Annotated in this window: 96 protein-coding genes and 4 pseudogenes; 46 read left to right on the top strand and 54 right to left on the bottom strand. The window is 70.8% G+C overall.

Annotated features, from left to right (window positions below; all coding sequences use genetic code 11):
• Positions 1-128 precede the first annotated feature (128 nt).
• Positions 129-890: a phosphoglyceromutase gene (locus ACIBVL_RS38430; RefSeq protein ID WP_399105033.1), complete on the bottom strand. Its 762-nt coding sequence runs from the start codon at positions 888-890 to the stop codon at positions 129-131.
• Between the two features lie 151 nt (positions 891-1,041).
• Here ACIBVL_RS38430 and ACIBVL_RS38435 point away from each other — a divergent pair, with 151 nt between their 5' ends.
• Positions 1,042-2,361, top strand: coding sequence for an MDR family MFS transporter (locus ACIBVL_RS38435; RefSeq protein WP_399105035.1), 1,320 nt, complete (start codon positions 1,042-1,044; stop codon positions 2,359-2,361).
• Between the two features lie 28 nt (positions 2,362-2,389).
• On the opposite strand, the gene ACIBVL_RS38440 is transcribed toward ACIBVL_RS38435, so the two are convergent.
• Positions 2,390-2,839, bottom strand: a complete 450-nt coding sequence (locus ACIBVL_RS38440; protein ID WP_399105037.1) for a DUF2000 family protein — start codon at positions 2,837-2,839, stop codon at positions 2,390-2,392.
• Between the two features lie 49 nt (positions 2,840-2,888).
• Between ACIBVL_RS38440 and ACIBVL_RS38445 the strand changes: the two genes are divergently transcribed.
• Positions 2,889-3,707 (top strand): AraC family transcriptional regulator, encoded by an 819-nt coding sequence (locus tag ACIBVL_RS38445; protein ID WP_399105039.1) that lies wholly within the window; start codon positions 2,889-2,891, stop codon positions 3,705-3,707.
• A 15-nt stretch (positions 3,708-3,722) separates the two neighbouring features.
• On the opposite strand, the gene ACIBVL_RS38450 is transcribed toward ACIBVL_RS38445, so the two are convergent.
• Positions 3,723-4,241 carry a YbjN domain-containing protein gene (locus tag ACIBVL_RS38450; protein ID WP_399105041.1) on the bottom strand — a complete coding sequence of 173 codons (519 nt, stop codon included), beginning with the start codon at positions 4,239-4,241 and terminating at the stop codon, positions 3,723-3,725.
• Positions 4,234-5,571 (bottom strand): D-inositol-3-phosphate glycosyltransferase, encoded by a 1,338-nt coding sequence (gene mshA / locus ACIBVL_RS38455; protein WP_399105043.1) that lies wholly within the window; start codon positions 5,569-5,571, stop codon positions 4,234-4,236. Before mshA ends, ACIBVL_RS38450 begins: the two co-directional genes overlap by 8 nt.
• 202 nt (positions 5,572-5,773) lie before the next feature.
• Here mshA and ACIBVL_RS38460 point away from each other — a divergent pair, with 202 nt between their 5' ends.
• The 3 genes from ACIBVL_RS38460 to ACIBVL_RS38470 all read left to right on the top strand — a co-directional run bounded on the left by ACIBVL_RS38460 (position 5,774) and on the right by ACIBVL_RS38470 (position 9,538).
• On the top strand, positions 5,774-6,583 hold the full coding sequence (locus ACIBVL_RS38460) for a class I SAM-dependent methyltransferase (protein WP_399105045.1): 810 nt from the start codon (positions 5,774-5,776) through the stop codon (positions 6,581-6,583).
• A 215-nt stretch (positions 6,584-6,798) separates the two neighbouring features.
• Positions 6,799-7,884 carry an NlpC/P60 family protein gene (locus ACIBVL_RS38465; protein WP_399105047.1) on the top strand — a complete coding sequence of 362 codons (1,086 nt, stop codon included), beginning with the start codon at positions 6,799-6,801 and terminating at the stop codon, positions 7,882-7,884.
• Positions 7,885-8,191: 307 nt separating this feature from the next.
• The gene (locus ACIBVL_RS38470; RefSeq protein ID WP_399105049.1) at positions 8,192-9,538 is read left to right on the top strand and encodes a PP2C family protein-serine/threonine phosphatase; all 1,347 of its coding nucleotides are present in this window, start codon (positions 8,192-8,194) and stop codon (positions 9,536-9,538) included.
• Positions 9,539-9,585: 47 nt separating this feature from the next.
• Here ACIBVL_RS38470 and ACIBVL_RS38475 read toward each other — a convergent pair whose 3' ends face one another.
• The 3 genes from ACIBVL_RS38475 to ACIBVL_RS38485 all read right to left on the bottom strand — a co-directional run bounded on the left by ACIBVL_RS38475 (position 9,586) and on the right by ACIBVL_RS38485 (position 11,276).
• Positions 9,586-9,924 carry a DUF2516 family protein gene (locus tag ACIBVL_RS38475; protein ID WP_399105216.1) on the bottom strand — a complete coding sequence of 113 codons (339 nt, stop codon included), beginning with the start codon at positions 9,922-9,924 and terminating at the stop codon, positions 9,586-9,588.
• A 162-nt stretch (positions 9,925-10,086) separates the two neighbouring features.
• Complete coding sequence (locus ACIBVL_RS38480; protein ID WP_399105051.1) at positions 10,087-10,767, bottom strand: hypothetical protein; 681 nt, start codon at positions 10,765-10,767, stop codon at positions 10,087-10,089.
• A gap of 95 nt (positions 10,768-10,862) precedes the next feature.
• Positions 10,863-11,276: a helix-turn-helix domain-containing protein gene (locus ACIBVL_RS38485; RefSeq protein WP_399105053.1), complete on the bottom strand. Its 414-nt coding sequence runs from the start codon at positions 11,274-11,276 to the stop codon at positions 10,863-10,865.
• Positions 11,277-11,660: 384 nt separating this feature from the next.
• On the opposite strand from ACIBVL_RS38485, the gene ACIBVL_RS38490 reads away from it, so the two are divergent.
• Positions 11,661-12,446: a patatin-like phospholipase family protein gene (locus ACIBVL_RS38490; RefSeq protein WP_399105055.1), complete on the top strand. Its 786-nt coding sequence runs from the start codon at positions 11,661-11,663 to the stop codon at positions 12,444-12,446.
• 20 nt (positions 12,447-12,466) lie between these two features.
• Here the strand turns inward: ACIBVL_RS38490 and ACIBVL_RS38495 are convergent, their stop codons facing one another.
• The 5 genes from ACIBVL_RS38495 to ACIBVL_RS38515 form a co-directional block, all read right to left on the bottom strand.
• Positions 12,467-12,934: a hypothetical protein gene (locus ACIBVL_RS38495; RefSeq protein ID WP_399105057.1), complete on the bottom strand. Its 468-nt coding sequence runs from the start codon at positions 12,932-12,934 to the stop codon at positions 12,467-12,469.
• A gap of 125 nt (positions 12,935-13,059) precedes the next feature.
• Complete coding sequence (locus ACIBVL_RS38500; RefSeq protein WP_399105059.1) at positions 13,060-15,084, bottom strand: HelD family protein; 2,025 nt, start codon at positions 15,082-15,084, stop codon at positions 13,060-13,062.
• A gap of 53 nt (positions 15,085-15,137) precedes the next feature.
• Positions 15,138-15,755, bottom strand: a complete 618-nt coding sequence (locus tag ACIBVL_RS38505; protein ID WP_399105061.1) for a TetR family transcriptional regulator — start codon at positions 15,753-15,755, stop codon at positions 15,138-15,140.
• A 53-nt stretch (positions 15,756-15,808) separates the two neighbouring features.
• Complete coding sequence (locus ACIBVL_RS38510; RefSeq protein ID WP_399105063.1) at positions 15,809-17,923, bottom strand: phosphotransferase; 2,115 nt, start codon at positions 17,921-17,923, stop codon at positions 15,809-15,811.
• Between the two features lie 295 nt (positions 17,924-18,218).
• On the bottom strand, positions 18,219-19,085 hold the full coding sequence (locus tag ACIBVL_RS38515; RefSeq protein ID WP_399105065.1) for a GntR family transcriptional regulator: 867 nt from the start codon (positions 19,083-19,085) through the stop codon (positions 18,219-18,221).
• Between the two features lie 173 nt (positions 19,086-19,258).
• On the opposite strand from ACIBVL_RS38515, the gene ACIBVL_RS38520 reads away from it, so the two are divergent.
• Entirely contained in the window at positions 19,259-19,441 is a 183-nt protein-coding gene (locus ACIBVL_RS38520; protein WP_399105067.1) for a hypothetical protein, read from the top strand.
• 9 nt (positions 19,442-19,450) lie between these two features.
• On the opposite strand, the gene ACIBVL_RS38525 is transcribed toward ACIBVL_RS38520, so the two are convergent.
• Positions 19,451-20,182 (bottom strand): HAD family hydrolase, encoded by a 732-nt coding sequence (locus ACIBVL_RS38525; RefSeq protein WP_399105069.1) that lies wholly within the window; start codon positions 20,180-20,182, stop codon positions 19,451-19,453.
• Between the two features lie 29 nt (positions 20,183-20,211).
• On the bottom strand, positions 20,212-21,087 hold the full coding sequence (locus tag ACIBVL_RS38530) for a FadR/GntR family transcriptional regulator (RefSeq protein WP_399105071.1): 876 nt from the start codon (positions 21,085-21,087) through the stop codon (positions 20,212-20,214).
• A 158-nt stretch (positions 21,088-21,245) separates the two neighbouring features.
• Here ACIBVL_RS38530 and ACIBVL_RS38535 point away from each other — a divergent pair, with 158 nt between their 5' ends.
• A complete protein-coding gene (locus ACIBVL_RS38535; RefSeq protein ID WP_399105073.1) occupies positions 21,246-21,440 on the top strand; it encodes a hypothetical protein in 195 nt (64 codons plus the stop codon).
• On the opposite strand, the gene ACIBVL_RS38540 is transcribed toward ACIBVL_RS38535, so the two are convergent.
• The 3 genes from ACIBVL_RS38540 to ACIBVL_RS38550 form a co-directional block, all read right to left on the bottom strand.
• Entirely contained in the window at positions 21,430-22,338 is a 909-nt protein-coding gene (locus tag ACIBVL_RS38540) for a winged helix-turn-helix domain-containing protein (RefSeq protein WP_399105075.1), read from the bottom strand. The genes ACIBVL_RS38535 and ACIBVL_RS38540 overlap by 11 nt on opposite strands.
• A gap of 290 nt (positions 22,339-22,628) precedes the next feature.
• On the bottom strand, positions 22,629-23,870 hold the full coding sequence (locus ACIBVL_RS38545) for a GNAT family N-acetyltransferase (protein ID WP_399105077.1): 1,242 nt from the start codon (positions 23,868-23,870) through the stop codon (positions 22,629-22,631).
• Between the two features lie 103 nt (positions 23,871-23,973).
• On the bottom strand, positions 23,974-24,543 hold the full coding sequence (locus tag ACIBVL_RS38550) for an aerial mycelium formation protein (RefSeq protein WP_399105079.1): 570 nt from the start codon (positions 24,541-24,543) through the stop codon (positions 23,974-23,976).
• Between the two features lie 160 nt (positions 24,544-24,703).
• Between ACIBVL_RS38550 and dtd the strand changes: the two genes are divergently transcribed.
• The 3 genes and pseudogenes from dtd (at position 24,704) to ACIBVL_RS38565 (ending at position 26,030) form a co-directional block, all read left to right on the top strand.
• Positions 24,704-25,129: a D-aminoacyl-tRNA deacylase gene (gene dtd / locus ACIBVL_RS38555; protein WP_399105081.1), complete on the top strand. Its 426-nt coding sequence runs from the start codon at positions 24,704-24,706 to the stop codon at positions 25,127-25,129.
• Positions 25,130-25,146: 17 nt separating this feature from the next.
• Positions 25,147-25,296 (top strand): annotated as a pseudogene (locus ACIBVL_RS38560) (pyridoxamine 5'-phosphate oxidase); the annotation flags it as partial.
• Positions 25,297-25,364: 68 nt separating this feature from the next.
• Positions 25,365-26,030, top strand: a complete 666-nt coding sequence (locus tag ACIBVL_RS38565) for a hypothetical protein (protein WP_399105083.1) — start codon at positions 25,365-25,367, stop codon at positions 26,028-26,030.
• Between the two features lie 243 nt (positions 26,031-26,273).
• Here ACIBVL_RS38565 and ACIBVL_RS38570 read toward each other — a convergent pair whose 3' ends face one another.
• The 9 genes from ACIBVL_RS38570 to ACIBVL_RS38610 all read right to left on the bottom strand — a co-directional run bounded on the left by ACIBVL_RS38570 (position 26,274) and on the right by ACIBVL_RS38610 (position 34,449).
• Entirely contained in the window at positions 26,274-27,239 is a 966-nt protein-coding gene (locus ACIBVL_RS38570) for a YgfZ/GcvT domain-containing protein (RefSeq protein ID WP_399105085.1), read from the bottom strand.
• A gap of 10 nt (positions 27,240-27,249) precedes the next feature.
• A complete protein-coding gene (locus ACIBVL_RS38575) occupies positions 27,250-27,687 on the bottom strand; it encodes a Fur family transcriptional regulator (RefSeq protein WP_399105087.1) in 438 nt (145 codons plus the stop codon).
• Positions 27,688-27,898: 211 nt separating this feature from the next.
• The gene (locus ACIBVL_RS38580; RefSeq protein WP_399105089.1) at positions 27,899-28,531 is read right to left on the bottom strand and encodes a restriction endonuclease subunit S; all 633 of its coding nucleotides are present in this window, start codon (positions 28,529-28,531) and stop codon (positions 27,899-27,901) included.
• A complete protein-coding gene (locus ACIBVL_RS38585; RefSeq protein ID WP_399105091.1) occupies positions 28,528-30,123 on the bottom strand; it encodes a class I SAM-dependent DNA methyltransferase in 1,596 nt (531 codons plus the stop codon). Before ACIBVL_RS38585 ends, ACIBVL_RS38580 begins: the two co-directional genes overlap by 4 nt.
• Positions 30,116-30,772 carry a hypothetical protein gene (locus ACIBVL_RS38590; RefSeq protein ID WP_399105093.1) on the bottom strand — a complete coding sequence of 219 codons (657 nt, stop codon included), beginning with the start codon at positions 30,770-30,772 and terminating at the stop codon, positions 30,116-30,118. Before ACIBVL_RS38590 ends, ACIBVL_RS38585 begins: the two co-directional genes overlap by 8 nt.
• A 322-nt stretch (positions 30,773-31,094) precedes the next feature.
• A complete protein-coding gene (locus tag ACIBVL_RS38595) occupies positions 31,095-31,670 on the bottom strand; it encodes an FABP family protein (RefSeq protein WP_399105095.1) in 576 nt (191 codons plus the stop codon).
• A 231-nt stretch (positions 31,671-31,901) separates the two neighbouring features.
• Positions 31,902-32,780 carry a hypothetical protein gene (locus ACIBVL_RS38600; protein ID WP_399105097.1) on the bottom strand — a complete coding sequence of 293 codons (879 nt, stop codon included), beginning with the start codon at positions 32,778-32,780 and terminating at the stop codon, positions 31,902-31,904.
• The gene (locus tag ACIBVL_RS38605) at positions 32,777-33,652 is read right to left on the bottom strand and encodes a hypothetical protein (protein ID WP_399105099.1); all 876 of its coding nucleotides are present in this window, start codon (positions 33,650-33,652) and stop codon (positions 32,777-32,779) included. Before ACIBVL_RS38605 ends, ACIBVL_RS38600 begins: the two co-directional genes overlap by 4 nt.
• On the bottom strand, positions 33,649-34,449 hold the full coding sequence (locus tag ACIBVL_RS38610) for a hypothetical protein (RefSeq protein ID WP_399105100.1): 801 nt from the start codon (positions 34,447-34,449) through the stop codon (positions 33,649-33,651). Before ACIBVL_RS38610 ends, ACIBVL_RS38605 begins: the two co-directional genes overlap by 4 nt.
• 101 nt (positions 34,450-34,550) lie before the next feature.
• Between ACIBVL_RS38610 and ACIBVL_RS38615 the strand changes: the two genes are divergently transcribed.
• A complete protein-coding gene (locus ACIBVL_RS38615; RefSeq protein ID WP_399105102.1) occupies positions 34,551-34,913 on the top strand; it encodes a DsrE family protein in 363 nt (120 codons plus the stop codon).
• Here the strand turns inward: ACIBVL_RS38615 and ACIBVL_RS38620 are convergent.
• The 8 genes from ACIBVL_RS38620 to ACIBVL_RS38655 form a co-directional block, all read right to left on the bottom strand.
• Positions 34,907-35,167: a DUF3099 domain-containing protein gene (locus tag ACIBVL_RS38620; RefSeq protein WP_399105104.1), complete on the bottom strand. Its 261-nt coding sequence runs from the start codon at positions 35,165-35,167 to the stop codon at positions 34,907-34,909. The two genes, ACIBVL_RS38615 and ACIBVL_RS38620, sit on opposite strands and share 7 nt — an antisense overlap.
• Before the next feature lie 75 nt (positions 35,168-35,242).
• The gene (locus tag ACIBVL_RS38625; RefSeq protein ID WP_020122955.1) at positions 35,243-35,530 is read right to left on the bottom strand and encodes a DUF1416 domain-containing protein; all 288 of its coding nucleotides are present in this window, start codon (positions 35,528-35,530) and stop codon (positions 35,243-35,245) included.
• Positions 35,531-35,565: 35 nt separating this feature from the next.
• A complete protein-coding gene (locus ACIBVL_RS38630) occupies positions 35,566-36,411 on the bottom strand; it encodes a sulfurtransferase (RefSeq protein ID WP_399105107.1) in 846 nt (281 codons plus the stop codon).
• Between the two features lie 140 nt (positions 36,412-36,551).
• The gene (locus ACIBVL_RS38635) at positions 36,552-36,635 is read right to left on the bottom strand and encodes a putative leader peptide (RefSeq protein WP_352348054.1); all 84 of its coding nucleotides are present in this window, start codon (positions 36,633-36,635) and stop codon (positions 36,552-36,554) included.
• 196 nt (positions 36,636-36,831) lie between these two features.
• Positions 36,832-37,569, bottom strand: a complete 738-nt coding sequence (locus ACIBVL_RS38640) for a DUF2993 domain-containing protein (RefSeq protein WP_399105109.1) — start codon at positions 37,567-37,569, stop codon at positions 36,832-36,834.
• A gap of 112 nt (positions 37,570-37,681) precedes the next feature.
• On the bottom strand, positions 37,682-38,863 hold the full coding sequence (locus ACIBVL_RS38645; RefSeq protein ID WP_399105111.1) for a hypothetical protein: 1,182 nt from the start codon (positions 38,861-38,863) through the stop codon (positions 37,682-37,684).
• A 2-nt stretch (positions 38,864-38,865) separates the two neighbouring features.
• Positions 38,866-39,120, bottom strand: a complete 255-nt coding sequence (locus tag ACIBVL_RS38650) for a MoaD/ThiS family protein (RefSeq protein WP_399105113.1) — start codon at positions 39,118-39,120, stop codon at positions 38,866-38,868.
• 41 nt (positions 39,121-39,161) lie between these two features.
• Complete coding sequence (locus ACIBVL_RS38655; RefSeq protein ID WP_399105115.1) at positions 39,162-40,001, bottom strand: alpha/beta hydrolase; 840 nt, start codon at positions 39,999-40,001, stop codon at positions 39,162-39,164.
• A gap of 215 nt (positions 40,002-40,216) precedes the next feature.
• Between ACIBVL_RS38655 and ACIBVL_RS38660 the strand changes: the two genes are divergently transcribed.
• From ACIBVL_RS38660 to ACIBVL_RS38695, 8 genes are all read left to right on the top strand, one after another.
• Complete coding sequence (locus ACIBVL_RS38660; RefSeq protein ID WP_399105117.1) at positions 40,217-40,996, top strand: response regulator transcription factor; 780 nt, start codon at positions 40,217-40,219, stop codon at positions 40,994-40,996.
• A gap of 126 nt (positions 40,997-41,122) precedes the next feature.
• On the top strand, positions 41,123-42,145 hold the full coding sequence (locus ACIBVL_RS38665) for a LacI family DNA-binding transcriptional regulator (RefSeq protein ID WP_399105119.1): 1,023 nt from the start codon (positions 41,123-41,125) through the stop codon (positions 42,143-42,145).
• A 150-nt stretch (positions 42,146-42,295) separates the two neighbouring features.
• A complete protein-coding gene (locus tag ACIBVL_RS38670; protein ID WP_399105121.1) occupies positions 42,296-43,459 on the top strand; it encodes a S1C family serine protease in 1,164 nt (387 codons plus the stop codon).
• A 32-nt stretch (positions 43,460-43,491) separates the two neighbouring features.
• Positions 43,492-43,719: a hypothetical protein gene (locus ACIBVL_RS38675; RefSeq protein ID WP_399105123.1), complete on the top strand. Its 228-nt coding sequence runs from the start codon at positions 43,492-43,494 to the stop codon at positions 43,717-43,719.
• A 109-nt stretch (positions 43,720-43,828) separates the two neighbouring features.
• Positions 43,829-44,566 (top strand): response regulator transcription factor, encoded by a 738-nt coding sequence (locus ACIBVL_RS38680; RefSeq protein WP_399105125.1) that lies wholly within the window; start codon positions 43,829-43,831, stop codon positions 44,564-44,566.
• Positions 44,563-46,014, top strand: coding sequence for an ATP-binding protein (locus ACIBVL_RS38685; protein WP_399105127.1), 1,452 nt, complete (start codon positions 44,563-44,565; stop codon positions 46,012-46,014). Before ACIBVL_RS38680 ends, ACIBVL_RS38685 begins: the two co-directional genes overlap by 4 nt.
• Before the next feature lie 163 nt (positions 46,015-46,177).
• Complete coding sequence (locus ACIBVL_RS38690; RefSeq protein WP_399105129.1) at positions 46,178-48,271, top strand: pectinesterase family protein; 2,094 nt, start codon at positions 46,178-46,180, stop codon at positions 48,269-48,271.
• Between the two features lie 61 nt (positions 48,272-48,332).
• Entirely contained in the window at positions 48,333-49,076 is a 744-nt protein-coding gene (locus ACIBVL_RS38695) for a response regulator transcription factor (protein ID WP_399105131.1), read from the top strand.
• A 14-nt stretch (positions 49,077-49,090) separates the two neighbouring features.
• On the opposite strand, the gene ACIBVL_RS38700 is transcribed toward ACIBVL_RS38695, so the two are convergent.
• The 3 genes from ACIBVL_RS38700 to ACIBVL_RS38710 form a co-directional block, all read right to left on the bottom strand.
• Positions 49,091-50,860, bottom strand: a complete 1,770-nt coding sequence (locus tag ACIBVL_RS38700; RefSeq protein ID WP_399105133.1) for an ABC transporter ATP-binding protein — start codon at positions 50,858-50,860, stop codon at positions 49,091-49,093.
• Positions 50,861-51,110: 250 nt separating this feature from the next.
• Positions 51,111-51,233, bottom strand: coding sequence for a hypothetical protein (locus ACIBVL_RS38705; protein WP_399105135.1), 123 nt, complete (start codon positions 51,231-51,233; stop codon positions 51,111-51,113).
• Between the two features lie 227 nt (positions 51,234-51,460).
• Positions 51,461-53,263, bottom strand: a complete 1,803-nt coding sequence (locus ACIBVL_RS38710) for a bifunctional metallophosphatase/5'-nucleotidase (RefSeq protein WP_399105137.1) — start codon at positions 53,261-53,263, stop codon at positions 51,461-51,463.
• Between the two features lie 157 nt (positions 53,264-53,420).
• Between ACIBVL_RS38710 and mshD the strand changes: the two genes are divergently transcribed.
• Positions 53,421-54,347 carry a mycothiol synthase gene (gene mshD / locus ACIBVL_RS38715; RefSeq protein WP_399105139.1) on the top strand — a complete coding sequence of 309 codons (927 nt, stop codon included), beginning with the start codon at positions 53,421-53,423 and terminating at the stop codon, positions 54,345-54,347.
• A gap of 94 nt (positions 54,348-54,441) precedes the next feature.
• Here the strand turns inward: mshD and ACIBVL_RS38720 are convergent, their stop codons facing one another.
• From ACIBVL_RS38720 to ACIBVL_RS38745, 6 genes are all read right to left on the bottom strand, one after another.
• Positions 54,442-55,113 (bottom strand): ABC transporter, encoded by a 672-nt coding sequence (locus ACIBVL_RS38720; RefSeq protein WP_399105141.1) that lies wholly within the window; start codon positions 55,111-55,113, stop codon positions 54,442-54,444.
• Between the two features lie 92 nt (positions 55,114-55,205).
• Entirely contained in the window at positions 55,206-56,762 is a 1,557-nt protein-coding gene (locus tag ACIBVL_RS38725) for an ABC transporter permease (RefSeq protein WP_399105143.1), read from the bottom strand.
• Positions 56,759-57,640 (bottom strand): ATP-binding cassette domain-containing protein, encoded by an 882-nt coding sequence (locus ACIBVL_RS38730; RefSeq protein WP_399105145.1) that lies wholly within the window; start codon positions 57,638-57,640, stop codon positions 56,759-56,761. The genes ACIBVL_RS38725 and ACIBVL_RS38730 overlap by 4 nt, the downstream gene beginning before the upstream one ends.
• Before the next feature lie 145 nt (positions 57,641-57,785).
• Positions 57,786-58,631, bottom strand: coding sequence for a zf-HC2 domain-containing protein (locus ACIBVL_RS38735; protein ID WP_399105147.1), 846 nt, complete (start codon positions 58,629-58,631; stop codon positions 57,786-57,788).
• Positions 58,628-58,837 (bottom strand): hypothetical protein, encoded by a 210-nt coding sequence (locus ACIBVL_RS38740; RefSeq protein ID WP_399105149.1) that lies wholly within the window; start codon positions 58,835-58,837, stop codon positions 58,628-58,630. Before ACIBVL_RS38740 ends, ACIBVL_RS38735 begins: the two co-directional genes overlap by 4 nt.
• Before the next feature lie 8 nt (positions 58,838-58,845).
• A complete protein-coding gene (locus tag ACIBVL_RS38745) occupies positions 58,846-59,388 on the bottom strand; it encodes an RNA polymerase sigma factor (protein WP_399105151.1) in 543 nt (180 codons plus the stop codon).
• 199 nt (positions 59,389-59,587) lie between these two features.
• Here ACIBVL_RS38745 and ACIBVL_RS38750 point away from each other — a divergent pair, with 199 nt between their 5' ends.
• The 11 genes from ACIBVL_RS38750 to pstB all read left to right on the top strand — a co-directional run bounded on the left by ACIBVL_RS38750 (position 59,588) and on the right by pstB (position 71,069).
• Positions 59,588-60,031 (top strand): GntR family transcriptional regulator, encoded by a 444-nt coding sequence (locus tag ACIBVL_RS38750; RefSeq protein WP_399105153.1) that lies wholly within the window; start codon positions 59,588-59,590, stop codon positions 60,029-60,031.
• The gene (locus ACIBVL_RS38755; RefSeq protein WP_399105154.1) at positions 60,028-60,954 is read left to right on the top strand and encodes an ABC transporter ATP-binding protein; all 927 of its coding nucleotides are present in this window, start codon (positions 60,028-60,030) and stop codon (positions 60,952-60,954) included. Before ACIBVL_RS38750 ends, ACIBVL_RS38755 begins: the two co-directional genes overlap by 4 nt.
• A gap of 46 nt (positions 60,955-61,000) precedes the next feature.
• Positions 61,001-61,408: a hypothetical protein gene (locus ACIBVL_RS38760; protein WP_399105156.1), complete on the top strand. Its 408-nt coding sequence runs from the start codon at positions 61,001-61,003 to the stop codon at positions 61,406-61,408.
• Positions 61,405-62,430 carry a hypothetical protein gene (locus ACIBVL_RS38765; protein ID WP_399105158.1) on the top strand — a complete coding sequence of 342 codons (1,026 nt, stop codon included), beginning with the start codon at positions 61,405-61,407 and terminating at the stop codon, positions 62,428-62,430. Before ACIBVL_RS38760 ends, ACIBVL_RS38765 begins: the two co-directional genes overlap by 4 nt.
• A gap of 316 nt (positions 62,431-62,746) precedes the next feature.
• Positions 62,747-64,978: an RNA degradosome polyphosphate kinase gene (locus tag ACIBVL_RS38770; protein WP_399105160.1), complete on the top strand. Its 2,232-nt coding sequence runs from the start codon at positions 62,747-62,749 to the stop codon at positions 64,976-64,978.
• Positions 64,959-66,104 (top strand): CHAD domain-containing protein, encoded by a 1,146-nt coding sequence (locus ACIBVL_RS38775; protein WP_399105162.1) that lies wholly within the window; start codon positions 64,959-64,961, stop codon positions 66,102-66,104. The genes ACIBVL_RS38770 and ACIBVL_RS38775 overlap by 20 nt, the downstream gene beginning before the upstream one ends.
• A gap of 101 nt (positions 66,105-66,205) precedes the next feature.
• On the top strand, positions 66,206-66,628 hold the full coding sequence (locus ACIBVL_RS38780) for an NUDIX hydrolase (protein ID WP_399105163.1): 423 nt from the start codon (positions 66,206-66,208) through the stop codon (positions 66,626-66,628).
• A 224-nt stretch (positions 66,629-66,852) separates the two neighbouring features.
• Positions 66,853-67,983: a phosphate ABC transporter substrate-binding protein PstS gene (gene pstS / locus ACIBVL_RS38785; protein WP_399105165.1), complete on the top strand. Its 1,131-nt coding sequence runs from the start codon at positions 66,853-66,855 to the stop codon at positions 67,981-67,983.
• Between the two features lie 139 nt (positions 67,984-68,122).
• A complete protein-coding gene (gene pstC, locus ACIBVL_RS38790) occupies positions 68,123-69,160 on the top strand; it encodes a phosphate ABC transporter permease subunit PstC (protein WP_399105167.1) in 1,038 nt (345 codons plus the stop codon).
• Positions 69,157-70,221 (top strand): phosphate ABC transporter permease PstA, encoded by a 1,065-nt coding sequence (pstA, locus tag ACIBVL_RS38795; RefSeq protein WP_399105169.1) that lies wholly within the window; start codon positions 69,157-69,159, stop codon positions 70,219-70,221. Before pstC ends, pstA begins: the two co-directional genes overlap by 4 nt.
• Positions 70,222-70,292: 71 nt before the next feature.
• Complete coding sequence (pstB, locus tag ACIBVL_RS38800) at positions 70,293-71,069, top strand: phosphate ABC transporter ATP-binding protein PstB (protein WP_399105171.1); 777 nt, start codon at positions 70,293-70,295, stop codon at positions 71,067-71,069.
• Positions 71,070-71,186: 117 nt separating this feature from the next.
• On the opposite strand, the gene ACIBVL_RS38805 is transcribed toward pstB, so the two are convergent.
• Positions 71,187-72,185 carry an anion permease gene (locus ACIBVL_RS38805; RefSeq protein WP_399105173.1) on the bottom strand — a complete coding sequence of 333 codons (999 nt, stop codon included), beginning with the start codon at positions 72,183-72,185 and terminating at the stop codon, positions 71,187-71,189.
• A 7-nt stretch (positions 72,186-72,192) separates the two neighbouring features.
• On the bottom strand, positions 72,193-72,813 hold the full coding sequence (locus ACIBVL_RS38810; RefSeq protein WP_399105175.1) for a DUF47 domain-containing protein: 621 nt from the start codon (positions 72,811-72,813) through the stop codon (positions 72,193-72,195).
• A 207-nt stretch (positions 72,814-73,020) separates the two neighbouring features.
• On the opposite strand from ACIBVL_RS38810, the gene ACIBVL_RS38815 reads away from it, so the two are divergent.
• Positions 73,021-73,374 carry a metal-sensitive transcriptional regulator gene (locus tag ACIBVL_RS38815; protein WP_399105177.1) on the top strand — a complete coding sequence of 118 codons (354 nt, stop codon included), beginning with the start codon at positions 73,021-73,023 and terminating at the stop codon, positions 73,372-73,374.
• Between the two features lie 6 nt (positions 73,375-73,380).
• Here the strand turns inward: ACIBVL_RS38815 and ACIBVL_RS38820 are convergent, their stop codons facing one another.
• Together ACIBVL_RS38820 and ACIBVL_RS38825 are read right to left on the bottom strand one after the other, a co-directional pair.
• Complete coding sequence (locus ACIBVL_RS38820; protein ID WP_399105179.1) at positions 73,381-73,581, bottom strand: hypothetical protein; 201 nt, start codon at positions 73,579-73,581, stop codon at positions 73,381-73,383.
• A 186-nt stretch (positions 73,582-73,767) separates the two neighbouring features.
• Positions 73,768-74,613: a hypothetical protein gene (locus tag ACIBVL_RS38825; RefSeq protein ID WP_399105181.1), complete on the bottom strand. Its 846-nt coding sequence runs from the start codon at positions 74,611-74,613 to the stop codon at positions 73,768-73,770.
• 192 nt (positions 74,614-74,805) lie between these two features.
• On the opposite strand from ACIBVL_RS38825, the gene ACIBVL_RS38830 reads away from it, so the two are divergent.
• Positions 74,806-74,976 carry a hypothetical protein gene (locus ACIBVL_RS38830; protein WP_399105183.1) on the top strand — a complete coding sequence of 57 codons (171 nt, stop codon included), beginning with the start codon at positions 74,806-74,808 and terminating at the stop codon, positions 74,974-74,976.
• Between the two features lie 118 nt (positions 74,977-75,094).
• The gene (locus ACIBVL_RS38835; protein WP_399105185.1) at positions 75,095-76,651 is read left to right on the top strand and encodes an FAD-binding oxidoreductase; all 1,557 of its coding nucleotides are present in this window, start codon (positions 75,095-75,097) and stop codon (positions 76,649-76,651) included.
• A gap of 189 nt (positions 76,652-76,840) precedes the next feature.
• On the opposite strand, the gene ACIBVL_RS38840 is transcribed toward ACIBVL_RS38835, so the two are convergent.
• From ACIBVL_RS38840 to ACIBVL_RS38855, 4 genes are all read right to left on the bottom strand, one after another.
• Positions 76,841-77,551 (bottom strand): phosphatase PAP2 family protein, encoded by a 711-nt coding sequence (locus ACIBVL_RS38840; protein ID WP_399105187.1) that lies wholly within the window; start codon positions 77,549-77,551, stop codon positions 76,841-76,843.
• 168 nt (positions 77,552-77,719) lie between these two features.
• On the bottom strand, positions 77,720-78,664 hold the full coding sequence (locus ACIBVL_RS38845; RefSeq protein WP_399105218.1) for an NlpC/P60 family protein: 945 nt from the start codon (positions 78,662-78,664) through the stop codon (positions 77,720-77,722).
• A gap of 123 nt (positions 78,665-78,787) precedes the next feature.
• Complete coding sequence (locus ACIBVL_RS38850) at positions 78,788-80,491, bottom strand: serine/threonine-protein kinase (RefSeq protein ID WP_399105189.1); 1,704 nt, start codon at positions 80,489-80,491, stop codon at positions 78,788-78,790.
• Positions 80,492-80,529: 38 nt separating this feature from the next.
• Positions 80,530-81,270, bottom strand: coding sequence for a trypsin-like serine peptidase (locus ACIBVL_RS38855; protein WP_399105191.1), 741 nt, complete (start codon positions 81,268-81,270; stop codon positions 80,530-80,532).
• Between the two features lie 104 nt (positions 81,271-81,374).
• Here ACIBVL_RS38855 and ACIBVL_RS38860 point away from each other — a divergent pair, with 104 nt between their 5' ends.
• From ACIBVL_RS38860 to ACIBVL_RS38895, 8 genes are all read left to right on the top strand, one after another.
• Positions 81,375-81,629 (top strand): DUF397 domain-containing protein, encoded by a 255-nt coding sequence (locus tag ACIBVL_RS38860; protein ID WP_399105193.1) that lies wholly within the window; start codon positions 81,375-81,377, stop codon positions 81,627-81,629.
• 351 nt (positions 81,630-81,980) lie between these two features.
• Positions 81,981-83,312: a peptidase S8 gene (locus tag ACIBVL_RS38865; RefSeq protein WP_399105194.1), complete on the top strand. Its 1,332-nt coding sequence runs from the start codon at positions 81,981-81,983 to the stop codon at positions 83,310-83,312.
• A 342-nt stretch (positions 83,313-83,654) separates the two neighbouring features.
• Positions 83,655-83,963, top strand: a complete 309-nt coding sequence (locus ACIBVL_RS38870) for a hypothetical protein (RefSeq protein ID WP_014673544.1) — start codon at positions 83,655-83,657, stop codon at positions 83,961-83,963.
• A 197-nt stretch (positions 83,964-84,160) separates the two neighbouring features.
• The gene (locus tag ACIBVL_RS38875) at positions 84,161-84,982 is read left to right on the top strand and encodes a hypothetical protein (RefSeq protein WP_399105196.1); all 822 of its coding nucleotides are present in this window, start codon (positions 84,161-84,163) and stop codon (positions 84,980-84,982) included.
• Positions 84,972-86,312, top strand: coding sequence for a hypothetical protein (locus tag ACIBVL_RS38880; protein ID WP_399105198.1), 1,341 nt, complete (start codon positions 84,972-84,974; stop codon positions 86,310-86,312). The genes ACIBVL_RS38875 and ACIBVL_RS38880 overlap by 11 nt, the downstream gene beginning before the upstream one ends.
• A 23-nt stretch (positions 86,313-86,335) precedes the next feature.
• A complete protein-coding gene (locus ACIBVL_RS38885; RefSeq protein ID WP_399105220.1) occupies positions 86,336-87,877 on the top strand; it encodes an SCO6880 family protein in 1,542 nt (513 codons plus the stop codon).
• Between the two features lie 9 nt (positions 87,878-87,886).
• Complete coding sequence (locus tag ACIBVL_RS38890; RefSeq protein ID WP_399105200.1) at positions 87,887-89,314, top strand: ATP-binding protein; 1,428 nt, start codon at positions 87,887-87,889, stop codon at positions 89,312-89,314.
• Between the two features lie 16 nt (positions 89,315-89,330).
• Positions 89,331-90,839 carry a TraM recognition domain-containing protein gene (locus tag ACIBVL_RS38895; RefSeq protein WP_399105202.1) on the top strand — a complete coding sequence of 503 codons (1,509 nt, stop codon included), beginning with the start codon at positions 89,331-89,333 and terminating at the stop codon, positions 90,837-90,839.
• 3 nt (positions 90,840-90,842) lie between these two features.
• On the opposite strand, the pseudogene ACIBVL_RS38900 reads toward ACIBVL_RS38895, so the two are convergent.
• Positions 90,843-91,199, bottom strand: a pseudogene (locus ACIBVL_RS38900) (GNAT family N-acetyltransferase); the annotation flags it as partial.
• Positions 91,200-91,416: 217 nt separating this feature from the next.
• Here ACIBVL_RS38900 and ACIBVL_RS38905 point away from each other — a divergent pair.
• Positions 91,417-91,800, top strand: a pseudogene (locus ACIBVL_RS38905) (Tn3 family transposase); the annotation flags it as partial.
• Between the two features lie 187 nt (positions 91,801-91,987).
• Here the strand turns inward: ACIBVL_RS38905 and ACIBVL_RS38910 are convergent.
• Positions 91,988-92,887: a helix-turn-helix domain-containing protein gene (locus ACIBVL_RS38910; protein WP_399105204.1), complete on the bottom strand. Its 900-nt coding sequence runs from the start codon at positions 92,885-92,887 to the stop codon at positions 91,988-91,990.
• A 197-nt stretch (positions 92,888-93,084) separates the two neighbouring features.
• On the opposite strand from ACIBVL_RS38910, the gene ACIBVL_RS38915 reads away from it, so the two are divergent.
• Positions 93,085-93,519: a nuclear transport factor 2 family protein gene (locus ACIBVL_RS38915; RefSeq protein WP_399105206.1), complete on the top strand. Its 435-nt coding sequence runs from the start codon at positions 93,085-93,087 to the stop codon at positions 93,517-93,519.
• A gap of 156 nt (positions 93,520-93,675) precedes the next feature.
• Complete coding sequence (locus ACIBVL_RS38920) at positions 93,676-94,512, top strand: SDR family oxidoreductase (RefSeq protein WP_399105208.1); 837 nt, start codon at positions 93,676-93,678, stop codon at positions 94,510-94,512.
• A gap of 184 nt (positions 94,513-94,696) precedes the next feature.
• On the opposite strand, the pseudogene ACIBVL_RS38925 reads toward ACIBVL_RS38920, so the two are convergent.
• Positions 94,697-95,008: pseudogene (locus tag ACIBVL_RS38925) on the bottom strand (site-specific integrase); the annotation flags it as partial.
• Between the last annotated feature and the right edge of the window lie 444 nt (positions 95,009-95,452).

The following is a 95,452-nucleotide window of genomic DNA, read 5'->3' on the forward strand; positions in this document are numbered from 1 at the left end:
CCCGGCGCCTACGAGTGGCGGCGTGCTCGCAACGTCTGACGGCCCGACCGAGCAACTGACGGCCCAGCCCCACCAAAAAGCCCCCGCCCCGCGAGAAACTCGCAGGTCGGGGGCTTATCAGTGTCGAGTTACTTCTTCTTGCCCTGGTTCTTGACCGCCTCGATGGCGGCCGCGGCCGCCTCCGGGTCCAGGTAGGTTCCGCCGGGGGTGGTCGGCTTGAAGTTGGCGTCCAGTTCGTAGGCGAGGGGGATGCCCGTCGGGATGTTCAGGCCCGCGATGTCGGTGTCGGAGATGCCGTCGAGGTGCTTGACGAGGGCGCGCAGCGAGTTGCCGTGGGCGGCGACGAGGACCGTGCGGCCTGCGAGGAGGTCCGGGACGATGCCGTCGTACCAGTAGGGGAGCATGCGGACGACGACGTCCTTGAGGCACTCGGTGCGGGGGCGCAGCTCCGGGGGGATGGAGGCGTAGCGCGGGTCCGACGCCTGGGAGAACTCGGAGTCGTCGGCGAGCGGCGGGGGCGGGGTGTCGTAGGAACGGCGCCACAGCATGAACTGCTCCTCGCCGAACTCCGCGAGGGTCTGCGCCTTGTCCTTGCCCTGGAGGGCGCCGTAGTGGCGCTCGTTCAGGCGCCAGCTGCGGTGGACCGGGATCCAGTGGCGGTCCGCGGCCTCCAGCGCCAGCTGCGCGGTGCGGATCGCTCGCTTCTGGAGGGACGTGTGGACCACGTCGGGGAGAAGGTCGGCGTCCTTCAGGAGCTCGCCACCGCGGACTGCCTCCTTCTCGCCCTTCTCGTTGAGATTGACGTCCACCCAGCCGGTGAACAGGTTCTTCGCGTTCCACTCGCTCTCGCCGTGGCGGAGGAGGATCAGCTTGTACGGTGCGTCGGCCATGGGTCTGAGCGTAATCCACCGTCCTGATCCGTTGCGCCCCTGCTCGTAGCGCGGACGGTTGACTGGATCTGTTAATTGGGTGGCTTCCCGTGAGTCCCTCCTCGTAAGTTCTGAGAACCGCCTACGCCACTTACCCACGGGGGACTCAGCCATGTCTGTCGCCTCTCTCAGACGCGCCGCCCGAGAAACCCTCTCCGGTCTGCCCCGCGAGTTCTGGTGGCTGTGGACCAGCACCCTGGTCAACCGGCTCGGCGGGTTCGTCGCCACCTTCATGGCCCTCTATCTGACGCTGGACCGCGGGTACTCCGCCTCCTACGCCGGCCTCGTCGCCTCCCTGCACGGGTTGGGCGGGGTCACCTCCTCGCTCGGCGGGGGTGTCATGGCCGACCGGATCGGGCGGCGGCCCACCCTGCTGCTCGCGCAGAGCGCCACGGCCGTGTCCGTCGCGGTCCTCGGGTTCGTGGAGGATCCCGTCGCGATCGCCGGCGTCGCCTTCCTCGTCGGCATGGCCTCCAGCGCCTCGCGGCCCGCCGTGCAGGCGATGATGGCCGACATCGTGCGGCCCGAGGACCGGGTGCGGGCCTTCTCGCTCAACTACTGGGCCATCAACCTCGGGTTCGCCGTCTCCTCCATGGCCGCCGGGTTCATCGCCGAGTTCAGCTACCGCGCCGGGTTCCTGCTCGAGGCCGGGATGACGCTCGTGTGTGCCGTCGTCGTGTTCCTCAAGCTGCCCGAGTCGCGGCCGCCGCTGGAGGCCAAGGCCCTGGAGGAGGACTCCGTGGGGCTCGGGACCGTTCTGCGCGACACGCGGTTCATGAGTGTCGTCGGGTTGTCCTTCCTCGTCGCGCTCGTCTTCCAGCAGGGCTCGGTCGGGCTGCCGGTGGCGATGGGCGCGGCCGGGTTCACGCCGGCCGACTACGGCATGGCGATCGCCGTCAACGGTGTCCTCATCGTCGCGCTGCAGATCCCCGTCACCCGGTTCATCGAGCACCGGGACCCGCGTCGGCTGCTCGTCGTCTCCTCCGTCCTCGCCGGATACGGCTTCGGGCTCACCGCCTTCGCCGGGTCGGTCGGCGTCTTCGCGCTCACCGTCTGCGTGTGGACCCTCGCCGAGATCGTCAACGCGCCGACCCAGACCGGGCTGGTCGTCCGCCTCTCCCCCGTCCACGGACGCGGCCGTTACCAGGGCATGTACACCCTCTCCTGGGCGGTGGCCGGCCTCCTCGCCCCGGTGATGTCCGGCTTCGTCATCGACCGGTTCGGGGCGGAGTGGCTGTGGGGGATGTGCGCGGTCGTGGGGACCGTCGCGGGGGCCGGGTACGGCCGGCTGATGCGGCGTCTGCCGGACGAGGAGCCCTTCTCCGAAGACGCCGAGGGTCCCGGGGGCCCCGGAGAGGGCGGAGAGGCCGAAGCCGCCGAAGCCGCCGAAGCCCGTGCGGCCGGGGTGAAGCCCGAGGTCAGTCCCGCCTGAGGCCTCGAGCCCGCCCGGTCCGACCGGCTCACGGATGCATCCGCGCCCCCTTCAACACCTTGTCCACGGCGTTGCGCGGCCCGTACACCGCGAGGCCCACCAGGTCCAACTCCGCGGTTCCCACGGCCCGTACCGCGGCGCGGTTGTCGCGGTCGTTTCCGGTGGCGAAGAGGTCGCCGGTGAACACCGCGCGCGGGAGGTCGCGGGACAGCACGCGCGCGTGGGCCGCGACGAGCGTCTCCTTCGTGCCCTCGAAGACCAGCACCGGCTGCCGGAACATCGGGAGGTAGCCGACGCCGTCGGCGTCCTCGTACGGCTCCCCGACCACCTCGGGGGCCACCGTGCCCAGGCCGCTGACCAGGAACGCGGTGACGTTCAGCCGCTGCCAGGACTCCAGGTCCCCGCGCAGCAGGACGGCGATCTTGGTGTCGAAGCGGACAGGTTCAACAGGTGCGACAGTGTTGGTACTCGTGCTCATGTGGTGAGACTGCCGTTCCGCGGACGCCCCCGTCTTGTACGTTCTTTGCATGGCCGCCCGGCAGGAAGAAGTCTCCGCCTGGCGCCCGGCCGTCCCGGGCGTCGTGGAGGTCTTCCACGCCCATTTCACCGAGTACGCCTACCCCATGCACGTGCACGAGGCATGGACGCTGCTCATCGTGGACGACGGAGCCGTACGGTACGACCTCGACCGGCACCAGCACGGCACCCCGCACGACACGGTGTCGCTGCTGCCCCCGCACGTGCCGCACAATGGCTCGCCCGCCACTCCGCACGGCTTCCGCAAGCGGGTGCTGTACCTCGACGCCGGCGTCCTGGGCGAGGACCTCATCGGGTCCGCCGTGGACGCGCCCGACCTGCGTGATCCCGTGCTGCGGCGGCGGGTGGGCCAGTTGCACTCCGCGCTCGCCCGGCCCGGCGACGAGCTGGAGGCGGACAGCCGGCTGACGTTGATCGGGGAGCGGCTGCGGCGTCACCTGCTGCGCACGGAAGGCTCCCCGCGCCCCGACCCCGCCCTCGCGCGCCGGCTGCGGGAACTCCTCGACGCGTGCGTCGTCCAGGGGGTCTCCCTGGAGGAGGCAGCCGCCCTGTTCCAGGCTCACCCGACCCATCTCGTACGGGCGTTCAGTAGCGCGTACGGCATCGCCCCGCACCAGTATCTGACCGCGCGCCGCGTCGACCTCGCCCGGCGGCTGCTGCTCGACGGCCGACCGGCCGGCGAGGTCTCGGTGGCGGCCGGGTTCTACGACCAGGCCCATCTCACCCGGCACTTCAGGAGGTTGGTGGGGGTGACGCCGGGTCGGTACCGCGGCGGGCCGGTCCCGCTGGGCCGGGGCGTTCCGACCTGACGTCTCAGCAGCAGGTCAACGGCGGTCTGCCGCCGGATCCGGACGCCGCGTCAGATGGGCGAAGGCGTCCAGGTTGCGCGTCGGCTCGCCCCGGGAGACCCGCCACGCGTACTCCTTGCGGATCGCCGAGGCGAAGCCCAGCTCCAGGAGGGTGTTGAAGGCGCCGTCCGCCGCTTCCAGCACCTGGCCGAGCAGGCGGTCGGTCTCCTCGGGGGTGACGGCGGCGAGGGGGAGGCGGGCGGTGACGTAGACGTCGCCGAGCTGGTCGACGGCGTAACTCACGCCGTACAGCTTGAGGTTGCGCTCCAGGAGCCAGCGGTGGACGCCCGCCTCGTTCTCGTCGGGGTGGCGGATGACGAAGGCGTTCAGGGAGAGGGAGTGGCGGCCGACGATCAGGGAGACCGTCGTCTTCAGCTTGCGGGCGCCGGGGAGCTGGACGACGTAGGTGCCGGGCCGGGGGCTCTCCCACTCCAGCTCGGCCTCCTTCAGGAAGCCCTCCAGGACCTGTGCTGCCCTCTTCTCCGCGTCACCCATGGGGGGAGCGTACGTGACGGCGGTGGGCCTGGGCGGCGGCCGTGTAGACGTCGGCGGTGGCGGCGGCCGCGGTGTCCCAGCCGAAGGACTGGGCGTGGGAGGCGGCGGCCGCGCCCATGCGGGCGGGGAGTTCCGGGGTGTCGGCGAATCGTGCGAGCACGCGCGCGTAGGCCGCCGGGTCGTGGCCCTGCACCAGGAAGCCGGTTTCGCCGTCCCGTACCGCGACCGGGAGGCCGCCGACGGCGGCTGCGAGCACCGGGGTGCCCGCCGCCTGCGCCTCTATGGCGACCAGTCCGAAGGACTCGCTGTAGGAGGGGACGACGAGGAGGGACGCGGCGCGGAACCAGTCCGCGAGCTGGTCCTGGCCGACCGGGGGGCGGAACCGTACGACGTCGGCGACGCCGAGGCGGGCGGCGAGCTTCTGCAGGCCCTCCGGCTTGGCCAGGCCGCTGCCGCTGGGGCCGCCGACGATCGGTACGACGATCCGCGAGCGCAGCTCGGGGCGCTCGTCCAGGAGTACCGCGACCGCCCGGAGCAGTACGTCGGGGGCCTTGAGGGGCTGGATGCGGCCCGCGAAGAGGGGGACGAGGGCGTCCTGGGGGAGGCCGAGGCGGGCGCGGGCGGCGGCGCGGCCGTCGGCCGGGGAGAAGCGGTCGAGGTTGACGCCGGGGTGGACGACGGCGACCTTGCCGGGGTCGGCGCTGTAGTGCCGTACGAGCTCGTCGGCCTCCTCCGCCGTGTTGGCGATGAGGCGGTCGGCGGCGGAGACGATCTGGGTCTCGCCGATGACGCGGGCGGCGGGTTCGGGGGTGTCGCCGTCGGCCAGGTTGGCGTTCTTGACCTTGGCCATGGTGTGCATGGCGTGCACCAGGGGGGCGCCCCAGCGCTGGGCGGCGAGCCAGCCGACGTGGCCGGAGAGCCAGTAGTGCGAGTGGACGAGGTCGTAGTAGCCGGGGCGGTGGCCGGCCCAGGCCTGCATCACGCCGTGGGTGAAGGCGCACAGCTGGGCGGGGAGGTCCTCCTTGGCGAGGCCCTCGTAGGGGCCGGCGTCGATGTGGCGGACCAGGACGCCGGGGGCCATCTCCACCTTCGGGGGGAGGGCGGCCGTCGTCGCGCGGGTGAAGATCTCCACCTCGATGTTGATCGCGGCGAGGCGCTGGGCGAGCTCCACGATGTAGACGTTCATGCCGCCGGCGTCTCCGGTGCCGGGCTGGTGGAGTGGTGAGGTGTGCACGGAGAGCATCGCGACACGGCGGGGGCGGCGGTGGAGCCTGAGCCGCGGGGGTGCCGCCGTAGAGCGACGCCCGAGCCTGCTGGCGTACTGGCTCACGTGGCGTTCCTCCTTGCTGCGGGCATGCCGGAAGGAGGGTGTGGGGCGCCCTCCACGGGAGGCAACGCCGGAGGGAGTCGTTCCCATTCCGTGCGGCGTGCGCCGGGACGTGGTTTTTGCCGGAGCATTACCGAGATCGCTCAACCGTTCGACCCTGGGACGCGTCCGCTCGGCATGGGGCGCACCGCATACCCTCATGGCCATGACCTCCCGCGCACCCCGCCCCGTGGGCACTGTCACGCGCGGGACCACCAACCCCAATCGGCTGCGCCGCATGGACCGCTGGATCGCCGCGGCGCACGGCGCCGAGCTGCGGCGGGCCGCCGACCCCGTGGCCGTCGACCTCGGGTACGGGGCGGCGCCCTGGACGGCCGTCGAGCTGCTGGACCGGCTGCGTTCCGTGGCGCCACGCGCGCGTGTGGTGGGCGTCGAGATCGAACCGGCGCGGGTCGCGGCGGCGCGGCCGTACGAGCGCGACGGGCTCGTCTTCCGGCACGGCGGGTTCGAGATCCCCCTCCCCCAGCGGCCGCACCTCGTGCGCGCCGCCAATGTGCTGCGGCAGTACGACGAGGACGAGGTGGCCGGGGTCTGGGAGCGGCTGTGCGCGCGGCTCGCGCCGGCGACGGGGGCCTCGGCGGGCGGGCTGCTGGTGGAGGGGACCTGCGACGAGATCGGCCGGCGGCACGTGTGGGTCGCGCTGGGGCCCGAAGGACCGCGCACGGTCACCTTCGCGGCCCGGCTGGGGTCCCTGGACCGGCCGTCGGACCTGGCGGAGCGGCTGCCCAAGGCGCTGATCCACCGCAATGTGCCCGGGGAGCCGGTGCACGCCTTCCTGCGCGACTTCGACCGTGCCTGGGCCGCCGCCGCGCCCTACGCGTCGTACGGCGCCCGCCAGCGCTGGCTGCGCGCGGTCCGGGACCTCACGGCCGACTGGCCGGTGACGGACGGGCCGGTGCGGTGGCGGCAGGGGGAAGTGACGGTGCGGTGGGGAGCGTTGGCGCCGCGCCGCTGACCGTCAGCCCTTTGGCGTCCTACGGGAACGATCTCCGTGAGTCGTTCGTCACATCGGCGGGAGATCGTCGTGCCGGAGGGTGACGACGGGACCCCGATGGGGAAAGGCTTCAACCTGTCGGCCCCGTGTCGGGCTCTGTCGTTTTCGGCCGTGACGTGGCACGATCCCCCGAGCACCGCAAGTTACTGACGGGACATCAGTTTGGGGGACGAGGTATGGGACCGGGCAAGCGCGGCCTGTTCGTGGCGGCGGTGGCGGTCGTCTGCGCGGTCACCGTGCTGGGGGCACCCGGCGCGGCCTTCGCGAGTCCCGGCCCCTCCCCGTCCCCGACGGCGACGACCAGCCCGGATCTGACCCTCCCGCCCAGCAAGGACCTGGAGAAGATCCGCCAGAGGCTGGAGACGCTCTACCACAACGCCGCGGTCGCCACCGACGCCTACAACGCGGCCGAGGAAGCGGCGAAGAAGCAGTCCGCGGAGATCGTCGCGCTGGCCAAGAAGATCGTCGAAGGTCAGGAGCGGCTGGCGGAGTTGAAGGACCGGGCCGGCGCCGCGGCCCGGTCCCAGTACCGCACCGGCGGGCTGCCCGACGAGGCCCGGCTGATGCTGAGCGACGACCCGGGCGAGTTCCTCGACGGGGCGGGCCGGGTGCTTCAGGGCCAGAAGGCCACCAAGGGTCTGATCGCCGAACTGACCCGCACCCAGGAGGACTTGGAGCAGTACTCCCAGGACGCCTCGGCGCAGTGGCGAAAGCTGGAGGTCAACCGCAAGGCCAAGGCGGCGGCCCAGAAGAAGATCGAGAAGCAGATCGCGGCGGCCGAGAAGCTCGAGTCCCAGCTGGAGAAGGAGGAGAAGGAGCGCCTCGCCAAGCTCCAGGAACAGGCCGACCAGCAGGCGCAGACCGCCTGGCTGGACACCGGCATCCTCGACGACATCGACGGCAAGGCGACCGCGCAGGGCAAGAAGGCCATCGAGTACGCCACCGCCCAGATCGGCAAGCCCTACGAGTGGGGCGCCGAGGGCCCACGCTCGTACGACTGCTCCGGGCTGACCTCCGAGGCCTGGAGGAGCGCCGGGCAGTCGATCCCGCGGACCTCGCAGGAGCAGTGGAAACAGCTCGAGCACGTCGACGTCAAGGACATGCGCCCCGGCGATCTGATCATCTACTTCGACGACGCCAGCCATGTCGCCCTCTACGTGGGCGACGGCACGATCATCCACGCCCCGCGCCCGGGCCGCACGGTGACCCTCGCCGGGGCGGGCACGATGCCGATCCTCGCGGTCGTCCGGCCGGACGCCTAAGAACTCCCCAATCACCCAAAAGGGGCGGCCTCATGGCTTCACCCCACCCCGAGGCGGCCCCCACCACGTGACCCACGGCACGCCCAACGGCCTCCCAAACCCCACGAGGACGTGACCTTCGTCATCCCCCACTGTGTACCGCCCTGCCCAACTGCGCCATGGAACGCGGCATATGACAGTGGCCAGAGATCAAGCGGCGTGTCCTGGACCATTCCGTTGCGGCGCCTTCTGCCGCTATGGTCCCCGTCGGTGGGTCGAGGTCCCTCGTCCCCGCCATGCCCTCGGGGGGAGGGAAGGAACCGACACCATGCCCGCACCGATACCGCGGCAGAGAGCGATCCCGGCCGTGGAAAGTGGTCAGGCGCAGGCCGTGCCCGCAGGAGGCGGCCCCTCCAACGACGTAGCCCCGCCCCGGCGGGAAGCCGCCCGCAAGGACGAGACCGTGCGCAACGAAGCGACGGCCGACAACGACGCCGCGCACACCACGCTGACTCTGCTGCTGATCGAGGACGACCCCACGGCCGCGCCGATCCTCCCCGATCTGCTCGACTCGGACGGCAAGCCGATCCGGGTCCGCACCGCCCGCAACCTCACCGAGGCCGAGCGGCTGCTCACCGACGACGTGCACTGCATCCTGCTCGACCTGGCGCTGCCCGCGCCCGGCAAGGCCGGCGAACCCGACGACGAACTCGCCGTCCTGCGGCACGTCCTGCGCCTCGCGCCCCGGCACGCCGTGCTCGCGCTCACCGCCTCCGGCGACGCGGAGCGCGGCGCCGAAGCCGTGCGCGTCGGCGCCCAGGACTATCTCTTCCGGGACGAGCTGGACGGCCGGCTGCTGAGCCGGGCGATCCGCTACGCCGTGGAGAGGAAACGTTCCGACACGGCCGAGCGGCGGCTCGCCGAGGGCAAGCTGCGCGCACAGGAGAACGCCCGCCTGGAGCGCGGCCTGCTGCCCACGCCCCTCCTGGAGGGCTCCCCGCTGCGCTTCGCCGCCCGCTACCGCCCCGGCCGCTCCCGCGCGCTGCTCGGCGGTGACTTCTACGACACCGTCCGCACCCCGGACGGCACCGTGCACGCGATGATCGGCGACGTCTGCGGGCACGGCCCGGACGAGGCGGCGCTCGGCGTGGAGCTGCGGATCGCCTGGCGGGCGCTGACCCTGGCAGGGCTGTGCGGTGACGAACTGCTCAACACCCTCCAGCAGGTGCTGGAGCACGAGCGCGACGACGACGAGATCTTCGCGACCCTGTGCACCGTGGACATCGCGCCCGACGGCCGCCGCGGGGGCCTGTGCCTGGCGGGGCACCCGGCGCCGCTGATCGCCCGCCCGGACCGGCCGGCGCAGCTGCTGCCGTACGACAACAACGGCCCCGCGCTCGGGCTGGTACCCGGCGCCCGGTGGCCGCGGATGCAGGTCGAGCTGGGGGCGGAGTGGAGCCTGATGCTCTACACCGACGGGCTGATCGAGGGGCGGATCGGCGAGGGCCGGGAGCGGCTGGGGCAGGACGGGATGGTGGAGATGATCCGGCGGCAGCTCTCCGAGGGGTTGCGGGGTGAGGAGTTGCTGCGGGCGGCGGTGAACGAGGTGCGTGAGCTGAACGGGGGTGAGCTCACGGACGACGTGGCGGTGGTGCTGCTCGATCGGGTGCCGTAGGGGGAACTCGCCGTTCGGGGCGGGCGCCCGGCAGGGGCGCCAGGGCTCTACCGTCCGCCGTTGTAAGGGCCGTACGGGCCGTCGCTGCTCGAGCCGCCGCCTCGGCGGGTGCGGCCGCCGCCCGGGAGGGCGCGCAGGGCGGGGCGGACGTCGACCATGTAGACGATGGTCGCCACCAGCCCGATGATCGGCAGGAACGACAGGATCGGGAAGATGAGGTTCACCACGAAGGCGATCCCGAGGATGATCATCCAGAACGGCTTGGTCTGCTTGTCGGTCGCGCGGTAGCCGTCCTCGCGGCGCAGGGCCGCGTCGATGAGCGCGAAGCCACTGAACACGATCAGGGCCAGGCTCAGCAGAGCCATGAAACTGTTGAACCCCTGCATCAGCACTACGTCCACCACCCGACTCGGCACGACCTGGCTCGTCCTTACGCGGTCACCGTACCCTCAACCGCGCCGCCCCTACCCGTACAACGGGCCGGACACCGCAGGAGTGCCCGGCCCGTAACCCTATGTCCGTGTTGCCTCTCGTATCGGCCGGCGGTCTCACTTGGCCGGCGGCGTCGTCTTCTTCGCGGTGGTGGTCTTGCGGGGTGCCGGAGCCTTCTTCACGGCCGTCTTCTTCGCCGGCTCGGGCGTGGGCTCGGCCTTGGCCTGGGCGGCCGGGGCGGGCTTCGGCTCCTCCTTGACCGCGGCGGCGGGCTCGGTCTTGGGCTCGTCCTTGCCCTCGACCACGATCGCCAGCTCCTCGATCTCCTCGGCGGCCTCGCCGCGCCAGGTCTTCACGGCCTGCTCGCCGTGCTCGGCGACCTTCTCGTAGGTCTCACGGGCCTTGACGGCGTACTCGGCGGCGACGCCGACACCGCGCAGCGCGAAGTCCTGGGCGGACTCGCCCAGCTTCTTCAGGTCGGCGTCGAGCGTGGAGCCGAGCTTCTTGATGTCGCCGTCGAGGGTGGCGATGAACTCGTTGACCTTGCTCTGGAAGGTCTCCTGAGCCTCCTTGGCCTTGGCGCCCGCCTCCTTGGCGCGGGCGGCGGCCTTCTCCTGCACGGCCTTGGGGTCGGTGTTGCGCACGGCCTCGATACGGGCCGGGGCCTCGGTGCGCAGCTGCTCCACCAGGGCCGGCACCTTCTTCGCCTGCTGGAGCGCCAGGTCGGCGGTGCCCGCGGCGAAGTAGAGCGGGGTCGGGTCGCTGAGGGTCTTGCGCAGGTCGTCGGTGATGGCCATGGTGTAGGTCCTCCCGGATTCGCGTTCGTCGTGTTCGTCGTCTTCGGCTGAGGGTCGTGCAGGTCCGCAGCGGGGCGGCCGGTCCCCTGGTCCGGTCAACTGGCCGTCTGCTGCGGATCGGCGTCGCTCTCCCGCTCCGGGGTCTCCACCATGCCCTCGCTGAACCCGTTCTCCTTGCGGAAGGACTCGTAGATCTGCAGCAGCGCCTGCTTCTGCGCCTCGGTCAGGGTGGGATCGGCGAGGATGACCGCACGCGTCTCGACCTCGTCCCGGTCCCGCTCCGCGTCGAGGATCCCGGCCCGCACGTACAGCGTCTCGGCGGAGATCCGCAGGGCCTTGGCGACCTGCTGCAGCACCTCCGCGCTCGGCTTGCGCAGCCCGCGCTCGATCTGGCTCAGGTACGGATTGGACACCCCGGCGGCATCGGCGAGCTGCCGCAACGAGAGCTGGGCGTTGCGCCGCTGCTCGCGCAGGTAGTCACCGAGATTGCCGACGTTGAGCGATGCCATGCCCCCACTGTGCACCACCGCCGCTAACTATTGCAAGCACCTGCTTGCAATAGTGTGTCGCGTCACGGAGACCCACGACCAGGTCTGCATCCCCCACCGTCTCCGGATCGGTCTCCCAGAGATCGTCGCCGCCCAACGGCACACCCCGACGGTCATGGCTCCGCCGCGGCTGACCGGCATATCCCCAAGACGGGGCTGCCGGCGCTCATCCGGGACAACGACCGAGCCAACGTCCCCCGGGGCCGGGCCGTCGACGGCGCGGACGTCCATTCGACGACCGGTACTGTGCTCAGTGCCTCAAGCCCAGACCAGGCCGACCGAGCGGGGAGACGACCCGTGTCGTGCACAGTCCCCAGCCCTCCGCCCGGAAGGACCGCACTCAACGTGTTCTGCCCACAGCCCGCTTCACCCCCCTCGCCGGCCGTGGGGCTGGTCCTCTCCAGCGGGGCGGCCCTCGGGGCGGCGCACGCCGGTGTGCTGCGGGCCGTGGAGGAGGCGGGGATCGAGGTGACGGTCGTGGCCGGGGCGAGCGCGGGTGCGCTGATCGGCGGCGCCTGGGCGGCCGGAGTGAGCAGCGAGCGCATCACGAAACGGCTGCTGCGCGCCCAGTGGGCGGACTTCGGCACGGCCGCGATCAGTCCGCGCCTCGGGCTGCTGGACACCTCGCCCCTGGCCCGCAACATCGAGGAGATGGTCGGCGACCTGCTGATCGAGGACCTGCCGATCCGGTTCGGCGCCGTGGTCACCGAACTCGGCTCCGCCACACCCCGGTTGGTGGCCTCGGGTTCCCTCTCGGCAGCCGTACGCGCGAGCAGCGCCGTACCCGGGCTCTTCCCGCCGGTCCGGCTCGAGGACGGCGGGGCGCTCTGCGTCGACGGCGCGGTGGTGTCGCCGACGCCGGTGTGGGCGGCGCACCGGCTGGGCGCCGCACGGGTCATCGCCGTCGGTTTCGGCCGGGGCGCCACTCGCTGGCGCCGCTGGTTCGAGTCCCGCCCCGACCACCCGGCCCGCGGTCACCTCCCCGACCTGTCCATCACCATCGACCCCACCGGCCACTCCTCCTGGTCCCCCACAGGTGTCCCGAGCCTCATAGAACGGGGCTACGAGACGACCCGGGCGGCTCTGGAGGGCTGGACCGACGAACCGCTGACCACGGCGACGGAGGCCTGAGCCGCACAGCCCCCCAAGCCCTACACCCCCGCGATCCACGCCTCCACGGCGGCGAAGTCCGCGTCCGTGAGCCCGCGCCGGTGGTCGACGCGGTGCAGGAGGGCCGGGGCGGGGTGCCGGGCGGCCACCCAGGCGTGGTCGGCGTCGGTGATCTCGTCGTCGAACCAGACGAAGGGACGGCCCGCGGCCCGGTCGACCAGGGGCCGCGTCTTCCAGTGCAGACCTCCCGGCGACGGTCCCACCTCGTCCTCCGGCCACTCCACCACGGGCAGCGGGGGCAGGCCGAGCCAGGGCGCGAGGAGGGCGTTCGCGTCGTCCAGCCAGGTCGTCGCCCACACCGGTTCACAGCCCAGCGCGAGCAGGCGGGGGCCGAGCGCCGGATCGAGGCGGGGCAGGAGGGGGTGCGGCGAGGTTCCGTGCTCCGGGTAGGGATCAGCGCCGCCGAACGGGAGCAGGGTGCCGTCGACGTCGAGGAAGAGGAGTGTCATAGGGCCCGCGGTCAGCTCTCGAAGCCGGTGCGGTCGTCGGTCGTCATGGTCGGGACGGTAGTCGGCCGGCCGAGAGCGGAAGGAAGACCTCGCCGACCTCGCCGCCCCTCATCCCTCGCCGCCCCTCACCACGGCAGGTCCCGCCCGTGGATCACCTCCAGGCGGGAGACCGCTCGGGTGAGGGCCACGTACAGGCGGTTCAGGCCGCGGGGTTCCGCCTCGACGATGGCCGTCGGCTCCACGGTGATCACGTGGTCGTACTCGAGGCCCTTGACGAGGGTGGCGGCGATCACCGTCACCCGGCCCGTCGCCATGTCGACGCCGGCGGCGGTGAGTGCCTCCCTGACGCGGGGCGCGTCCACGTCCGCGGCGATCACGCCCACCGAACCCTCGTGGGTGAGCGCGTCGCGTACGGCGGCGACGACCGCGGGCGCCGGGTCGCCGTCCGCGCGGCGGATGTTCAGCTCGCCGTCGCGGCGCAGCGACCGGGCCGGGGGCACGTTCGCGTCGAGGCGGGCGAGGAGCCGGTTGGCGAGGGCGAGGACCGCGCCGGGGACGCGGAAGCCCGTCGTCAGCGGGACGATCGTCGCGTCGGGTTTGCCCAGGTGGGCCATCTGGACCCGCCAGGAGCTCGCCGCCCAGGGGGTGGTGCCCTGGGCCAGGTCGCCGAGGACCGTGAGCGAGCCGAAGGGGACGCGGCGGGCGATGGCCCGGCACTCCATCGGGGAGAGGTCCTGGGCCTCGTCGACCACGACATGGCCGTATCCCTGCGGGTGTTCGAGGAGCCCGGCGATCTCGTCGAGGAGGACGAGGTCGGCTGCCGACCAGCGCGCGGACTTCGGGGAGCGGGGCGGCCGGGCCCGGAGCAGGGCCCGCTGCTCGGCCTCCTCCAGCAGTCCGTCGGCCGCGCGCGCCAGCTCCTCCCGCCCGGTGAGCAGTGCGGCCAGCACCTCCTCCGGCCGCACCTTCGGCCACACCGCGTCCACGCAGGCGCTCACCGCCCGCGCCCGCTGGATCCCGCGCAGCCAGGAACCCGGGCGCGGGCCGCCGCGCCGTTCCGCCTGCTCCTGGATCCGGCGCACGATCCGGCTCCGTACCCGCTCCCGCCCGACCTCATAGGGCGGTTCCTCGGCGAGCACCGCGGTCACGATCTCCGCCAGTTCGTGGCCCGCGATCCGCCAGCGGTACGACCCGTCCGGCACCGCCAGATCCTCCGCACCGCCGGCCGTCACCCGCCCGTACACCGCCCGGCGCAGCACCTCGGCCATGCGGGCGTCGTGCTTGACGGCGGCGGCCGGCTCGGAGTCGGTCCCGGTCACCGGGTGGCGGGCGATCTCCTCGTGGAGGGTGGACTGGCGTACGCCGGTCTCGCCGAGGGAGGGCAGGACCTCGGCGATGTAGGAGAGGAAGGTGCGGTTGGGGCCGAGGATGAGGAGTCCGGCGCGCTCGACGCGCTGGGGGTGGGTGTAGAGGAGGTAGGCGGCCCGGTGCAGGCCGACGGCGGTCTTGCCGGTGCCGGGAGCGCCCTGCACGCAGACCGACTCGGTGAGGTCGCCGCGTACGAGGTCGTCCTGCTCGGGCCGGATGGTGGCGGCGATGTCGCGCATGGGGCCGACGCGGGGCCGTTCGAGCTCGCGGGCGAGGAGGCCGTCGTGGCCTGCGGACCGGCCCTCCGCGAGGTACTCGTCCTCCATCCCCGTGAGGTCGGCGGAGTCGCCGCGGCTGCCGGGCGCCCAGCCGAACCGCCGCCGTACGGCGACGCCCTGGGGGTCGTGGGCGCTCGCCTGGTAGAAGGCGCGGGAGACGGGGGCGCGCCAGTCGACGACCAGGGGCGGGGCGGCGGGGTGCTCGCTGATGCGGAGCCGGCCGATGTGGTGGCCATGGCCTTCGCCCGCGAAGTCCAGGCGCCCGAAGAACAGCGGGCCCTCGGGCAGTTCGCGCAGGGCCTCGGCCCGGCTGCGCAGTCCGAAGCCGAGGACTTCGGCGTCGGCGCCGGACGCGGAGACGTCCTCGCCGGTGACGACCCGCAGGTCGGCGCCCTCGACCATGGCGGCGAGGGCGGCGCGGCAGGTGTCGTGGTGGGCGCGTTCGTGACGGAGGGCGGAGTCGAGGTCTTCTGAGTCCTTCGCGGCAAGGTCGGCAGACGTCATGCCCCGAGGATAGCGAACAACGCAACCGAGTTAAATATTTAACCGAGTAACGCTTATGCCAGATGCGGAAGCCCCGCCTCCAGCACCGCGAAAGCCCGCCCGGCCGCAGCGGCCGCCTCCCGCCGTACGTCCTCCACCGGCTCCCCCGCCGCGATCCGGCGCCAGTTCTCCTCAGCGAGGATGCGCCGTACGGCGATGACCTGGCCGGCCGCCAGCCGGGCGTCGAGGCCGCCGCCGAGGGCCTCGGCGAGGGCGGCCTCGGAGCGCTCCAGGTGGGTGTGGAGGCGGGCGACCAGGGAGGGGGTGCCGTAGAGGAGAGTGTGGAAGGCGCGGACCTGCGGGTGGTCGTCGACGCCGGTGATGGGATCGGCGGCGGCGAGCCCGTCGAGGAAGTGCCGCCGCAACGCGGGAAGCGGCGCGACCCCCTCGGCCCGCGCGGCGACGACCACCCGCGCGGCCTCCCCCTCGTGGTCGGCGATCCGGTGCAGGACGAGGTCCTCCTTGGCCGGGAAGTACCGGAACAGGGTCGGCTTGGAGATCTCGGCCGCGGCCGCCACCTCGGCGACGGACACGGCGTCGAACCCCCGCTCGACGAAGAGCCGCACGGCGATGTCCGACACCACCTGATACATCCGCTGCCGCTTGCGCTCCCGCAGACCGGTCTCGCTCATGGGATGAGCCTACGGCCGTCCGCCGACCGCCGTGACGTGTCCCGGTCCCGTCCCTACGCCAGGGCCCGGGAGAGATAGGGGTTCGCCGAGGCGGGCATGGGGAGGCCCAGGGAGGCGGTGGCAGCCGCCAGGGTGTCGGCGTAGGAGTCCACCGCACGGCGGACGTTCGGGGCGTCGAGGCTCGAGCAGGTGACCAGCCGGTCCAGGTCGATGTAGGCGGAGCGGACGATCTCCATCCTGCGGTAGACCCGCCAGTCCAGGGCCCAGTTCTCGGTGTACTCCGGGGGGAGGAGCCGCTCCCACCTCCGGAACATCCGGTCCCTGATCTCCTGCCGCGTCGGGGTCAGGTGCATGTGCCGGACCAGGTCGTAGAGGGGGTCGCCGACGAGGGCCAACTCCCAGTCGATGATGGTCAGAGCCAGATCGTCGCTCCGGCGCACCAGGTTCCACGGGTTGAGATCGCCGTGCAGCAGAGTGGGCTTCCGGTCGCTCACCTCGTACCGGGACAGGATCTCCCGCAGGCGCACGTCGTCGGGAAGCCCGAGCATGCGCGCCAGTTGCAGCGACTCCTTCGGCAGCTCCCCGACCATGCCGACGAGTTGCTCCTTCAGCCACCTGTAGAAGTCACCGCTGCCGGCCGCGGGATCGACCATGGTGTAGTCGACCTTCGTGAGCTCGTGCATCTGGTCGACGAGCGCGTCCGCCTCGTGCGGCAGCAGCCCGTTGACCGGGTGGCTGGGCGGCCGTCCGATGCGCGGGCCGACGTAGGTGTGAATGGCGAAGGGATCGTCGGGATAACTCTCCCCCAGGGCCAGCACCCGCGGAGCCGCCACCCGCACCCGAGAATCCTGGATCGCGCGAAGGACGGCATGCTCGCTGAGGTAACTCGGCTCCCTGCGCGAGACATTGGGCAGCATGCGCCGCACGACCACCGGACTGGGGTAGCCCTGCGCCCACACCACCGTGTTGAGGTGCGCGGTCCCCTTGAACACCCGGTTCGCCGGAGCGGCACCCTCCGCGAGCAAGGCTTCCCGTACGGCACTGGCGGGAAAGCCGCGGTTCTCGGAGACCCGCCGATCCCGCTTCCAGTCGAAGGCCCTGCCGAACCAGTCCCGGCCGTTGATCCGGCCGCCGCTGCGCGAGGCCAGCCATCGGAACAGGGCCCTCTCGACCTCGTCGTTCGACGGCGGGCCCCCCAGCCGCAGCGGTTCCGCGGCCGCCTCCAGGGCCCTGCGCACCTCGGCCGTCGCCTCGTCCAGGCTCTTCTGGGTGAACGACTCCCGCAGGGACCGCGCGGCACGCATGACGTCGGGGTAGACGGACTGCGCCCGCTCGAAATCGACGTAGTGGCGCAGATCCTTGATGCCGGGGACCGCGGCGGGACGGTACTTCCGCATCGCGGCCACCCAGGCGTCGATCACCTCGTCCCACTGATGAGCCGGGTACCGCATGCGCACGAGGTGCGTGGCGAGGTCGTGCAGCGGATCGCCATAGGTCGCCAGTTCCCAGTCGACGCACACCAGGGGCGGGTCGCCGTCGTACGACACGATCACATTGTCCCGGTGCAGGTCCGCGTGGAGCAGGCCGTACGGCCGCCGGACCATGGCGGGGACCCGGTCGGCGAACGCGAGCAGCGCGTTCTCGGGGATGCCGAGCGCGGTGAACAGGCCACCGAACTCCTCCCAGTTCGGCTTGCGGATCTGCTCGTCGGCGAGCCGCGCCAGGGTCCGCAGAAAACCCTGGCTGTCGGTGTGGCTGGTGGGCCAGACGGACGGCAGGGGCGGCAGCGCCGAACGGCGCACCTGGGTCATCCGGGCCAGCAGTTCGGCCAGCGCCTTCATGATCAGCGTGTCGACGGGTTTACCGTTTCCGCAGATCTTGGACAGCGGCACGCCCTGCACATACCTGTGGACGGCGTACCCCGGCCCCTTGACCAGGCACTCCGGCGCATGGGGCAGGACGGGGCGCACGGCGTCGAGGATGGCGGCCTCGTCGTTCCAGGTCCTGATCACCACCGACAACACGTCGGAGCGCGGAATCCGCACCGTGACCGTGCTGCCTGCCTCACGGCCCAGCAGACGGGACATGTCCTCCGTCAGGGGGATCACGTAGTTCCGGTTGTGATGGCCGCTGTGCTCCGTCGATGTTTCCGTGGCCCTGAGGAACATCCCGAAAACGTCGTCGGTCCCACCACCGGCGGCTCGGCCCCCGGCAGCGCACTGGGGGACAAGGGGCTCGACCACTGGCCGCTCCGGATACTCACGCTCGATCGGATGGGTACGGCAATCCTCGAATGCCTGGTGTTGCGCCGCACGACCGGAGTGACCGGTGGAGTGAGCACGAGGGGTGGTGTGTCACTCGTTCGCATCAGGTCGTCGAAGCCGGCTGGTTCGCCGTTTCATACGTACGGGCGGAGGCGATTGCTCGCACAATGCGGGGCATGTTAGCGCAACCGCGTTTCCGCTATGCGGCAACGCGGTCCCAGACCGAGTCGAACCACGCCTGCCAGGTATCGACGAAAACCGACTGCGCCGAGTCCGGGTCGGCGTCCTTCACATGCCGGGTGAGCGGGGCCCCGAAACCCAGGACGTCGAGGGCGGAGATCTTCTCGCCGGTGTCCAGACTGATCTCACGCCGGATCACCTGATACGGCGCCAACAGCGCGTCCGTGCCATTGAGCAGGTAGAGCTTGCAGGTCGGGGTCAGAGGGGCATGGCGGATCCGAAGGTCCACGTCGGGCACGAGCTCCTGCAGATCCCTGAACAGTCCGCGCACCGACTCCGTCGACTTCCGGGTGATGACGTGCAGTCGGTCCGTCAGCCGTGCGTCGGCCGGGTCGTCCTCGACGCGCGGATAGGGCACGGCCAGGTCCTCGGACGGCAGAATCAGGCGCAGGGCGATGCGTTGGGGACGGATGGCACGGCTGTAGATCCGCTCCGCCTGCACCCGCAGGTGGGCGTCCAGCGACTCGGATGTCAACGAGTAGACGTCCAGGGTCACCTCGGGCCGCTCGAAGGCCTCGTCGAGCACCGGCCCCAGGGTCACTCCGCCCAGCCGCCGGCCTTCGCTGACCGCCGAGGGCTGGGTCCTGGGAACCCGGATCACCTGGGACCCGCTCCCCTGCCGAGACTTGATCCAGCCGCCCTCGGCCAGGTCCCGAAGCACGCGCTGAACGGTGTCCCGTGAGACCTCGAACTCCTCCGCCAGGTCCCGCTGGGACGGCAGGAAGGTCCGCACCGGATACGTTCCGTCGGCTATCCGGGCCCGCAGCGCATCCGAGACCCGCTGGAACTCCCTGCCACCGCCGTCGCTGCTCCGCCGTTCGTCCACAACGCGACCGTACCGCCCTCGGTCCAATGGCAAACCAGTTTCAGTCAAGTCGACTTGGGGATTGGCCTGCTGCTTAAGGATCAGGCAGGCCGGGGAAATCCACTTCACTACAACCAGTCCAATTGGACTGAGAGTTGAACGCTTCACTGAGACTGGTCGGGAGGTGAAGAGGGATGCTTCTGTTGTCGGCGCTGCAGGGACTGCTCGAGATGGCCGCCGGGATGCTGGCGCAGGCGAAGCTCGGGACGCTGGGGCTGGTCCTGCTGTTCGGGGTGGGGGTGGGCGTCAGGGCCCGGCACAACGGCCTGGCCGTCGGGGCCGCCGTCGTGCTGATGTTCCTGATGACTCAGGCCTGAAGGGGTGGCTCAGGCCCGCTCCCTGACCATCCTCAGCACCGTCTCCAGCGAATTCACCACCGTCGTGGCGCCCACCCCCCTGAGCAGCTTCTCCTTGCGCCCGTTACGCGCGTAACCCAGGAACGGGACGCCCACCGCGCGGGCGGCCAGGAAGTCGGAGGGGGTGTCGCCGATCATCAGGGCGGTCTCGGGGGCCGAGCCCATGGCGGACAGCGCACGGGTCAGACAGTGCGGGTGGGGTTTGAGGAGGTGGAGGTCCTGGGTGCGCCCGTAGACATGGGGGGTGAAGCAGGAGGTCAGACCGCGGCTCGTCAGGTACTTGGCGATCACCCGGGGGGAGTTGTTGGTGGTGATGGCCAGGCGCAGGCCCACCGCCGTCCAGGTGCGTATCAGCGGGTCGGCCCATGCCGTGGGCATCGCCGAGGACGCGGCCCGCAGCTCCTCCTGCGTGAGACGTTCCTCCAGCTCGGCCACCAGGTCGCTGCCGGGGTGCCTGCGGTCCACGGCACGCAGCACGATGTGCGGGTCCAGCGTCTCCCGTTCGGACTCCGTCAGCAGGTGGTGCAGGCCCCGCCCTTCGAGCCACTCCACCAGTCCCTCGGCCACGTCCTCCGCCGAATGACCGGCGAAAAGCCGGCAGATCGGCCCGTCGAAGTCCCAGAGGACGACCCTCGCACCTGTGATCAACGCCCGCAGATCCGCGGTCTCGTGTCCCGTCTCATTCTCGCTGTCGCCTGCCACCTGTTCAGTCTGCGCCGTATCAGAAGTCACTAGGAGAGTGTCAGGTCCGTCGTGATGGTTTCCCAGAGGGCGTTGAACCACTTCTGGGATTCCTCCACGAACATGGCGTCCCGCTGCCCCGCGGACTTCTCGAAGGAGAAGAGCAGCGATTCCGTGCCCAGCACGTCGTACATGTCGAGCATCCCGCTGTCGGTCGGCTCCTCCCGCCGCTCGACCATGTAGTACGCCATCAGCGCCTCCGTGCCGTTGAGGAGGTACAGCTTCACGGGCGGGGTGAACGGCAGCGCGCGGAAGGTGATGCCGACGTCGATGCCGTGGGAGCGCAGGGTCTGCAGGTTGTGGCGCAGGACATGGCCCTGGGCGTTGCGCATCGCCAGCCAGCGCTGGTGGACGGGGTCGTCGTCGCCGCGGCCCTCGACCGGGACCGGGAAGGCGAGGTTGATCCGCCGGGACGGCAGCAGGATGCGGACGTCGATCTTCTCGGGGCGGACGACGCCCGCGTGGATCAGTCGCAGGGGCTCGCCCAGGGCGGGGATCAGACTCTCGGCCGTGAGGCAGGCGGCGTCGATGCGGACGTGCGGTGCGGAGAAGGCCTCGGTGATGCGGGGGGCCAGGGCGACCATCGTGGGCTGGGGCTCGTCGTGACCGGCGGGCGGCGGCTCGGCGATGCGCGGCGGGCTGCCCTTGCTGACGTTGGTGAGGAGCCCGTCGTCCTGCAGGGCCCGCAGGGCCTGGCGTACGGCACCCCGCTCCACGCCGAACTCGTCGGCGAGCTCGGCCTGGGTGGGCAGGCGGTCGCCCGCCTTGAGGTCACCCACGCGGATGCGTTCCCGCAGGACGTCGGCGATCTCCTGGGGCGACCTTCTGCTGCCGTTCACTGCCACGTTCTCCTGAGTCACGACCAAACGCTACAACTTAGATCCATCTAAGGGCAGTTGCCCAGAAGTTGTTTAGGGGTTATCACCAAGTGGGGACAACTTAGTAAGAGTTGGTAACCAACTCAACCGAGTTGGCAAGGGTTTACCTCCCGCTCCAATCCATCGACCCTCCGAAGGGAGGAACCATGCCTGTCCTCGCCCTCGTCTGCGCGGCCGTCGTCGTCGGCGTCGAGCAGACCATCCAGTGGAAGTACGGCACCACCGGCGCCGTCGGCCTGCTGCTGCTCAGCATCGGCATCAAGGTCAAGAGCCCCGCCATCAGCTCCGTCGGTGCCGTGGTCCTCGCCCTCGTGGCCACCGGACCCGCCGTCAGCTCGTGAGCAGCAGCTCCGAGCTGATCGTCTCCCACAGTGCGTCGAACCACAGGTGGGACTGTTCCACGAACGCCGAGTCGCGCGGACCGGCGCCCTGTTCGAAGGCGAACAGCACCGACCGCGTGCCCTCGGCGTCGTACATCTCCAGGTGTTCCTGGTCGATCGTCTGTTCGCGACGCCGGACGGTGTAGTACGCGAACAGCGCCTCCGTGCCGTTGAGGAGGTACAGCTTCACGGGCGGGGTGAATGGCAGCGCGCGGAAGGTGACGTCGACGTCGATGCCGTGCGTGGAGCGCAGCGTCTGCAGATTGTGCCGCAGCACCTGGCCCTGGGCGTTGCGGTGGGCCAGCCAGTGGCGCTGCAGCCGCTCGGTGGCCGAGGTGTCCACCGGGGTGGGAAAGGCCAGATCGATGTTCCGGGACGGCAGCAGCACCCGGACGTCGATCTTGGCCGGTTTCAGCTGTCCGGCGTGGATCTGCCGCAGTGGTTCGCCGATCGCGGCGGTCAGCGAGACCGAGGTGAGGCAGAGGGCGTCCACCTGGACGTGCTCGGCCGCGAAGGCCGCGGTGATGCGGGGCGGCAGGGCCACCATGGACGGCTGCGGGGTCGCGGCGGGGCCGATCGGGTGGCCGGCCGGGCCCGCCTGCGGGGCGACCGTCGCCGGGCTTCCCTTGGAGACGTTGGTGAGCAGGTGCTCCGACTGCAGAATGCGCAGCGCCTGGCGTACGGCACCGCGCTCCACCCCGAACTCGTCCGCCAGCTTGGCCTGCGTCGGCATGCGCTCGCCCGGCCGCAGCACGCCGGTTCTGATCCGGGTGCGCAGCTCGTCGGCCACCTCGCGGTGTGAGCGCTGCGGCCGCTCCGCCCTCCTCCGGTCGTTGACGGAGGCATGTTCCGGCTCCACATTCGAACAGTACAACTTCCCGCCATCTTGTGGCAGTTCAAAGAGAGATGGTTATAAGACGCTTCCAAGCGGACATAAGTACAGTGAAGTTGGCAGCCAACTTCAACAACGTGGTCAAACTTTCAGACGGTTGGCCGTCGGGCTCCCTTCCGGAGGGGAGCCGGGAGCCCGAACAGTCGGCACCGACGCACAGCCACAACTTCAGATCGCCGCACAGCCACAACCGAACATCGCGCGCACAGTCACAACTGAACAGCTACGGATCACCCGTCACGGCGGAAGAAGGGAGCTCAGAACAGGTCCGGGCACCACGGGCGCCCGGACGTACGCAGCAGGGCGTCGGCCTTCCGGGCGGCGCCCGCTCGTTCTTCCCGGAGCCGGCCCAGCGCCGCGAGCCGCACCACCGACTCGTCGCCCAGCCACAGCGACGCCAGCTCGGCCACGTCGAGCGTCAGGTCGGCGTCGCGCGTCGTCGGCGTGCACGCGGCACCGTCGGGGGTCGCGTCCAGCAGGAAGCGGCCCCCGGCCAGACCGGCCCGGTCCACCACCTCCAGCACCAGCGCGCCCGTAGCGTCGTACGTACGCGCCTCCAGGGCCCGTACGACGTCCAGGAGCCGCACCCACAGCCAGTCCGACTGCGTGGTGATGCTCGCCGCGCGCGGGTCCGGCAGGAGGAGCGGGAGCAGGTCGTCCGGGGAGCGCAGGTCCGACTTCACCCGAATGACCCAGTCGATGGAGCACAGATAGTGCCACAGGGCACGCTCGGCGGCCGGGGTCACGGACAGCAGCCAGTTCACCGAGGCCGTGTTCAGCGGCTGCTTGGCGTCGCTCCACGTGGCGTCCGCCTCGTACGAGACCAGACCCTCGACCTCGCCGTCCGCCGAGCGGTACACGGCGTAGAACGGCTCGGTGCGGTTCTCGTCGCCGTGCAGGCGTATCACGCCGGTGTCGATCTCCCACCAGTACTCATCGCGGCTGACCGCGCCGGGCTGGGCCCGTCGCAGCCGCTCGTGCAGTTCGGGGCCGAGCTTGCGGACATCCTCGCCGTCGATCAGGTCGATACGGCCGCCGGCCAGGGGGACCGGGTGGCGCGGGTCGAAACCGGCGCGCGGTACGTCGATCGCCCACTTGGTCGTCGTGGTGGCGGGGCCGAAGCCGTGGCGGCCGTAGATGCGGTACTCGGCGGCGATGAGGGTGGCGACGACGTCCCCGCGGTCCTTCGCGGCCGTCAGGTCGCCGGACATCAGACGGGTGAGGAGGCCTCGGCGGCGGTGGGTGGGGGTGACCGTGACATTGGAGATGGCGTCGGCGGGGACGGGGGTGCCGCCGACCGCGGTGAGCTCCTGGGGGAACGAGCGGAAGGTCGCGACGCACCTGCCCGCGTCGAAGGCGCCGTAGGTGCGGGAGTCCCCGAGCGTGGCTCGGCGGGCGGCGAGGGACTGCTCGGTGACGGTCGGGGGACGCAGGAAACCCGTGTGCAGGGCGCGCATCCAGTCGGACAGTTCGGCATCGGTGATGGGGCGGACGTCCATGGGGTCACGGTAGGCAGGGTGGGGGTGGGTGTCGCCGGGTTTTTCGCCCGCCACCCGCCCCCCTCCGACGGGCCGGATCACCGGGCCCACCGCGACCGGGCCGCTACACCAACAGGTCGTCCACCTGGGCCTCGCCCTCCCGGTACCGGCGGGTGATCTCGGCGCCGCAGTCGTCCGCCGTGCGCTGGAGACTCTGGCGGCGGCGGGAAACCTGCTGCTCGTAGCGCACCAGGCGGGCCATCGCCTCGTGGAGTTCGGGGTCGGTACGGGCGTCGAGGTCGGAGAGTTCGACGTCGGCGAGCATGTCGGCGGCGAGGCGGCCGTACTCCTCGCTGTGCGGGGTGCCCAGGGTGACGTGGCGGGCCGAGGAACGCTGGCGGGCCGGGGCGTCGGTGAGGATCTCCGACAGCCGCTCGACCACGGAGGCCGCGCCCGTCGGGGAGCGCCGGGCCAGTTCCGCGCGCAGGATGTCGATCCGGCCCTGCAGCAGCCGCCGTACGTAACTGAGGTCGGCCTCGTCGCGCTGGGCGCCCTGGCGCAGGGTGCGCAGTTCGGGCAGGCCCAGCCGGGCCAGGTCGTGCTCGGGCGGTTCCGGGGGCAGCGGCCCGGGGCTGTCGCCGCGCTGGGAGGGCGGCCGGTGTGTCTCCAGCCGCCCGGTACTCGGTGTGCTCATGTCCCTCTACCGTCCCCTCGACCGGCGTGTGGTGGAAGCATCGTGCCACCCCAAGTCGCCGCGATGTGACCGAGTCCCCCCGAACGGCCCAGACAGGGCCTAAAGGATCAAAAATGGGCCCCCCGAGGCACCACGCGGGCCAACCGGCATGATGGTCCGCATGCGAGCGGTGGTGCAGAGGGTGGACGGCGCGAGTGTCGTCGTGGACGGGGAGACGGTCGGGGAGATCGCGGGTGAGGGGCTCTGCGTCCTCGTGGGGGTCACCCACGAGGACACCGAGGAGAAGGCGGCCCAGCTCGCCCGCAAGCTGTGGTCGGTGCGCATGCTGCACGACGAGAGGTCGTGCAGCGACATCGACGCCCCGCTGCTGGTGATCAGCCAGTTCACGCTGTACGGAGATGCCAGGAAGGGCCGGCGTCCCACCTGGAACGCGGCCGCTCCCGGGCCCGTCGCCGAGCCCCTCGTCGACGAGGTCGTGGCACAGCTGCGGGCCCTGGGGGCCACCGTGGCCACCGGGCGGTTCGGGGCACGGATGCGGGTGTCCCTGACCAACGACGGGCCGTTCACCGTCCTGATCGAGGTCTAGGGTCCCTCGAAGCCCCGTCGATCCGGCTCACCGACCCGACCGGCCGCAATCTGCGTGACGGCGGACGGGCGCGACTGGCGTGCGGGGACACCCGGGACGTGGTGCTCGTCGACGGGGAGGCGGAGACGTATTCGGCGGAGGGGGTTCCGGCGGCGGCCGAGGCGTTCGAGATCTGACGGACAGTGAATCGGGGAGTCTCAGGGTCGTTCTCGGGGATCAGTGGGGGTGGCTCCTGATGGGCGGGAGCCCGGTGCGGTGGGAACTTGGCGTCATGACCTTGTTACCCGCCCGCGTCCGCGTTCCCGCCGTCGCCGCTCCTGTCCTGCTGTTCCTCTATGGTGTGCTCCGGCTCGTCGACGGCCTCGACGGAGCGCACGGACCGGGACTCGCCTGGAACCTCGGCCACTCACTGTTCTTCGCCGGCCTCGTGTCCTTCGGCGTCCTCATCGTGGGGCTGCGCCGGCTGGTGCCCGACCGGCCGCCATGGGTGCGGCGCGTGGCCGATGTCTCCGTGGCCGCGGGGCTGTTCGGCGTGGGCTGTTTCCTGTGGGTGACGCTGTGCGACCTGTTCCCAGAGCTGGACGAGACAGCGCCGCTGCCCGCACCGCTGAAGATCGTCGGCCCTCTCGCGTTTCCCCTCGGCTTGGTGGCGCTGCTGGTGATCCCCGCGACCATGCGGCCGCGCCGGCTGCGCGCGGACGGACCGCTGCTGGTACTGGCCGGCTTTGCGATATTCACGGCCGATCTCGACCTGTTTCCGGTCGGTGCGCTGTTCCTGCTGGCCGGGCTGGCCCCGCTGGCGCGGCCTGCGCTCTTCAACAGACGGTCGACGCCCGGCGATGCGACGGTCAGCCGGACTTCCGGTGAGCCGCGTTCAGGCGATCGGACTCCTCGGCCGTGAGCCGCAGAGCGCCGGCGGTCCCACGCCGCCGGAGCACGCTGCTGCGCGCCGCCGTCGGCCTGCTCATCCCCACCGGCGGCACCGTCCGCCTGGAGCTGGCGGTCGTGGTTGGCCTGGGGGCCCGGCAGTCGCAGGCGGCCTGGCTCCACGCTTCCCAGGTCTGTGCCGCCCTCCTCCGGTACTGCCCCGGCGCCATCCCGTACTCCCGCTTGAAGGCCTTGCCGAAGGCGAACGACACTGGTCCTAGGGTTCCACGACCACTTCCTGGGCGGCGGCCGTCGTCCCGGCCATCAGGGGGGCGTCCACCGGCACGTTCCGCTTGACCAGGGCCAGGGCCACCGGGCCCAGCTCGTGGTGGCGTACGGAGGTGGTGATGAAGCCGATCTTGCGGCCGTCGGGGGCCTCGTCGGCGACGCGGAGTTCGGTGCCGGCGGTCGGCAGGTGGACCTCGCTGCCGTCGAGGTGGAGGAAGACCAGGCGGCGGGGCGGCTTGCCCAGGTTCTGGACGCGTGCGACGGTCTCCTGGCCCCGGTAGCAGCCCTTCTGGAGGTGCACCGCCGTGCCGATCCAGCCCAGCTCGTGCGGGATGGTGCGGTGGTCGGTCTCGAAGCCGACGCGCGGGCGGTGCTGCTCGACGCGGAGCGCCTCGTACGCCAGGATCCCGGCCGCCGGACCGGCCTTCCCGGCGTACGACTCCAGGTCGGCGCGCGGGAGGAAGAGATCACGGCCGTACGGCGTCTCGCGTACGACGACGCCCTCCGGCACCTCGGCGATGGAGCCGGCGGGGAGGTGGACGACGGCGGTGTCCGCGGTGCGGTCGGCGACCTCGACCCGGTAGAAGAACTTCATCGACTCCAGGTACGCGATCAGCGCGTCCTGGGTGCCGGGCTCGACGTGGGCCCAGACCGTCGTGCCGTCGTCGACCAGGTAGAGCGCGTGCTCGATGTGGCCGTGGGCGGAGAGGATCAGGGCCTCGGTGGCCTGCCCGACCGGGAGGTCGCTGACGTGCTGGGTGAGCAGGAGGTGCAGCCAGCTCAGGCGGTCGTCGCCGGAGACGGCGACGACGCCGCGGTGCGAGAGGTCGACGAATCCGGTGCCTTCGGCGAGGGCACGCTGCTCGCGGAACAGGTCGCCGTAGTGCGCGGCGACGCCTTCGTCCACGCCCTCGGCTGGGACGGCGCCGGGCAGGGACAGCAGTGGGCTCTTCATGGGCACAAGCCTACGACTCGGTAGTTGAACTCTTGAGTGAGCAGTCCGTGCAGCGGCCGAAGATCGCGAAGTGCTTCATGTCCGTCTCGAAGCCGAAGGTCTCGCGGAGCTTGGCCGTGAACTCGGCGGCCACTTTGACGTCCGCCTCGATGACGTTCTGGCAGTCCCGGCAGACGAGGTGGATGTGGTGGTGCCGGTCGGCGAGGTGGTAGGTCGGGGCGCCGTGCCCGAGATGCGCGTGGCTGACCAGCCCGAGCTCCTCCAGCAGTTCCAGCGTCCGGTAGACCGTCGAAATGTTGACCCCCGACGCCGTCTTCCTCACTTCCACGAGGATGTCGTCGGGGGTCGCGTGTTCCAGGGTGTCCACGGCTTCGAGGACAAGCTGGCGCTGCGGCGTCAGCCGGTAGCCGCGCTGCCTGAGGTCGCTCTTCCAGTCGGTGCCTACCACGGCGCCCAGTCTAGGGCGTGTTGCGAAAGTAGCGTCGTCCGCCCGGAGGGCGGGGCCCGCGGCGTCTGGCGCGGTGCATCGCAAGGCGGAGGGTCGTCCGCGTACCGGGCGTACGCGGGCGATCCCGGCAACGCGGCGAGGCGCCGTGCCAGACGCCGCGGGCCAGACGGGACTTTCGAAACACGCCCCAGGCCGCCGCGGTGGACGGGCGTCACGTCCCGGGCGACATGGCCCCCCTCATCAGCAGGTCGGCGAGCAGCCCCCGGTACTCACCGGTCGCCCGGGCGATCTCGGTGTGCACCCGCACCTTCTCGTCGAGGGCGGCGAGGGTGTCGCCGATGGCCTTCTGTTCGGCGGGCGGGGGGAGCAGTACGGGAAGGTCGCCCAGGTCGCGCAGGCTCATCGAGGCGATCACCGCACTGGCCGAGCGCCGCTCGATCCACCTCTGGGCGGCGCCCGCGCTCAGATACCCGGTCAGGTACGTCGCCAGGGTGAGGTCGGGTTCGGCGAGCCGCAGTCTGACCATGTGGGTGTACAGCCAGTGGTGCTGCTCTCCGGTCACCAGTGCGCACCGGCCGACGGTACCGGTCCGGGTGAAGAGCACGTCACCTTCCAGCAGCCGGTACCGCTCCAGCGTGCGGGCCTTGGCCGGTTCCACCCCGACGTGCTCGGTCGGCGCGATCCGCTGATGGGCCAGGTCCCTGGGCAGGACGAGCGGTACGCCGTCGTCCGCGGCCGTACGGTCGTCCGGGCGGACGCCCGGTCCCAGCTGGAAGGAGCACAGCTCCCTGAGGGCGTGGGCCTGCCATCCCGCAGGCAGCGGCCCCAGGTCGTCGCCGGTCACAGGCCATACCTCCGCAACTGTTCCTCCAGAGCGCCGTCGGCAGCCCTCGCCCGGGCGTGCAGCCGCCCGAGCTCCTTCGACAGCTCGGCGAGCCGGTGCTTCGCGGCGGGCAGGTCGTCGACGCCGGCTCCCATGGGCGAGTCGCCGTGCACGAGGAGCGGCGGATCCATCCGGTAGTCGAGCGCCGCGATCTCCCCCGGATCCACCGCCCGGCTGAGTCCCGGCGTGCCGGTGTGGGGCCGTCCGTCGTCCCTGGCCGCGCGCCAGGACGCGTAGGCCCGGACCAGCCGGTGAACGTCGTCGTCCGACAGCGAACGGCGGTTCCGCGACTCCATGTGTCCGAGGCCCGCTCCGTCGACGAACAGCACCTCCTCCGCCCGCCCGCTGGGGGAGCGCAGGAACCAGATCTGGGTCTGGATCCGGGTGCGTTCGAAAAGCTGCGACGGCAGCGCCATCACGCATTCGAGGGCGCCGTTCTCCAGCAGATAGGCCCTCACATGGCGTTCCGAACCGCCCTGGAAGCCGGCCCCCGACGGCATGAGAACAGCGGCCCTGCCCCCGGGGGCGAGCCGTGAGAGCACGTACTGAAGCCAGTCGAACTGCGGGGAGACCGTCCTGACGTACTGCCAGGGCTCCCGCGGTCTGTCCACACCCGCCACGATGACGCCCCCGCCGAACGGCGGGTTGGTGAGCACCGCGTCGAACCTCCCCGGCGGATCGGCGCTGTCCGCCTCGGGCCTCATCGTCCCCGGCCACAGCCTGGGTCTGCGCCCACCGTGCAGCCGGACGTTCATCCGAGCGAGCCGCAGCGCCCTCTCCTGCGGCCCTCGGCCACTGACCTCCTCCGGCACCTCGGCGCCCTGCTCCGCGACCGCGTCGAGGTACGCGCACAGCAGCTCCCCGCTGCGGCAGAAGGGGTCGTGCAACCGCTTCGCCGCGGGGCCGTGAGCGGCCAGCGCACGCGCCATGACGCGGCTCACCGAAGGAGGCGTGAAGTACTCGTCGGCCGCCCGCGCGTCCGTGTCCCGGAGAAGCCCGAGCAGACGGTCGAACGCCTGCCGGCTCTCGTCACGGGAGGCGGGCGGATTGCGGTCCAGGAGCCTCAGGACGTCGGCCAGCACCGCCAGTTCGTACTCGGCCGGCACCTCCAGCTCCTCCAGGGCGGCGCCCGGGTACTCGACGTAGTGGGACCAGCGCTCCCTGTCCCGGCTCTGGACGAAGACCAGGGACAGCAGCAGGTCCAGGTACTCGGGCATGCGCAGTCGCCCGGCGAGCCTGGCGGCGTCCCGCCCGGCCAGCTGCTCGACGGCGGACAGAAGGCTGCCCTTCCGGTCCCCGCCGAGGCCCGCACGGAACCGGTCGCCGTACGTCGTCCCCGTCGGCTCGCCCGGCTGGAGGGCGTTCGCCGGGATTGTGCGGCCGGACAGCCAGTGGAGGACCTGGTCGGCGCGGAACGTGTCGAGGTCACCGCCTGAGACGGGGGCGGGGAAGTCCGCGTGGCGCCGCTCCCAGTTGGTGACGGCCGGCCGCTTCACCCCCGCCATCCGGGCGATGTCGGAGCGCGAGACGAGTACCTCGCCGAAGTCACTCAAGAGCGTCCCCCTTGCCGTCCAGCACGGTCCGGAACCGGTCCGTCGCCCGCACCTCCTTGGCCAGGTCCGGGCTGAGCGCCTCCAGCACCCGGTAGATCCTGGCATGGTCCTCGGCGAGGTCCGCGCGGTGGATGGGCTCATGGTGCATGACGCGGTTGCGCAGCCGGACCAGGGCGTCCAGGTCGCCGTACAGGGCGTCGCGACGGCCGGCGTTCGGGAACGCCTTGTGCAGGGTGGGAACCCAGAAGGCCCGGTCGTAGCGCGACATGAGCAGGTTCTTCCAGAAGCCGAAGCTGAGCTCCGTGACGACGTCGTTGACGGTCACCGGCCGCTTCGGCCGCCCCTGCTCCCGGGCCCGCTCCTCCTCATTGAGCTCGCACTTGGCGCGCGCGCTGTCGACGAGCCGCTTCCCTCCCTTGTTGAGCGGCGCCACCGTCCACCAGTCGGGCCGGCCGTACTTGGTGACCAGGCAGTCGTGGAGGGCGTTGCGCACGGCGAGCTCGACGTAGTGCAGCGGGGCGTACAAGGCGGCCGACGCCTGGAGGTTCCACTGGTACAGCCGCATCGCGGCCTCGGGGTCTCCCCCGGCCGCACGCAGGTACGGCTTCATCCGCGGCTCGGAGAAGAACCGCCTCACCCATGCGGGCATCCTGTCGACCACCGTTTCCCCCTTCTTCCGGGCACACGGATGCCCGGGACCTTTTTCTCCTCACGGAACGGACTGCTGTGCTAAATTTGACGGCGAACGTTCTGGGCCGCCTCTGCTTGCATGCCACCCAGGGCACGGCTTGTCGGAACCCCGACCGCAGTCCAAGTGCGGTCGGGGTTCCGTGCGTTGGTGTCAACGATAGCCGGTAGTAGTGGCGGGATCAAGCGCATTGCAGTGCACTCAGATCTGTTAACCCCTCCGAGGGTGTGAAACAGGGCCCCGCGGATGTCCGCGAGGCCCTGTCCGTCGCCGGAAGGCGGCTCTACTTGAAGAACGCGATGCCGTCGTCCGGGAGATCGTCGGGAAGGGCCTTCGCCCAGCGCTCGACCTCCTCCGGGGTGACGACCTTCTTCAGGTGGGCCGACATGTAGGGGCGCAGCTCGACCTCGGGGGTCTGCTTCTCGCCGACCCACATCAGGTCGCTCTTGACGTAGCCGTAGAGCCGCTTGCCGCCGGTGTAGGGGCGGGAGGCGGCCGTGCGCGCGACGGCGTCCGTGACCAGGTCGATCTGCGGCTTCTTGTCGGCCATCTCGCCGTACCAGATCTCGATGACACCGTCGTCGCGGGTCATCGTGACCTCGACCTTGCGGGCGCCGTCGATCCGCCAGAAGCCGGACTCGGACTCCAGCGGCCGGACCTTGTTGCCGTCGTTGTCCAGGACCCAGGTGCGGGAGTGGTACTCCAGGAAGTCACGGCCGTCGTGGGTGAAGGTGACCTCCTGGCCGAAGTTGCACTTCTCCGAGCCGGGGAAGTCGTGCACGCCCGCGCCCGCCCAGGTGCCCAGCAGGAAGGCGAGGGGGACGAGGTCCTTGTGGAGGTCGGACGGGATCTCGATCATGAGTGGCAGTTCCTGGAGTGGTAGGTCAGCGCTGGCCCTGGTACAGCTTCTTCACGGTCAGACCGGCGAAGGCGAGGACGCCGACACAGACCAGGACCAGCAGGGTTTCGAAGAAGATCTCCACGGGGTGCTCCTCGGATGAGCGTGGTTGGTTCCGCTTGTACTCAAGGCCGGCCCCCAGCTTACGCGGCCGGGGACCGGCCCTCCGTATGAGGTACGCCCCTCACGGGGTCACTCCAGCAGCTGGCTCTGCAGGACCACCGTCTGCTGGAAGGGGAGGGCGGGCACGGTGCCCTTCCCGGACTGCACGATCACCGCCATCACATCGCCGGCGCTCAGGTACGCGAGGCGCACCTGCTCGGCTCCGTACGGCTTCGCCTCGACGTACGGCGTCAGCCCGATGTTCTTGGACTGGGGCGCCACGGGGAAGTCCTCGTCCCGCTCGTACAGGTCGGCGCCGCGCACCGGGTACACCGGGGTGTCGTAGGCGGTGAAGGTCTCGGAGACCATCTCCTCGGTGACGGCCACCGTGCCGAACCTGAGCAGGTAGACGCGGGTGCCGGTGCCGTCCGCGGCGGTCCAGCCGCGGGCCGCGATGTGCCGCAGACCGGCGTCGACGAGCTTGTCCTGGATCTGCTCCCGGCGCGCGTCCTCGAACTCCTCGAGGAAGTCCTTCGTCGCCAGCCAGCCGTCGGAGCCGCGCAGCGCCTTGTCCTCCGTCGCTCCCTCGGGGGCGGGCAGGACCAGGGCGCGCAGATCGGCGTAGTGGGCGTTGGTGTGGTTCGCCCTGGCGAAGGGTGCGGGGCTGCCGGAGGGCAGGGGCGGCCTGGTGAGCGCCGGGTACGCCCACCGGCCGTCCGACTCCGTGCGCAGACCCGGTACGTCCGTGCGCTCCATCCGTGTGATGCCGTACGCCGTCGACGCGCCGACCGCCGCGAAGACGGCCACCGCGGCGGTCCAGCGCAGGACGGCGCGGAGCAGGGGCCGACGGTCCTTGCGGGGTGCCTCGACGTGTTCGGGGGTCGCCGTCGGACCTTCGGGGGGCGCTGTCACCTCCGTCGGCTGTTCAGGAGCCTCTGTCACGTCCGTGGCGCTCTGCTGGTCGGTCATACCGCCTCCCCCGGGTCCGCGATGCGGTCGAGCTGTTCGCGGAGGAGCATCGCCACCCCCTTGGTGTCGAGTGGCTTCACGGCCTCCGCGGTCAGGGTGACCAGGACCTCGCCCACGTACGCGGAGCAGAACATGCCCTCGAGATCCGAGTCGTCGTCCTTGGGCGGCAGGAAGCACTTCGCGTTCTTGTGGCCCTCGATCCCCGGGCCCTTGCGGAAGATGTCCAGGGCGTCGAGGAACTCGCCCTGGAAGGTCGCGATGTCGCGCACCGCCGCCTTGTTGTCCATCTGGGACAGCTCGATGCTGACGGTGTAGACCCCCTCGTTCACGTCGAGGGCGCTGCCCTCCTCGCTGAGGTAGCTGCGCATCGCCATGCCCTTGATGCGCTGCCGGTCGATCTGCTTCTCCAGACGCTTGCGCTGGGAGCGGGGCAGGTCCTTCAGCGACTCCTTGCGCAGGGCCGCGGCGCGCGCCCCGCTGAGCTGCGCGTCGGCGCCGAACTCACCGAGGTCCGGGCCCGGGCTGAAGCCGTCGGTGCCGTAGGGGACGAGCATCGCGGCAAGACCGGTCCGGGCCGTCCCGAGTTCCGCCGGCTGGTCCCCGAAGGGCGTCTCCTTCGGGAACTTCCAGACCGGCGCCCCGGCGTCCCGGTCGGCGTCCCGCACGGTGACGGCCGTGATGCCGACCCCGGCGACCAGCGCCCCGGCCAGCACCAGGCAACCCGCGACGGCGGCGGCCCGCGCCCGGCGCCCGCGCTTCACGACGGGGTCGGCGGGATCGGCGGGCGGCACGGGCAGCTCCGGGCCGACCGGTTCCACGGGGCCCACCGAGCCGGCCGACCCGGCGGCGGACTCGTACTCCTTCTCGCTCACAGCCGCTCCATCTGCCGCTCGGCCAGGTCCATGATCTTCTTCTTGGAGACCGACTTGGATCCGTAGACCCAGATCTCCACGGCGATGTCGCCGCGCCAGGCGTGCGCCTCCGCGCTGTACACCGGCAGATAGCCGGCCTCGGTGTGCGGCTTGTGGTGGACGTACGCCATGCCGGTGCCGGTGCCGGCGACGGGCCAGCTGTCGGTGGACTCCTCGTGCTCCGCCCAGTACTGGTTGTTGTCGCAGTAGTCGGCGGCCGCGACCGACTGCTCCTGCCGGAACTGCACCAGCCGCAGCTCCACGGTGTACGCGCTGCCCTCTTTCCAGCCGGTGACGGCGGCGCGGCGGAACTCGTCGCCGACGAGGTCGCCGAAGATCTCCTTCGGCTTCTCGTACGAGTCGGCGTAGGCGGCCAGATCCATCCAGCCGTCGTCGGCCAGCCAGTCGGCGTCCTTCGTGCCCTTCGGCTTGGTCAGCAGCAGCTTGCGCAGGTCGCCGTCGGTCTTCACCTGACGGTCCCGTGCCGCCGACAGCGGCTCCGGGGCGGGGCCCTTCGCCTGCAACATCGTCGGCTGCGAGAGCGAGGGCAGCTTCGTCGGCTCCCGGTCGGCCTGGATCAGGTAGCCGGTGCAGGTGCCGGCGACCAGACCGAGCACCACGGCGCCGGCGATCAGCAGGGCGGTACGCCCACGCCGGCGAACGGGCACCTCCGCGGTCTCCGGCACGGCCGGCACTTCCGGCTGCGCCTCGGGCACATCCCCGGGCAGCCCGCCGGCCCCCTCCGCGTGTTCTCCCACAACGTCCCCCTCAGAACGTGAAGCGCGCCGTACGCAGCGCGCTTCACAGGAGACCCATGGTCAACACAAGGAGTTGTAAAGGCGTTGATTACGATTCGGGCATGGCGAAGAAGCTCGTGATCAAGGTGACCGCGGGGGCCGATGCCCCCGAACGGTGCTCGCAGGCGTTCACGGTCGCGGCGGTGGCCGTGGCCAGCGGTGTGGAGGTCTCCCTGTGGCTCACCGGGGAGTCCGCGTGGTTCGCGCTGCCGGGCCGGGCCGCGGAGTTCGAGCTGCCGCACGCCGCCCCGCTGCCCGACCTGATCGACTCGGTCCTGGCCGCCGGCCGGCTCACGCTGTGCACGCAGTGCGCGGCCCGGCGGGACATCACGGAGAAGGACGTCCTGGAGGGCGTACGGATCGCGGGGGCGCAGGTCTTCGTGCAGGAGGCACTCGCCGACGACACCCAGGCGCTGGTCTACTGACGGCGCTTCTTGCCGTCCAGCTCGTCCCACCACTCGTCCGACTTCGGGTCGCCGGAGGGGTCGTCCCACCAGCGGTCCTCGGGCCCGCGCCGGTTGGCGACCATCGCGGCGAGCGGCGGGATGACCATGGCGACCACGCACATGCCCACGGCCACCGGCACCGACCAGATGCGCACGACGCCCCACGCCAGGACGAAGAGCGCGAGGCAGGTGCCCATCATGGCGAAGTAGGCGTGCCGGCGGCGGGCGTACATGACTTCAGGGTAGGCCGAAGGGCCGCCTCCCGGGGTGTTCGGCCCACGGGATGCGGCCCTTCGCCGGTCGGTGGTTCAGACCGCGATCGCGACCTCCGCGAGGCCGCCCTGCTGGGCGACGACCGTGCGGTCGGCGGTGGCGCCGGGGACGAGGGCGCGGACGGTCCAGGTGCCCTCGGCCGCGTAGAAGCGGAACTGTCCGGTGGCGGAGGTGGGGACCTCCGCGGTGAACTCGCCGGTCGAGTCGAGGAGGCGGACGTAGCCCACCACCGGCTCGCCGTCGCGGGTCACCTGGCCCTGGATCGTGGTCTCACCGGGCTTGATCGTCGAGGCGTCGGGGCCGCCGGCCTTCGCTCCACACATGTGCTTCTCCAGAGGTCTTGAAAAGGGGGGCGGACTTACTTGTTGGCGCCGAGCTCGATCGGCACGCCGACGAGGGAGCCGTACTCGGTCCAGGAGCCGTCGTAGTTCTTGACGTTCTCGACGCCGAGCAGCTCGTGCAGGACGAACCAGGTCAGGGCCGAGCGCTCACCGATACGGCAGTAGGCGATGGTGTCCTTGGCCAGGTCGACGTTCTCCTCGGCGTAGAGCTCCTTGAGCTCGTCGTCCGACTTGAAGGTGCCGTCGTCGTTGGCGTTCTTCGACCAGGGGATGTTGCGGGCCGAGGGGACGTGGCCGGGGCGCTGCGACTGCTCCTGCGGAAGGTGCGCCGGGGCGAGCAGCTTGCCGGAGAACTCGTCGGGCGAGCGGACGTCGACCAGGTTCTGCGAGCCGATGGCCGCCACCACGTCGTCGCGGAAGGCGCGGATGGAGGTGTCCTGCGGCTTGGCCTTGTAGTCGGTGGCCGGGCGCTCGGGCACCTCGGTGCCGTCGACCAGCTCGCGGGCGTCCAGCTCCCACTTCTTGCGGCCGCCGTCGAGGAGCTTGACGTTCTCGTGGCCGTACAGCTTGAAGTACCAGTACGCGTAGGACGCGAACCAGTTGTTGTTGCCGCCGTACAGGATCACCAGGGTGTCGTTGCCGATGCCCTTCGCCGACAGGAGCTTCTCGAAGCCCTCCTGGTCGATGAAGTCACGGCGGACCGGGTCCTGGAGGTCCTTGGTCCAGTCGATCCGGATCGCGTTCTTGATGTGGTTCTTCTCGTAGGCCGACGTGTCCTCGTCCACCTCGACGACGGCGATGTTCTCGTCGTCCAAGTGGTCCTGCAGCCAGTCGGCGTCGACCAGGACGTCGCTGCGGCTCATGCTCGTTCTCCTCCGGGGCAGTTACGGCAGGGGTGTGCAAGAAAGAGAGGGTGCGCGGCCGGGTCTCGCCGGCGGCCGGCGCACGGATGCCCTCGGTTCGAGGGCGCCGGGAGGCGCGGAAGGCCGGCGGCGCTTCCGCTTCAGACGGTGCGACAGAGCATGGCGGCGACGCGGCACAGGTCGACTGCCCGCCGCTTCGTGAGATCCGCCTGTCGCTGCATCATGCGGTCGATCGTAGGGATGTAAAGGTGGGCATGTCACCAGCGCTCCGAATAATGAGACGCGATCGTCCGCATAGTGGGACAGAAGCGCGCCCGGAGCCGTCGCCGCAGGGCCTCCGGGCGCGTGTATCCGCCATCACATCTACGGTACGGACGGCGGCGTCTCGCCCTTCGGACACCGCCCTCCGGCGCCGGGGTCCTACCCGGCCAGCCGCACGTTCGAACCCTTCACCGTGATCTCCACACCGCTCTTCCCCGCTTCGACCTTGTCGAGCTGGATCCCGCCGGGCAGGTCGTCGATCTTCTGCTCGAAGTCGGTGATCGAGCGCACCTCGTTCTCGGCCGCGGTCACCCCGCCGAAGCTGGGCAGCGAGTCGGCGTGCACACGCACGGTGTCGCCCTCGGCGGTGACCGTGCTCAGCACGGAGACGGGCTGCGGAAGCGTCTTGCCGAACACGGTCGCCTCGACGGTGACCTTGATCTTGCCGTTGCCGCCGTCGGAGAGGCCGATGACGCGGGCGGTGACGCCCGGCGCGACCTGGGTGGGCTCGGACTTGGCGGTCTTCAGCAGCTCGTCGTAGGCGACGGTCGCCGTGCCGGAGGCCGTGGCGGCGGTGGCGGAGCTGTAGTCGCCGGAGAACTCGACGCCCTTCATGTCGGCCTGGAGGTCGTCGATGCGGATCGTCCGGCCGTTGGTGCCGGTGGCCGCCTCGTAGTCCTTGATGCCGACCTCGACGTCGTCCAGCGAGCCGCCGACCACCTGGGTGAGGAAGGGGAAGCCCTTGATGGACACGTCCGGGGTCTCGGCGAGGCCCTCGCTGGTCCTGAGCTTGTCCGCGGCCTCGCCCTCGGCGAAGTGGACGGCGAGACGGTCCGCGAGGACGAACAGGCCGCCCAGGATCACCACGACGATCAGCAGTATTCGAAGAGCACGCATTGCCGTTTGTTCCCCCGGGTGGCCCGACAGTCGGTTGGACGATCCACCGTAACCCTGAGCGGAGGGGCGCCCCGGGGATTGTCGATCGGCTGTGACAGACCTTGACCGATCCTTACCCCAGCGCCCGCCCCAGCACATACACCGCCGGTGCGGAGGCCGCCAGCGGCAGCGCCACGCCCGCCGTGAAGTGCACGAAACGGGAGGGGTAGTCGTAGCTCGCGACCCGGTGGCCGATCAGCGCGCACCCCGCCGCGCCGGCACCGAGCAGCGCGCCCGGCGCGCCCATGCCTGTCATCCCGCCGACCGCGATACCGGCGCCCGCCGCGGCGAGCAGCGAGACGACGACCGAGGCGGGGGTGGGCAGCTGCAGCGCACGGGCCAGGATCGCCACCGCGACCGCCGCAGCGCCGACGGTCACCGCGTCCGGGTCGGCGCCGAGGTGCCCGGTGGCGACGACGGCCAGCGCCGAGGAGGCGACGGTCGCCATCAGGCCGTACATCCGCTCGTCCGGGTCGGCGTGCGAGCGCAGCTGGAGGACCAGGCAGAGCAGCACCCACACGCCCAGGGTGCCGAGGATCGCGGCGGGCGCGTTCTCGCGGCCGGCCGCCAGGAGCGCCACGTCCGAGACCAGCGCGCCGAGGAAGGCGAGCGCGATGCCCTGCCGGGCCGGCCACATGCCGTTCAGCCGGAACCAGCCCGCGGCCGTGACGGCCTGCAGGACGACGAGCGGGACGAGAAGGGCGTACGACCCGACAGCCGCCGCACCGGACAGGAGCAGGCCGAGGAGCGCGGTGAGCGCGGCTGGCTGCATGCCGGGCTCGATGATCGGCGAGCGCCCCTCCAGACGGGCGCGCTGGGCATCGGTGACACGGGCGTTGCCGGCGAGGGTGGCGGGGCCGTAGCCGGGAGCGTCGCCCCCGGCGTCGGGGGACCCGGCCCCACCGCCCGGGGCGGCGTCGGGAGACCATCCCCCGCCCGGGGCCGTCGTCCCGCCGGCAGCACCCGGCGCCATGTGGCCGGGGTCCGCGACAGGCGTGGCGGCACCGGGCGCCGCGTATCCGCCGTGGTAGCCCTGCTGCGGATACCCGGCGCCGTACCCCTGCTGCGGCGGGTACGCCGACTCGGCCGGGTCGGCCGCGGGGACCTGCGGCTGGACGTTGGTCTCCCAGGTCTGGCCCTGCCACTGCTGGGTGTACTGGAGGTGGGCCTGCGGGTCGTCGTACCCCTGCTGCTCGCCGGGCCAGCCCTGCTGGTCGTAGCCCGGATACTGCTGATACGGCTGCTGGTCGGACATCCTCACCCTCCTGCGAACGGCGGGAGCACCTCGACCGTGCCGCCGTCGGCCAGCCGTACCGTCTCATGTTCACGGGTGCCCACGGGGTCACCGTCGACGAGGAACGAGCATCGTTGCAGGACACGTACGAGTTCCCCGGGGTGTCGCGCCCGCGCGGCGTCGAGGGCCTCGGCGAGGCTGTCCGCGTCGAACGGCTCCTCGGCGACCCCGGCCGCGGCCTTGGCGGCCGCCCAGTAGCGCACCGTGACCTTTGCCATCTCGTCCCTTGTCTCGAATCGGCTCTTCAACAGGGTTCAGGCTAGCCCGCCCGCGAGGCCACCCAGTCCCCGATCCGGGCCAGCAGGACGTCGTCGGCCGCGTGCTCGGCGTGGCCCATGCCGGGCTCCAGCCAGAGTTCGCCATGGTCACCGGCGGCCGCGTGGAGCATGCGGGGATGGTCGAGGGGGAAGTAGCCGTCGCGGTCGCCGTGGACGATCAGGAGGGGCGTGGGCGCGATCCGGGGGACGGCCTCCGTCGGGGAGAGCGGCACCGGGTCCCACTCCCGGTGATGAATACGGGTGCGGAAGCCGTAGCGGCCGACCAGGCGGCCCTCGGGGCGGGTGACCAGCCAGTGCAGCCGGCGCATGGGGGCGGTTCCCCGGTAGTACCAGCGGGCCGGCGCGCTCACCGAGACGACGGCGTCCACTCCCTGGTGGAGGGCCGCGTGCCGCAGCACGACCGAGCCGCCCATCGAGAAGCCGACGGTGGCCACGCGCGCGTGGGGCTGGAGTGCGTGTGCCCACTCCACCGCCGCCGCCAGGTCGAGCACCTCCCGGTCGCCGACCGTGGAGCGCCCGCCGGAGCGGCCGTGGCCGCGGAAGGAGAAGGTGACGACGGCGCCGTGCCGGGCGAGGGCGTCCGCCACACGGCGCACGTGCGGGCGGTCCACGTCGCCGGTGAAGCCGTGGGCCACGACGAACACGAGGTGACCGGTGGATGACGCCGAGGTGTTGTATACGACCGCACCCGGGTCATATACGGAATCGATGGAAATCCCGTCGGTGGTGGGCAGAAACGTCCGCAATGGGGTACCACTGCCCGTCTCGGGATGCGGACGATCGATGGAACGCGCCACATGACCTGCCGGACTGCTGCTCATGTGGGCTATTCTGCTGGACAGAGGACTCGGGCAGCGTAGCCCCCGGGTCCTTTTGTGCTTTCGGACGCGTTGTATACGAAGCGGGAAACTCCAGGTGACCGCCGGTGTACGGGCCTTCGGGATCGCAGAGCAGACCGCAGATCGCTGTGCAGTCGTGCAGTGCAGTGCCGCAGTGCCGCAAACGTCCTCGCAGGGACCGAGGAGGAACCAGACGTATGAGTTCTCTGCTGCTCCTGACCAATGCCCTCCAGCCGTCGACAGAGGTGCTTCCTGCCCTCGGTCTGCTGCTGCACAACGTCCGCGTGGCTCCGGCGGAAGGCCCCGCTCTCGTCGACACCCCCGGTGCCGACGTCATCCTCATCGACGGCCGCCGCGACCTTCCGCAGGTGCGCAGCCTGTGCCAGCTGCTGCGCTCCACCGGGCCCGGCTGTCCACTCATCCTGGTCGTCACCGAGGGTGGTCTCGCCGCCGTCACCGCCGACTGGGGCATCGACGACGTTCTGCTGGACACGGCGGGCCCCGCGGAGGTCGAGGCGCGCCTGCGGCTGGCCATGGGCCGCCAGCAGATCGTCAACGACGACTCCCCGATGGAGATCCGCAACGGTGATCTGTCGGTCGACGAGGCGACGTACAGCGCGAAACTGAAGGGCCGGGTCCTCGACCTCACCTTCAAGGAGTTCGAGCTGCTGAAGTACCTGGCCCAGCATCCTGGCCGGGTGTTCACGCGCGCACAGCTCCTGCAGGAGGTGTGGGGCTACGACTACTTCGGCGGCACCCGTACGGTCGACGTGCACGTACGACGGCTGCGCGCCAAGCTCGGTCCGGAGCACGAGTCGCTGATCGGCACCGTCCGGAACGTGGGTTATCGATTCGTTACGCCCGAGAAGGCCGAACGCGGCGCCGAGGACGCGAAGACCAAGGCCGAGCGGGCAAAGGCGGACGAAGCGGACAACGCGACCGCTCTGGACACCGAAGAAGTCTCGACGGAGGCGTAGTACTGGCCGGTACCGATCGGTTACCCACCGGTACCGGCCGGATCCGCTCGTCGGAGGCATCGCCTCCGGCTGGGGAACGTGACGTACGCCCTGCCCAGAGCGGGTCCATCCGCGTAGACTCCGCGCGTGGCCAAGGTGACTCGGGACGACGTCGCACGACTGGCGGGTACCTCCACCGCCGTCGTCAGCTACGTCATCAACAATGGACCCCGGCCGGTCGCCCCGGCCACGCGCGAGCGTGTCCTCGCCGCGATCAAGGAGCTGGGGTACCGGCCGGACCGGGTCGCCCAGGCGATGGCGTCCCGGCGCACGGACCTCATAGGTCTGATCATCCCGGACGCCCGTCAGCCCTTCTTCGGCGAGATGGCGCACGCGGTCGAGCAGGCCGCGTCCGAGCGCGGAAAGATGGTCCTCGTCGGCAACACCGACTACGTCGGCGAGCGCGAGGTCCACTATCTGCGGGCCTTCCTCGGGATGCGCGTCTCCGGCCTGATCCTGGTCAGCCACGCGCTCAACGACCTGGCCGCCGCCGAGATCGAGGCCTGGGACGCCCGGGTCGTCCTGCTGCACGAACGCCCCGAGGCCATCGACGACGTCGCCGTCGTCACCGACGACGTGGGCGGCGCCCGGCTCGCCGTGCGGCACCTCCTGGAACACGGCCACGAGTACGTCGCCTGTATGGGCGGCACCGCCGAGACACCCTCCGTCGGCGACCCCGTCTCCGACCATGTCGAGGGCTGGCGGCGGGCCATGGCCGACGCCGGCGTCAGCACCGAGGGCCGGCTCTTCGAGGCGCCGTACAACCGCTACGACGCCTATCGCGTCGCGCTCGACCTGCTGTCGGGCCCCAACCGGCCGCCCGCGATCTTCTGCTCCACCGACGACCAGGCGATCGGCCTGCTGCGCGCGGCCCGCGAGCTGCGCATCGACGTGCCCGGCGAGCTCGCGGTCATCGGCTTCGACGACATCAAGGAAGCGGCGCTCGCCGACCCGCCCATGACAACGATCGCCTCGGACCGCTCGGCCATGGCCCGGGCGGCGGTGGACCTGGTCCTGGACGACGGGGTGCGGGTCGCGGGGTCGCGGCGGGAGCGCTTGAAGGTGTTTCCGTCGCGGTTGGTGGTGCGGCAGTCGTGCGGCTGCGCATGAGCGCATACGCGTGGAGCTGACCGTATGAAGGGTTTCTGAGAGACCCGCCCAGACGCACGGATCCGTCTTTATTTCGGGCGAACGAGGTTCTGGCGGGCTTCTCAGGGAGCACTCAGGGAGCTCTCATGGTCGCGGGACAAGCTTCTTGTCATGACCGAGAGCATCCGCCGCAGCGGCGAGTACGAGAGCCACGAGCACTTCGACAACCCGTACCAGGGCGCCCAGCAGCACGCTTCCTCCCCCGTCAACCCGGAGTGGCCGCCCCCGCCCGCGTACGAGCCGGCTCGGCAGCAGCCGGCGCAGCATCCGGTGGTCGAGCCCACCGCGGTGTGGCAGACGCAGGCCGAGGCCTCCGCGGGCGGGGACGGCAGCGGCGGCGGAACCGCTCTCCTCACCCCCGTGGCCGCCGAGCCCGCCCCCGAGTCTCCGGCCGGCGGCAGGAAGAAGCGCACCCGCGGCCCGCTGGCGCTGCTCGCCGCCGTGGCGATCGTCGCCGCGGCCATCGGCGGCGGCACGGCGTACGGCATCCAGGAGCTGACCGGCAAGGACACGGTGGTCTCCTCGTCCACCACGACCAGCGTGGTGCCCTCCAGCAAGACCGGTAACGTCGCGACCATCGCCGCGGCGGTCAGCCCCAGCGTCGTCGAGATCAACGCCACCCTCGGCAACGGGTCGTCCACCGGCTCCGGCGTGATCATCACCAGCGACGGCGAGATCGTCACCAACAACCACGTCATCACCGGCGCCTCCTCGATCAAGGTGACGACCAGCGACGGCAAGTCGTACACCGCGAAGGTCGTCGGCACCGACAGCAAGAAGGACCTCGCGCTGATCAAGCTGGAGAACGCCTCCGGCCTGAAGGCGGCGACCCTCGGCGACTCCGACGGGGTCCAGGTCGGTGACCAGGTCGTGGCGATCGGCTCCCCCGAGGGGCTGACCGGCACCGTGACGAGCGGGATCGTCTCCGCGCTCAACCGGGACGTGACCGTGTCCACCGACGAGAGCCAGCAGCAACAGCAGGGCGACGGCCAGTGGCCCTTCGAGTTCGGCGGCCAACAGTTCAACGGCGACACCGGTACCTCCACGACCACCTACAAGGCGCTCCAGACGGACGCGTCCCTCAACCCCGGCAACTCCGGAGGCGCGCTCATCGACGCCAGCGGCAACATCATCGGCATCAACTCCGCGATGTACTCCGCCGCGTCGTCCGCGTCGTCCTCGGACGCCGGCAGCGTCGGCCTCGGCTTCGCCATCCCGATCAACACCGTCAAGTCCGACCTGGCCGGCCTGCGGGCCGGCGGTTCCGACAGCTGACACATCCACCGAGTCCGAGCAGGGAGTACGTCATGATCAAGCAGGTTTCGCACACGGTGACCGGTGTCGGCGCGGCCGACCTCGCCCTGGCCCTCGACGTGGTGTACGAGCTGCACGCGCCGGTGCGGCAGCTGGTCGTACGGGCACCGGAGGTGGCGGCCCCGCAGCCGGTCCCGCAGCTGATGGGCCTGCACACCACGGCCGCCCGCCCGCACCGCCGCAAGGTGCCGCTGAACCGCATCGCGGCGATGCGCGGCTGATCTCACGCCGCACCGCTCTCTACGCGCCGGCCGGGAGACATGCGAGGCTGAAGTCGTTCAGCACGCCCCGTCTGCCGCCCCGTTCCCCCGCACCCGAGGATCCACGCCCATGAGCCCCGCCGAAGGCGACCGTGACACCCAGCGCATCCTGATCGTCGACGACGAGCCGGCGGTGCGCGAAGCACTCCAGCGCAGCCTGGCCTTCGAGGGCTACGACACGGAGGTCGCCGTCGACGGCGCCGACGCCCTGGAAAAAGCGACGGCCTACCGCCCCGACCTGGTCGTCCTCGACATCCAGATGCCCCGCATGGACGGCCTCACCGCGGCCCGCCGCATCCGCGGGGCGGGCGACACCACTCCCATCCTGATGCTCACGGCCCGCGACACGGTCGGCGACCGCGTCACCGGCCTCGACGCGGGCGCCGACGACTACCTGGTCAAGCCGTTCGAACTGGACGAGCTGTTCGCCCGGGTGCGTGCGTTGCTGCGGCGCAGCTCCTACGCGGCGGCGGCCGGCTCGGCCGCCATGGAGGAGGACGAGGCCCTCACCTTCGCCGACCTGCGCATGGATCTCGCGACGAGGGAGGTGACGCGAGGCGGGCGTCCCGTGGAGCTCACCCGCACCGAGTTCACGCTGCTGGAGATGTTCATGGCACACCCGCGCCAGGTCCTCACCCGTGAGCAGATCCTCAAGGCGGTCTGGGGCTTCGACTTCGAGCCGTCCTCCAACTCCCTGGACGTGTACGTGATGTACCTGCGCCGCAAGACGGAAGCCGGCGGCGAACCGCGCCTCGTGCACACCGTGCGGGGTGTGGGGTATGTGCTGCGACAGGGCGGCGCGGAGTGAGGAAGCTGCTACGACGGTTCCGGACCCTTCCCATTCGGGCCCGGCTGTCGATGCTGGTCGCCGCCGCTGTGGCTTTCGCGGTGGCGGCGGTTTCGGTGACGTGTTGGTTCATTGTGCAGGGGAAGCTGTACGAAGAGCTGAACAACGACCTTGAGCAGGGCAGTTCTCGTGCGCAGCCGGCACAGCTCGTGGCCGCAGCGCTCAGCACGTGTGCGCAGTCCCCTTCCGACGCGTTCCCGATCGGCGGCCCGCGTTTCCAGGGGTACTCCCAGCTGGTCCAGTCGAACGGCAAGTCCTGTCTCTACGGCTCCTCCACCGCGCTGGTGAAGGTCACCGGCAGCGACAAGAACGTGGCCAAGGATCAGCAGGAGAAGGTCTTCCGCAACGGCGTCGACAAGGAGGGCGACCCGGTGCGCGTGCTGACCATGCCGCTCATCGTCGACGGCGCCGATGGGCAGTACATCGTCAAAGACACCGCGCTCATGATCGCCGTGTCACTGAAGAGCACCCAGTCCACCCTCAACGAACTGGCCCTGATCCTCCTCCTCGTCTCCGGCGTGGGTGTCCTCGGCGCCGGCGCCGCCGGTCTCGCCGTGGCCCGTGCCGGCCTGCGCCCCGTCGACGAGCTCACCGAGGCGGTCGAGCACGTCGCACGGACCGAGGACCTGGGGATCCGCATCCCCGTCGAGGACGACGCCGAAGACGAAGTGGCCCGTCTCTCCCGGTCGTTCAACTCCATGACCGCCTCCCTCGCCAACTCCCGCGAGCTCCAGCAGCAGCTGATCGCGGACGCCGGGCACGAACTCCGCACCCCCCTCACCTCCCTCCGTACGAACATCGAACTCCTCACCCGCAGCGAGGAGACGGGCCGCCCCATCCCCGCCGCCGACCGCAAGGCGCTCCTCGCCTCGGTGAAGGCGCAGATGACGGAGCTGGCGTCGCTCATCGGCGACCTTCAGGAGCTGTCCCGATCGGAGGGCCAGCGCGGGGAACGCGTCCAGGTGGTGTCCCTGGAGGACACGGTCGAGGCCGCCCTGCGCCGGGCCCGGCTGCGCGGCCCCGAGCTGACGATCAACGCGCATCTGGAGCCCTGGTTCACGAGGGCGGAGCCGGCCGCGCTGGAGCGCGCCGTGGTCAACATCCTGGACAACGCGGTGAAGTTCAGCCCCGAGGGCGGCACGATCGACGTCCAGCTGACCGAGGGCGTCCTCACCGTCCGCGACCACGGCCCCGGCATCCCCGAGGACGAACTCCCCCACGTCTTCGACCGCTTCTGGCGCTCCCCCAGCGCGAGGGCCCTCCCGGGCTCCGGCCTCGGCCTCTCCATCGTCGCCCGCACGGTCGAACAGGCCGGCGGCAACGTCACCCTGGCCCGCGCCCACGGCGGCGGCACGGTGGCGACCGTACGGCTGCCGGGGGCGGCCACGCCTCCACCCGAGGTGCCGTAGCCGGACGAGGATCCTGAGGAACTGCACGAGATCCAGCGGTGCAACCGTCACTCCAGAGGTCCCGGCGCCGTAAGAGAGACCACGGCAACCTTTCCGTCCCAGGCGGCGACCATCCACCGACGCACGCCCCACCAGTGATCCCCTCCTGGAACGGAACCCGCAGATGAGTGAATCCCGCCGCGCGCCCAGCACCGGCTCCCGCCCCCGGCACCGCAAGCGCCGCACCGCACTCGCCGCAGGCATCCCCCTCGTCCTGACCGCCGCCGGCACCCTCGCGTACGGCACGGACCTGGGCCTCTTCGGCGCGGACGCCCAGCAGAACGCGTCGGCCGCGACCGCCGCCCCCGCCTGGGCCACCGCCACCGCCGACGGCTTCGCCTCCGTCGACGCCCTGGGCCAGAACGGGACGTACGGCGGCCGGGACGGCAAGACCGTCACGGTGAAGACCCTCGCCGACCTGGAGAAGTACGCGACCGCGAGCGAGCCGTACGTCATCGTCGTCGCGGCCACCATCGACATGGACCCGGTCGGGAAAGAGATCAAGGTCCAGTCGAACAAGACCATCATCGGGTCCGGTACCAGCGGACAGATCGTCGGCGGCGGCTTCTTCCTCGGCCAGGGCGTCCACAACGTGATCATCCGGAACCTCACCATCCGGGACGCCTACCAGGGCGTCTGGAACGACAAGGAGCACGACTACGACGGCATCCAGATGGACGGCGCGCACCACGTCTGGATCGACCACAACGACATCCGGCACATGGCCGACGGGCTGATCGACAGCCGGAAGGACACCACCTACCTGACCGTCTCCTGGAACAAGCTCAGCCAGGAGAACAAGGCCTTCGGCATCGGCTGGACCGACAACGTCACCGCGGACATCACCATCCACCACAACTGGATCCGCGAGACCGAGCAGCGCAACCCGTCCACGGACAACGTCGCCCACGCGCACCTCTACAACAACTTCCTGGAGGACGTGGCGGGGACGGACATCACGTCGTCGTACGGGAACTACTCGCGCGGGAAGACCAACATGCTGCTGGAGAACTCCTACTTCCAGGGCCTGACCAACCCGGTCGTCAGGGACAGCACCGCCACCCTCGTCCAGCGCGGCAACGTCTTCTCGGGGACGACGGGCAAGAACGAGAGCGGCGGAACGGGCGGCGCCTGGGACCCGAAGACGTACTACTCCTACACGCCGGACAAGACGGCCGACGTCCCCGCTCTTCTCAAGTCGGGCGCGGGACCCCGTAGTTCGCTCGGTACCACCACGACCACGACGACGAAGGCCGCCGCGGCCACGACGCTCACCGTCGCGGCGGACGGCAGCGGCCAGTACAGGACCGTCCAGGCCGCCGTGAACGCCGTACCCGCGAACAACCCCTCCCGGGTCGTCATCTCCGTCAAGCCGGGGACGTACCGCGAGCTCGTCAAGGTTCCGGCGAACAAGCCGCACGTCACCATCCAGGGATCCGGCGGCAGCCGCAAGGACACGGTGATCGTCTACAACAACGCGTCCGGCACCCAGAAGCCGGACGGCTCGGGGACGTACGGCACCGGCGGCAGCGCCACCGTCGCCGTCGAGGCCGACGACTTCCAGGCCCGCAACCTGACGATCTCCAACGATTTCGACGAGGCCGCCCACCAGGACATCGCCCAGCAGGCGGTCGCCCTGCGCACGTCCGCCGACAAGGTGTTCCTCGACGGTGTCATCGTCAGCGGCGATCAGGACACCCTGCTGGTGGACACGGCGTCCAAGGACAAGCTGGGCCGCGTCTACATGACCAACTCCTACGTCATCGGCAACGTCGACTTCGTCTTCGGCCGGGCGACGGCGGTGATCGACAAGTCGGTCATCACGCTGAAGAAGCGCTGGAACGGCACCTCGGCGGGGTATGTGACGGCCCCGTCGACCGCCGCCGGCCGCAAGGGCTTCCTCATCGCCAACTCCACGGTGAACGGCGACGTCTCCGACCGCAGCTTCCACCTCGGCAGGCCCTGGCACGCCGGCGGCGACGCGACCCTCGACCCGCAGACCACGGTCCGCAACACGGTCCTGAGCGCCGCCATCAAGACCACCCCCTGGACCGACATGAGCGGCTTCTCCTGGAAGGACGACCGCTTCGCCGAGTACCAGAACACCGGCGCGGGCGCGGGCAGCGCGAGCAGCGACCGTCCCCAGCTGACCGCCGCCCAGGCCGCCGACCAGGAGGTCGCGGACTGGCTGGGCGACTGGACCCCGTCGGCGACGTGATCCCAGCCCGTCCACACCCTTCTGCCAGGTCGGCCACAGTCCTTCGCCGCACCGTGAGGGGATGGTGAATGACGTGGTGAAGGGGACCGGGACGGGGGCGGCGGGGCGGATCCTGCTCGCCGACGACGACGTGGACGTACGGGAGGGCCTCGGCAGGTTGCTGCGCTTCGAGGGCTACGAGACCGTCCTCGCCGGCGACGGCCGCCTCGCCCTCGACCTCCTGGGAGCCCCCGGCGGAGCCCCCGACCTGGTCCTCATGGACGTCACCATGCCGGGCCTCGACGGCCTGGCCGCGACCCGCCGGATCCGGGCCTCCGGCAGCACCGTCCCGATCCTGATGATCACCGGCCGGGACGCCGTGGGCGACCGCATCGTCGCCCTCGACAACGGGGCGGACGACTACCTGATGAAACCCTTCGCGGCGGAGGAACTCCTCGCCCGGGTCCGCGCCCTCCTGCGCCGCGCCACCCGTCGCCCACCCGCACCCCGCGAGCCCGCCGCGGCGGACCTTCTGGCCTTCCATGACATCGCCATGGACCTGTCCACCCGCTCGGTGATCCGAGGGGGCCGCCTCCTCGACCTCACCCGCACCGAGTACTCCCTCCTGGAGTACCTCCTGCGCCATCCGGCCAGGGTCCTCAGCCGCGCCCAGATCCTTCACGACGTCTGGGGCCTCGACTTCGAACCGACCTCCAACACCCTCGACGTCTACGTCATGTACCTGCGCCGGAAACTGGAGACGCGCGGCGAACCCCGTCTCATCCAGACGGTGCGGGGGCTGGGCTACATGCTGCGGGCGGGCTGACCCGCGTCCCGTGTCTACAGCCTCAGCACCAGCGTGTCCTCCGCCGGGCGGTTGCGCGCCCAGGGCTCGGTCAGCCGGGCGTAGGACGGGCAGCGCACGATCAGGTCGTCGTGGGTGCCCTCGTCGACCAGTCGGCCGTCGTCGATCACGAGGACGCGGTCGGCGTCGGGGGCGAGGCTGAGGTCGTGGGTGATCATGATCGTCGTACGGCCGGCCATCAGACGGCGGAGGGGCTGGACGATCCGGCGGGCGGCCACCGAGTCGAGGCCGGCGGTGGGTTCGTCGAGGACGAGGACCGGGGCCGCGCGGAGCATGGCGCGGGCGATGGCGACGCGCTGCAGCTGGCCGCCGGAGAGGGCGGCGGTCCCGGGGGCGATCGGGGTGTCGTAGCCCTGGGGCAGGGCGGTGATGAAGTCGTGGGCCGCCGCGCCCCGGGCCGCCTGTTCGATCTCCGGGTCCGTCGCGCCGGGGCGCCCGCACGCGATGTTCTCCCGGATCGTGCCGTTGAGGACGAGGGTCTGCTGGGGGAGGAGGGCGATGTGCTCGCGGACGAATTCCAGGGGTACGTCCGTGAGGGGCACGCCGTCCAGGCAGATCACGCCCGCCTCGGGGTCGTAGAAGCGGGTGAGGAGCTTGGCGAGGGTGGACTTGCCGGCTCCGCTCGCGCCGGTGACCAGGATCAGTTCGCCGGGGCCGGCGGCGAAGGTGACGTCCCGGAGGGAGGGGCGGGGCGCGTCGGGGTAGGTGAAGCCGACGCCGTGGAAGCTGAGCCGGCCCAGGACCGGCCAGGACGGGACCGGGTCGGCCGGGTCGTGGACAGCGGGTTCCGCGTCCAGGATCTCGGCGATGCGGTCCGCGCCCGCGGTGGCCGCGGTGACCGTCAGACCCAGTTGGCCGAGGCTGCGGACCGGCGGGTAGAGGTAGCCGATGAAGGCGGCGAAGGCGAGGAGAGTGCCGAGGGTCATACGGCCGGCCGAGATCTCCCAGACGCCGAGGCCGATCACCGACAGGACGCAGAGGGTCTCCACGACCTCGACGAACTGCTCGTACATCTCGCTCAGCCGCGCCCCGCGTACGCTCGCCCGCATCCAGGCCCGTGCCTCGCCCTCCAGGCGTCGCTCCTCGTCGGCGCGGCGGTTGTACGCCTGGGTCAGGACGACGTTGCCCAGGGACTCCTCCACCACCGAGGTGATCGCGCCGTCCGCGACCCGTTCGTCCTGCGAGGCCTGCTTGATGCGGCCGGAGAAGCGGCGGGCGGCCAGGAGGAAGAGCGGGGCGAGGAGGAAGGTGGCCAGGGCCAGGTCCCAGCGCAGGTACAGGGCGGCGGTCGCGTAGAAGAGGGCGGAGAAGGCCGCGGAGATCGTGCCCACGACACCCGACACGACCAGTTGCTCGATCGCCTCCACGTCCCCCGTCAGGCGTTCCACCAGATCGCCCTGGCGGTGCCGCTGGAAGAAGTGGGGTGGCAGGTCCTGGACATGGGTGAACGTCTTCGCGCGCAGGCGCAGGACGAATCGTTCCGCCGTCCAGGTCGCCAGCGAGTTGCCCAGGTAGCCGACGAGCGCGCCCAGCGCGGCGACGACCAGCCAGGCGCCGGCCGGTCCCCAGAAGGCGGAGAGCGAACCCGCTTTCAGCGCGTGGTCGGTGAGTTCGGCGAACAGGAGGATGGAGGCGGTCTCGGCGAGCGCGGAGACCACCACGCAGGCCACGATCACCAGCATCCACCTGCGGTCGCCGCGGGTCAGCGGCCAGAAGCGGCGGAAGGCCCCACGGGCTTCCCTCATCGTCGACTCCTTCCCGTACATGACTTCCCGTACATGGCCGAGGCGGGGCCACCGGTGGTGGCCCCGCCTCGTGGCGTCCCGTCAGCCCTGGTGCGCGACCGGGCGGCGCTTCGGGGCGGGCTTGGGGGCGGTCTTCTTCTTGGCGGCGGGCTTGCAGTTCTTCTTGGCGACCGGGGCGATCTTACGGAAGCTCATGGGAATTACCTCGCTGTTTTATGAGTGCTTGCTATGTGCTGCTGTGAATTTCGCGTCAGCCCTTATGGGACACCGGGCGGCGCTTCGGAGCGGGCTTCGGAGCGGCCTTCTTCTTGGCGGCGGGCTTCGGTGCGGGCTTGTGGGTCTTCTTGACGGGGGCGATCTTGTGGAAGCTCATGGCGTTCTCCTTCGCTCTGTTCGCTTTCGCGTCGTTCGCTTTCGACATGGAAAACACTACGGGACGCCAGAGGCAGGAAAAGCCAATTCCGCTGAGACCTCGATGAATTACAGCTGAAACTAGTTTTCAGGCGGATTCGGGAACCACACGGGTGCTCACACAGGTTTTAAACGCGCGGAGGCCGCCGCGTCCGTGACGCGGCGGCCTCGCCGAAGGCAGAGCGGGGGCTACTGCACGATCGTGATCCGGTTCGTCACCGGCGGGGCGATCGGGGCGGTCGCCGAGGAGTTGGCCGTCAGGTACTGCTGCAGGGCGGCGAGGTCGTCGGTGCCGACGAGGTCGCCCGTGCCCTGGCCCAGGGTGGTGAAGCCGTCGCCGCCGCCCGCGAGGAAGCTGTTCGTCGCGATGCGGTAGGTGGCGGCCGGGTCGACGGCCGTGCCGTTCACCTTGATGGAGTCCGTGACGACCCGGTCGGCTCCGGTCTTCGTCAGGTCCAGGGTGTACGTCAGGTTGGCGGACGGCTGCAGGATCTTCGGCGCGCTCGTGTTCGTCCCGCTCACCTGCTCCTTCAGCACCTGGATCAGCTGGGCGCCGGTGAAGTCCTGCAGGTTCACGGTGTTGGAGAACGGCTGCACGGTGAAGCCCTCGGCGTACGTCACCACGCCGTCGCCCTCGCCGCCCTTGGCCGCGTAGGTGAGGCCGGCCCGGACGCCGCCCGGGTTCATCAGCGCGAGGTCGGTCCCGGGGTCGAGCTCCTTGCCGTACGCCAGTTGCGCGTCCGCGATCAGGTCACCCATCGGGGACTCGGTGCCCGTGTTGGGGATGTCGGCCGAGATGTAGCCGATGGCGCGGTTGCCGACGGGGGCGGCGAGGGTGTTCCACCTGCTGATCAGCTCGGTCATGTCCGGCGCCTTGGCGACGGTCCGGGTGACCACGTGGTTCGCCGACTTCACCGCCGTACGCGCGATGTCGCCCGTGAAGCGGTCGTACGTCAGCGTGGTGTCCGTGTAGAGGCGGCCGAAGGACGCGGCCGAGGTGACCGTGCGCGGCTTGCCCGACGGGTCGGGGATCGTGCACGCGTACGCGGCGTGGGTGTGGCCGGTGACCAGCGCGTCCACCGACGGGGTGATGTTCTTCGCGATGTCAACAATCGGGCCGGAGACACCGGCGCCGGCGCCCGGGGAGTCGCAGTCGTAGTTGTACGCGCCCGACGCCGGCAGACCGCCCTCGTGGATGAGGGCGACGATCGACTTCACGCCTTGGCGCTGCAGCACCTTGGCGTACTTGTTGATCGTCTCGACCTCGTCCTTGAACTTCAGGCCCTTGACGCCCTCGGCGGAGACGACACCCGGGGTGTCCTCCAGCGTCACACCGATGAAGCCGATCTTGACGTCCTTCTTCTTCCAGACCCAGTACGGGGCGAGGATCGGCTTGCCGGTCTTCTCGCTCAGCACGTTGGCGGCCAGGTAGGGGAAGTCGGCGCCCCCGAACTCCTCGTCCGTGTAGCAGCCGGCCGTCGGGTGACAGCCGCCGTACTGCAGACGGGCCAGTTCCTTCGCGCCCTCGTCGAACTCGTGGTTGCCGACGGAGGTGACGTCCAGGTCCAGCTTGTTCAGCGCCTCGATGGTGGGCTCGTCGTGGAACAGGCCCGAGATCAGCGGGGAGGCGCCGACCATGTCACCGCCGGCCGCGGTGATGGAGTACGCGTTGCCCTTGCGGGCCTCGCGCAGGTGGGTCGCGAGGTACTCGACGCCACCGGCGTCGATCGTCTTCGTCGTACCGTCCGCCTGCAGCTCGGTGACCCGGCCGGAGGAGCCGGACGGGGGCTCCAGGTTGCCGTGCAGGTCGTTGAAGGAGAGCAGCTGCACGTCCTGGTAGCGGCTCGGCAGCGGCTTGCCGTGCTGTGCGTCGTGGGCGTCCGCCGGGAGCGCGGCGGCGAGGGCCCCCGCGGTGGCGAGACCCGCGGCGGCCGCGAGCAGGCGGTACGTACGACGTCTGCTGCTGGGGTACGGCTGAGAAGTGGCTGGCATGCGCCCCCCTGTGAATCGGCTGAAGTAGGTGGCCCCGTCCGGCGCAGCCTAAGGTCAACGCGCGTAGCGAAACAGGGGGTTCGTGGTTACATCCTGGTTTCCCTTTGCCCTCCTCTTTGCCCCCACTTTGCGGCGCCCGCCCCTTACCCTCGTACGCATGACCAGCGACGACATCGCACGGCCCCACGGCTCCCGATCCATCGAGACCCTCTCCGCGCTCTCCCCCGAACTGACCGACGCCGTCCTCGAACTGCTCGCGGAAGCCGCCCGTACGGACGGTCAGCAGGCGGTGTCCGAACAGGGTCGGCTGCAGTTGCGCGGGGGCGCTCGCGAGGGCGTCGCCCACCTGGTCCTCACCATCGGCGGCGAACTCGTCGGATACGCCCAGCTGGAGGACACCGACCCGGTCGAGGCGCCGGCCGCCGAGCTGGTCGTCCACCCCTCGCACCGCGGCCACGGGCACGGCCGCGCCCTCGGCTCCGCCCTGCTCGCCGCCTCCGGCAAGCGGCTGCGGGTGTGGGCCCACGGCGGCCACTCCGCCGCCCGTCATCTCGCCCAGGTCCTCGGTCTCACCCTGTTCCGCGAACTGCGACAGATGCGGCGGCCTTTGACCGATCTCGGCCTGCCCGACCCGGTGCTGCCCGAGGGCGTCACCGTCCGCACCTTCGTCCCCGGCCAGGACGACGCCGCCTGGCTCACCGTCAACGCCGCGGCCTTCGCCCACCACCCCGAGCAGGGTTCGCTGGTGCAGCGCGACCTCGACGACCGCAAGTCCGAGCCCTGGTTCGACCCCGCCGGCTTCTTCCTCGCCTTCCGCGGGGACCAGCTCATCGGCTTCCACTGGACCAAGGTCCACGCGGAGGAACAACTCGGCGAGGTGTACGTCCTCGGCGTCGCCCCCGGCGCCCAGGGCGGCGGGCTCGGCAAGGCGCTCACCACGATCGGCCTCCGGCATCTCGCGGCGCAGGGCCTGCCCACCGCGATGCTGTACGTCGACGCCGACAACAAGGCGGCGGTGTCGGTGTACGAGAGGCTCGGCTTCGTCACCCATGAGACGGACTTGATGTACCGGACCGAGACGTGAGCGCGCCGGTTGTTCGGTGAGCGGTCGTCCGGGTGACCGGGCCTGGGGGCCGCCGCCCCGGGATCTCCGCTTCGGCCCCCGAGGGGCCTCGTCCTCAGACGTCGGACGGGCTGGGATGACCTGACCTGCGCGGCAAGCGCTCCGGTGTCCAGAGCGCGAGCACCCCCACCGTCACCATCAGGACCGCAGCCCACCTCAGCTGCGTCTCCTGCCACCAGGGATCGGCCGGCGTGGCCAGCAGGCCCCAGCGGTTGGGGACCAGGATCGCTGTCGCGGTCGCGGTGCCCAGGGCGATCGCGGTGTTCCTGCCGACCTCCGCGGTGTCCGTGAAGCGGATCGCGACCGTGGCCAGGGCGACGGCGCCGACGGCCATCGCCGCCGCCTGAAGGGTGACCGGAGCCAGTGGGGGGCGCGTCGGGGACGGGACGAGGAGGAGCGCCGCCGTCCACCAGACCGCGGCGAGGGGCGCGGCCAGGGCCAGGCGCAGGGCCGTACGGACCGGGCGGCCGATCGGCGTGGTCGCGCTGGTGTTGCGGGCCGGGTCGTCGAGGAGGAAGGCCAGGCCCAGGGCGCCGGCGAGGGCGGTGAGGCGCAGGACGAGCAGGCCGAGCTCGTGGTCCGGGGCGGCGGAGGGGAGGCGGGTGCTCGCTGCGAGCAGCAGGCCCAGGGCGGCGGCCGTGGTCAGGCGCCGCCAGGGGAGGGTGCGCCACAGCGGGGGCACCAGGGATCGGAGCAGGGCTGCTGAGACCTGTCGTTTTCCGGCCATGCCTGTTGCTTCTCCCACTCCCACTCCTTCTCCCGCTCCCACTCCTTCTCCCGCTCCCACTCCTGCTCCTTCTCCCGCTCCCGCCGCTTCTCCTACTCCGAGTCGTCGCACGACTCCGCCTCCTTCGGCACCGGGACCCCCAGCAGCCGCGCGGCCTGGGCCGTCGTCGTGGTCGTGGAGGTCAGTTCCTTCCAGTGGGTCTTGACGCGGGCCGTCATCTCGGCGCGCGGGCGCTTCAGGAGCTCCCGGACGACGGTCGTCTGGTCGGCCGTCAGGTGCAGCGGGTTGGTGGGGGTCAGGGCGTAGTCCGAGCCCTTGGCGCTGTCGTTCAGCCGGACGTTCTTGAACGTGGCCATGGGGGTGGGGTCGGCGCCCAGCGCCAACCACATGACCGTCACTGCCCGGGCGTTGCACATGTGCTGCTCCGCCGCCGCCTCCGTGCCCGCGACGAGAACCGAGGCGGCCCCGACCGCGAACTCCGGGACCCGGTTGCCGCCCCAGCGGGTGCCGACCGTGACCTGGCCGGCGATGGTGGAGGATGCGAGGGTGCTGTCGACCTCCACACCACCGCTGACGTCGATGCGCTGACGGACGGTCAGGGGTGTGGTGGCGGCCGCGCCTCCGGCCAGGGACCGGACGCGGTCGACGACTTCGGCCCAGTGGGACCGTACGCCGTCCCACTCGGGGAACGAGCAGTACGTCGAGCCGTCGAGCTTCGTGCAGGACTGGACCTTCTCGGGGGTCTCGGTCGCCGTCCGTCGCGCCGTCTCCAGGGCCGCCGTGTCGTGCGGCATCTGGCCGATCACGCCGGCCGCGGTGGTCGCGAGGGCGAGGGCGGTCGCGGCCTTGACGGCTCGGGTGCGGCCGCCGGAGTACAGCAGGGCGGCACAGGCCACGATCGCGCACAGGCCCAGCATGTACACGGCGTGCCAGGCCGCGGGGCGGCCGAGCAGGTCGGACGGTACCGGGTCGCCGCCGCCGTCCGGGGCGAGGACGAGCGGGGAGAGCCAGCCCCACCACTCGTCCTCGCCGCCGGCCGCCGACGCGGCCACCATGGCCATGTACAGCGCGATGACGAACAGTATGGGGACGAAGGGGGAGGGCAGCGCGCGGGCCAGCAGCACTCCCACGACGCCGGCCAGCAGGGTCGTCAGGGGGGCGACGGCCAGTTCGCCGAGCGAGCCGTGGCCGATCGCGCCGGGCTTCATGGCCTCCCGGACGTACTCGACCGCGACGAGGACCGCGACGAGCGCCGCGAACGGGACCACGGAGAGCAGATGGGCGACCGTCCGCCGCCAGGGCTCCATGGGCAGCATGGCGAACTGCTGCTCCGTGGCGTGCCTCCGCGAACGCAGCGCTGCCGCGTTGGTGCAGACGAGGACGGCGATGGCGAACAGTCCCGCCGACTGCGTGGCGCGGTCGGCCATGTTGAGGATCGGGTAGTCGTCCATGCCCTCCTGGCGGATCATCCGCAGGGCGACGAGGCCGACTTCGATGGCGAGGAAGAACAGGATCTGGATCTGGAGGAGCAGTTCGCGGGTCTCGAAGAGGGCGAGGGCGAGGACGGCGCGGATGCGGCCGCCGTCGCGCGGGGGCTCGGCGAGGGCCGGGGCCGGTCCGGTGACCGGGGTGGTGGTGACGCTGCTCATGCCGTCACCTCCGCGCTCTCGCCGTCCAGGGCGAGCAGGTAACCGTCTTCCAGGGTGGGTTCGAGCAGATCGGCGTCCGCCGGCGGGTCGCCGATGTTGCGGAAGGTGCCCAGGCCGGTGCGCCAGCCCGCCAGCGCGCCCGGGTCGCGTTCCGCGCTGCTCCAGACCCGGCCGGCCGCGCGGGCCGTCAGCTCGGCGGGGGTGCCCTCGAAGCGGACCCGGCCGCGGACCAGGACGACGACGCGGTGGCAGAGCATCGCCACGTCCTCGGTCTGGTGCGTGGACAGCAGGACCGTGCGGTCCTCGCCCGCCTGGGCGATCAGGTCCCTGAAACGCATGCGCTGTTCGGGGTCCAGGCCGACGGTCGGCTCGTCCAGGACGAGGAAGCCGGGATCACCGACGAGGGCGGCGGCCAGGGCGACGCGCTGGCGCATACCGCCGGAGAGCCGCTTGAGGCGCTTGCCGCGCACATCGGCCAGGTCGACTGCGTCCAGGACGCGGCGTACCTCGCGGTGGCGGGCGCCCCGGTCGGTCAGCTCCTTGAGGATCGCCACGTAGTCGACGAACTCGAAGGCGGTGAAGTCGGGGTGGAAGCCGGGGGTCTGGGGCAGATAGCCCAGCGTGCGGCGCAGGGCGAGGCGGCCGCCGGTGGTGCCGGGGTCGTGGCCGAGGGCGGTGAACTCGCCGCCGTCGGCCGGTACGGCCGTGGCCAGCACCCGCAACAGGGTGGTCTTGCCGGCGCCGTTGGGACCGAGCAGCCCGGTGACGCCACGCGTCAACCGCAGCGAGACCCCGTCGAGGGCGCGGGTGCCGCCGTAGCGCAGGGACAGGTCGGTGGCCCGCACGGTGGTGCGTTCGGCGAGGGGATCGATGGTCATGCGGGACTCCTGGGGCTCCTGAAAGTGCGATGGGCGGACGGGGCGGTGTCATGCCGGGCTTCCGTCCGGGAGGGGGTGTCATGCCGTGCCCCCCGGCCGAAGGGCGGCCGTGTCGTGCCGTGCCCCCGGCCGGAAGGCGGCCGTGTCATGCCGTGCCGTCGCCCGGGAAACCGCCCAGGGGGCGGGTGTCGAAGCGGTCGCGCACCTGGTAGAGCAGCAGGGCCGCGAGGACCACGACCGCCGCCGCGGCGGACTGGCCGGCCGCCGTGAAGGGGGCCAGGGTGCTGTCGGCGGTCCGCGCCCGCTCGTGGGCCACCACGAGCAGGGTCAGCCAGGCGCCGCCGACCAGCGCGGGGGCGAGGACCGGGCCCAGCCGCGCGGAGAGCGCGAGGGCGGTCGCGGTGAGGGCGAGGGCGGGCAGCAGCCAGGCCAGGGCCATCAGTCCGTACCCCGGGAGGGCGAGGGTCGCCAGGCCGTTCAGCGCCAGGCCCGCGGTGAGGACCGCGACCGTTCGGATCATCAGCAGGCGGAAGCCGTGCAGCGGGGCGACCACGGCCATCTCGTACGTCGGGTCGAGGGCCGGGCCGTAGGACAGGGCGACGCCGGCCAGCGGGAGCAGCGGGGCGAGCGCGAGGAACAGCGCCGGCGTGTCCGCGACGCGTCCTGCCAGCACCGTCATGACCAGCAGGAACAGCACCGACAGCAGCCAGGAGCGGCGCAGTATCGGGGTGGCCGTCAGCAGCCGCGCGGTGTGGTCGGCCACGCCGAGCCGCACCAGCAGCCGCTCGGTGAGGCTCGGCCGGGGCGCGTCCAGCTCGGCGTCCAGCCGCTCCCAGCCGGCGTCCAGCACCACGGGGTCGGCACTGTGCGCGAGCCGGGCCCGGCACTCCGCGCACGCGGTGAGGTGCGTGTCGGCGGACCACAGCAGGGGCGGCGCCAACTCGCCGTGGGCGTAGGCGCGCAGATCTTCTTCCGCCACGTGCCACGTCATGCCCGTGCCTCCCTCTGCTGGTCGATGCCATTGCTCGGGCGGGTGTTCGCCGCCGCCTCGCCCGCCGTCGGGCGCTGCGCCCGGTGCCATCTCGCGCGCTCCCCGTCGGTGGCCACGGCCTCCGCCTGCGCGTACCAGCGCAGACCGGTGTCACCCGCGCGGCCGGGGCGCCGCACGGACCCGGGTGTGCCGCGTCCCCCGTCCATGAACCGCCTCATGCCAGCGCCTCCCGCAGTTGCTTGCGGGCTCGAAGGGCCCGCGTCTTGACCGTGCCGGGCGGGATGCCGAGCAGGACGGCCGCCTCCCGCGTGGTGAGCCCGTCGATGACGGTCGCCTGCAGGACGGCCCGCAGCTCGGGCGAGAGGCGGGTGAGGGCCCCGGCGAGGTCCCCGTGCTCCACGCCCGCCAGCACGCGCTCCTCCGCCGAGACCTCGTCGCGGTGGCGCAGGCGGGCCACGGCCTGGCGCAGCCGGCCGCGCGCGCCGTCGCCGCGCAGGGCGTCGACCAGCCGCCGGGCCGCGATACGCCACAACCAGCCGGCCACATCGCCCTCCTCGCGGTAGCGGGCGCTGCCCCGCCACACCGCGAGGAACGTCTCCTGTACGACGTCGTCGACTGTCCCGGCGTCGGCGCAGCGGCCGCGCATGCGCGCGGTCAGCCACGGGGCGTACCGCCGGTACAGCTCCTCGAAGGCGTGACGGTCCGCGTCTGCCGCGATGGCCCGCAGCAGTTCCCCGTCGCTTCTCGTTTCGCTCACAACCCCTCATCGGAACGGCCCCGTCGATCGGTTCACGATCCGCCGCACATTTTTTCCCGCCCCCCGCCCAGCCCCACCCGGCCCTGCCCCCAGCCCCCACGCCCAGTCCTTCCCCCAGCCCTCCGCCCACCCCGATCTTGACTTCCCCGCCACCCTCCACCACCCTTTCACTACTCAATTAGTGAAAGGGTGGTGGAAGGTGGTCGACTACCGCATCGACCGGCACAGCGGCGTGGCCACCTACGTCCAGATCGTGCAGCAGACCAAGCAGGCCCTGCGTCTGGGCGTGCTGCGGCCCGGCGACAAGCTGCCCACGGCCCGCGAGGTCGTCGAGGCGACCGCCATCAACCCGAACACCGTGCTGAAGGCGTACCGCGAGCTGGAGCGCGAGGGGCTGGTGGAGGCGCGGCGCGGGCTCGGCACGTTCGTGCGGCGCGGGCTGAGCACCGCCCCGGCCGACTCGCCCCTGCGCACCGAGCTGGCGGCCTGGGCCGTGCGGGCCCGCGAGACCGGCCTGGACCGCGACGACGTGGCCGCGCTCTTCACCGCCGTACTCGAAGAACACTTCGCCGCACCCGACGTGAACCCCGAACCTCTCGCCGCTCGCGGAGGGCCGGCGCACCCCCAGGGAGACCGCTCATGACCGACACCGTGATGGCGGCAACCGCGCTCGGCAAGCGCTTCGGGCGGCGCGGGGGCTGGGCGCTGCGGGACTGCACCCTGCGGCTGCCCGCCGGCCGCGTCTGCGCCGTCGTCGGGCCCAACGGAGCCGGCAAGTCCACGCTCCTCGCCCTCGCCGCCGGGCTGCTGGCCCCCACCGAGGGCAGGGTCGCCGTCCTCGGCACGGACCCCGCGTCCGCACGCGCGCGTGTCGGCTACGTCGCCCAGGACAAGCCGCTGTACCCGCAGCTCACCGTCGCCGCGACACTGCGCGTGGGCGCCGATCTCAACCCGGGCCGCTGGGACGCCGCGACCGCCGAGCGGATCGTTTCCGCGGGGGATCTCGACCCCAAGCGGAAGATCCGCGCGCTCTCCGGCGGCCAGCGCACCCGCGTCGCCCTCGCGCTGGCCCTCGCCAAGCAGCCGGAACTGCTGCTCCTGGACGAGCCCATGGCCGACCTCGACCCGCTCGCCCGGCACGAGCTGATGGGCACCCTCATGGCACAGGCGGCGCAGTACGGGACGACGATCGTGATGTCGTCGCACGTGGTCGCCGAGCTGGAGGACTCCTGCGACCATCTGCTGCTGATCGGCGGCGGACGGGTCCGGCTGGCCGGGGAGATGGACGACCTGCTCGCCGCGCACACGCGCGTGAGCGCGACGACGGAGGCCGCGGACACACCCCGCGGCCACTCCCCGCACCCGCTCCCCGACCTCTCGCCGCACACGGTCGTCGAGTCCCGCGTCACCGGCCGTCAGTTCACCGCGCTGATCCGCCCCGCCGGCCGCCTCGCCGACGACTGGCGCACCGCGACTCCCTCCCTGGAGGAACTCGTCCTCGCCTACCTGCGCAACCCCGAGGCCACTCCCCTGACCCCGGCGACGCCCGAGGAGGCCCCGGCGTGACCACCAGGCCCTCCGCCGAGCCCCGCCGAGACCAGGAGTCCGCCGCGTGACCGCCCTCTCCCCGTCCACCGCTCCCGCCCCGCCGCCGTCCCCCTCGCCCCGCCGGCTCCCGCGCCCGCACCGCCCCGCCCTCCGCGTCCGGCTGGGCCTGGTGGTCGCCCTGGCCGCCCGCCTCGTGTGGCTGTGGGGCCCGCTCGCCGACGCGGCCGTCACCGCCCGGCGGCACCACGACGGCTGCGCCGCCGCCCGCTGCCCGCACGACCAGCGCCCGGGCGTCCTCCACAAGAAGGTGTACTGCTCCACGACGATCGCCCCGAACGCGCTCCCCTTCCTCGCCTCCGCCCTCACCGTGGCCGCGTTCGTGCTGCTCAGGCACTCGACCGCGACCCCGCGCACCCGCACACCCGCAACCTCGCGCCCCACCCCGACCGCCGTTCAGGAGGCCGCCGTATGACCGCCGTCGCCGATGCGGGAGCCGGCTCCGCCGGCACGTCCGCGGCCCTTCGCGCCCCCTGGGGCACCGCCCGTACCGTGCTTCGCCTGCACCGCGCCGCCCTCGCCGTCTGGGCCCTCTTCGTGGTGGGCCTGAGCGCCGGCCTGGTGTGGCTCGCCGAGGTCACCGGCAAGGAGGAGCGCAAGGCCCTGGAGGCCTGCGACAGCGCCGGTCAGGACTGGTGCGACATGACGATGATCGGCCTGCCCGGGTACGAGAACGGCCTGCGCTGGACGGGCCTGCTGATCTCCTACCTCTTCCTCGGTGTGGCCGCCTTCGCGGGCGGCGCGCTGACCGGCCGCGAACTGGAGAACGGCACCGCGCACCTCGCCTGGACCCAGGGCGTCTCCCCCACCCGCTGGCTCACCGCGAAGCTCGCCGTCCCCGCCCTGGTCGTGACCGGCGGCGCCACCGCCCTGGTCCTGGTCTACCGCTGGGCCTGGGGCACCAACGAGGACCTGCTGCAGAGCGGGTGGATGAGCGACGACGGGTTCCTCTCCCGAGGTCCGGCTTCCGTCGCGTACGCCCTCTGCGCGCTCGCCGTCGGCGCGCTCACCGGGCTCCTGCTGCGCCGTACGCTGCCCGCCCTCGCCGTCTCCGTCGTCACGGCGGGGCTCATCTCGTTCGTCGTGGCGCGGTACCGCAGCTCGTTCTCACCCGCGGTGACCGTCACCTCGGCCGCGGAGGACTTCGACTACCCCCTCACCGCGTGGCAGGTGGAGAGCGGTGCGCTGATCCACGGCCACCGGGTCCCGAACTTCGACGTAACCAAGTGCTACGGCGGCTCCACCGCCACGACCCAGAACTGCCTCGACGACCTGGGCGTCACGGGCTTCTACACCACCTACCACCCCGAGTCCCATTACTGGCCGATCCACCTCGTGGAGACCGGCATCGTCCTCACGGTCGCCGCCCTCGCCACCACCGCCGCCTTCCTGCTGCTGCGCCGCCGTACGGCCGGAGCCGGCCGCCGCGAGGCCTGAGCCAGGGGTGCGTACGTCCCTCCACGGGGGGAGGGACGTACGCACCCCTCACGAACGGGCCGCCTCTCCCGGGCACGCCCCTGGAAGGCGCCCCCCCCCGGAGCGCCCGACCCCCGCGAGCCTCCCCCCGATATCCCACACGCCATGTCTCCGTAACCACCGGTTCAGACGACCTTGCGACGCTCGGCGAATGAACTCCGCCGTGCCCGAGCCCGCACCGCCCCCCGAGGGGGCGCGCCCCGACGGAAGCTCCGCCGCGCTCAAGCCCGCGCGATCTGACGCGCCCATAATGCTCGCGGCGCGGAAGAATGGGTTCATGAGCCAGCAAGACACCCAGGAAAAGGTCCAGCACGCACAGCCCTCCGTGGGCTCCATAGCCGCGCACCGCCCGCACACGGTCTCGGCCGCGGTCTCCGACCTCGAACCCGACATCGATGCCGACCTCGACTCCTACGAGGAGGCGCCGTACGACGGTCCCCAGCTGCCGCAGGGCCGTTTCCTGGACCGGGAACGCAGTTGGCTCGCGTTCAACGAGCGCGTCCTGGAACTCGCCGAGGACCCGAACACCCCCCTCCTCGAGCGGGCGAACTTCCTCGCGATCTTCGCGAGCAACCTGGACGAGTTCTTCATGGTCCGGGTGGCCGGACTGAAGCGCCGCATCGCGACCGGCGTCGCGACCCGCTCCGCCTCCGGCCTCCAGCCCCGCGAGGTGCTGGAGATGATCTGGGCCCGCTCCCGCGAGCTGATGGCCCGGCACGCCGCCACGTACCACGAGGACATCGCCCCCGCGCTCGCCGAGGAGGGCATCCACCTGGTCCGCTGGAGCGAGCTGACCGAGAAGGAGCAGGCCCGCCTCTTCACGCTCTTCCGGCACCAGATCTTCCCGGTCCTCACCCCGCTGGCCGTCGACCCCGCGCACCCCTTCCCGTACATCTCGGGTCTCTCGCTCAACCTCGCGGTCGTCGTACGCAACCCGGTGAGCGGTCACGACCACTTCGCGCGCGTCAAGGTGCCGCCGCTGCTGTCCCGCTTCCTGGAGGCGTCCCCGGGCCGCTACGTCCCCATCGAGGACGTCATCGGCGCCCACCTGGAGGAGCTCTTCCCGGGCATGGAGGTGCTTGAGCACCACGCCTTCCGGCTCACCCGCAACGAGGACCTCGAGGTCGAGGAGGACGACGCCGAGAACCTGCTCCAGGCCCTGGAGAAGGAGCTCATGCGGCGCCGCTTCGGACCTCCGGTGCGTCTGGAGGTCGAGGAGTCCATCGACCGCAAGGTGCTCGACCTGCTGGTGCGCGAGCTGAAGATCTCCGAGGCGGAGGTCTACCCGCTGCCCGGCCCGCTCGACCTCACCGGTCTCTTCCGCATCCACGGCCTCGACCGGCCCGAGCTGAAGTACAAGAAGTTCATCGCCGGCACGCACCGCGACCTCGCCGAGGTGGAGTCCGCCTCCGCCCCCGACATCTTCGGCGCGCTGCGCAGCCGTGACGTGCTGCTGCACCACCCGTACGACAGCTTCTCCACCTCCGTCCAGGCCTTCCTGGAGCAGGCGGCCGCCGACCCGGACGTCCTCGCGATCAAGCAGACCCTGTACCGGACCTCCGGCGACTCCCCCATAGTCGACGCGCTCATCGACGCCGCCGAATCCGGCAAGCAGGTCCTCGTCCTGGTCGAGATCAAGGCCCGCTTCGACGAGCACGCCAACATCAAGTGGGCCCGCAAGCTGGAGGAGGCCGGCTGCCATGTCGTCTACGGCCTCGTCGGTCTGAAGACCCACTGCAAGCTGTCCCTGGTGGTCCGGCAGGAGGGCGAGACGCTGCGGCGGTACAGCCACGTCGGCACCGGCAACTACCACCCCAAGACGGCCCGGCTGTACGAGGACCTCGGTGTGCTGACGGCCGACCCGCAGGTCGGCGCGGACCTCTCCGACCTGTTCAACCGGCTCTCCGGCTACTCGCGCCGCGAGACCTACCGCCGGCTCCTCGTGGCCCCCAAGTCGCTGCGGGACGGCCTGATCTCCCGGGTCGAGAAGGAGATCCAGCACCACCGCGCCGGGCGGCCCGCCCACGTCCGCATCAAGGTCAACTCGATCGTCGACGAGGCCCTGATCGACTCCCTCTACCGGGCCTCCCAGGCGGGCGTGCCGGTCGAGGTGTGGGTGCGGGGCATCTGCGCGGTGCGCCCGGGCGTGCCCGGCCTGTCGGAGAACATCAAGGTCCGCTCGATCCTCGGCCGCTTCCTCGAGCACTCCCGGGTGTTCGGCTTCGGCAACGGCGGCGAGCCCGAGGTGTGGATCGGCAGCGCCGACATGATGCACCGCAACCTCGACCGTCGTATCGAGGCCCTGGTCAGGGTCGTCGACCCGGCCCACCGGGCGGCCCTGAACCGGCTGCTCGAAACCGGCATGTCCGACGCCACCGCCTCCTGGCACCTCGGTCCGGACGGCGAGTGGACCCGGCACGCGACCGACGCGGACGGCCAACCCCTGCGCAACGTCCAGGAGATGCTCATAGACGCCCGGAGGCGCCGGCGTGGCACAGCAACACCATGACCTGACGGATCCCGCGGCCGGGGCGTCGACGGGGGACGCCCTCGCGGGCTACCTCCGGGCCCAGGCCACGGACTTCCTCCGCGCCCTGCGACTGCACCGGGAGACGGGAGGCGGATCGTCGAACGGCTCGGCGACCCACTCCCCGCCGTCCCACGGTTCGGCGGGCGGCGTGGAGGAATCCGTCGACGCGGCGCGCGCCCTGCGCCGCACGGCCCGCCGCATCAGCGGCAGCCTGCACACCTTCCGCCCCCTCCTCGACCCCGACTGGTCGGAACAGATCCGCCCGGAACTGGCCTGGCTGTCGGGCACCCTGGCCCTGGAACACGCCTACAGCGCCCGCCTGGAGCGCCTGCTGCTGGCCCTGCACCGACTGTCGGGCTCGGCACCGGTACCTGCCCAGCCCGCCGGTGTCGCCGCGGGCAGTCGTGCCGCCGGCGCGACGACGGTCCCGAGGAAAGCAACACCCGGCACCGCACCCGCCCCGGTGCCCACCCCCGACCGCGGCAACCTCACCGTCGGCGCGGCGAAGGCAGGCGCCCTCCTCGACCGCCAGCTCACCCTCGCCCGCACCCGAGCCCACAGCACCGCCCTCCAGGCCCTGGGGTCCAGCCGCTTCCACGCCGTCGCGGACAAGGTCGCCGTCCTCGCCAGCGAGGTCCCCCTCACCCCCACCGCCCCCGGCACCGACCTGCGCCCCCTCGCCGACGCGGCCGAGGAACGCCTCGCGGACGCCGTCGCCGCCCTCCCCCTGGTCACCGCGGGCAGCCCGTACAACGCGGAGGCGCTGGTCCACGGCCTCTCCCCGGACCCGTCCCCGCACCCGCAGGACGCCCCCTGGCACCAGGTCCGCCTGCTGCTGCGGCTGCACCGCTACGCCTGCGAGGTCCTCCACGGCGCCGGCACCCCCCTGGACCCGCGGCTGACCACCGCGGGCCAGGCCCTCGACCGGCACCGGGACGCCTCGGAGGCGGCGGCCGCCGCGGCCCAGGCCGCCCGCACCCCGCGGATCGCTCCGGCCACCGCCTACGCGCTCGGCGTACTGCACGCGGATCAGCGGCATGAGGTGGAGGCAGCGCGGTACGCGTTCCAGCGGTGCTGGCAGAAGCAGACGATCGGAACGCCGTAGACACCGTGCCGTAAGGCCCTGGACAGCACGCCGTAAACAGGAGGACAGGCAGCCGGGAAGACAGGAAGGCAGAAGCCACACAGGCAGGCGGTGAGGATCACGTGAGCTCCCCGAACCAGACCCCCGTCCAGGCAGCCGGCTGTGTCCTGTGGCGCCGCTCCCCCGCCGGGGGTGAACTGGAAGTGTGCCTTGTCCACCGACCCAAGTACGACGACTGGTCACACCCCAAAGGCAAGCTCAAGCGGGGCGAGGACCCACTCGCCGGGGCGTTGCGCGAGGTGGAGGAGGAGACGGGCTACCGGGCCGCGCCAGGCCCCCCGCTCCCCACGCTGCGGTACGAGGCGAACGGCCGGCCCAAGCAGGTGCGCTACTGGGCCGCCGAGGCGGTCTCGGGCGGTTTCACCCCGAACGACGAGGTCGACCGCCTCCTCTGGCTCCCGCCGTCGACGGCCCGAATCCGCCTCACCCAGCCCAGGGACCGTGATCTCGTGGACGCCCTCCTGAGCACCATGCGCCTCGCGTGACCCGGAACACCGCCGTGTCCTCGACGTAAGCGTTCCGTGACCTAACCAGGCCTTCCCCACGGGTTCACCCGCCGTTCATTCACGCCCGTAGGCGCCTTCACCTGATCTGCCTAATTTCGGCCTTACCCGGTGCGGCACGCGTCCTGACGGACGCGTCCATGCCACCCATGACTTTCGCACGCCGCCGAATTCAGGACGGCGGCTCCTGGAAGGATCTCCCTCAAGTGAAGCTTCAGCGCATGAACCGGCGGGCCCTCACCCTCGGTGCTCTCGCCGTCTCCGGCGCCCTGGCCCTCACGGCGTGCGGCTCCGACGACACCGGTTCCAGCAGCGGTGCCAGCAGCTCCACCGCGACCGCCGCGGCCGGTTCCATCAAGTGCGACGACGCCAAGGGCCAGCTGCTCGCCGACGGCTCCTCCGCGCAGAAGAACGCGATCGACGCCTGGGTGAAGAACTTCACGCAGGCCTGCTCCGGTGTCCAGGTGAACTACAAGGGCTCCGGCTCGGGCGCGGGCGTCACCGCCTTCACCCAGGGCCAGGTCGCCTTCGCCGGTTCGGACTCCGCGCTGAAGCCCGAAGAGGTCACCGCCTCCAAGTCGGTCTGCTCCGGCGGCCAGGGCATCGACCTCCCGATGGTCGCGGGCCCGATCGCCGTCGCGTACAACGTCTCCGGTGTGGACAACCTGGTGCTCGACGCCTCGACGATCGCCAAGATCTTCGACGGCAAGATCACCAAGTGGAACGACGACGCGATCGCCAAGCTCAACCCCGACGCGAAGCTGCCCGACCTGAAGATCCAGCCGTACCACCGCTCGGACGAGTCGGGTACGACGGACAACTTCACGAAGTACCTGATCGCCGCCGCCCCGAGTGACTGGAAGTACTCCGGTGGCAAGGCCTGGCAGGCCAAGGGCGGCCAGTCCGCCTCCGGCTCCTCCGGTGTCGCCCAGGGCGTGAAGCAGACCAACGGCGCGATCGGCTACATGGAGCTGTCGTACGCCAAGGACGGTCTGGGCACGGTCGCCATCGACACCGGCGCCTCCGCCCCGGTCAAGGCCTCCTCCGACGGCGCCACCAAGGCCGTCGCCGCCGCCCAGGTCGTCGGCACCGGCAGCGACCTGTCGCTGAAGCTCGACTACACCACCAAGGCCGACGGCGCCTACCCGATCACCCTGGTCACGTACGAGATCGCGTGCGACAAGGGCAACAAGGCCGCCACCCTGCCCGCCACCAAGGCGTTCCTGCGCTACATCGCCAGCGAGGAGGGCCAGGGCATCCTCTCGGGCATCGACTACGCGCCGATCCCCGACGCCATCATCTCCAAGGTCCGCACCACCATCGAGGGCCTGAGCTGATCTGAAGGTGCGGTCCGGCACCGGGGAAACCCGGACCGGACCGCACCCGTCCGGTGCACCGCCGCCAGGGGCCGCCCGCAGCCGGCCCCGCCCGAGCCGCCCCACCCACCCGCGGCGGCTCCGCAGACCGGAGACCCCCATGGACATATCAACGCACAAGACAGGCGCCGGCGCCGACGCGCCCCCGCCCCACGACTCCACTCCCCCCACCCTCCCGCCCGCGACCGCCGAGCAGAAGCGCGCGGCCCGCGGCGCCACCCGACCCGGTGACCGGATCTTCCTCGGTCTCTCCCGCGGGTCGGGCATCCTGCTGCTGGTGATCATGGCGGCGATCGCGGTCTTCCTGACCTACCGCGCCGTCCTCGCCATCAGCAAGGACGACGCCAACTTCCTCACCGCCTTCGAGTGGAACACCAGCCTCGTCCCGCCGAAGTTCGGCGTCGCGGTCCTGGCCTTCGGCACGGTGGTCTCGTCGATCATCGCGATGGTCATCGCGGTCCCGATCGCGGTCGCCATCGCGCTCTTCATCACGCACTACGCCCCGCGCCGCCTGAGCGGCCCCATCGCGTACGTGATCGACCTGCTCGCCGCTGTTCCGTCCATCGTGTACGGCCTCTGGGGCGCCCTGATCCTCGTACCGCACATGGACGGGCTGTTCGGCTGGCTGAACGACTACCTGGGCTGGACCGGTGTCTTCTCCTGGGACCAGGGAGCCCCGCGCTCGATGCTCACGGTGGGCATCCTCCTCGCCATCATGATCCTTCCCGTGATCACCAACGTGAGCCGGGAGGTCTTCCGCCAGGTTCCGCAGATGCAGGAGGAGGCCGCCCTGGCGCTGGGCGCCACCCGCTGGGAGGTCATCCGCATGGCGGTGATCCCCTTCGGCCGCTCCGGAGTGATCTCGGCCTCCATGCTCGGCCTCGGCCGCGCGCTCGGCGAGACGATGGCCGTCGCCACGGTCCTGTCCCCCGACTTCGACATCCACGCCAGCCTGCTGAACCCCGGCGGCGGCACCTTCGCCCAGAACATCGCCAGCAAGTTCAACGAGGCGACGGAGTTCGGCCGTGACGCGCTCATCGCCTCCGGTCTCGTCCTCTTCGTCATCACCCTGCTGGTCAACGGCGCGGCTCGCATGATCATCGCCCGTCGCAAGGAGTACTCGGGGGCCAACGCATGAGCCACGCAACAGCAGTCGCCGACAAGCGCCCCAGCACCCTGCGCGGTGCGAGCCTCCCGAGCTGGTCCCCCTGGGCGATCGCCGGCGGCTCGCTCGTCGTCGCCGTCGGGATCGGCCTGGCGGCCGGCCTGGACAGCAAGATCCAGTGGGGCCTGATCGCGGGCATCCTCTTCGTGCTCGGCACGTTCGGCATCGCGGCCAAGGTGGAGGGCCGCCGCCAGGCGAAGGACCGAGTGGCCACCAGCCTGGTCTGGGTGGCCTTCCTCCTGGCCGTGGTGCCCCTGGTGTCGTTGCTCTGGACCACCATCGCGCGCGGTGTGAAGGTCCTGGACATCTACTTCCTGACCCACTCCATGGGTGTGGTCGCCGACTCCGAGCCGGGCGGCGGTATCTACCACGCCATCATCGGCAGCCTGGAGCAGGTCGGCCTGGCGACGCTGATCGGCGCCCCGATCGGCATCCTGACGGCCATCTACCTGGTGGAGTACGGCCGCGGCAGCCTGGCGAAGGCCGTGACCTTCTTCGTGGACGTCATGACCGGCATCCCGTCCATCGTGGCCGGCCTGTTCATCCTCAGCCTGATGCTGATGTTCGACATGCAGCCCTTCGGCTTCGCGGGCTCCCTGGCGCTGGCGATCCTGATGATGCCGGTGGTCGTGCGCTCGACGGAGGAGATGCTGAAGCTCGTCCCGAACGAACTGCGTGAAGCAAGCCTGGCGCTCGGAGTGCCGAAGTGGCGCACCATTCTGAAGGTGGTCGTCCCGACCTCGATCGGCGGCATCATCACCGGCGTCATGCTGGCGGTCGCCCGCATCGCCGGCGAGACAGCCCCCGTTCTCCTCCTCGTCTTCGGCAACCCCTTCATCAACAACAACCCCTTCGAGGGCGCGCAGGCGTCGCTGCCGCTGTACATCTACCAGCAGTACGCGCAGAGCGCCGGCTCCACGGCGGCGTACGACAGGGCCTGGGCGGCGTCGCTCACGCTGATCGCCTTCGTGATGATCCTCAACCTGGTGGCCCGCGGCATCGCCCGCTGGAAGGCCCCCAAGACCGGTCGCTAAGGCGACATTTTCCCGCTCCGCGGGGCGTGGCCCCTCAGCTCAGCGACCGAGACGGAAGTGAAGTAGCAACCATGTCCAAGCGAATCGATGTAAGCGGACTGACCGCCTACTACGGCACCCACAAGGCGATCGAGGACATCTCGATGACGGTCGAGCCGCGCTCGGTGACGGCCTTCATCGGCCCCTCCGGCTGCGGCAAGTCGACGTTCCTGCGCACGCTGAACCGGATGCACGAGGTGACCTCGGGCGGCCGGGTCGAGGGCAAGGTGCTGCTGGACGACGAGGATCTGTACGGCGCCGGCGTGGACCCGGTGTCCGTCCGCCGCGAGATCGGCATGGTCTTCCAGCGCCCGAACCCGTTCCCCACGATGTCGATCTTCGACAACGTGGCGGCGGGTCTGCGCCTGAACGGCAGCTACAAGAAGAGCGAACTGGCGGAGATCGTCGAGAAGTCCCTCAAGGGCGCGAACCTCTGGAACGAGGTGAAGGACCGCCTCAACAAGCCCGGTTCGGGCCTGTCGGGCGGCCAGCAGCAGCGCCTGTGCATAGCGCGGGCCATCGCCGTGGAGCCGAAGGTCCTGCTGATGGACGAGCCCTGCTCGGCGCTCGACCCCATCTCCACCCTCGCCATCGAGGACCTGATCGGCGAGCTGAAGGAACGCTTCACGATCGTCATCGTGACGCACAACATGCAGCAGGCGGCCCGCGTCTCCGACCGCACGGCGTTCTTCAACCTCGCGGCGGTCGGCCAGCCCGGCAAGCTGATCGAGATCGACGACACGGAGCGCATCTTCTCCAACCCGTCGGTCCAGGCGACCGAGGACTACATCTCGGGCCGCTTCGGCTAGGGCCCTCGAACCCCTCGCGGTGCTGCATGGCGGTGCCACCGCGAGGACGCAAAGGGCCCGCCCCCCGACTGCCTCGGGGGGCGGGCCCGCGCCATTCGGCGAAGCTCCGCAACGGCGTTACAGGAACGCCAGGTTCACCACCCAGAACGCCCCCGCGGCGACCAGCGCGGCCGCCGGCATGGTGATGAACCACCCCAGCACGATGTTCTTGGCGACCCCCCACCGCACCGCGTTGACCCGCTTGGTCGCTCCCACACCCATGATCGCCGACGTGATCACATGGGTCGTGGAGATGGGCGCCTTGAACAGAAACGCCGTGGTGAACATGATCGACGCCCCGGTGGTCTCCGCGGCGAACCCCTGAGGCGGATCCAACTCGATGATCTTCCGCCCGAGGGTCCGCATGATGCGCCACCCACCGGCATACGTCCCCAGCGACAGCATCACCGCGCAAGCTATCTTCACCCACACCGGAATCGGATCGTCGGGCCCCTGCACATCCCCGATGACAAGCGCCATCACCACGATGCCCATGGTCTTCTGCGCGTCCTGCAGACCATGCCCGAGCGCCATTCCCGCCGCCGAAACGGTCTGCGCTATCCGAAAGCCGCGCTTGGCCTTGTGCGGGTTCGCCCGCCGGAAGAGCCACAGAATCGCCGTCATCACCAGATAGCCGACGATCAGACCCACCACCGGCGACAGGAACATCGGAATGACGACCTTGTCGAGCACCCCGGACCAGATGACCTCGGTCCCGCCGGCCAGCGCCGCGCCCACCATGCCCCCGAACAAGGCGTGCGAGGAGGAGGACGGAAGCCCGAAGTACCAGGTGACGAGATTCCACACGATGGCGCCCACCAGCGCGGCGAAGAGGATCCCCATCCCCTTCGACCCGTCCGGGGTCTCGATCAGCCCCTTGCTGACGGTGTGCGCGACCCCACTTCCCAGAAAGGCCCCGGCGAGATTCATCACAGCGGCCATCGCCAGCGCCGCCCGAGGCGTGAGCGCCCGGGTGGAGACCGACGTGGCGATCGCGTTGGCGGAGTCGTGGAAGCCGTTCGTGTAAGTAAAACCGAGCGCGACGCAGATCGTCACAACCAGAGCGAAGGTGTCCATGAAGAACTCAGGACTCCTTGACGGCGATGGTCTCCACCGTGTTCGCCACATGCTCGAACGCGTCGGCGGCTTCCTCCAGCACGTCCACGATCTGCTTGAGCTTCAGCACCTCGATCGCGTCGTACTTCCCGTTGAAGAGATGGGCGAGCAGCTTCCGGTGGATCTGATCCGCCTGGTTCTCCAGCCGGTTGACCTCGATCCAGTACTCGGTCAGGTTCTGCATGGTCCGCAGATTCGGCATCGCCTCTGCCGTCAGCTCGGCCGCCCGCGCCAGCACCTCGATCTGCTGCTCGACACCCTTGGGAAGATCCTCGACGTTGTAGAGGACGACCAGATCGACGGCCTCCTCCATGAAGTCCATGATGTCGTCGAGGGACGACGCGAGGGAGTAGATGTCCTCCCGGTCGAAGGGCGTGATGAACGAGGAGTTCAGCTGGTGGAAGATCGCGTGCGTCGCGTCGTCACCAGCGTGTTCCGCGGCCCGCATACGCTCTGCGATCTCGGCCCGGCCGGCGGTGTCCGCCCCGAGCAGTTCCATCAGGAGTTTCGAGCCCGTGACGATGTTGTCCGCGGATGCGGCGAACATGTCGTAGAAGCTCGTCTCCCTGGGGGTCAGACGAAAGCGCACTTGGGGTCCTCGGGATGCATCGGTTTCGGTCAAGCTAGGGGCCAGGGTGATGCTAAGCGCACCATCCGGGCATGGCTATCGGGCCGTACCCCAGTGTCACCCATCGGACAGGGTGATCAGCACAGGGGCACTTCTAGGGTCCTGTACCCGGCAAAGTTCGTTACGATATACCCGGCAGGGGTATATGTCCGAAACCGGGAGGACGCGATGACGACGACGGAGGGCACCGAGCCCAACCACCTGACGCCCCCCGGGCAGCTCACGGCCACCCCGCCGGCCACCCACGGCTACCACAAGCAGAAGGAAGAACACCTCAAGCGCCTGCGCCGTATCGAGGGCCAGATCCGGGGCCTGCAGCGCATGGTCGACGAGGACACCTACTGCATCGACATACTCACCCAGGTGTCCGCCTCCACCAAGGCCCTGCAGGCCTTCGCCCTGCAGCTGCTGGAGGAACATCTTCGGCACTGCGTCGCCGACGCGGCCATGAAGGGCGGCGACGAGATCGACGCGAAGGTGGAAGAAGCGACAAAGGCGATCGGCCGTCTGCTCCGCGCCTGACCAGGACTACGACCCCGACCCGGCCCGGGATCCACCGGCGCCGCCGGCCCGCTCCTCGCCCACCCGCAGCACCTCGTCGATGCTCTCCATGCTGAGGCGCTCTCCCCCGGCCGCCGAGGCCGCGATGATGAGCTCCCCGCACAACTCGATCTCGGCGAGGGCCTCGTGGTCCTGAACTGCCGTACCGCCGACCGGAGCCACGCGCATCACCTCGTCTCTGCCGTCACCGGCTTCCTAGAGTAGGGAGCGCTATACACCGCGCGCATGGCACGGACGGGCTAGTCCTTGTGCCCGTCCTGTGCCGGAATCGGTCCCGGGGCGCGTCCGGCGGCGGTTCCCGCCGACGCGGGCCCTGACACGCCCTCGAACGCCGACGAGGCGCCGACGGCACCCCTACTCCTCCGCGATCCGCCCCGCGTAGATGTCCCTCGCCGCAGGCAGCCGTACGTCGGCGGGCGCCCCGAAGTCGTAGAGCAGGGTCGTCGACGCCACCGCCACGGCACCCTTCTGGCGCCCGTTCACAAAGCTGAACCGGTGCCGGATCTTCCGGATCCGCCCCTCGTCGTCCAGATAGACGTCGAACGGCACCCGAGCCGTGGCGAAGCCCTTGGCCGCCGCCGCCAGCGCCCCCCGGCTCCCGGCGGAGGCGTCCCCGGCCGCGACGGCAAGATCGGCGGTGCCCCGGTAGTGCCGCACCGCGGTCCCCGCGAGCTCGGCCCTTCCCACATACGTCGCCGTACGCGTCCCCCGCAGCACCTCGGCCGCGGCGAACGGATCCGTGGCCCCGCCGGTCACCAGGTTCCCGTCGGACAGCGTGGCCGTCTCCACCCGCACCCATTTGTCGTCCGGGACCCCGGCGCCCCGGTTCTTCATGAACAGCGCACCCGGCGCGAGCAGTTCGATGATGGACCGGTGCTCGCTCGCCCCGGCCGGATCCTGCGGCAGCAGCACCTTCAGCCGCCCCAGCTGCCTGTGGTAGTCGTACACGCCCTCGCCCCGGATGGTCACCCGGGTCCCTCCGGCGGCCATCTCCATGGACGTCCGCGTCTTCGAACTCCCCGCCTGCCGCAACGTGTCGGCGGCCCCGTGCAGCAACTCCACCACCTCCCCGCCCCGCGCGTCCCCGCCACCGTCCCCGCCGCCCCCGGACCCCGAACAGCCCGCCGCCCCCGCACAGCCACCGGCCACGAGCCCCGCGACGACCACCACACCACGCCACCCGCGCCACCGCTCCGCCATCGCCACCTACCCCCAGCCGGTACGTCCGTCACGGGCCCCCTGTCGCCCCGAATAACGACGACCCCCGTGCCCCCGTCACGCGCCCGGGCCCCCGCCCTCGCGCGACCGCCGGACGGGTGGCGGACGAGTGGCGAACCAGTCGCGGACCAGTGCCATGGGAGCCCTTTACCCTCCCTGGGTAACGTTGTCTGCGTGACGCAGCAGGACGGCTCGCCCCCACCCCCCACTCCCGGCGAACACACCACCACGACCGTCGAACAAGGGAGGTTCTGCCTGGCCCGCTGCACCTGCGGCTGGCGGGGTCCGGCCCGCAGGGCGAGAAGCCTGGCCAGGACGGACGCCGAGGGACACACCGGCCGCTGACGTCACCGTTCCGTCACCGCCGACGTCCTCCTGGAACCCGTAGCCTCGTGGTCGCATCTCGCACCATGGGAAGCCGACAGGCCGTGGGAAGCCGACAGGCCGACGGAAGGCGCAGGACATGGAACGGCGTACGTTCATCGCAGGCGGCACCGCGGCGATCGCGGCCGCGACGGCGGCGTGCAGCACATCGAAGGGCAGCGGCACGAGCGCCTCCAGCGCCGCGAGCACCACCGGCCTCACCGCCCTCACCACCACCGCCACGTCCGCCCCCGCCGACTGGGCGGCCCTCGCCCGCGATCTGGACGGCATCCTGGTCCGCCCCGGCGACGCCTCCTGGACGACGGCCCGCCAGCTCTACAACACCCGCTTCGACGGCCTGAAGCCGGCGGCGGTCGCGTACGTCGCCCACGCCGACGACATCCGCACCGTCCTCGCCTACGCCCGCGCGCACCGCACCAAGGTCGCGATCCGCAACGGCGGCCACTCCTACGGCGGCTGGTCCTCCGGCGACGGCCGGCTGATCGTCGACGTCTCGAAGCTCGGCACGGTCCGTGCGAGCGGCGGCGAGGCCGTCGTGGGCGCGGGCGCCAAGCTGATCGACGTCTACCGCGCCCTCACCGCGAAGGGCATGACGATCCCGGCCGGCTCCTGCCCGACGGTGGGCGTCTCCGGCCTGGTCCTCGGCGGCGGCCACGGAGTCGTCTCCCGCGCCTACGGGTTGACCTGCGACAGCCTCACCCAGGCCACGATCATCACGGCGGACGGCAAGCAGCTGGTCACCAACGCGACGCGGAACAAGGACCTGTTCTGGGCCCTGCGCGGCGCGGGCAACGGCAACTTCGGCATCGTGACGGAACTGCACTTCAAGACCCACCCCGCCCCGCAGGCCGTGACCGGCTACCTCACCTGGCCCTGGGCGAAGGCGGCGGCGGTGGTCAGGGCGTGGCAGGAATGGGGCCCGTCCCAGCCCGACGAGATCTGGTCCTCACTCCACCTGTCCGCCCCCGCCGGCGGCAACCCCGGCATCTCCGTCGCGGCCTTCTGCATAGGCACCTACGGCCAGCTGCAGAACGCGGTGGACCGCCTGGCGGACAAGGTGGGCGCCTCGGCCTCCTCCGTCTCGCTCCGCCGCCGCTCCTACGAACAGGCGATGGAGGTCTACGCCGGCTGCTCCTCCTTCTCCACCGACGCCCAGTGCCACCTGCCGGGCTCGACACCGGGCCGCAACACGCAGGGCAGGCTGGGCCGGGAGACGTACGCGGCCCGCTCCGACTTCTTCGACCGCTCGCTGACGACGGCGGGCATCCAGACCCTCCTCAAGCAGATGAAGACGGTCCAGGGCGGCGCGGGCAGCATCGCGCTGACGGCGTTGGGAGGTGCGGTCAACCGGGTCTCCCCGACGGCCACGGCGTTCGTCCACCGGCGCTCCCGCATGCTGGCCCAGTACCTCGTGTCCTGGCGGGCGGGCACGACGGGCTCGACGGCCCAGTCCTGGCTGAACGGAGCCCACAAGGCGATGACCCCGTACGCCTCGGGCGCGGCCTACCAGAACTACGCGGACCCGACCCTGACGAACTGGCGCAAGGCGTACTACGGCGACGCCCTCCCGCGCCTGACCCGGTTGAAGAAGCAGTACGACCCGAACGGCTTCTTCACCTACCCGCAGGCCCTCTAGGGCGTGTTTCGAAAGTCCCGTCTGGCCCGCGACGCCTGGCACGGCGCCTCGCCGCGTTGTCGGGATCGCCCGCGTACGCCCGGTACACGGACGACCCTCCGCCTTGCGATGCACCGCACCAGACGCCGCGGGCCCCGCCCTCCGGGCGGACGACGCTACTTTCGAAACACGCCCTAGTGCCGCGGCACCTCAGGCGGCGAGATCCCGTTCCTCGGCGGCGGCCTCCGACCGGGCGCCCTGGATGAACGTGTCCCGGGCCTCGTCCCGGGCGGCCCGGCTCCGCACCGCCCATCCGGCCCGCGGCGACCGCTCGACGGCCTGCACCAGCGGGGTGAGCAACAGGGAGGCCAGGGGCGAGAGCAGCAGCGCGACCGCGGTCCCGAGCGCGAACCCACCGACCACATCCGTGGGGTAGTGCACGCCCATGTAGACCCGGCAGAACCCTTCGAGCAGCGCGATCCCGATCCCGACGAGCCCGAACCTCCGGTTGGCGACGAACAGCCCGACCGCCATCGCCATGGTGAGAGTGGCGTGATCGCTCACAAACGAGTAATCGGTCTTCCCGGAGACGAGAACCTCGAGCCCCTGGTGATCGCGGAAGGGCCGGGGCCGCTCCACGAACCCGCGTATGGGTACGTTCACCAGCACCGCGAGGGCGGCGGCGAGCGGCGCCCACACCAGCGCGGCAACGGAGGACGCGGCCTCCTCGGCCCCCCGGACCTGCCGCCGCACACTCGCCCAGCACCACACGATCAGCAGCACCATGGCGACGAGAAGCCCGTACTCGCCGACGAACTCCACCACCCGGTCGAGCCAGTGCGGGGCGTCCTTGGCGAGTCCGTTGATGTCGTAGAGCAGGTCGACGTCGGGGTTCGACCCGGTTACGGCGAGTCCAGCCATGGTGCTGCGGCCCCTTCGTCATGTTCTGCCCAGCGCATCTCACGTGCGCCCGCTCCAACAGGAACGCACGGCCCCGGTTGATACGTTCCACTCTCCACCGAATGATCACTCAGACGTTATCGAAGAGAGACACAAAGCCGCAGCTCAGGGGGCGGGTTCGAGGACCCTTCACACGTTCGTGGGGAGCGCTTTCGCGCCATCTTCGGTGACGCGGGTGGCACCAAAGTAGTCAGCCGAGTCAATGGGATCAAACCGGATGACGGCCCCCGTGTACGGGGCGTCGATCATGTACCCGCCGCCCACGTAGATCCCCACATGGTGAATCGCCCGGGAGTTGCCCAGGTCGTTCGAGAAGAACACCAGATCCCCCGGCAACAACTCACTCCGCTTCGGGTGCGGCCCGGCGTTGTACTGATCATTGGCCACACGCGGCAGAGTGATCCCCACACTCGCGTAAGCAGCCTTGGTCAACCCGGAACAGTCGAACCGTCCCCCCTGCTCAGCCGTACCGTTCCCACCCCACAGATAGGGCGTCCCCAACTTCTTCTGCGCGTAGTAAATGGCCCCGGCGGCCTGCTTGGAGGGATCGACACGGGTGACGGGGGCGGCGAAGCTCTTCTCGAGGGTGCGGATCGTCTTGACGTAGTTCTGCGTCTCCCGGATCGCCGGAACGCCGCCCGCCCTGATCACACGGTCGGGGCCGGCGTTGTAGGCCGCGAGCATGTTGTTGGTGATGTCACCCGGCACGGTTTTGACGTACTTGGCGAGATCGCAGTCGTACGACGCGGCCGATGGAATCGCGTCATTCGGATCCCAGATGTCGCGGTCGCCGTCCCCGTCGCCGTCTATGCCGTGCGTCGCCCAGGTGCTGGGGATGAACTGGGCGATGCCGCGTGCGTCGGCGGGACTGACCACGTCCGGGTCGAACCCGCTCTCCTGGTACAACTGGGCGGCCAACAGGGCGGGGTTGATGGCGGAGCAGAGGTTGCCCCATTTCTGCACGAGCGCGCTGTAGGCCGAAGGCACGGCTCCCTTGGCCAGTCCGACGCTTCCCGCGCCGACGCCGTTGACCAGGTTCCCGGCCACGACGTACACCCCGACGACGAGCAGCATCACGAAGCTCAGCCCGAGCCCGACCGCGGCACCGCCGACCACCCAAACTTTTCGCACGCTTCAACCCTCCCCCACCGCAGCCCTGTTTACGGGTCTTTTCCAAACCTGTCCGTGTCGTGTGCGCTACTTCGAGACGAACCCGTCGCAGGCGATGCTCGCGTACTTCTTCGTACCTTGGACGTGGAGATAGAGCACCGTCCAGTCACCGGGGTCGTTCGCCACGGGTATGGCGTCGCCGGTCTCCTTGCCCAGCACGATCTGCCGGAAGTCGTCCGGGTATGTGAGATACGTCCAGCCCGTGCTGGCTGCGGCGGGTTTGCTGGTGTAGCCCAGGTCCAGGTTCTGCTGGGGCGCGCCCTCGATGGGCTTGCCCGTGTCCGCGTCGATCTCGTGCGGGGGCTTCACGGCCACGGACACGTAGTACGGCTTCGAGGGGGTGGACGTGAGCCGGAAGCCGAGGCGGCCCTTGCCGGAGGTGTAGGGAGCGTTGGCGTCCGCGGCCGTAACCGACCACTGGAACTGCAGGTTCTGCTCCTCCACCGGAAGAATGCACGCCCCCTGACCGGCCCCTGACGCCGTGTCGGCCGTCCAGTAGTCACGGGACGGGTTCGTCTGCTCGACGTAGGCCGGTGGCCGCAGCTCCGACCCGCCGCCGCCGGAAGTCGTGGCCGCGGCCGAGGTGGTCCCCGGACCAGCCGTGTCGTCCGCGCCCTTGCGGGTGTCGTCGTTCCCGCCCGGAAGGAACATGACAGCGGCGACTGCCCCCACCGCGACGACCACGCCCGCGGCCCCGGCGATCAGCCACGATTTCCCGCGCGGCCGGGCGGCCGGGGTCGGCTGGACGACCTGGGTGGGCGTGTAGCCGTAGCCGTGCGGGACTTGCGGGGCAACCGTAGGCAAGTCATGCACGCTGCCCGGAGGGGTGGCCGGCATCGGCGGCCGGGCCGTCGGCGGCGAGGGCACCGCCTCCCCCAACCCGGCGAGTCCTCCGTAGAACGTGTCCTCGACGAGCGCGGTCCGCACCCCGCAGCGCGCGATCACCTCACCGAGGCCGGGCCGTGCCACCGGGTCCTTGGCGACGCACGCCTCGAGGAGCGCGGCCAGCCCCGGGTCCACACCGGCAAGGTCGATGGCTTCGTGAACGGCTCGATAACTCACCCCGGCGGGTTCCCCATGACCGAACGGCGGCCGCCCGGTGGCCGCGTAGGCCAGGGTCGCGCCGAGGGCGAAGACATCGCCGGCGGGCCCCACCTCGTTGCGCAACAGCACCTCGGGAGCACTGAAACCGGGCGTGCCGGGCGCGAACCCGGCCTCGGTGAGCACCGTTTGCGCCGCGGTCCGTGCTATCCCGAAGTCGATGAGCTGCGGCCCCTGGGCCCCGAGGATCACGTTCTGCGGCTTGAGATCCCGATGCGTGACCCCGTACGCGTGCACCGCCGCGAGCCCTTCGGCGAGGGCCGCGAGCAGCCCTCGGCACGTCTCCACGGGCAGCGGTCCCCTCTGCGCCACGGCGTTGCTCAGCGTGGGCCCGGGGACGTACTCCGTGGCCAGCCAATACGGCGCCGACTCCAACGAGGCATCGATCAGGTTCGCCGTATACGCACTCCGCACCGCCCGAACCGTCTCCACCTCCCGCCGGAACCGCGCCAGCGCCTCCGGATGGTCGACGATCTCGTCCCGGATCACTTTGAGCGCGACGAGCCGCCCGCCGGGCGACCGCCCGAGATAGACCTGTCCCATGCCCCCCGCACCAAGCCGGGCAAGCAACGTGTACGCGCCGATCCGCGCGGGGTCTCGATCCTTCAGTGCGTCCACTGAACTGACCATGCCACACAGATGACCTTGCAGAGCACTGCCCAAGGCCCCTACGGGTCGGAGGCGGCGTCCCGATAGAGCTCCGCCGCCTCCGCCCCCAGCACCACGCTGTACGAGATGTCGTCGGTCACCCCGCCCTGTTCATGCCCGCCCAGCACACCCACGACCTGCCCGTCCCCGTTCACCCACGGGCTGCCGCTGGTGCCGCCCGGGAAGTCGGGGCAGTCGATGCGCTGCTGGGTGGAACTGTGCGCGACGGGCCGGTTGGTGCAGCGGATCGGGACCTCGCGGGAGTTCGCGTACCCGGTGACGGTCACGGCGGTGGCCCCGGTCGCCGTCCGCGTCACGAACCGGTTCCCGCCGACGACGTCCTCGACGCCCCGACCGCCCCGCGCCCGCAGAACCGCGAACGCGACATCGCTGTCCTCGTCCTGCCCCTTCGCCCACCCGTCGGGCAGGAAGACCCGCGCGACCTCCCAGACGCCGTAGGGCGCCTTGCCGTCCCGGTATCCCGGTACGAAGACGAGGTCCCCGCCCTCGCCGAGGCAGTGGGCGGCCGTGACGAGGAGATCGCGGTGCGGGGAGTGGACCACGGAGGCCGTACAGAAGTGCGCGCCGGCGAGGTGACCGGCGTCGTCCGCGTCGAACAGCGCGCCGATCCGCGCGGAGTCCTTCGTCGCCACGGCCACCGTGGTCACCCCGAGCGGCCCGGGCCCACCGTCGGCGGCGGCCTCGGACGCGGAGGTGACGGCCAGCAGCACGACCGCACCGAGCAGGGCGTTTCGCTTCATCGGTCCCACTGTTACCCAGCAAGGTGAGAGAACTGCAGCGGCCGGCCTATAAGTTCTTGTACGGATTCCGAGAGTGCACTGATTCGCCGAGAAGGAAACCCCCCATGTCTGACATCCCCCCCGATCTCACCTGGGTCCGCGCCGCCCCGCCCGAGGCCACCGGACCCGGCCCCTGGATCGAGATCGCCTTCGGCGAGGGCGACGACGGCGAGGCGCCCGTCTACCTCCGCGAGACCAGCGACCCGGACAACGTGGTCACCACGAACCGCCGCAAGTGGGATGCCTTCGTCCTCGGCGTCCAGGCGGGGGAGTTCGACCACTTCGTCGAGGGCGTCGAGGAGGATCCCCCGGCCATGTGACGTGTCCGGAAGACGCGGACACCCCCGTCGCACCCAAGCCGAAGGCGCTCGAGGTGATGAGGCGCACGAGGTGATGAGGCGCTCGGGGTGATCGACCTCACGGCTCTGTGAGCGCGCTGTGTCCGGAGTCAAGTCCCGCCCATCCCCCCACCACGCCCCCACCATCCACCAGCAATACCCCAACCCCCTTCAGTAAGGCGGAAGTCAGAATTCCGCCACCCCTCTTGTTGTCGCGTACTCAACAAGCAACAGTCGTCGCGGGCCGCCGCCCGCCACCGGGGACCACGTACCGGTGGCACGCACCACCCCCCACCCGCACCGCCCCTGTCACCCACATTCAGGAGCTGTCCGTTGCGTACGACGACTTCCCCCACCGCCCCCGCCACATCCGGCAGATGGCGCCGCATCGGCACCGCCGCCCTCGGCACCGCCGCCCTCGTGTTCGCCGGTTTCGGCACCGCGGCCCACGCGAGCGCGGCCCCCACCAAGACGACCTCCTCCGCCGTCACCTGGACGGCCACCCCCTGCGCCACCCCCAAGCACAAGGGCGAACTCGCCTGCGACAGCTTCCGCGTGACCGGGGGCACGACCGCCTTCCAGAAGGCGCGGGCCAAGGAAACCGGTGACACCGCGAAGGTCACCCCGAAGGCCGCCGCCGCCAGCCCCACCGGCTACGGCCCCACCGACCTCCAGGACGCCTACGGCCTGACCGACGCCGCCTCCGCCAACGGCGACGGCAAGACCATCGCGATCGTCGACGCGTACGACGACCCGAACGCCGAGGCCGACCTCGCGAAGTACCGCTCCTACTACGGCCTGTCCTCCTGCACCACCGCCAACGGCTGCTTCAAGAAGGTCAGCCAGACCGGCTCCACCACCGCCCTCCCCTCCGCCGACAGCGGCTGGGCCGAGGAGATCTCCCTCGACCTCGACATGGCCAGCGCGGTCTGCCCGAACTGCAACATCCTGCTCGTCGAGGCCAAGTCCGCCACCATGGCCAACCTCGGCACCGCGGTGAACCGCGCCGTCACCCTCGGCGCGAAGTACGTCTCCAACAGCTACGGGGGCTCCGAGTCCTCCTCGGACACGAGCTACGACTCCTCCTACTTCAACCACGCCGGCGTCGCCATCACCGTCAGCGCCGGCGACGCGGGCTACGGCGCCGAATACCCGGCAGCGTCCAAGTACGTGACGTCGGTCGGTGGCACCGCCCTCTCGACGAGCTCCACCACCCGCGGCTGGACCGAGAAGGTCTGGAACACCAGCAGCACCGAGGGCACCGGCTCCGGCTGCTCCGCCTACGACGCCAAGCCGACCTGGCAGACCGACACCGGCTGCTCCAAGCGCACCATCTCCGACGTATCGGCCGTGGCCGACCCGGCGACCGGCGTCTCCGTCTACGACTCCTACGGCGTCACCGCCGGCTGGTACACCTTCGGCGGCACCAGCGCCTCGTCACCGATCATCGCCGCGGTCTACGCCCTCGCCGGCACCCCCGGCAGCAGTGACTACCCGGCGTCGTACCCCTACGCCCACCTCGGCACCTCCGCCCTCAACGACGTCACCAGCGGCAGCAACGGCACCTGCTCCTCCAGCGCCGCCTACCTCTGCACCGCCAAGTCGGGATACGACGGCCCCACCGGCGTCGGGACCCCGGAGGGCATCGGCGCCTTCACCGGCTGACACACCCTCACCCCACCGAAAGACAGCCACAGTGGACCGTGGGGGCCACACGTGGCAAGGGCGAACGGGCCGCGGCATCCAGCCGCGGCCCGTTCGCCGTGCGTCATGAGAACATCGAAACGTACACTCACCCGACCAGCCGTCAGAATCGGCAGGACGCCATTCATTGCCCGGCGTGACCAGCCGTGATACACAGAGTGACCATACTGACCATTCATACGAATCCCATCCGTCGATGACGCCAAGTCGACATACGAAGGCGACATCGTCGGCGACAATGAGGCCTGACCTCTGCACTCCGCAGGGGACACGCGGAACTATCCACCAGGGGCGGTGACTTACATGCTGTTTGCGGCCGACAAGGGCGACATCAACACCATCATCGGCGGGATCGCTCCGGACTGGGGCCCCTTCGGCAGCCTGGGCAACGAGGCGAAGGTGATGATCGAGGTGGTGATGGCGGTCGCCATCCTCCTCTGCCTCGGCATCGCCGTCTGGGGAGCGGCCAAGCAGCGCATCGGCGCCACGGCCCTCAGGGACACCTTCAGTGCGGAACAGGGCAAGGGCCTCATCATCGCCGGCCTGACGGGCGTCTTCATCATCGGCTCCCTCGGCACACTGTTCACGATCGTGTACGGCATGGCCGTGTAGTCCATCACTCACCCCCGGTCCCAGTCCCGTCGGGCACGCCCAGCGGCGCCCCTCCACCCCCACCCACCCGTCGTGCCCACCGGCTGAGGTTGCGTTTCCCTGATGTCGAGTCACCACACCGCGCCCGCGCGGGAACCAGCACGGCTACCGTCGTACTTCTACGCTTTTCGGTACGGCAGCGAGGGGACGTACGCGGCATGACTCCCGGCGACGAACACGACTACGGCGAACCGGCGGGCACCCGCGTCCGCCTGCCCGACGCCGACCCCTACGGCGGCGCCCGCCGCGGCACCCGCTCGTCCTCCCGCAGCATGGTCACGGTCGTCGGCGTCGTCGTCCTCCTCATCGCGGCCATCGCCTTCGCGAACCGCGGAGGCGACGACTCCCCTTCCTCCACGGCAAACGGCGACGGCAAGAAGCCGGAAACCACCGCAACGGCGGCGACGGGGACGAAGCCGGTGGAGGCGAAGAGCGGTGGCATCCCGACCGGGTACGCACATGACGCACAGGGTGCCCAGAGCGCGGCCGCCAACTACGCCGTGGCACTGGGATCGGCGGACATGTTCAACAAGGACAGCCGGCACCACATCGTCGACACGGTGTACGCACCCGACGTCGCCGCCGCCAGACGGTCCTCCCTGGACACCGCGTATTCGAACGAGACGTTCCTGAGCAACATCGGACTCGACAAGGACGGCACCGCCCCGGACGGCCAGACCTTCGTCTCCCGGGTCGTCCCCGTGGGCACCAAGGTCACCGCTTCCAGTGCGAGCAACGCCACCGTCGAGGTCTGGTACACGTCGCTCTTCGGTCTCTCCGGCGACGCCTCGACCAATCCCGTCTCCGAGAGCTGGTTCACCACCACGTACCAGCTCACCTGGGCCAGCAACGACTGGAAGGTCACCGACTTCCAGCAGAAGGACGGCCCCGTTCCGGTCGGGCGTGACCAGAAGGCCTCCACCAGCGACGACATGACGAAGGCCGTCGAGGAGTACGGAGGGTTCACGTATGCGCGCTAAGCACCTCTACCTCAAGGTGACGGCCGCAGTCGCCGCCGCCCAGACCACCGCGGTGCTACTGGCCACCCAGGCCTTCGCCGCGCCCTCGCCCAGCCCGTCTCCGTCCCCCTCGGCATCGCCCTCCGCCTCTCCCAGTGACAGCACCTGCGATCTCATTCGCGGCCCCGCTCAGGAGTACTGCGAGAAGGGCAACAACCGCTCCGGCACCACCAACCCCGGCGTCTCCGACACCCTCGACCCCCTCTCCTCCCTCGCCAAGGGCTGTGCCGACGCCGCCTCCTGGACCGTCGACAAGCTCAGCGACGCGGTGAAGGACACGGCGAACGTCGACTTCACCAACCCCAAGTTCCTCCAGCAGTACGCCGTCGTCTTCGCCGCCTCCACGGTCCTGACGATCCTGCTGTGGCTGCTGGCCGTGGCCAAGCGAGCCGTCCGCGGCGTCCCCCTCACCACCGCCATCGGCGAAGCGGTCGGCTTCCTCTGGCTCACCGTCCTGGCCTCCGCCTTCACCCCCCTGATCCTCTACACGGTCGTATCCGCCACGGACGGCATCACCGACGTCCTGGCGAAGACCACCGGCGACCAGACGGACACGTTCTTCGGCACCTTCTCCGCCGCCCTCGAAAAGGGCGAGGACATCGGCGGCGGCCCGATCATGCTGATCGTCGTCTCCCTGGTCTCCATCCTCGCCGCCGGCGTCCTCTGGCTGGAGCTCGTCATAAGGGCCGCCCTGCTCTACGTCGGCGCCCTCCTCGGCACCGTCGTCTACGCCGGCCTGGTCGACAAGAACCTGTGGAGTCACGTCCGCCGCTGGGCCGGCATCATGATCGCCGTCATCCTGGTCAAACCGGTGATCGTGATCGTCCTGGGCCTCGCCGGCGCCCTCTCCGCCGACGACGGCCCCGACGCCTTCTCCGCCGTCGTCTCCGGCCTCGCCATCATCCTGCTCGCCATCTTCGCCAGCGCGATGATCTACCGCTTCGTCCCCGGCTTCGGCGACGAGATCGCGGGCTCCCGCAGCAACCGCATCATGCAGGGCGCCGAAGGCAAGGCCGCCGCCGTCATCAGCTCCCCCGCGACCCTCGTCGCCCAGGGCATCAAGACGCACAGCACCCGCGCCGACAACAACGGCGGAGGCGGCCAGGCAACCGGCGGCGCCCGCCCCTCGAACCCCGCCTCCGGCGGCGTCGCGGCGCACAGCTCGCGCACCTCGAACGGAGGCGGCGGATCTGTCCCCTCCGCCGCGCCCGCACCCCGCACGAGCAGCCCGATGAACACCCCGCACGCAGGCAACACCCGCAACAACCGCACGGGAGGTGAAGGGCGTTGACGACAGATTCCCATGTGGCCCATGTGTCCCACGCGGTCTCGCCCCGCCGCACATATCTGATCGGCCGCGCCCGGCCGAACGCGATCGTCGGCCGCAACCGCGAGACCGGCGAGATCGCGCTCATCGTCATCGGCGCGTTCCTCGGCATGATGTGCGGGCTCCTCGTCCCCGTCCTCGCCCTGCGCATCGTGCTGCTGACCGGCTTCCCGATGATCGCGCTCGCCGCGGTCTACGTGCCGTACAAGCACCGCACGTTCTACAAGTGGTTCGAGATCAACCGCAGCTACAAGCGCACCCTCCGCCAGGGCACGACCTACCGCTCCGGCGCGATGGAGGCCGGCACCCGGCTCGACGGCCAGGAGGTCGAGGTCGGCCCGCCCCCGGGCATCGGCCGCATCAGCTGGCTCGCCGCTCCCTTCGGCCCCGACGAGATCGCCGTACTCCTGCACGCGGACCGCAGAACCGTCACCGCGGCCATCGAGATCGAGGGCCCGGGCGTCGGCCTGCGCGACAGCGAGGACCAGGAGGCCCTCGTCGACCGCTTCGGCACCCTCCTCAAGCACGTGGCCAACGGCGACGGCTTCGTCACCCGCCTCCAGATGCTCGCCCGCACCCTCCCCGCCGACCCCGACGCCCACGCCAAGGACGTCGCCCAGCGCGGGGACGACAAGGCACCCGGCTGGCTCGCCCAGTCTTACGACCAACTCCAGTCCATGGTGTCCACGAGCAGCGAGCAGCACCGCGCCTACCTCGTCGCCTGCATGCACTACACCCGCGAGCTGGCCGCCGAGGCGCACGCCATGGCCCGCGCCGCCCGCCCCCAGTCGGGCCGCAAACTGGACCGCGACGCAGGCCTGGCCGTCGTCATGGCCCGCGAGCTGACGGACATCTGCTCCCGTCTCCAGGAAGCGGACATCCGAGTACGCCAGCCCCTCGGCCAGGGCCGGCTCGCGTCCCTGGTCCACTCCATGTACGACCCGGACCACCCCATCGACCACATCCAGGCGATGACCCGCCGCAACGCCTGGCCGGCCGAGCTGGACGCCATGGAGCCCACCTTCCTCCAGGCCAAGACCCGCGAGTCGTCCACCCGCGCCCCCTGGTGCCACGCCACCGCCTGGGTGAAGGAATGGCCGATGACACCCGTCGGCGTCAACTTCCTGGCACCCCTGCTGGTCCACACCCCGGACGTCATCCGCACGGTCGCCGTCACGATGGACCTCGAACCCACCGAGGTCGCCATCGAACGCATGCTGACGGAGAAGACGAACGACGAGGCGGAGGCGAGCCGAGCCGCCAAGATGAACCGCACCGTCGACCCCCGTGACGTGGCCGCCCACTCCCGCCTGGACCAGCGAGGCGAGGATCTGGCCTCCGGCGCCGCCGGCGTCAACCTCGTCGGCTACATCACCGTCTCCTCCCGAACACCCGAGGCCCTCGCCCGCGACAAGCGGACGATCAGGGCGTCGGCAGGAAAGTCGTACCTGAAGCTGGAGTGGTGCGACCGCGAGCACCATCGCGCGTTCGTGAACACACTCCCGTTCGCCACCGGCATCCGAAGGTAGGGGCACTCCATGCGGGATCCGCTGTCCGTCCTCACCGACGCCTTCACGTCCTTCCTCTTCGGCAAGGTGGAGACGACCCGCCTCCCGGTCCGCACCTCCACCGGCCAGGCCCAGGCGGTCTACCTCCCCACCGCCGCCCCCGGCCTGGGCGACTCCGGCGTCATCATCGGCCGCGAGGTCTACTCCGGCAAGGGCTACATCTACGACCCCTTCCAGCTGTACGGCCAACAGCTCCCGGCACCGCACTGGCTGGTACTCGGCGAGTCCGGCAACGGAAAATCGGCGCTGGAGAAGACCTACGTCCTGCGCCAGCTCCGCTTCCGCGACCGCCAGGTCGTCGTCCTGGACGCGCAGGGCGAGGACGGCGTGGGCGAATGGAACCTCATCGCACAGGCCCTCGGAATAACTCCCATCCGCCTGGACCCGATGGCCGCCCTGGACCACGGCATCCGCCTCAACCCGCTGGACCCGTCGATCACGACCACGGGCCAGCTGGCACTGCTCCGCACGATCATCGAAGTCGCGATGGGCCACGGCCTGGACGAACGCTCCGGCTTCGCCCTCAAGGTCGCCCACGCCTACGTCAACGAGACGATCGTCGAACGCCAGCCGGTCCTCATGGACATCGTGGAACAACTCCGCCACCCCGAACCCGAGTCGGCGGAGGCGATGAACGTCGCCATAGACGACGTCAGGGCGTGGGGCCTGGACGTGGCCCTGGTCCTCGACCGCCTGGTCGACGGCGACCTGCGCGGCATGTTCGACGGCCCGACAACGGTGGGCATCGACCTGGACGCCCCGCTCATCGTCTTCGACCTCTCCCACATCGACCGCAACTCCATCGCCATGCCGATCCTGATGGCGATCGTCGGCGTCTGGCTGGAACACACCTGGATCCGCCCCGACCGGAAGAAGCGCATCTTCCTGGTCGAGGAGGCCTGGCACATCATCAACAGCCCGTTCGTCGCCCAGCTCTTCCAACGCCTGCTCAAGTTCGGCCGCCGCCTGGGCCTGTCCTTCGTGGCGGTGGTCCACCACTTGTCCGACGTGGTGGACGGAGCCGCGGCCAAGGAGGCGGCGGCGATCCTCAAGATGGCGTCGACAAGGACGATCTACGCACAGAAGGCGGACGAGGCGAGGGCCACCGGCCGGGTCCTCGGCCTCCCCCGCTGGGCTGTGGAGATCATCCCCACCCTCACCCCGGGTATCGCGGTCTGGGACGTCAACGGCAATGTCCAGGTGGTCAAACACCTGGTCACGGAGACGGAACGCCCGTTGGTCTTCACCGACCGGGCGATGACGGAGTCGTCGGCGGACCACCTCGCCGCCGACGACGCGCTGCACGCCGCCGAAGTCGAACAGGAACGGCGAGCGGCGGCCTTCATGGAACACCACCTCGCCGACTTGGACGGCTCGTCCGAGTCGACGGTGGCATAGGCGGCAGGGGGTAGTCATGAGACCGGATGACGAACGCGCCCCCCGCCGCGAGGGCCAGGGCGGCATCCCCGACGGCCTCCTGGTGGGCATACTCGCCTTCCTCCTCGGCATGACCCTCCTGGTCTGGACGGCCACGGGCCTGGCCGCCCTCTTCGCCCGCGGCACCTGGCCCACCGGCGTCACCTTCACCCGCACCCCCCTGGCCATGCGCCACCTCATCACCCGCCCCCACGACATCCCCGGCGCCTGGCCGGACGCCGACCCCACGGCCCTCTCCGGCTACGGCCTCTTCTGGGGCCTCTTCATCGGCCAACTGATGGTCCTCTTCGTCCTCACGGTGTTCACCATGGGCACGGTGGCGAGATGGAGGGCGGTCAGGGCAAGAAGAAAAGCCGCCCCCACACCCACCCCCGGGCCCCTCACCCCTCCGGCCCACCACGAGGTCCCCACTCCCCGAACCGAACCGGAACCCGAGACCGGCCCCCGGACAACGCCGACGCCGGCGCGGCCGCTCTCCTCGACACCGGTCCCGCATACGCCCTCGACACCCGCTCCTCCGTTGCCGGGTGAACAGGCGGGCGGGTGGGAGACACCCCGCGCCGAAGGCGTGGTGCAGTACGCCCCTCCGCAAACCCGATACACGACCGCCACCCAGGCCGTCCGGGACGCCGAGGCCGCGGCCCTCATCCTCACCTCCAACCCCGCCCTCTGGCAGGACACCAAGGACTCCAGAGCCAAGCTGGGCCCGGTCCACCTCTACGACCCCACCCACCGCTGCGACACCCCCGCCCGGCTCCACTGGTCCCCCACCGCAGGCTGTGAGGACAAGCTGACCGCGGCCTCCAGAGCGACAGCGCTCCTCACCCCCGTACGCCCCACGGCCCGCCTGGACCAGGCGGTCGCCGAGACCGCGGAAACCCTCCTCCGCAGCTACCTGCACGCCGCCGCCATCGACGGCCGCACCATCCGCCACGTCCACCGCTGGTCCCAGGGCACCGGCATCCAGGAAGCGGTCCGCAGTCTCCGTACGAACCCCAAGGCCGCCCCCGGCTCCGCCGGCGAACTGGAAGCCGCCCTCACGGCGCACCCCGAGCGCCGCGACATCGCCCAGGAACTGACGACGCGCGCCCTCTCCGCCCTCTCCACGGTCAACATCCGCGAGGCATGCACTCCAAACCGAAGTGATGCCCTCGCCTTGGATTCCTTCGTGGCCGAGGGGGGAACGCTTTATGTGGTCGGCGAATCCATCGAGGACCCCAGGACGAACCCCGGCGCCATGCCTCTCCTTACGGCCCTCGTCTCCAGCGTGGTCGAGCGCGGCCGGCGCATGGCCGAACGGTCATCCTCCGGTCGCCTCGACCCACCACTGACCCTCGTCCTGGACGACATCGCGGCCGTCGCCCCCCTCCCCCAGCTCCCGGACCTCCTCGCGACCGGAGCCGAACGAGGCCTCCCCACCCTGGCCCTCCTCCGCTCCCGCGAACAGGCCCGAGCACGCTGGCCACATCACGAACTCCCGGTCTGAGGGCTACCCCGGCTCCCGCACGAACTCCACCTCGACATCCCCCGAGTCGTCCCCCAGCGTCACGGACACCCCACTGGGCACGAACCCCACCTTCCGGTACGCCGCCTGCGCCCGCAGATTCCTCTCGTGCACCAGCAGCCGCACCCGCTCCAGCCCGGCCTTCCAGGCCCACTCCACACCGGCCTGGAACAACCCGCGGGTGACCTCACCGCCACGCCACTCGGGCCGCACATACACCCCCACCACATGTCCCTGCCGCCGTTCGACGGGAAGTCCGGCCCAGTCCAGGCTGCCGGCCTCCTCGACGAGTACGGTCACCGAGCCCACCCACTCACCGCCGGCCGTCTCGGCGACGAACTGGGGGTTGAGGAACATCGGAACGAAAACCGGCGCTAAGCCCCTGGAGGGCTTGAGAGCGCTTTGACCTGGGGTTCGGCGGGGGCGGAGCCTTCAGCAGTCGTGTTGATCACTGACTGTCGGGAGGTCCGGGGTGCCGGTCGAGTTTCTGAGGTACACGGAGTTCGCCGAGGCGGAGGCGGAGCTGCGGGCGTGGGTGGACGCGCGGGCCTGGACGACCGTGCGCCCGGCCGACGAGCCCGGCTACCGGCGGCAGATCAAGAGCCAGGCGAACCTCCAGGAGGGTCGCCACTCCCTCGCCCGGAAGATCTTCCATGGCCGGTCCAGGCAGCTCTACCAGCGCTACCAGGACGGCATGGAAGACCAGATCGGCGCCCTGGGCCTGGTCCTCAACGCACTCGTGCTGTTCAACACGCGGTACATGGACGCCGCGGTGAACCAACTGCGTGCGGACGGCTTCGACGTCCGTGACGAGGACGTGGCCCGCCTCTCCCCGTTCGTGCGGCATCACGTCAACATGCTCGGCCGGTACTCCTTCCAGCTTCCCGACCTGCCCGGCGGCCTGCGTCCGCTGCGCGATCCGGATGCCACCGACGAGGAATGACCCGGTCCCGCGCCGCCGGATGGGAGGACCCTGGAGCCACGGCCAAGAGGTACGTCCGACGATGCGCATAACGAGATCTCCGACAGAGCCTGGAATTCCCCAGCCCCGGTCACCTGGGCTGGGGAACATGGGGCTCCGCAGGTGGCCGCAGGCGGGGCGGAGCGGTTCTTCGGGCCGGTGTCGCCCGTCAGGGCTGCCGGGTCGACGGTGTGCTGGTGGATTGTGCGTCCTGCTCCTGTCCGGTCGTGGCGGACCAGCTGGCGAGCAGCTTCAGGCCGTCCTCGGCGGCGGTTTTGGGGGGCGCGCTGTAGACGACCACGCTCAGGCCGCTGTCGTCCGGCAGGCTCATGGTCTCCTGATCGAGTTCCAGTTCGCCGACGAGCGGATGGTTGAGGCGTTTGGTGCTCTCGCGGAAGACATGGACGTCGTGGGAGCCCCACATCACGCGGAAGGTGTCGCTGCGGGTGGACAGTTCACCGATCAGGTTCGACAGTTCCCGGTCGTAGGGGTTTTTCCCCGCCTCGACGCGTAGCGCGCCCACGGCGAAGCGGGCCATGCGCTCCCAGTCGGTGTAGAACCGCCTGGCTGCTGGATTGAAGAACGCGAACCGGGCGACGTTCGCCCCGCATGTCGGGTCGGCGTACATCTCCGAGTACAGGGCCCGGCCCAGCGCGTTGGCGGCCAGCGCATCGAGGCGGTTGTTCATCACGTACGCCGGCATCCCCGGCATGCCTTCGACGATCCGCGCCACGCTCGGCCTCACCGTCGGCCGGACCTCCCGGTGCCGTGCCCGCGCCTTAGGCGCCGGTCCGGCGGCGCGGGCGAGGTCGTACAGGTACATGCGCTCGGTGGCATCCAGTCGCAGTGCCTGGGCGAGGGCGTCCAGCACGCTGTCGGAGACACCCCGCAGGTTGCCGCGCTCCAGGCGCGTGTAGTACTCGACGCTCACCCCGGCGAGCGTGGCGACCTCGCCCCTGCGCAGTCCGGGCACCTGCCGCCGGCCGTAGGTCGGCAGACCCGCCTGCTCGGGGGTGATCCTCTCGCGTCGGGAGCGGAGGAATGCGCTGACTGCGTCCCGGTTGTCCATGCCGACCAGGGTAGGCAGGCCGCGCGAGGGGTGGGGGGCCCTGCCAGTACCCCTCGCAGCAGAGACTCCCCGGTCACGGCCGTCTGCCGTTGCATGGTGCGTGCCCCGATCCCTGGGGCCCGACCGGTGCGAGGACGCAGGCGCCCCCGGCCGGCCGATCTTTCTTGTACCGGAAACAAACCTGAAGGGCACGCGAGATGAGCAACCAGATGAAGACGGTGACGGAGAGCCCCGCGGAGGTCGTGCGAGGGCTGTATGACGCGCTGGGCAGGGGCGATGTGCCGGGTGTCCTGGCCAAGCTCGACCCTGAGGTGATCGTCGACGAGCCGACCCAGCTCCCTTACGGCGGCGTACACCAGGGCCGGGAGGCGTTCGTGCAGTCGATCCTGGGCGCGATGATGGGCTACGCCAACGTTGCCATTACCGATGCCGAGGTGTTCGAAGGTCCGGCCGGCGTCGTCGGAACGCTCACCGGAACGCTCACGGCCCACACCACCGGTGAGGAGTTCCCGCTGACCATGGTCGAGATCCACCAGGTCGAGGACGGAACGGTGCGCAAGATCGACGTCTACACCAAGAACCCCCACGAGCTCGCCGCGTTCTACGCGCGCGCCGAGGCGGGCACCCGCTGACGACGGCACCCCTTCACGAGTCCGGCCGAGTTGCCTCACGGCAGCGCAAGCAGCTCGGCCGACTCATGCCCAGGCCCAGGCCGTCGCATCGATGACCCCTGTCCGCGTCAGCGACACCGCGACCAGCCACGCGCACCACACAGCGAAGGACACACCATGACCACCACCTGGTTCATCACCGGCACCTCCTCAGGCTTCGGGCGACTGCTCACCGAACGCCTCCTGGCCCGTGGCGACCGCGTCGCCGCCACGCTCCGCCGGCCCGAGGCTCTCGACGACCTCCGCGCCGAGCACGGCGACCGGCTCTGGACCGCCCAGCTCGATGTCACCGACACCGAGCAAGTGCGTCGCGTCGTCACCGAGGCGTTCAAGACCCTCGGCACGATCGACGTCGTCGTCAACAACGCCGGTTACGGCGTCCTCGCCTCCGTCGAGGAGGCATCCGACGAGCAGATCCGGCGCGTCATCGACACCAACCTGCTCGGCTCGATCCAGGTCATCCGTGCCGCCCTCCCGCACCTGCGCGCCCAGGGCCGAGGCCGCATCCTGCAGGTGTCCACCGCAGGCGGTCAGACCACCTACCCCAGCCTCGGCTACTACCACGCCTCCAAGTGGGGCATCGAGGGGTTCTGCGAGACCGTCGCCCACGAGATCGCGCCGTTCGGCCTGGCCCTGACCATCATCGAGCCGGGTGCGACCCCCACCAGCTTCGGCACGTCGCTCGACATCGCACCGCCCCTGCCCGAGTACGAGAACACCCCCGCGGCCGACACCCGGCAGGCGTTCCTCGGCGGCCACTTCCCGGTGCCCAACAGCGCGGAGAAGCTCACGGACGCGATGATCGACCTCATCGACTCCGGCGCGACCCCGCTCCGCCTCCCGCTCGGCCCCGACACCTACGAAGACGTCCGCACCGCCCTCACCGGCCGGCTCGCCGAACACGAGGCTCATCGCGACATCGCCCACTCGGTGGCGGCCACAACCGCCCGGTGACCGAGACCAGGCGTCAGTCGCCGCCGACGACGAGTGACTAAAGCGGGTTCGCCGTACTCGGCGATGTATGCCGCGCGGTTCTCCGCGATGATCGCCCGGCCGCCCTCTGCGGTGAGGTGGTCGACCGAGGAGACGGCCGGCACTTGCCGCCCGTCCGCGTTGGACGTGATCAGTGCGATCCGGCGGTCCAGGCCGGGACCGCCGGGCCGTCGTAGCCGTACTCCGCGCACCAGCCCAGCCACGACAGCACCGCCGCCCGGCGGGCGTTCCAGGTGTTGACCGCCGCCGTGCCCCACAGCAGTTCCAGGGCCTCGCCGATCTCGTCGTCCGCGACCGACCCCAGCGGGCGGCCCTCCCCGATCCGCTCGGCCGTCTTGCCGACGCCGGTCGCGTAGCTGCGGACCGTGTTCGGGTTCCGGAGCGAGTCGAGGAAGGCATCCGCCACCGCACGGACGGTCAACGCCTTCCCGGCCGGCAGTTGCACGACGGTGGGCACCGCTTCCCCCTTGCTACAGATAACAGGGCCGCTTCACGCGCGGCCCGGAGAGCATCACCGCAGCTCACGAACCATGCTCCCGCAGACAATAGGGCGTTATCCGTGGGACGACTTCAGACCGGTCCCGCGACCGACGCTCCGTCAGCCGCCCACCAGGGGCGACGGAGGCTTAGCGCCGGTTTTCGTTCCGATGTTCCTCAACCCCCGAACTGCCGAGCTCCGACGGCCCCTCCGCGGCTCTCAGCGCCCTCTCCTGCCAGAAGGAATCCGGCCGCCCCAGGGCATCCTCATACGTTTCCAGAAAGGCGACGCCCGCGACCGGAAACAAAATCCTTCATGCAAGTACCCTAAACGCAGAAAACCCCCGCACCGAAAGGTGCGGGGGTTTTCCCAAAGATTGTTCGGCGGTGTCCTACTCTCCCACAGGGTCCCCCCTGCAGTACC

The sequence above is a fragment of the Streptomyces sp. NPDC049687 genome (assembly GCF_044465285.1).
In the GTDB taxonomy this organism is placed as follows: domain Bacteria; phylum Actinomycetota; class Actinomycetes; order Streptomycetales; family Streptomycetaceae; genus Streptomyces.

Coding starts and splice junctions, on each gene's coding strand:
- ACIBVL_RS38825 (WP_399105181.1), bottom strand. CDS start 74,613: ATGGCGGAGCGGTGGCGCGGGTGGCGTGGTGTGGTGGTCGTCGCGGGG.
- ACIBVL_RS38645 (WP_399105111.1), bottom strand. CDS start 38,863: ATGTCCGACCAGCAGCCGTATCAGCAGTATCCGGGCTACGACCAGCAG.
- ACIBVL_RS38910 (WP_399105204.1), bottom strand. CDS start 92,887: ATGGACAACCGGGACGCAGTCAGCGCATTCCTCCGCTCCCGACGCGAG.
- ACIBVL_RS38450 (WP_399105041.1), bottom strand. CDS start 4,241: ATGGGTGACGCGGAGAAGAGGGCAGCACAGGTCCTGGAGGGCTTCCTG.
- pstC (WP_399105167.1), top strand. CDS start 68,123: ATGGACATATCAACGCACAAGACAGGCGCCGGCGCCGACGCGCCCCCG.
- ACIBVL_RS38845 (WP_399105218.1), bottom strand. CDS start 78,664: ATGCTGCTCGTCGTCGGGGTGTACGTCGTGGCCGGGAACCTGGTCAAC.
- ACIBVL_RS38680 (WP_399105125.1), top strand. CDS start 43,829: ATGAGCCCCGCCGAAGGCGACCGTGACACCCAGCGCATCCTGATCGTC.
- ACIBVL_RS38565 (WP_399105083.1), top strand. CDS start 25,365: ATGGGCGGGAGCCCGGTGCGGTGGGAACTTGGCGTCATGACCTTGTTA.
- ACIBVL_RS38570 (WP_399105085.1), bottom strand. CDS start 27,239: ATGAAGAGCCCACTGCTGTCCCTGCCCGGCGCCGTCCCAGCCGAGGGC.
- ACIBVL_RS38815 (WP_399105177.1), top strand. CDS start 73,021: ATGACGACGACGGAGGGCACCGAGCCCAACCACCTGACGCCCCCCGGG.
- mshD (WP_399105139.1), top strand. CDS start 53,421: ATGACCAGCGACGACATCGCACGGCCCCACGGCTCCCGATCCATCGAG.
- ACIBVL_RS38500 (WP_399105059.1), bottom strand. CDS start 15,084: ATGACGTCTGCCGACCTTGCCGCGAAGGACTCAGAAGACCTCGACTCC.
- ACIBVL_RS38740 (WP_399105149.1), bottom strand. CDS start 58,837: ATGGACGGGGGACGCGGCACACCCGGGTCCGTGCGGCGCCCCGGCCGC.
- ACIBVL_RS38640 (WP_399105109.1), bottom strand. CDS start 37,569: ATGCGTGCTCTTCGAATACTGCTGATCGTCGTGGTGATCCTGGGCGGC.
- dtd (WP_399105081.1), top strand. CDS start 24,704: ATGCGAGCGGTGGTGCAGAGGGTGGACGGCGCGAGTGTCGTCGTGGAC.
- ACIBVL_RS38445 (WP_399105039.1), top strand. CDS start 2,889: ATGGCCGCCCGGCAGGAAGAAGTCTCCGCCTGGCGCCCGGCCGTCCCG.
- ACIBVL_RS38880 (WP_399105198.1), top strand. CDS start 84,972: ATGCGCGCTAAGCACCTCTACCTCAAGGTGACGGCCGCAGTCGCCGCC.
- ACIBVL_RS38470 (WP_399105049.1), top strand. CDS start 8,192: ATGCCCGCACCGATACCGCGGCAGAGAGCGATCCCGGCCGTGGAAAGT.
- pstB (WP_399105171.1), top strand. CDS start 70,293: ATGTCCAAGCGAATCGATGTAAGCGGACTGACCGCCTACTACGGCACC.
- ACIBVL_RS38875 (WP_399105196.1), top strand. CDS start 84,161: ATGACTCCCGGCGACGAACACGACTACGGCGAACCGGCGGGCACCCGC.
- ACIBVL_RS38620 (WP_399105104.1), bottom strand. CDS start 35,167: ATGTACGCCCGCCGCCGGCACGCCTACTTCGCCATGATGGGCACCTGC.
- ACIBVL_RS38920 (WP_399105208.1), top strand. CDS start 93,676: ATGACCACCACCTGGTTCATCACCGGCACCTCCTCAGGCTTCGGGCGA.
- ACIBVL_RS38860 (WP_399105193.1), top strand. CDS start 81,375: ATGTCTGACATCCCCCCCGATCTCACCTGGGTCCGCGCCGCCCCGCCC.
- ACIBVL_RS38440 (WP_399105037.1), bottom strand. CDS start 2,839: ATGAGCACGAGTACCAACACTGTCGCACCTGTTGAACCTGTCCGCTTC.
- ACIBVL_RS38675 (WP_399105123.1), top strand. CDS start 43,492: ATGATCAAGCAGGTTTCGCACACGGTGACCGGTGTCGGCGCGGCCGAC.
- ACIBVL_RS38720 (WP_399105141.1), bottom strand. CDS start 55,113: ATGGCCGGAAAACGACAGGTCTCAGCAGCCCTGCTCCGATCCCTGGTG.
- ACIBVL_RS38625 (WP_020122955.1), bottom strand. CDS start 35,530: ATGTGTGGAGCGAAGGCCGGCGGCCCCGACGCCTCGACGATCAAGCCC.
- ACIBVL_RS38485 (WP_399105053.1), bottom strand. CDS start 11,276: ATGGCATCGCTCAACGTCGGCAATCTCGGTGACTACCTGCGCGAGCAG.
- ACIBVL_RS38820 (WP_399105179.1), bottom strand. CDS start 73,581: ATGCGCGTGGCTCCGGTCGGCGGTACGGCAGTTCAGGACCACGAGGCC.
- ACIBVL_RS38725 (WP_399105143.1), bottom strand. CDS start 56,762: ATGAGCAGCGTCACCACCACCCCGGTCACCGGACCGGCCCCGGCCCTC.
- ACIBVL_RS38915 (WP_399105206.1), top strand. CDS start 93,085: ATGAGCAACCAGATGAAGACGGTGACGGAGAGCCCCGCGGAGGTCGTG.
- ACIBVL_RS38480 (WP_399105051.1), bottom strand. CDS start 10,767: ATGGCCATCACCGACGACCTGCGCAAGACCCTCAGCGACCCGACCCCG.
- ACIBVL_RS38590 (WP_399105093.1), bottom strand. CDS start 30,772: ATGCCCGCATGGGTGAGGCGGTTCTTCTCCGAGCCGCGGATGAAGCCG.
- ACIBVL_RS38735 (WP_399105147.1), bottom strand. CDS start 58,631: ATGACGTGGCACGTGGCGGAAGAAGATCTGCGCGCCTACGCCCACGGC.
- ACIBVL_RS38805 (WP_399105173.1), bottom strand. CDS start 72,185: ATGGACACCTTCGCTCTGGTTGTGACGATCTGCGTCGCGCTCGGTTTT.
- ACIBVL_RS38895 (WP_399105202.1), top strand. CDS start 89,331: ATGAGACCGGATGACGAACGCGCCCCCCGCCGCGAGGGCCAGGGCGGC.
- ACIBVL_RS38595 (WP_399105095.1), bottom strand. CDS start 31,670: ATGATCGAGATCCCGTCCGACCTCCACAAGGACCTCGTCCCCCTCGCC.
- ACIBVL_RS38765 (WP_399105158.1), top strand. CDS start 61,405: ATGACCGCCGTCGCCGATGCGGGAGCCGGCTCCGCCGGCACGTCCGCG.
- ACIBVL_RS38655 (WP_399105115.1), bottom strand. CDS start 40,001: ATGAGCAGCAGTCCGGCAGGTCATGTGGCGCGTTCCATCGATCGTCCG.
- ACIBVL_RS38700 (WP_399105133.1), bottom strand. CDS start 50,860: ATGAGGGAAGCCCGTGGGGCCTTCCGCCGCTTCTGGCCGCTGACCCGC.
- ACIBVL_RS38545 (WP_399105077.1), bottom strand. CDS start 23,870: ATGGACGTCCGCCCCATCACCGATGCCGAACTGTCCGACTGGATGCGC.
- ACIBVL_RS38660 (WP_399105117.1), top strand. CDS start 40,217: ATGAGTTCTCTGCTGCTCCTGACCAATGCCCTCCAGCCGTCGACAGAG.
- ACIBVL_RS38870 (WP_014673544.1), top strand. CDS start 83,655: ATGCTGTTTGCGGCCGACAAGGGCGACATCAACACCATCATCGGCGGG.
- ACIBVL_RS38465 (WP_399105047.1), top strand. CDS start 6,799: ATGGGACCGGGCAAGCGCGGCCTGTTCGTGGCGGCGGTGGCGGTCGTC.
- ACIBVL_RS38710 (WP_399105137.1), bottom strand. CDS start 53,263: ATGCCAGCCACTTCTCAGCCGTACCCCAGCAGCAGACGTCGTACGTAC.
- ACIBVL_RS38840 (WP_399105187.1), bottom strand. CDS start 77,551: ATGGCTGGACTCGCCGTAACCGGGTCGAACCCCGACGTCGACCTGCTC.
- ACIBVL_RS38835 (WP_399105185.1), top strand. CDS start 75,095: ATGGAACGGCGTACGTTCATCGCAGGCGGCACCGCGGCGATCGCGGCC.
- ACIBVL_RS38520 (WP_399105067.1), top strand. CDS start 19,259: ATGCTTCTGTTGTCGGCGCTGCAGGGACTGCTCGAGATGGCCGCCGGG.
- ACIBVL_RS38635 (WP_352348054.1), bottom strand. CDS start 36,635: ATGATGCAGCGACAGGCGGATCTCACGAAGCGGCGGGCAGTCGACCTG.
- ACIBVL_RS38670 (WP_399105121.1), top strand. CDS start 42,296: ATGACCGAGAGCATCCGCCGCAGCGGCGAGTACGAGAGCCACGAGCAC.
- ACIBVL_RS38600 (WP_399105097.1), bottom strand. CDS start 32,780: ATGACCGACCAGCAGAGCGCCACGGACGTGACAGAGGCTCCTGAACAG.
- ACIBVL_RS38705 (WP_399105135.1), bottom strand. CDS start 51,233: ATGAGCTTCCACAAGATCGCCCCCGTCAAGAAGACCCACAAGCCCGCA.
- ACIBVL_RS38755 (WP_399105154.1), top strand. CDS start 60,028: ATGACCGACACCGTGATGGCGGCAACCGCGCTCGGCAAGCGCTTCGGG.
- ACIBVL_RS38730 (WP_399105145.1), bottom strand. CDS start 57,640: ATGACCATCGATCCCCTCGCCGAACGCACCACCGTGCGGGCCACCGAC.
- ACIBVL_RS38535 (WP_399105073.1), top strand. CDS start 21,246: ATGCCTGTCCTCGCCCTCGTCTGCGCGGCCGTCGTCGTCGGCGTCGAG.
- ACIBVL_RS38430 (WP_399105033.1), bottom strand. CDS start 890: ATGGCCGACGCACCGTACAAGCTGATCCTCCTCCGCCACGGCGAGAGC.
- ACIBVL_RS38615 (WP_399105102.1), top strand. CDS start 34,551: ATGGCGAAGAAGCTCGTGATCAAGGTGACCGCGGGGGCCGATGCCCCC.
- ACIBVL_RS38890 (WP_399105200.1), top strand. CDS start 87,887: ATGCGGGATCCGCTGTCCGTCCTCACCGACGCCTTCACGTCCTTCCTC.
- ACIBVL_RS38770 (WP_399105160.1), top strand. CDS start 62,747: ATGAGCCAGCAAGACACCCAGGAAAAGGTCCAGCACGCACAGCCCTCC.
- pstA (WP_399105169.1), top strand. CDS start 69,157: ATGAGCCACGCAACAGCAGTCGCCGACAAGCGCCCCAGCACCCTGCGC.
- ACIBVL_RS38650 (WP_399105113.1), bottom strand. CDS start 39,120: ATGGCAAAGGTCACGGTGCGCTACTGGGCGGCCGCCAAGGCCGCGGCC.
- ACIBVL_RS38690 (WP_399105129.1), top strand. CDS start 46,178: ATGAGTGAATCCCGCCGCGCGCCCAGCACCGGCTCCCGCCCCCGGCAC.
- ACIBVL_RS38495 (WP_399105057.1), bottom strand. CDS start 12,934: ATGACACTCCTCTTCCTCGACGTCGACGGCACCCTGCTCCCGTTCGGC.
- ACIBVL_RS38850 (WP_399105189.1), bottom strand. CDS start 80,491: ATGGTCAGTTCAGTGGACGCACTGAAGGATCGAGACCCCGCGCGGATC.
- ACIBVL_RS38695 (WP_399105131.1), top strand. CDS start 48,333: ATGGTGAATGACGTGGTGAAGGGGACCGGGACGGGGGCGGCGGGGCGG.
- ACIBVL_RS38475 (WP_399105216.1), bottom strand. CDS start 9,924: ATGCAGGGGTTCAACAGTTTCATGGCTCTGCTGAGCCTGGCCCTGATC.
- ACIBVL_RS38505 (WP_399105061.1), bottom strand. CDS start 15,755: ATGAGCGAGACCGGTCTGCGGGAGCGCAAGCGGCAGCGGATGTATCAG.
- ACIBVL_RS38435 (WP_399105035.1), top strand. CDS start 1,042: ATGTCTGTCGCCTCTCTCAGACGCGCCGCCCGAGAAACCCTCTCCGGT.
- ACIBVL_RS38510 (WP_399105063.1), bottom strand. CDS start 17,923: ATGTTCCTCAGGGCCACGGAAACATCGACGGAGCACAGCGGCCATCAC.
- ACIBVL_RS38630 (WP_399105107.1), bottom strand. CDS start 36,411: ATGAGCCGCAGCGACGTCCTGGTCGACGCCGACTGGCTGCAGGACCAC.
- ACIBVL_RS38460 (WP_399105045.1), top strand. CDS start 5,774: ATGACCTCCCGCGCACCCCGCCCCGTGGGCACTGTCACGCGCGGGACC.
- ACIBVL_RS38550 (WP_399105079.1), bottom strand. CDS start 24,543: ATGAGCACACCGAGTACCGGGCGGCTGGAGACACACCGGCCGCCCTCC.
- ACIBVL_RS38855 (WP_399105191.1), bottom strand. CDS start 81,270: ATGAAGCGAAACGCCCTGCTCGGTGCGGTCGTGCTGCTGGCCGTCACC.